Below are 115343 nucleotides of genomic sequence, written 5' to 3' on the forward strand. Positions count from 1 at the left end.
ACAGGTAAATCGAACGGAACGAAACCCTTCTAGGTATTGGATCATGAGGATTTTTACCAAGATTAAAGGGTCGATGGAAGGACGGCCTGTGTTCATCGAGTAAAACGGTTGGAGTAAGCGATACACATGATTCCAATCCATGAAACGATCGATTTGAACCAACACATGATTCGAATCGACCATGGACTCATACGCTCGACGGTTTTCTTGAATTTCTAAATTCGATCGGTAGGAATACATAGGGGAGCTCTCCTCATCGGTATTTCCTTCATATATATCATAAAAAAACGATTTTGTCGTTGACAAAATCGTTTTTCAACAGTCTGTAAAGCCCGAAATAAACGGGCTTTATTTTTTTATGAGTTTGCCGATATAAAAAATAGAAAGAGAAAGGAACGATGGAAGCGATGAAGCGTACGGTCAAAGAAATTGAACAATTGCTTGCAACGATCGATGACGCCAATCATCCTTTGTTGCAAGAAATGGCGCTTGATGAGCGAAAAAGCGTACAGAAACTTGTTGCGCGCTGGCATAAGCAAAAAGAAGCGATGGAAAAAGAGCGCTATCAATGGGAGCAAATGCTAGAATACGAACGGCGAATTTATGGACAAGGCATTTCGTATATTGCTGGCGTTGATGAAGTGGGGCGCGGCCCGTTGGCTGGCCCAGTCGTTGCCGCCGCAGTCATTTTGCCAAAGGATTTTTATTTGCCTGGGTTGAACGACTCAAAAAAATTGTCGGAAGCAAAGCGGGAACAGCTGTTTGAGCATATTCAAGCGAATGCAGTTGCCATTGGAATCGGTATTGTTTCCGCTCGGGAAATTGATGAACTTAACATTTATCAAGCGACGAAAAAAGCGATGGTACAGGCGATTCAAAGCCTTGTTTGCAAACCGGAGTATTTGTTGATTGATGCGATGGAACTGCCGCTTGATATTCCACAGCGAAGCATTATTAAAGGAGATGCGACAAGCGTTTCGATTGCGGCAAGCTCTGTCGTTGCCAAAGTAACGCGCGATCGTATGATGAAAGAGCTTGGGGCAAAATACCCGCAATACGGGTTTGAAAAACATATGGGGTACGGAACAGAGCAACATTTGCAAGCGATTCGCACGTATGGAGTGATCGAAGAACATCGCCGCTCGTTTGGCCCGGTGAAAGAAGCGCTGTTCGGACGCTATGAACATAAGTGACCCAAATAAGGGGGAGAAAGATGTCATCCATTCGACATATTAGCGGAGAGACGACCCGCCGCTTGGTAGAAGGCACTAAATCGATTCCGTTTCGCGATGGTCAAATTGTATATGGGAAAATCGAGAAAATCAGCGAGAACGGCTCGGCCATTGTAAAAATCGGAAATGAAACGCTAATTGCGGAGCTGCAAGCCTCGCTTCGTGAGGGAAGTAAGTATTGGTTCCAAGTCTCACTAGCAGCTGATAGGGTAAATCTAAAGCTTATAGAAAATTTGTATGCCGACAGCGGAGAAATAACGTTTGAGCAAACGGCGTTGCAATTGGCCAAACGCTGGGAACTTCCCGAAAAGGTGCAACCGCTTCTTCGTTTTTTGCTAGAAAAGCAAATTCCTGTTGTGAAGGAAGAGGTGATCCGAGCAGCCAAGTGGCTTACATCCACCGAGGATGCAGAAGTAAATTTGCGGGCGGTTCAGATGATGTATATAAACCGCCTGCCGTTAACTCATGAGACATTTTTGGCGATGAAATCGGTTCAAGAGCCGGCTCCGCTTGCACAGCAGCTACTAGAATTAAAGAATAGGCTAGCATCGCTTCCCGACGAAAAACAGTCAGAAGGAGTTCGGGCATTAATCACACAGTTGCGACGTATCATCGATTTTGAGAAAGTACCGTTTGTTTGGTTAAAAGATAGAAGCGAGCAAAGTAATAAAGAAATTTTCGCGGAAGCTGAGCGGTTGGATGAACAAATACGCGCTCGCCGTGAAACGACGCCTCCCCTTTTTTCGCTCCGGCATGTTGACGAACAAAATGAAAAACATCCATTGACTAACTCGATTTTACGCCCTGGGAACGAAATGCATCTTGATATAGCAAGTACAAGGGAGCAAATTGGCGCATCATTGTCCATTTTAAATGAAGGGAAGGCGCTCGATGCAGCTTCTTATAAAGAACGGCACCCAGAGCGATTTCAACAGTTGGGAGAAGAAAACATAATTCCAGTAGCGGTCGCGCAACATATGAAAAAAATTGTTCAGTCGCTCGGTCTGCAATATGAGGCTGCGATTGAAAAAGCGATCAAGACAGGTGGAAATTTTGACTTAGGAGGGTTAAAGCCGCTCCTTTTGCTCGCTCAACGAGAAGTGCAAGATCGCGATTTAAACGAGCGAATCGAAATGCTCATTCATCGGCTGACTGGACAACAGTTGCTTTCCCATGAACAAGAACCCATTCAGCAAGTTTTTATGCAGCTGCCGCTTCGCTTTGATAGCGAGGTGACAGACGTGGTCGTTCATTGGCAAGGCAGAAAGCAAAAAAATGGGGAAATCGACCCAAATTATTGCCGTATTTTATTTTATTTGCAGCTTGAGGCGTTAAAAGAAACAGCGCTAGATGTGCGCATCCAAAATCGTATCATTCACATCACGTTGTTTAATGAGACGCCGCAGTTGGAAATGCTTGTGCCGCTCATGCAGCCGCTACTGAAGGAACGGCTCGAAGCGTGCGGCTACATGTTATCGGGCATAAAAGTGGTCGCAGCAAAAAATAATCCAAAAAAAGATGTGTTTTCTCACGTGTTAACGAACCATTCGGGGGTAGACTATCGAATATGAAAGAGAAAAAAGTGAAGGAAGCCGTTGCTCTAACGTATCGAGCGCACGAACATGAGGCGCCTGTTGTCATCGCTAAAGGGAAGGGAAAAGTAGCAGAAAATTTAATTGCGGTTGCTAAGGAACATCATATTCCGATTCAAGAAGATCCGTCGCTTGTCCAATTGCTAAGCGAGATCGAGGTGAATGAAGCGATCCCCGAGCAACTGTATCAAGTTGTGGCAGAGTTGTTTGCTTTTGTTTATCAAATGGATCGCAAACTAGCTAAGAAAAAATAACGATTTGCTTTCGACAAAATGAGCGGAATAGCTCTTCTTTTTTTGGTGAGAATTTTTTCATTTTATGTCGAAACGGTAGACAATATGGAAAGTAACATTATACAATGAAAGCGCTAGTACTTTTATCTTTTATACATAGGAGGATGGGATATGAATATTCATGAGTATCAAGGCAAAGAGATCCTCAGAAGCTATGGGGTTGCCGTGCCGAACGGACGCGTAGCGTTTACTGTTGAAGAAGCTGTTGAAGCGGCGAAAGAATTAGGAAGCTCCGTTTGCGTCGTAAAAGCGCAAATCCACGCTGGCGGACGCGGAAAAGCCGGAGGGGTAAAAGTCGCGAAAAGCTTGGATGAAGTTCGTACATACGCAAGCGAACTGTTAGGAAAAGTACTTGTCACGCATCAAACAGGTCCTGAAGGAAAAGAAGTGAAGCGCCTTTTAATCGAAGAAGGCTGCGACATTAAAAAAGAATATTACATCGGTTTAGTGTTAGACCGCGCGACTTCCCGCGTTGTATTAATGGGCTCTGAAGAGGGCGGTACGGAGATTGAAGAAGTGGCGGCAAAAACACCGGAGAAAATTTTTAAAGAATACATCGATCCAGCGGTCGGATTGCAAGCGTTCCAAGCGCGTCGTTTAGCATTTAACATCAACATTCCGAAAGAGCTTATCAATCAAGCAGTGAAGTTTATGATGGGCTTATATCAAGTATTCGTTGAAAAAGACTGCTCCATCGCGGAAATCAACCCGCTTGTTGTCACTGGAGACGGCAAAGTCATGGCGCTTGATGCGAAGTTAAACTTTGATTCTAACGCGCTTTATCGCCACTCCGATGTGCTTGAATATCGCGACTTGGACGAAGAAGATCCAAAAGAAGTGGAAGCATCGAAATTTGATTTGAACTACATTGCGTTAGACGGCAACATCGGCTGCATGGTGAACGGCGCTGGTCTTGCGATGGCAACGATGGACATCATTAAATATTACGGCGGCGAACCGGCGAACTTCTTAGATGTCGGCGGCGGCGCAACGACAGAAAAAGTAACAGAAGCGTTCAAAATCATCTTGTCCGACCCGAAAGTAAAAGGCATTTTTGTCAACATCTTCGGCGGCATTATGAAATGCGACGTCATTGCGACGGGAATCGTTGAAGCAACAAAACAAGTTGGCTTGTCACTTCCGCTTGTTGTTCGTCTAGAAGGAACGAACGTCGAGTTAGGAAAGAAAATTTTAGAAGAGTCGGGCTTGAATATTACAGCGGCTGAATCGATGGCAGACGGCGCACAAAAAATCGTAGAATTAGTACGTTAAGAAGGCGAGGGAGAAGAATGAGCGTTTTTGTTAATAAAGATACAAAAGTGATTGTGCAAGGGATTACAGGTTCGCAAGGATTATTCCATACAAAACAAATGCTTGAATACGGCACGAAAATCGTCGGCGGTGTGACACCTGGAAAAGGCGGCACAGAGGTAGAAGGCGTTCCGGTATTTAACACAGTTTCTGAAGCGGTTGCGAAAACAGGAGCAAATGCGTCTGTTATTTACGTTCCACCTGCATTTGCGGCAGAAGCAATTATGGAAGCAGTAGATGCGGAGTTAGACCTTGTTGTCTGCATCACGGAAGGCATTCCTGTTTTAGACATGGTGAAAGTGAAGCGCTACATGGAAGGCAAGAAAACGCGCTTAATCGGGCCAAACTGCCCAGGCGTCATCACACCAGAAGAGTGCAAAATCGGCATTATGCCTGGATATATTCATAAAAAAGGCCATGTTGGCATCGTATCTCGTTCTGGTACGTTAACATACGAAGCGGTACATCAGTTAACGCAAGCAGGAATTGGACAATCGACAGCAGTTGGTATCGGCGGCGACCCTGTCAACGGTACGAACTTCATTGACGTGTTAAAAGCGTTCAATGAAGATGAAGAAACATATGCTGTCATTATGATCGGTGAAATCGGCGGTACAGCAGAAGAAGAAGCGGCTGAATGGGTGAAAGCGAACATGAAAAAGCCGGTCGTCGGCTTCATCGGCGGTCAAACAGCGCCTCCTGGAAAGCGTATGGGACATGCTGGTGCGATCATTTCCGGAGGTAAAGGAACAGCAGCGGAAAAAATTAAGAAAATGAATGAGTGTGGCATTAAAGTAGCGGAAACGCCTGCTGTCATCGGCGAAACATTAATTGCAGTGCTAAAAGAGCAAGGTCTTTACGAAAAATGTAAAACACATTAATCGCAAAGGTCCCGCATCGGAGCGTATTCCGCTTAGTGCGGGACCTTTTGACTATATTATTAAAGAAAGGAGAGATTACATGTACTCTTCGCCTCAAGAGCGCCTCGTCCATCTCCACCATTGCCGCGGCGTCAACTGGAAAATCATTAGCCGATTATTGAAAATCGATCCATCGCTTTCCTCTATTTTTTCTCTCCCTTATACATCTGTTGCTTCGATGTTGTCGATTTCCCTCGAACAATATTCTTTGTTTTTCCAAGATTTACATTCCATTGATATTCAAAGTATGATAAAAACATATAGGGATAAAAATATTCATACCATTACTATTTTTGATGAGAACTATCCGAAATGGTTAAAGCACATTTTTGAGCCGCCATGGGTGCTATATGTGAAGGGAAACGTTGAGGTGCTTTCAGCGCATAAAATGATCAGCATCGTTGGCACGAGACAGCCGACAAAAGAGGGAATTCGTGCGCTTCATGTTTTAGTGCCCCCGCTCGTTCAGCATGGCTGGGTGATCGTTAGCGGCCTTGCTTTAGGCATTGATGCCGCAGCTCACAAGACAGCGATGGAGTGCGGTGGAAAAACAATTGCGGTCATTGCCGGGGGAATAGATCATATTTATCCCCCGAAAAATCGCATGTTAGCCGAACAATTAATGAGTGAGCATCTAGTTGTTTCGGAATACCCACCACATACGAAACCGAAAAAATGGCAATTTCCGTTGCGTAACCGCATCATTAGCGGATTATCGCTTGGAACGGTTGTCATTCAAGCAAAAGAAAAAAGCGGCTCCCTTATTACCGCTTCCCTTGCGTTAGAACAGGGAAGAGAGGTGTTTGCGGTGCCCGGTTCGATTTTTCTAGAGCAATCGAACGGAACGAATAGGCTTATTCAACAGGGAGCAAAACTTGTGTGTTCAGCGCAAGACATTCTAGACGAATTCGCTTATTTTTTTTAGTAAGTTAAAAATTTTTCACATCATGTTTGACAAATGTCATAAGAATCATTAATAATAATGAAGATTTTAAATTTACCTCTTAAGGGAGGAAAAGGTATGTCGGATTATCTCGTTATCGTTGAATCACCAGCGAAAGCAAAAACGATTGAACGATATCTCGGAAAGAAATATAAAGTAAAAGCTTCAATGGGACATATTCGTGATTTGCCGAAAAGCCAAATGGGCGTTGACATAGATAACGGTTATGAGCCAAAATATATTACGATTCGCGGAAAAGGACCGGTCATCAAAGAGCTGAAAACAGCGGCGAAAAAAGCAAAGAAAGTATTTTTAGCTGCCGACCCCGACCGTGAAGGAGAGGCGATCGCGTGGCATTTGGCACACATGCTTGAACTTGATATTGATTCTGATTGCCGTGTTGTATTTAACGAAATTACGAAAGACGCTATTCGCGAGTCGTTTGAGCATCCTCGTGCCATTAATATGCATTTGGTGGATGCGCAACAGGCGCGCCGCGTGCTTGACAGACTGGTAGGATATAATATTAGCCCGCTTCTTTGGAAAAAAGTAAAAAAGGGATTAAGCGCGGGGCGAGTGCAGTCCGTGGCGCTTAGACTCATTATTGACCGGGAAAAGGAAATCAAAGAATTTCAACCGGAAGAATATTGGTCGATCCAAGCGGAGTTTATAAAGCAAAATGAAGCATTCACCGCCTTTTTTTACGGAATGGATGGACAAAGGATGGATTTAAAAAACGAAGGCGAAGTAAAGGCGGTATTACAACGCATAAAAGGTCACTCTTTTAAGGTACAGTCTGTAACGAGAAAAGAGCGGAAACGAAACCCTGTACCGCCGTTTACGACATCTTCTCTGCAACAGGAAGCGGCACGCAAGTTGAATTTCCGTACAAAAAAGACGATGATGCTCGCACAGCAGCTATATGAAGGCATTGACCTTGGAAGTGAAGGGACGGTTGGTTTAATTACATACATGCGTACAGACTCGACACGAGTGTCGGCAACTGCACAAAATGAAGCGCTTTCATATATAGAAGTGTCATTTGGGAAAGAGTATATCGCGCAAGAAAAACGCAAGGAAAAGAAAAACAACAATGCTCAAGATGCGCATGAAGCGATTCGGCCAACATCGGTGTTTCGCGATCCAAACTCAGTCAAACCGTATTTAAGCCGCGACCAGTATCGACTTTATAAGCTAATTTGGGAGCGCTTTGTTGCAAGTCAAATGGCGCCTGCGCTTCTCGATACAATGAGTGTCGATTTGGAAAACGAGGGGGTTATCTTTCGCGCAAGCGGTTCGAAGGTGAAATTCGCTGGCTTTATGAAAGTATATGTCGAAGGCACAGACGACCAAACTGATGAGCAGAATCATTTGCTTCCTGAATTGGAAGAGGAAGAAACGGTCATCGGTAAAGATATTGAACCGAAGCAGCATTTTACACAGCCGCCTCCGCGCTATACGGAAGCGCGATTAGTCAAAACATTAGAGGAGCTTGGAATCGGTCGCCCTTCAACATATGCTCCGACGCTTGATACGATTCAAAAACGAAATTATGTGACACTGGAAAATAAACGCTTTGTTCCGACGGAGCTCGGAGAAATTATCATCGAATTAATGCTTGAGTTTTTCCCAGAAATTTTGGATGTTGAATTCACGGCAAAAATGGAGAAAAGTTTAGATGAAATTGAAGAGGGAAAAGTTGATTGGGTCGAAGTGATTGACGAGTTTTATCGCGGGTTCGAAAAAAGTTTGCAAATTGCCGAAAAAGAAATGAAGGAAGTAGAGATTAAGGATGAACCAGCGGGCATCGATTGCGAAGAATGTGGAAGTCCGATGGTTTATAAAATGGGCCGGTTCGGAAAGTTTGTCGCATGTTCCAACTTTCCTGCTTGCCGTCATACGAAACCGATTCTGAAAGAAATTGGCGTAAAATGCCCGCAATGTCACGAAGGAAATATTGTGGAGCGAAGCAGCAAGAAAAAGCGCTTGTTTTATGGATGTGACCGTTTTCCAGATTGTGATTTTATGTCATGGGATAAGCCGCTTTCACGTTCATGTCCGAAATGCAAAGGCTTATTAGTAGAGAAAAAGCTGAAAAAAGGTATGCAAGTTCAATGTATAAAATGTGACTACGAAGAAGAACCGCAATCATAATGATCGGTGGGCGACCGTTAGTCCTCACCGATTTTGTGCGCAATAACTAAGGAGGAATGAATCGTGATTGTCAACGTCATTGGCGCAGGATTAGCTGGAAGTGAGGCGGCATGGCAGCTCGCTAATCGCGGCGTCCGTGTACGGCTCTATGAAATGCGTCCTGTGAAACAGACACCAGCGCATCATACAGATAAATTTGCCGAGCTAGTCTGCAGCAATTCGCTGCGCGCGAACTCTTTAACGAATGCCGTTGGTGTATTGAAAGAAGAAATGCGGATGCTTAACTCTGTTATTATCAAGGCGGCCGATGAGTGTTCCGTTCCTGCCGGAGGGGCTCTAGCAGTGGACCGCCATGAATTTGCGGCACGCGTCACCGATTTAGTGCAAAATCATTCAAATGTTGAGGTTGTTCGTGAGGAAGTAACGGATATTCCCGAGGGACCGACGATTATTGCGACAGGACCGTTAACATCGCCTGCGCTATCGGAAAAACTAAAGGAATTAACGGGAGAGGAATATTTATATTTTTATGATGCAGCGGCACCAATTGTAGAAAAAGAGAGCATTAACATGGACAAAGTATATATCAAATCACGTTATGATAAAGGGGAAGCCGCTTATTTGAACTGTCCGATGACCGAGGAAGAGTTTGACCGTTTTTATGAGGCGCTCATTTCGGCAGAAACGGTACCGTTGAAGGAATTTGAGAAAGAAATTTATTTTGAAGGCTGCATGCCGATTGAAGTCATGGCCAAAAGAGGAAAGAAAACGTTGCTATTTGGCCCGATGAAGCCGGTCGGTCTTGAAGATCCCCGCACCGGGAAGCGCCCGTTTGCTGTTGTTCAGCTTCGTCAAGACGATGCGGCGGGAACTTTATATAATATTGTAGGATTTCAAACACATTTGAAATGGGGAGATCAAAAAGAAGTATTTCGCCTGATCCCAGGGTTAGAGAATGCGGAAATCGTCCGTTATGGTGTTATGCACCGCAATACGTTCATCAACTCGCCAAAGCTGCTTAGACCGACGTACCAGTATAAAGGACGCGACGATTTATTTTTTGCCGGACAAATGACGGGCGTAGAAGGCTATGTTGAATCAGCTGCCTCCGGTCTAGTAGCGGGCATCAATGCAGCGAGAATCACATTCGGACAAGACCCGATTGTATTTCCGCAAGAAACGGCGATCGGCAGCATGGCGCACTATATTACGACGGCTAATCCAAAGCATTTTCAGCCGATGAATGCGAACTTTGGTTTATTTGCGCCACTTAAAGAGACGATTAAAGACAAAAAACGCCGCCATGAACAATACGCGAAACGAGCCTTAGATACAATTCAGAATTTTATAAAAAAATAATTGCAAGGGCTACTAAATTTATGTTAATATTTAGTAGCCCTTGTGAGGTGTTGGGAATGGAAAATTTGAAAATTTCGTTACAATCGTTCGTTGAATATTTACAAATTGAAAAAAATTATTCACAATATACTATTGCGTGTTACACACAAGATATTGAGCAATTTTTTTCATTTATGTGTGAACAGGCGCTTCAGCGTTTAGACGAAGTCAAGTACAGCGATGTTCGTCTGTATTTGACGAAGCTACATGGTGAACAACTATCGAGCCGTTCGATTTCTCGCAAAATATCGAGCTTACGCAGTTTTTATAAATTTTTGCTGCGCGAAAAGAAGGTAGCAGAAAACCCATTTGCTCTTGCATCGTTGCCAAAAAAGGAGCAAAAAATTCCTCACTTTTTGTATGAAGAGGAATTAGAAAACTTATTTCATGTCAATGATTTAAATACAGCAATTGGTCAGCGAAATCAGGCGTTGCTTGAACTGCTTTATGCGACGGGTATTCGTGTTAGTGAATGTTGTCACATTCAACTTTCCGATATCGACTTTTCGCTTTCTACGATACTTATTTATGGAAAGGGAAATAAACAGCGCTATGTTCCATTTGGCAGCTTTGCGAAAGAAGCGCTTGAGCAATATATACAAGACGGACGAAATAAACTTTTGCAAAAAGGTAAGGCAGCAACGAACTATTTATTTCTGAACTTTCGCGGCAGTCCTTTAACACCTCGAGGGGTTCGCCACATTTTGAATGAAGTAGTGGAAAAAGCGGCACTGACTCAGAAAGTGAGCCCGCATGTATTTAGGCATACATTTGCAACACATTTGCTTAACGAAGGTGCGGATATGCGCACAGTTCAAGAGTTGCTTGGGCATGTGCACCTTTCGGCAACACAAGTATATACGCACGTTACAAAAGACCGTCTGCGCCATATTTATTTGCATACACATCCGCGGGCTTAGACTTCCATCAAAGGAGGAGCGATATGGAACAATTCCATGCAACGACGATTTTTGCCATTCGGCATCGCGGCTCTTGCGCAATGGCTGGCGATGGGCAAGTGACCTTTGGCAACGCTGTAGTAATGAAGCATACGGCCAAAAAAGTGCGGAAACTATTTCAAGGAAAAGTATTGGCTGGATTTGCCGGATCTGTGGCGGATGCGTTTACATTGTTTGAAATGTTTGAGGGAAAGCTTGAGGAGTTTAATGGAAATTTGCAGCGCGCGGCCGTGGAATTGGCAAAAGAATGGCGCAGTGATAAAGTATTACGCAGATTAGAAGCGATGCTCATTGTCATGGATGAATGCCATCTGCTTTTAGTGTCAGGAACAGGTGAAGTGATTGAGCCCGATGACGATATTTTAGCGATTGGTTCAGGAGGAAATTATGCGCTCGCCGCAGGGCGTGCATTAAAGCAATATGCGGGAGAGCATATGACCGCCAAAGAAATTGCAACAGCTGCTTTGGAAGTTGCCGCTAATATTTGTGTGTATACGAACGACCACATTATTGTGGAAGAATTGTAGCGGAGGGGAAAGCGATGAATTTAACACCTCGGCAAATTGTTGAAAAGCTCGATCAATTTATTGTAGGCCAAAAAGAAGCGAAAAAGGCGGTGGCCGTTGCCTTACGAAATCGTTATCGCCGCAGTTTGCTTGATGAAAAGTTACGCGATGAAGTCGTTCCGAAAAATATTTTGATGATCGGTCCGACAGGGGTGGGAAAAACGGAGATTGCAAGAAGGCTTGCAAAGCTTGTTGGGGCTCCGTTTATTAAAGTGGAAGCAACGAAATTTACAGAAGTCGGCTATGTCGGGCGCGATGTGGAATCAATGGTGCGCGACCTTGTTGAAACGTCCGTACGGTTAGTAAAAGAGCGGAAAATAAACGAAGTTAAAGACCGTGCTGAGCAACAAGCAAACAAACGGCTTGTTGAACTGTTAGTGCCGGGAAAACAAAAGCAAACGATGAAAAATCCATTTGAATTATTGTTTGGTGGAGGACAATCTGCACAGCAAGATGCAGGATACGACCAAGACGATCAATATGTTGAACAAAAGCGGAAGCAGGTGGCAATCCAGCTTGCTAACGGTGAATTAGAAGATGAGCTTGTAACAGTCGAAATAGAAGAGCAGCAAGCAACGCTATTTGACTTTTTGCAGGGAGCGGGCATTGAGCAAATGGGCATGAATATGCAAGATGCGTTAAGCAGCTTTATGCCAAAGCGGCGCAAAAAGCGGAAGCTAAAAGTAAGCGAAGCGCGCAAAGTGCTAGCAAACGAAGAGGCGCAAAAATTGATCGACATGGACGAGGTGACACAGGAGGCCGTTCATCTTGCAGAGCAGTCCGGAATTATTTTTATTGATGAAATCGACAAAATTGCCCGCAGAGGCCAAGGGGCTTCATCTGCTGATGTCTCGCGTGAAGGGGTGCAGCGCGATATTTTGCCGATTGTGGAAGGTTCCACAGTGATGACGAAATATGGTCCTGTTAAGACGGATTATATTTTGTTTATTGCGGCTGGAGCTTTTCATATGTCGAAACCATCAGACTTAATTCCGGAGTTGCAAGGACGTTTTCCGATTCGGGTTGAGCTATCAAAATTAACGGTTGACGATTTTGTAAAAATTCTCATTGAACCGAATAATGCGCTTATTAAGCAATATACGGCACTTCTTGCGACAGAAGGTATACAACTTGAATTTTCTGACGATGCTATTCGTAAGATTGCTGAAGTGGCGTTTGAAGTAAACCAGACAACTGACAACATCGGGGCAAGACGCCTTCATACGATTATGGAAAAACTGCTTGAAGACTTATCCTTCGAGGCGCCGGATATCACGCTCGAAAAAATTGTTATTACACCACAATATGTTGAGCAAAAGTTAGGAAATATTGTGAAAAACAAAGATTTAAGTGAGTTTATCTTATAACGAATCAGAATAGGAGGCTATAGAAAATGAACTTGTTGCAGAAAACAAGAACGATTAATGCGATGCTGCAAAAAGCAGCAGGGAAACCGGTGAATTTTAAGGAAATGGCTGAAACGCTTTGCTCGGTTATTGAGGCGAACGTGTTCGTTGTTAGCCGCCGCGGAAAATTATTAGGTTTTGCCATTAAACAATCTATCGAAAACGAACGCATGAAAAAAATGCTAGAAGACCGTCAATTTCCAGAAGAATACACAAAAAGCTTATTTAATATTACAGAAACATCCCCGAACTTAGATATTAACAGTGAGTATACGGCATTTCCGGTAGAAAACCGCGATTTGTTTAAAACAGGCTTGACGACGATCGTGCCGATTAACGGTGGCGGTGAGCGCCTTGGAACGCTTATTTTATCAAGACTCGACCAACAATTTGATGACGATGACCTCATTTTGGCAGAGTACGGGGCAACGGTTGTCGGCATGGAAATTTTGCGTGAAAAAGCCGAAGAAATTGAAGAAGAAGCAAGAAGCAAAGCGGTTGTGCAAATGGCGATCAGCTCGCTTTCTTATAGTGAGCTTGAAGCCATTGAACATATCTTTGAAGAATTAGAAGGTACCGAAGGATTGCTTGTTGCAAGTAAAATTGCTGACCGCGTTGGGATCACTCGTTCAGTCATCGTCAATGCGCTGCGCAAGCTTGAAAGTGCCGGCGTGATTGAATCGCGTTCTCTAGGGATGAAAGGGACATATATTAAGGTGTTAAATGACAAGTTTTTAGCAGAGTTAGAAAAATTAAAGACAAACTAACCGTAAAAAGAGCTGCGTTTATGCAGCTCTTTTTTTACGGCGGCATTTTAAATGCTAAAAATAGTACAATCTTCCGGCTATACAACATTTACGCATTATTTTAAAATATAGAATATCAAATATTGTCGAAAAAAGAAGATAAAGAGGGGATTTTGCTTGGAACTATTTTCTCGCACTTTTGCTCGACTAGAGCAGGGATTAGACTATGCATCGCTCAAACAAAAAGTGATTGCTAATAACATTGCCAATGCTGATACGCCCAACTATAAAGCCAAGACTGTTCGGTTTAAATCGGAATTGGAGCGGGCGATGTCTTCGCTTGAAGCGCATCGGACAAATCCAAAGCATTTCTTTTTTAAAAGCAGCGATACAGGCGACTTTTTAGTAACGGCAAGAAATGATGTAGTCTATAACCATAATGGAAATAGTGTCGATGTAGATAAAGAAATGTCGGATTTAGCCGAAAACCAAATTTATTATAACGCCTTGATTGAACGGTTAAACGGTCAATTTAATTCGCTAAAATTGGTGATTAAAGGAGGAAAATAATGCATGTCGATTTTTCAAGGCTTAAATACAACAGCATCGGCATTGACTGCACAGAGGCTGCGAATGGATGTTATTTCCTCAAATATGGCCAATGTGGATACAACGCGAGCGAAGTTAGTAAACGGGCAATGGCAGCCGTATCGTCGCAAAATGGTCATTATGGAACCGAATGAAGGTGGCTTCTCCTCTTATCTACAAGCGGCCATGAATAACGACACAGCTGTTGGTGGAGGCGTCAAAGTCACGAAAGTTGTTGAGGATGAAACACCGTTTAAGCTCGTTTATGATCCAACTAACCCAGATGCTAACCGCGATGGCTATGTGCAGCTTCCAAATGTCGATCCGTTAAAAGAAATGGTCGATTTAATGAGCGCGACCCGTTCTTATGAAGCGAACGTAACGGTGTTCAATGCAACGAAAGGAATGTTAATGAAGGCATTAGAAATCGGCAAATAGAAGGAGAATCGAACATGATTAATGGAGTCCAGAAAAACCTCTTCCCTGCTGCTGTCGCTTCCTCTTCCTCAATCAAGCCAGCAGACGTTCAAAAATCGTTTGCTAATTTCTTGAAAGATGCGATTCAACAAGTGAACGATCAACAAATTCAAGCGGACAAATTAACAGATAAGCTAGTTAAAGGAGAAAATGTCGATTTGCATCAAGTCATGATCGCTTCACAAAAGGCCAGCATTTCCTTGCAGCTTACTGTTGAGATTCGCAATAAAGTGATTGAAGCGTACCAAGAAATGATGAGAATGCAAGTGTAAATTGATGTACTAACAAACTGACAATCTATTATTGCAATAATCGGGGGAATAGTATGAACGAAAAAATAAAAGAGTGGCTTAATCGGTTGACCTCTTTTTGGGGAGAGAGAACAAAGACACAAAAAATGATGGTTGTAGGTGCATTTTTTCTCTTTCTCCTCATTGTTGGAGTTGCATCATATTTCGCGACAAGAACGAATTTTGTGCCATTATATAGCAATCTTTCACCGCAGGAAGCTGGTCAGATTAAAGCCACGCTTGATAAGCGCGGCGTTGAATCAGAAGTAGCTGATAACGGGACGACGATTAAGGTGCCTGAGAACATGGCAGATACTTTAAAAGTCGAACTAGCGTCCGAAGGGATTCCAGATAGCGGAAATATTGATTATTCATTTTTTACTAAAAATGCCGGGTTCGGCATGACCGATAATGAATTCAACGTCGTTAAACTGAAAGCGATGCAGACGGAACTGGCAAATTTAATTAAAAATATTGACGGTGTGGAAGATGCAAAAGTAATGATAAATCTCCCACAACCGTCTGTATTCGCCACGGATGATCAGGAAAAAGCGTCTGCTTCCGTCGTGTTAAAAACGAAACCAGGATATAAATTTAGCGACGAGCAGATTAAAGCGCTCTACCGCCTTGTATCTAAGAGCGTTCCTAATCTTCCTACTGATAATATCGTCATTATGAACCAGTATTTTGAGTACTTTGATTTAAAAAATGACGATCAAATTTCGACAGCTAATGCATTTACGGCACAAAACGAAATTAAAAAGCAAATTGAACGCGACGTCCAACGGCAAGTTCAACAAATGCTCGGAACGATGATGGGCCAGGATAAAGTCGTTGTATCCGTAACAGCAGATGTCGATTTTACCCAGGAAAATCGTGAAGAGAATCTAGTTGCTCCAGTCGATGAGCAAAATAAAGAAGGCATTGCTGTCAGCGTGCAGCGGATTAAAGAGACATATTCCGGCCAAGGAGCTCAACCGGGGGGCGTTGCAGGGTCCGGCGCAACCGATGTTCCAAGCTATCAGTCATCGACTAGTAACTCCAATGGAGACTATGAAAAAACAGAAGAAACGATCAATAACGAAGTAAATCGAATTAAGAAAAAGATCGTTGAAAGTCCATACAAAGTGCGAGACTTAGGAATTCAAGTGATGGTAGAACCGCCAAATCCAAAGGATCCAAACTCTCTACCACAACAGACGGTAGACGATATCAAGAAGATTTTAGGCACCGTTGTTAGAACTTCAATTGATAAGCAAGATGGTCAAACATTAACGGATCAAGATATTCAAAATCGAATTGTTGTTTCTGTCCAAAAATTCAATGGCAAAACAGAGTTTACAGAGCCACAGCCAACCATCCCAACGTGGGCATATATTGCGGGTGGAGTTCTTGCGGCAGCTGTGATTGGTTTGCTTCTCTTCTTGCTGTTGCGCAAGCGGAAAAAAGACGAAGAAGAAATCGATGAAATCATCGATCAGCCGCCGTTGCGTCCGCTTCCTGACATTAATGAAGAAAGAGAAACGGAAGCGAGCTTGCGCCGCAAGCAGCTTGAGAAACTGGCAAAAGAGAAGCCTGACGAATTTGCCCAACTATTAAGAACATGGTTAGCTGAAGACTAGGAGGAATGAAGATGGCAAAAAAGGAGAAAAAGGGTGAACTAACAGGAAGACAAAAAGCTGCCATACTCCTCATTTCTCTTGGACCAGATGTGTCAGCATCCGTCTACAAACATTTATCAGAAGAGGAAATTGAAAAGCTAACACTTGAAATCTCCAGCGTTCGCCAAGTAGCTGCACAAGAAAAGGAGGATATATTGGAGGAGTTTCATCAAATCGCTTTGGCGCAAGATTATATTTCCCAAGGGGGAATTGCTTATGCCAAGGAAGTGTTAGAAAAAGCGCTCGGTTCCGAAAAAGCACTAAACATCATTAACCGCTTGACATCTGCTTTGATGGTTCGACCATTCGATTTTGCCCGCAAAGCAGATCCGGCTCAATTATTAAATTTTATTCAAAATGAGCATCCGCAAACGATCGCCCTTGTTTTATCGTATCTTGAGCCAACTCAAGCAGGACAAATTTTATCGGCGCTGCCGCAAGAGATGCAAGCTGATATTGCGCGTCGCATCGCGCTTATGGACAGCACGTCTCCGGAAGTGATTAACGAAGTGGAACAAATTCTAGAGCGAAAGCTATCGACAACGGTCGTGCAAGACTACACGCAAACGGGCGGTATAGAGGCGGTAGTGGAAGTATTAAACGGTGTAGACCGGAGTACGGAGCGAACGATTTTAGATGCGCTTGAGATTCAAGATCCTGAGCTTGCCGAAGAAATTAAGAAGCGGATGTTTGTGTTTGAAGATATTGTGACGCTTGATAATCGTGCTATTCAACGTGTTATTCGTGAAGTGGACAATAATGATTTAATGCTTGCACTTAAAGTATCGAGCGATGAGGTAAAAGAAATCGTCTTCCGCAATATGTCGACACGTATGGCAGAAACGTTTAAAGAGGAAATGGAGTTTATGGGACCAGTTCGTCTCCGTGACGTAGAAGAGGCGCAATCGCGCATTGTGGCAGTGATTCGTCGCCTTGAAGAAGCAGGCGAGATCGTAATCGCTCGCGGCGGAGGAGATGATATTATTGTCTAAAGTGATCAAGGCATCCTTTACCAAAACAGATCATGGCAGCAAAAAAATAATCGAGGTAAAAAATTGCTTTCAGAAGCAGGCCGAGGTATCTTTTCATGTCGAAATGGACGAAGGTGCCAGTGCACAGAACATTGTTGAGCAAGCAGAACGGGAAGCTAAACTTATAAAGCAAGAAGCAGAAAAATATTACCATTCTTTAAAACAACAAATATTACAAGAACGTGAAAATTGGCAATTAGAAAAGCAACAGCTCATGCTAGCGGCGCAGCAAGAGGGATATGAAGCCGGATATACACAAGGGAAAGAAGAAGGGCTTCAAAGCTACCATGAATGTATCGAAGAAGCAAGACGCGTTATTCAAGCAGCCAATGAACAGTTTTATGAACAGATTGAATCAGCAAAAGAAACAATTTTTCTCATCGGCTTAAAAGTAGCCGAACGAATCCTCGGTGAAAAGATTTCTGAAAACAATGAACATTTTCTATCGCTCGTTCAAAGGGCGATGAAAGAAGTCCGCGAACAATCTGAAGTGAAATTGTATGTTCATCCATTTTATTACGAAATGGTTGTGCAACAAAAAGACGAACTAAAAGCAGTATTCAACCAGCCTGCCGATATATTCATTTATCCCGATGAGCAGTTGGCGAAGGATGGATGCGTAATTGAAACGCCGTTTGGCCGAATTGATGCAAGCGTCGACACACAGCTGCAGCAAATTAAAGAAAAATTGCTTGAACGGCTTAAGGAGGAATAATCATTTGAAATGGCCGATCCTTCTTGATGAAATTGAAACGATTGATTCGTATAAACGATTCGGTAAAGTAACACGCGTCATCGGTTTAATGATTGAATCAAAAGGCCCTGAAAGCTCCATTGGCGATGTTTGTTACATTCACGTCGGCAGCGGAAGAAAAAAACAACGGATTGCTGCTGAAGTCGTCGGATTTCGCGAACAGCATGTGCTTTTAATGCCATTTTCGACCATCCAGGATATTTCACCAGGATGCATCGTAGAGGCGACAGGAAAGCCTTTCGAAATAAAAGTAGGAATGAATTTAATCGGAAAAGTCCTCGACTCGCTTGGTCGCCCCCTCGATGGGAGTGTTCTTCCTAAAGGATTGCGGTCAATTTCTATTGAACGAGAACCACCTAATCCTTTATTGAGGCCGCCTATTCATGAGCCTGTTGAAGTTGGGATCCGCCTTATCGACAGCTTACTTACAGTTGGAAAAGGACAACGCGTCGGCATATTTGCCGGTTCCGGCGTCGGAAAAAGCACGTTGCTTGGAATGATTGCCCGCAATACGAATGCTGATCTAAACGTAATCGCCCTCATCGGTGAACGGGGACGAGAAGTTCGCGAGTTTATCGAACGCGATCTTGGCCCTGAAGGCCTCGCTCGTTCCATTGTTGTTGTAGCGACATCCGATCAGCCTGCTCTCATGCGCATTAAGGGAGCATACACGGCGACGGCCATCGCGGAATATTTTCGCGACAAAGGAATGAACGTCATGCTGATGATGGATTCTGTCACTCGTGTAGCGATGGCGCAACGCGAAGTTGGACTAGCTATAGGGGAGCCGCCGACAACAAAAGGCTACACCCCTTCCGTGTTTGCGATTTTGCCAAAACTGCTAGAGCGGACAGGAACGAATGAATGCGGTACGATTACTGCTTTTTACACTGTTTTAGTCGATGGCGATGATATGAATGAACCGATCGCCGATACGGTTCGCGGTATTTTAGACGGACATTTTGTTCTAGAGCGGAGCTTGGCAAATAGAGGACAATATCCAGCTATTAATGTGTTAAAAAGCATCAGCCGTGTCATGAATTACATTATTACACCTGAGCATAAAACCGCGGCCGAACGGTTCCGCCATCTCCTATCAGTATATATAAATTCGGAGGACCTCATTAATATAGGGGGGTACAAAAGGGGATCTTCTAAAGAAATTGACGAGGCCATTCGTTACTATCCGAAGCTGCTTTCTTTTCTAAAGCAAGATACTCATGAAAAATTTACGAGGGAAGAAAGCATTGACGCGCTCCTTCATCTCGTACATTCAGGGTGATTAAGAGATGGAACATGCGTTTAAATTCGACAAAATATTAACTATTAGAGAAAAAGAAAAAGATAAGGCTTTTGGAGAATACAAGGAAGCACTCGAGCGATTCGAAGAGGCAGCTGAAAAGCTATACCGTTTTTTGAAGCAAAAAGAAGATTATGAGGAAACGTACAAACAAAAGTTAAAATCGGGATTATCGATTCAAGATATTCGCTATTTTCGCCAGTTTGTCATGAATTTGGAGCGAACGATTTCCCACTATCAACAGCTTGTCATCCAGACCCGGGAGCAAATGTTTTTAAAGCAAACGAAACTAGCGGAACTAAATATTGAAGTAAAAAAATATGAAAAATTGAAAGAAAATCATATGAAAACTGTGCTTGAAACCATTCAAGCAGCAGAGAACAAACGCATGGATGAAATTTCAATCCAACAATTTGTCAATCGCAGAAATTAGGTGAGACGATGAAAGAACAAGAAATAGAAAAAGAAGGGAAAACAGGAAAGTTTCAATGGTTCTTGTTTGTCATCCTCATTCCATTGTTGTTTACGATTGCCTTAACGCTCGTCGTAGCGACGATTGCTGGAGTGAATGTGTTTGACATTGCGGCAAAATACGGCTCCAATCTTCCTTTCGTGTCGGAGCTAGTAGGTGGGAAGCCGAAATCCACTGAACAAATCTTAAAGGAAAACATGTTGGAACAAAAAGCAACGCTTGAAGAAAAAACAGCGCAAATTAAGAAGCTGGAAACAGAAATGAAAAATAAACAAAACGAAATTGACACGCTAAAACAAGAAATAGAACGTTTAAATGCGGAATTAGAAGCTAAACAACAAGAAGCTGCTTCATCCAGCAACCAAAAAATTACTATGCAAGATATCGCTAAGATGTACGGTACGATGGCGCCGAAAAATGCAGCTGCTATTATTCCTAAAATGTCTGACCAAGAGGCGGTGAATATTCTGGCAGCCGTAGGAAGCGATAAGGCGGCAGCGATTCTTGAAAAAATGACCCCAGCAGAAGCGGCCAAATATACCGCTCTGTTGTCGAGAGAGGCACAGACATCTAGCAACTAAAAGGGGGGAGAGTCATGAAGATTGCCGTTTATGATCCAAAGGTTTTTAAAAATGGCTTCGCGTCCACTGCCCAAAAACAAGGATCGATAGTGAAGCAGCCACAGGAAGGCAAGAGCGTATTTCAACAGTTGCTGCAAACGGAGCAAATGCAGGCTAGTAATACGGAAGGAGAGTCTATGTTATTGCCTCCTATAGGAGAAGCGATCGCTCCATCCGCAAGCGGCACCGACCATGATGATATGACAATGGCATGGTTGGAAGCATTTTTCCCGTTGCTTTCGCCTGATATGCAACAAATGCTTCAAGAACAATTGGGGGGCGATTCAACTGCTTTCCCATCGATCGATCCACAAGATGCTTCAACAATAAAACAATTAGCGGCAGAATGGATTATTGCGATGCAGCAAAAAGCAACAGAGTCAACGGAAAACATGCAACCAGTTGAACAGCTTGCATCGTGGCAACAAAATATTGACAGCGCTGTTGATATGCCGAACATCGAGCAAATTTTAGCCATTTTAAAAAGGCAACGGGTGCAACAGGCGAACGTCGGTTTTTCCGCATCCGCTAAACAAGACGAGCTGGCGCGTATGAGTAATGTTAGCCAGATCAGTAAGCATTCCAATCCGACACCTTTTGCGCAGTCTTTGCCGTTTCAACTTTATAAATTGCCAATCGATTCGAAGCTCTCTTCGCTAACGCAAACAGCGGAGCAGGCGAAGCAAAAACAAGACTATGCAGAAGTGATGAATCCATCTTTGATGAACGCGCTTCATCTAACAGCGGCATCCCAGCAAAAAGCACCGGTGATTTCTTTGGAGGAGGGCCAAACAGCGAGAAATGTGAACGAACAGTTCGTTCACCAATTCAGCGATATTATAAGAACAAGCAAGTTCACAAAACTTGGGAATGGGCAATCGCAACTGGTGATTCGGTTGCATCCTGAGCACCTCGGTACACTGACTGTAAAGTTGGTTCAGGAAAGAGGGGAAATGATGGCGAAAATCATCGCCTCGAGCGCTTCTGCCAAGGAGTTGGTCGAAGCAAACATTCAACAAATTTCTCATATCATACCGGCGCAACATATTACAGTCGAGCAATTTGACATACTTAACCATGAGGCGATGCCTCGTTATGACCAGACGTTTGGCGACCAAGAGAGAAATCGTGGAGGACAGCAGCAAGAACAACGACAACCGCTTAAGCAAGAAAAAGAGCTGCATTTTCAGGATGCCTTAACAAATGAATTGTTGAATATCGAAGCATAGGGGAGTGTTCCAATATGGCAAACACCATTGATTCGAGCCTGTTGCTAAGTAATTATAAGCCGCCAGAGCGACAAACGGGGAACAATATCCTCGGAAAAGACGACTTTTTAAAAATTTTGCTTGTTCAACTGCAAAATCAAGACCCGTTAAATCCTTTAGAAGATAAGGAATTTATCGCACAAATGGCGAGCTTTTCTACGCTTGAACAAATGACTAACATGACAACGGAAATGCAAAAATTCATTAATATGCAAAATGAAAATGCGATTTTGCGCTACAGCGAAATGATTGGCAAGAAAGTGTATTGGACGGAAACGACCGGGAATGGAGACGATACAACAGAAACGACAGTAGGAGCCATTGTCAAATCCGTCTCGCAAAAAAATAATGAAATCTTTTTGGAACTCGATAACGGCAAAGAGATTTCGAGCAAACAAATCGTGAAAGTGGAAGCACCACAACAATAAAAAAGCAAGGGAGAGAGATTTATGCTTCGGTCTATGTACTCTGGAATTAGCGGAATGAAAAACTTTCAGGTGAAATTAGATGTAATCGGAAATAACATCGCGAACGTGAACACGTATGGGTTTAAAAAGAGCCGCACTATTTTCAAGGATTTAGTAAGCCAACAAATCGCCGGTGCGAGCGCTCCTACCGCAACACGTGGCGGTGTGAATCCAAAACAAGTCGGATTAGGGGCGCAGCTTGCGGCCATTGATACTGTTCAGACGCAAGGAAGCTTGCAAACAACAGGCCGCACTCTTGATTTAGCGATTTCTGGCGATGGATATTTTGTATTAGGGGATGCGTCGGGAAACAACCATCTATATACAAGAGCAGGAAATTTTTATCTTGATCAACAGGGGTATATTGTAAATGCGGATGGGCGTTATTTACTAGGAAGCGGTAATAGCAGAATTCAAATTCCGACGAATGCTCAAAGCTTTAGCATTGGCGCAAATGGTGTAGTAAATTATGTGGATTCTACCGGAACTTTGCAAACAGCAACGGGTTCACCAATTCAATTGGCGAAATTTGCAAATAACGACGGTCTTGAAAAAGCAGGGGAAAATCTTTTCAGATCAACATCTAACTCCGGTACAGAGACATTGACTACTCCAGGATCAGGCGGAGCAGGAACGCTTGTCCCTGGTACGCTCGAAATGTCCAACGTCGATCTTTCTGAAGAATTTACCGAAATGATCGTCGCGCAGCGCGGTTTCCAAGCGAATACGCGCATTATTACAACGTCGGATGAAATCTTACAAGAGCTTGTCAACTTGAAGAAATAATAAAGGAGGGAGGGCACTAGACTCCGTCTAGTGCCTTTAAGTACATATGATCACATTGACGCGTTTAAATGGAAAGTCATTTGCATTAAATGCGATATACATAGAGCAAATTGAAGCTTTTCCAGACACGACGATTACGCTGACAAATGGAAAGAAAATCGTTGTGCGTGAATCTGTAAAGGATGTGATGCAACTTGTGAAAGAATTTTATCAACAAATTTCGATTATAGGACTTCCCCGGGATATGGAGGGATTAGACAATGAGTAAGTTATGGAAGGTAACGCTAGCTATATTAATTACGATTACGCTGATTGCGGCGGTAGCATTAGTTGTCGTTCTCAAGTTTACAGGAAATGAGGAAAAGAAGGGGCCAACGGCAGAAGAAATTGTAGCAAGCTCTGTCGATGTTCCGGAAATCACAACGAATTTAGCAGATGGCAGTTTTATTAAAATCTCTTTTAAAATTCAAATGAATAATGAGGATGCAAAAGCAGAGGCCGAACAGCGTGATTTCCAGATTAAAGATATTATTATTGAGCAGTTGTCACAAATGAAGCCAGCTGATTTTAATGGAGAGCAGGGGAAGACGAATCTGAAAGCGCGTTTGAAAGAAAAAATCAATCAAGTGATGCAAGAAGGGAAAGTGGATCAAGTTTACATTACTTCCTTCATCCTCCAATAACGATTTAGGGAGGTGAGAATGGTGTCTGGCGAAGTATTATCACAAAGTGAAATCGACGCGTTGCTAGCAGCGTTGTCAACTGGAGAAATGAATGCGGAGGAGCTGAAAAAGGAAGAGGAAGACAAAAGAGTAAAAGTATATGATTTTAAGCGAGCGCTTCGTTTTTCGAAAGATCAAATCCGCAGCCTTACGCGAATTCATGAAAATTTTGCAAGGTTGTTAACGACATTTTTCTCAGCTCAACTGCGGACGTATGTACAAATTTCGGTAGCATCAGCGGATCAAATTCCTTATGAAGAATTTATTCGTTCGATTCCAAAAATGACGATTTTAAACGTGTTCGAAGTGCCACCACTAGACGGACATATTCTTATGGAGGTAAATCCGAACGTTGCTTATGCGATGCTTGATCGAGTGATGGGAGGAAGGGGCACCAGTATTAACAAAGTCGATAATTTAACAGAAATTGAAACGCGGATTATGTCTAATTTGTTTGAAAAGGCATTTACCAATTTGCGGGATGCGTGGGAATCGGTTATAGACATTGATCCGTTACTAGCAGAATTTGAAGTAAACCCGCAATTTTTGCAAATGGTGTCTCCGAATGAAACGGTTGTTGTCATTTCATTAAATACACAAATTGCGGAAACAAGCGGAATGATTAATATTTGTATTCCTCATGTTGTGCTTGAGCCGATTATGCCGCGTCTTTCAGTGCATTACTGGATGCAAACGCAAAAAAAAGAAAGGGTGCCGCAAGAGGTTAAGGCTCTTGAGAAAAGGATTAAAGTTGCCCAAATCCCGGTCATTGCTGAGCTTGGTACAGCAACGATCACGATTCAAGAATTTTTACAGCTCGATGTAGGAGATGTGATTCAATTAGATCAAACGATTCAGCAACCGCTAACTATTAAAGTTGGTGATATTCCAAAATTTATCGGTCAGCCAGGCAAGGTAAGCAAAAAATTGGCGGTGCAAGTGTTAGACACGCTGAAAGGGGGAGAAGACAACAATGATGAGTGATGAGATGCTATCCCAAGATGAAATCGATGCATTGTTGCGTGGAGCTGGTGGTTTAGACGATACGCCGTCTGTCGATGATGTGTTATCAACGATTGAGCAAGATGCGTTAGGAGAAATCGGGAATATTTCGTTTGGAAGTTCGGCGACTGCACTTTCCATGTTGTTAAATCAGAAAGTTGAAATTACGACGCCGAGCGTTTCAGTTATTCGCCGGGGAGACGTATCGGATGAGTTCCCGCATCCTTATGTAGCGATTCAAGTAAATTACACAGACGGATTTTTAGGGACGAATTTACTAGTTATTAAACAGTCTGATGCAGCAATTATTGCTGATTTAATGTTAGGCGGAGATGGACTAAATCCAGCAGATTTATTAGGAGAAATTCAGCTGAGCGCTGTGCAGGAAGCGATGAATCAAATGATGGGCTCAGCGGCGACATCGATGTCTACCATTTTTGGCAAGAAAGTAGATATTTCTCCGCCAAACCTTCATTTGCTCGACGTAAAAGAAGGAGAAGGAATTGAATATTTACCGCATGCAGATATACTTGTAAAAGTGTCATTCCGTTTAAGAATCGGAACGTTGATTGACTCAAACATTATGCAGTTATTGCCGGTTGATTTCGCAAAAGAGTTGGTGGAAAATTTATTGCAAATGTCTAACCCGAGCGCGCAACCATCCGCTAAAGCGGATATAGAAAACAAAGAGAAGCATAGCGGCATTCCGGTTGCTTCTACTCCAAGCTCTCAAGCGGCGACGGTCGAATCGTCAAACAATGCGGCTTATTCCTACGGGAATTCAGTTTCTGAACAGCGAGCTTATCAAAACGCTCAGCATCCTTATGTACCTCAACAGCCAGCGCATGCACCAAACCATTTTGGCGCGCATGCTGCAGCCATAGGACAACATCACGTGCAGCCGGTTGATTTTGTGAGCTTTGAGCCTGCTCCTTTAACAGAGGCGGAACCAAGGAATTTAAATATGCTTCTTGATATCCCGCTGCAAGTGACGGTCGAACTTGGGAGAACAAAGCGGTCTGTGCAAGATATTTTGAACCTTTCTTCTGGATCGATTATCGAGCTTGATAAGTTGGCAGGTGAGCCGGTAGATATATTAGTCAACAATAAATTAATTGCCAAAGGCGAAGTTGTGGTAATCGATGAGAATTTTGGTGTGCGGGTGACAGACATTATTAGCCAAAGCGATCGTTTAAAAAACTTAAAATAATATAAGGAGGATTTTGCAAATGGCAAGAATATTGGTTGTAGACGATGCAGCGTTTATGAGAATGATGATTAAAGACATTTTAACGAAAAATGGTCATGAAGTTGTCGCAGAGGCAGCAGATGGTCTTCAGGCGGTAGAAAAATATAAGGAATTGAATCCAGATTTAGTAACAATGGACATTACAATGCCGGAAATGGATGGAATTACAGCATTGAAAGAAATTAAAAAATTGGATAGCAACGCAAAAGTGATTATGTGCTCAGCGATGGGGCAGCAGGCAATGGTCATTGATGCGATCCAAGCAGGCGCAAAAGACTTTGTCGTTAAGCCGTTCCAAGCGGATCGCGTCATTGAGGCGATTAACAAAACACTTGGCTAATATAAGAGGTGGAACCAATTTGTTTCGATTTCGCATCATTCCGTTATTCGTCTGTTTCATTGTGCTGATTGCTTCGCAGACAGGGCTGCCTGTTTTTGCGGAGCAATCCCCCACGGTGAAGCAATGTTTCGAGAATCCAGAAACATGTCAAGGCCAAGCGCCAGCTGGTCAAACAAATACAAATAAAGAAGCGCCGGCGCAGATGGCTTCCACTTTTACACTTTGGGATGTCGTTAAGCTCATTTTCGCTACTCTATTTGTTGTGTTGCTCATTTATGGACTATTAAGGCTTTTAAATCAACGTGGCCGTTTTCTATCCGGCAAGCGCGGGATGATTGAACATCTTGGTGGCGCAAGTGTCGGTACTAATCGTTCTGTACAGCTTGTGAAAATAGGGAAACGCGTATTAGTAGTCGGTGTCGGGGAATCGGTTCAGCTATTGCGCGAGATTGATGATGAGGAAGAAATCAAAGAGCTGTTGCTAGCGCACAACCAATCATTGCAACAAATGCTAGAACCAAATGAGTGGATTTCCAAATGGCTCAATCGCTTAGCCAAGAAGCAGGAAGTTAAAGAAGTTAAAAACGAAGCAACGCCGTTTCGTGAGCTGTTTGCAAAGCAAATGCAGGAGCTTTCGCAAGAGCGTCAAAAGTTGTTGAAGCAGATTGAACAGAAGGGAACAACGTCCGATGAATGAGTTTGTGCAATTTTTTAACCAAGTTGCTCCTGAAAACGTCTCAATGTCTGTAAAGCTATTACTATTATTAACGGTATTATCGATTGCTCCAGGCATTTTGATCATGATGACTTGTTTTACCCGTATTGTAATTGTACTGTCTTTTGTCCGTACGTCGCTTGGCACTCAACAAATGCCGCCAAACCAAGTTCTTATTGGTTTAGCTTTATTTTTAACATTTTTTATTATGGCACCGACATTTAAGCAGGTAAACGATCAGGCACTTCAGCCGCTGTTTTCTCAAAAGATCAATTTGGAACAAGCATATGAACGAGCTTCGGTACCGATTAAGGAGTTTATGAGTGAACATACGCGACAAAAAGATTTGGCGCTATTTTTGACCTATAGCGGCGCTAACAAGCCAAAAAATCTTCAAGACATTCCGTTAACAACGCTTGTTCCTGCGTTTGCTATTAGCGAACTTAAAACCGCGTTTCAAATGGGATTTATGATTTTTATTCCGTTTTTAGTGATTGATATGGTTGTAGCGAGCATTTTAATGTCGATGGGAATGATGATGCTCCCGCCGGTAATGGTTTCGCTGCCGTTCAAAATTTTGCTATTTGTTCTTGTAGATGGCTGGTATTTAGTCGTAAAGTCATTGCTAGAAAGTTTTTAGATAAAGTAGGTGAACGGACGTGAATGCAAATGTTGTCATTCAGCTTGCTGAACGGGGAGTATATACGATTTTAATTATTTGCGGCCCGCTTTTATTACTAGCGCTCGCAGTCGGTCTTTTAATCAGCATTTTTCAAGCAACGACGCAAATTCAAGAGCAAACCCTTGCATTTGTACCGAAAATTGTCGCAGTGCTTATCGGCCTCATTTTTTTCGGCCCATGGATGCTCTCGAGGATGGTTTCGTACACATATGAGATTTTTAATAATTTAACAAAATTTGTAGGCTGATCTTATGGAGTTATTCGTTTCCTATTTTCCAGTATTTTTATTAATATTCGCTCGGGTTGCGTCTTTTTTCGTCACATTGCCGTTGTTTTCTTATCGAACGATCCCTAATACGTATAAAATCGGACTGTCATTTTTTGTGAGTTGGCTCATGTTTCTCGGAATGAAAAAAGGACCCGTTGCACTAGATGAAGCTTATATATTGCTTGTTTTGAAAGAGGTTTTAGTCGGCCTTTGTATCGGTTTATTAGCGTATATTGTTATGGCTGCCATCCAAATTGTTGGCGGATTGATCGATTTCCAAATGGGTTTTGCGATCGCTAATGTTATCGATCCGCAAACAGGAGCACAAAGTCCGCTCGCAGGGCAATATTTGTATACGTTTGCGTTATTGCTGCTATTAGTATTAAACGGTCACCATATTTTACTAGATGGGATCTTTTATAGTTACCAGCTGATTCCTCTAAACCATGCTTTTTCGTTCGCGCACGGAAATATAGTGCAATATGTTGCTAAAACGTTCAGTGAAATGTTCGTCATCGCTTTTCAAATGTCTGCTCCGATTGTTGGGTGCTTGTTTTTGGTGGACATTGCGCTAGGAATTGTGGCGAGAACTGTACCACAACTGAATATTTTCGTCGTTGGATTACCTGTCAAAATCGTCGTTGCCCTTCTCTTGTTAATACTGATGATGGCGACGCTGTTTGTGGCTGCCCAACATTTGTTTGAAACGATGTTTATTTCAATGCGCGATTTGATGAATCTATTAGGGGGCAGGTAAATGGACGCGCTACATTTCGATTTGCAATTTTTTGCAGAGGAAAAAACGGAAAAAGCAACGCCGCGAAAACGGCAAGAAGTGCGCGAAAAAGGGCAAGTTGCAAAAAGTGCTGATTTGAATACAGCCATTGTGCTTTTGCTCGTATTTATTGTTCTTCTATTTTCGGGGCGTTTATATAAAGAAGCTTTTTCACGGCTTTTGCGCAAATCGTTTGAGCAATATATGCTAACAGACGTGACCATCAACTCCGTTCACACGCTTTTTGTCACTATCCTCGAGGAGTTGGCCTGGGTGGTCGCTCCGATTTTTATAGCGGGGCTTGCAGGCGCGTTTTTAGCGAACTTTTTGCAAGTAGGTTTTTTGTTTACGACAGAGCCGCTTCAAATGAAATTGAGCAAACTTGATCCGATCCAAGGATTTAAGCGGATTGTGTCGCTCAGGTCTATCGTCGAGCTGTTAAAGTCTATTTTAAAAATAGCCATTGTTGGTTTTGTAACATTTTTAGTTTTATGGACAAAACTCGATGACATTTTGTCGTTAACGACAAAATCGATAGGTACAACCTTAAGCTCATTATCTAGCTTAGCTGTGCAGATGGGATTATATGCATCGGCTGCCCTGCTGTTTTTAGCATTTTTAGATTATTTGTATCAGCGATTTGATTTTGAAAAAAATATTCGCATGTCGAAACAAGAAATCAAAGAGGAATTTAAGAAGACAGAAGGGGATCCATTAATAAAATCAAAAATTAAGCAAAAACAACGGGAAATGGCGATGAAAAGAATGATGCAGGAAGTGCCGAAAGCGGATGTAGTGATTACCAATCCAACACATTACGCCATCGCCTTAAAATATGACGATCAGGAAATGGAAGCGCCCATTGTAGTTGCCAAAGGCGTTGATTACATTGCTTTGAAAATTAAACAGCTAGCAAAGGAACATAATGTTGTAACAGTCGAAAATCGGCCGCTTGCCCGGGCATTGTACAGCCAAGCAGAAATCGGGGATGCGATTCCGGAGCAATTTTTTAAAGCTGTAGCGGAAATTTTAGCCTATGTGTACCGTTTGAAACGGAAAATTTAGCGAGATGTTTTAGTTCAAGGAGCGAAAGATGATGCCAGCAAGAGATTTATCTGTGTTATTGATGGTTGTGCTCATTGTGGCGATGTTAATTATTCCACTCCCAACGTGGCTTTTAAGCATTCTCATTATTGTGAATATTTCTCTTGCGCTATTGGTTCTCCTTACTTCGATGAATATGCGCGAGCCACTCGAATTTTCGATTTTTCCCTCCTTGCTGTTACTACTTACTCTTTTTCGCCTAGGATTGAACGTTTCAACAACCCGTTCAATTTTAAGCAGAGGGGAAGCCGGAGGTGTTGTTGAAACGTTTGGCACATTCGTCGTTGGGGGAAATGTCGTTGTCGGCTTTGTTGTGTTTTTAATTCTTATTATTATTCAGTTTGTCGTCATCACAAAAGGAGCGGAGCGTGTTTCGGAAGTCGCGGCGCGCTTTACGCTTGATGCGATGCCAGGCAAGCAAATGAGCATCGATGCAGATTTAAATGCTGGGATGATCTCTGAGCAAGAAGCGCGCAAACGTCGTGAAAAAGTAGCGCAGGAAGCCGATTTTTATGGGGCGATGGACGGGGCAAGCAAATTCGTAAAAGGAGATGCGATTGCCGGCATTATTATCGTCATTATTAATATGTTATTCGGAATGGTTATCGGAGTCATGCAGCAAGGGCTTGATGTATCCCAGGCGGCACAACGGTATACGCTATTAACGGTGGGGGACGGCATTGTTAGCCAAATTCCGGCTTTGCTTATTTCCACCGCGACAGGAATTGTTGTTACACGGGCGGCATCGGACAGCAATTTAGGCGGAGATGTGATGAAGCAGCTATTCGCTTTTCCAAAAATGCTGTATGTAACTGCCGGAACTATTTTTCTGCTAGGGTTATTTACACCAATTAACGACGTGTTGACCATTCCTATTGCTGGACTGCTGGCGTTTGGGGGATATCGTTTCTCCACCAAATCAGCGGAAGAAAAAGAGGCATCGCTGGAAGAGCAGAACGAAGAAATCGAAATGAACCAAATGAAAAGTCCGGAAAGTGTCGTCAATTTACTAAGTGTCGATCCGATCGAATTCGAATTTGGTTATGCTCTCATTCCGCTAGCCGATACAAATCAAGGCGGAGATTTGCTTGATCGGATTGTGATGATCCGTCGTCAGCTTGCACTAGAACTCGGACTTGTGATCCCCGTGGTGCGAATTCGTGACAACATTCAATTGCAGCCGAATGAATATCGCTTAAAGGTGAAAGGTGATGAAGTAGCGAGAGGAGAGCTGCTGCTCGATCACTATTTAGCGATGAGTCCCGGTGTTGAGGATGATTCAATTGAAGGAATCGCTACGGTTGAACCTGCGTTTGGTTTACCGGCAAAATGGATTTCCGAAGAGATGAAAGAGCAGGCGGAAATGTTTGGCTATACGGTTGTTGATCCACCTTCTGTTGTTTCAACGCATATTACGGAGGTACTGAAGGCGCACGCCCATGAATTGTTAGGGCGCCAAGAAACAAAACAGCTCATCGATCATTTAAAAGAGTCTTATCCGATCTTAGTTGAAGAAGTAACGCCAAATCCGCTTTCTGTCGGAGATGTTCAGAAAGTGTTGGCTAAGCTATTAAAGGAAAAAGTATCGATTCGCAATTTACCTGTGATTTTTGAGACATTGGCGGATTTTGGACGGATGACGAACGATGCAGATTTATTGGCAGAGTATGTGCGTCAGGCGTTAGCACGGCAAATTACGAGTCAATACGTCGTTCCTGGGGAGCCGTTAAGGGTCATCACTATGTCAGGAAAAGTGGAAAAAGCGATTGCTGAAGGGGTGCAGCAAACAGAGCATGGGAACTTCTTATCGCTTGATCCAACCTTATCACAGGCCATTATTGAGGCGACAGCGGCGCAAATTGAGCAGCAGTCTTTCGTAAACCAGACGCCGATTTTGCTCTGTTCGCCGGCGGTTCGAATGTATGTCCGTCAGCTAACAGAGCGATATTTTCCGAACATCCCTGTGCTATCTTATAATGAATTAGAGGCAAACGTGGAGGTTCAAAGTGTTGGGGTGGTGGATATTGCATGAAGGTAAAAAAATTTGTGGCTCCCTCGATGCCGGAAGCAATGAAAATGATTCGGGCGGAGTTGGGGCAGGACGCGGTCATCTTGAATTCTAAAGTAGTTCATAGAGGCGGTTTTCTTGGGTTATTCACAAAGAAGAATATTGAAGTAATCGCAGCGGTCGACCCAAAGCCAGCTCGGCCAGCCGCTAACGATAAAAAAGTGCGACAGATCAATACAAATGTGGAAACTCCTAAAAGACCTGACGTTTCAAAAACGGTTGAAGATGGGGCATTGTTGAATGAGCTAAATGAGTTGAAAACGATGCTGAAACAACTATCTACAAATGTAGCGGTCAATTTTACATCGTACCCCCAGCCATTAAATGAGATTAATGAGCTGTTAGCTGAACAAGAACTTTTAAGTGCACTGCGGCAAGAAGTGATGGCGGAAATAGTTGAAAAATGGTATTTGCATCGTGAAACCGCTACAAAACAACAAGCAATGATGTGGGTGAAAGAAATATTGCTCAAAAAAATAGAGCAATTGCCGTTTGGTGGACTTTCTTTTCAAAAGAAATATGTAAATGTCGTAGGTCCTACTGGCGTTGGAAAAACAACGACGTTGGCGAAAATGGCGGCCGATTGTGTGCTCAAACATCACAAGAAAGTAGCCTTTATTACGACGGATACGTATCGAATCGCTGCGATCGATCAATTAAAAACGTATGCAAAAATTCTTGATGTGCCGCTTGAAGTATGCTACAACATGCATGATTTTCAAGAAGCGAAAAAAAAATTTTCCGCCTATGACGTTGTATTCATTGATACGGCAGGTCGCAATTTTTTAAACCGGCAATATGTACAAGATTTGCGAGAAGTGATTGAGTTTGATGAAGAGATGGAAACATTTCTTGTGCTGGCTTTGACAGCGAAATGGGTTGATATGAAAGCAATTTATGAACAATTTTCGTTGATTCGAATCGATCGCTTCATTTTTACAAAATTGGACGAAACGAGTCAGTACGGTGCGATGCTGAATTTAATAACTAATTGTCAAATTGGTGCCGCTTACTTGACGAATGGGCAAAATGTTCCGGACGACATTATCGAAGCATCGCCTGAACAAATTGTAAATACATTGCTTGGGGTCGATTTAACATGAGAGATCAGGCAGAAAGCTTACGTCTACAGTTGAGCCGTCTGAATAAAAAAGCACTAACGAAGGCGATCGCTATCATTAGCGGAAAGGGCGGTGTCGGAAAATCAAATTTTTCACTAAATTTTGCTCTTACATTATCAAAACGCGGTTTTCACGTATTGCTGTTTGATATGGATATTGGCATGGGCAATATAGATATTTTGCTCGGCCAGTCTTCCCATACGACGATCGTGGATTTGTTCGAGCGGCGCATTTCGATTCAAGAATTAATTAAAAAAGGGCCAAGTAATTTATCATTTATTGCCGGGGGAACGGGATTAACGAAAATTTTTACGATGGACCAGGAAAAAGTAGATTATTTTCTAACACAGCTTCAGTCCGTTTCCGAGCAATATGACTACCTTATTTTCGATATGGGGGCAGGCATTTCGGAAGATCGGTTGCACCTGTTGATGGCTGTCCATGAAGTTTTTGTGATTACGACGCCTGAGCCGACATCCATTACCGATGCGTATGCAGCTATGAAATACATTCATTTAAGAAAAAAAGACATACCATTTTATTTAATTGTGAATCGGGCCCAAACGAACCAAGAAGGCTATGAAACACTGCGGCGATTAAAAAATGTAATGAGACAATTTCTCGGAAAAGAAGTAATGAAATTAGGAGTATTACCGGAAGATCGCGCTGTTTCAAAAGCAGTAGCCAGACAAACTCCATTTTTATTGTTTGATTCTACCACAAAAATTAGCCGTGCGATGATAGAACTTACGGACCGCTATTTAGCGGATCGGACGGTTGGCGATTTGAATGTTTCCCGCCCGACCAGCTTTTTTGCTAGACTTCGACAACTTCTTTTAGAAAGGTAGGGGGGGCTGTGAATAAAATTAAAGTATTAGTTGTGGATGACTCTGCCTTTATGAGGAGGCTCATTACCGATTTTTTATCGGAACATCCGCAAATAGAGGTAATTGGGACAGCAAGAAACGGTAAAGATGCACTCGAAAAAATACCATCGCTGCAGCCAGATGTCATAACAATGGATGTCGAAATGCCAATGATGAACGGACTTGAGGCATTAAAACAGATTATGGAGCGTTCTCCTCTTCCTGTTGTCATGTTGTCGAGCACGACGAAAGAAGGAGCAGAAAACACGATTTTGGCAATGCAGTATGGCGCTGTTGACTTTGTCGCCAAACCGTCAGGAAATATTTCGCTTGATCTTTACAAAGTGAAAGAAGAACTTGTTGACAAAGTCATGCTTGCAAGCCGCGCCAATTTACGTTTGATAAATAAAAGGGCGACAAATCAAACAACCGCTAGTTCTCAAAAAATATCATATAGTAAAATAGAAGTACAACCATCGGAAAAAGGTCACGAAAAGAAAATTATTTGTATCGGTACATCGACCGGGGGACCGAGAGCACTGCAGCAAGTGTTGACGCAATTACCGAAGCAAATTCCGGCGCCGATTGTTATTGTGCAGCATATGCCAAAAGGATTCACAAAGTCGCTGGCTCAACGTCTTGATTCACTTTGCGACATTTCGGTAAGAGAAGTAGAACATCTAGAGGAGTTAAAGCAAGGAGTAGCGTATATTGCGCCAGGCGGTGCGCATTTTACCGTTGCATCATCGGGCCAATCGCTTATTGCCCACCTTGATTATTCCCCGCCGCGAAACGGACATCGTCCTTCCGTGGATGTGTTATTTGAATCGGTGAGCGCATTAAGCGGTTACAGCAAAATCGCAGTTATTATGACCGGTATGGGATCCGATGGAACGAATGGATTAAAACGACTCAAAGAAGCAGGAGAGACAAAAGCGATTGCTGAATCAGAGGAGACAGCTGTTGTATTTGGGATGCCTAAATCGGCTATTGCGGCAAATTTGGTCGATGATGTCGTTCCTTTAGAGGGGATTGCCGAAACAATTATGAAATATGCAGGCAGGCAAGGGGTGTAGAGCCATGGATATGAATCAATATTTGGAGATTTTTATTGATGAAAGTAAGGAGCATTTGCAAACGATCAATGAGCAACTTTTAGAGTTGGAGAAAAATCCTAATGACCTTTCGATTGTTAATGAAATCTTTCGTTCCGCCCATACGCTGAAAGGAATGTCAGCGACAATGGGATTTGAAGATTTGGCTAACTTAACGCATCAAATGGAAAATGTTCTTGACGGGATTCGCAATCATAAGATTCAGGTGATTCCCGAATTATTAGACGTCGTTTTTGCCGCGGTTGACGATTTAGAGGCGATGGTCAATTCGATCGCTGAAGGTGGAGACGGAAAGCGGGACGTTCGCGAAGTGGTGCAACAACTTAAACAAATCGAGCAGGGGGAACTTCCTACTACACAAACAAAACAAGAAACGGCTCCAGCTGCTTCTGTTCTGACACAGACATATGGAGAATTTGAGTACAACATTCTTCAAGAGTCAAAGGAACAAGGGTTTAATGCCTATGAAATTCGCGTCAAGTTGCGGGCTGATTGTTTGTTAAAAGCGGCGCGGGTGTTTATGGTATTTGAAGTGTTGAATGAAGCGGGGGAAGTTATTAAATCGAATCCGTCTGTAGAGCTACTAGAGGAAGAGCAGTTTGACCAAGAGTTTCTTGTCACCCTTGTGACGAAAGAGCCGGGAGAGCAATTACAGCAACGAATTAGTAAAGTTTCTGAAGTAGAAGAAGTGGTTGTTGCACCTATTGACATGGAACAATTAAAAATCGCTCAAGAACAGGCCGAACAGGCAGCCGTCTTGCAAGAAGAGGTAGCAGCGACAATAGTTGCCGAAAAGGAAGAACAAAAAGAAGAATCAAAAGAAAAGGAAGCCACACATAAGAATGCAACAACGAATAAAACGATTCGTGTAAATATCGAGCGTTTAGATATTTTAATGAATTTGTTTGAAGAGCTTGTGATTGACCGCGGACGACTAGAGCAAATTTCGCGTGAATTGAACCATCCAGAACTTCATGAAACAGTGGAAAGAATGTCACGCATCTCAAGCGACTTACAAAATATCATTTTAAATATGCGGATGGTTCCGGTAGAAACTGTTTTCAACCGATTCCCGCGCATGGTGCGCCAGCTTGCGCGTGATTTAGGCAAAAAAATTAATTTGGAGATTATCGGGGCAGAAACCGAGCTCGATCGTACTGTGATTGACGAAATTGGTGATCCGCTCGTTCATTTGCTTCGCAACGCTATCGACCACGGTATTGAAATGCCAGAGGTACGCCGTGCGAAAGGAAAACCGGAGGAAGGAACTGTCAAGCTCAAAGCGTATCATAGCGGAAACCATGTCTTTATTGAAATTGAGGATGATGGTGCTGGCATTAATCGTGAGAAAGTATTGCAAAAGGCGATTAACAAAGGAATTATTTCTAAACAGAATGCGGCTAATCTAACAGATAAACAAGTCTATGAACTTATTTTTGCGTCGGGCTTTTCCACAGCTGATAAAATTTCTGACATTTCAGGCCGCGGGGTAGGACTTGACGTGGTAAAAAGCACTATTGAATCGCTGGGCGGATCGGTAACGATCGATTCTGAAGAGGGAATTGGATCGACCTTCTCGATTCAGTTGCCGTTAACGTTGTCTATTATTTCTGTTATGCTTGTGGAAATTCAAAATGAAAAATACGCAATTCCGCTCTCTTCTATTATAGAGACTGCAATTATCAGAAAAGAAGATATTTTGCACGCTCATCATCAGAAAGTCATCGATTTTCGCGGAAAAGTCGTGCCGCTCCTATTTTTAAAGGATGTATTTGAGATTCCTAGCGTTAAAGAGGAAGAAGACTTTTTCTCTATTGTGATTGTGCGCAAAGGAGAAAAAATGGCTGGACTTGTCGTCGACTCCTTTATTGGCCAACAAGAAGTCGTTTTAAAATCGCTTGGTAATTACTTAACATCTGTGTTTGCCATCTCTGGAGCTACAATACTAGGGGACGGCCAAGTCGCCTTAATTGTCGACTGCAATGCATTGATTAAATAAGATTCCATAAAGGAAAGCCTCATTGCTCGAGGAGGGAATGGAGAAATGGTAGAAGTTCAGGAAACGGAATTAAAAGTGATTGTTTTTCAGTTAAAAGATGAGGAATATGCGATTCCTGTGCAACAAGTTCGTTCTATCGAGAAAGTTCAACATATTACTCGCGTTCCCCGAACGCCTAAATTTGTAAAGGGAGTTATTAATTTAAGGGGAGTTGTCACCCCGATTATTGATTTGCGGGAGCGATTTGGGATTGAAGCACAGCCCTTTAATGAACAAACTCGTATTATCATAGTCGCTCTTGGCGAGGTGGAGGTCGGTCTCATCGTTGATGCGGCAAACGATGTGTTAGATATACCGACAAAAAGTGTTGAACCGCCGCCAGAGGTAATTGAGGCGGTCGAAGTCGATTATATTACTGGTGTGGCAAAAGTAGGAAAGAGGCTATTAATTTTGCTCAATCTAGAAAAAGTGTTAGATACAGAGAAAGTAGTGTAAGTGTAAATACGCAGAGGGGTCGTTTCATCAATGTCGAATATAAGCCATTTGAATGCGGATCATATTGATATTTTGAGAGAAATTGGAAATATCGGCGCCGGAAATGCAGCTACAGCTCTTTCACAATTGTTAAATAAAAAAATTGAAATGAACGTACCGAGTGTGCAGATTGTTTCGTTCGATGAGATGATGGATTTAGTGGGAGGCGCTGAGCAAGTTGTGGCTGCTGTTTTTTTAAGAATCGAAGGCGAGGCGCCAGGCAATATGTTTTTCGTATTGTCGCTTTCGCAAGCGGAGCGATTTGTTAAACAAATGACAGGGGAGCATGGCTTTTCGTTTAGTTCACAACAGTCTGAATTGGGGTTGTCCGCTCTGCAAGAACTAGGAAATATATTAGCAGGCTCCTATCTTTCAGCGCTTGCCGATTTTACTCATTTAAAGCTTTATCCCTCAGTACCAGCGTTGACGGTGGACATGATCGGCGCCATTTTACAATATGGTTTGCTTGAACTATCCCGTGTAGGTGATTATGCTATTGTAATTGACACGGCGGTTCACGAAGAACAGGAGCCGCAAGATAGCGTGAACGGTCACTTCTTTCTTCTCCCTGATCCAGATTCATTCGCACCAATTTTTCGTTCGTTAGGTGTCGAGTTGCCATGAACGAAGTGATTAATGTCATTAAAGTTGGAATCGCCGATATGAATGTTGTTCAGGCACCGCATCTCATTCGTACGTCTGGATTGGGATCATGTGTTGGAGTAATCATTTTCGACCAAATGAAAGAAATCGCGGGACTAGCACATATCATGTTGCCGGATTCGTCGTTAGCTAGATCTGGAACAATTAGCGTAGCCAAATATGCAGATACAGCAATAGAGGCGTTAATAACGCTTGTTGTAAAGACCGGGGGACGAAAGAGCGCACTAAAAGCGAAGTTAGCAGGGGGAGCACAAATGTTTCAATTTCATTCCGCCAATACAGATATGATGAGAATTGGACCAAGAAATGTAGAGGCTGTAAAACAGCAACTGCAACGATTCCATATTCCAATTATAGGGGAAGATGTAGGCGGAAATAGCGGCCGGACGATTGAATTTAATCCTAAAACCGGCCTTTTATCGATTCGGACAGTTAATCAAGGGGTCAAAGAAATATAATGGTAGGCACAATTCTCTTTAACGTGCTCTTTGGAATCGTTGGATTTATCATTGTGTTTCTCCTATCTTTTTCAGCTAATACGCTAACAACTGCATTTGTTCGCAGCACAATCTCTTTTGCCTTCTTCTTTCTAAGCGGTTATCTGTTTCGGTGGATGTTTACGTACATTCAAAAAGATTTAACGGGAACCGCTCCTATACTTTCGCATAATATGAGCGAAAACGAGCTAAAACAATTGATGGAAGGTCTTACAGAAGAAGAAGCGCAAAAAGTGGCAGCTTACATTCGACATATGCTGCAAAACGAAGAGGAGTCGTAAAAGGAACGCTTGCAGAGACAGCAGTTCGGGATAAACGAGGGGGAATAGCATGACAAATGTTTCAGCGCGCGAAGGCCAAAAACATTGGGAAAACTGGATCAATAGCCGCGACCCTCAAGCGGGGGATGAGCTTGTGCAAAAATATATGCCGCTTGTTCACTATCAGGTGCAACGGATTGCTGTGTCATTACCAAAAAATATTAACAAACAGGAATTAGTCAGTTTTGGTCTAATGGGGCTTTACGACGCGCTCGAAAAGTTCGATCCTTCCCGCGATTTAAAATTCGACACGTACGCTTCGTTTCGGATTCGCGGGGCCATTCTCGATGGGTTGCGAAAAGAAGATTGGCTTCCGCGCAGCACGAGAGAAAAAGCGAAAAAAATTGAAGCGACCATTGCCAAAATGGAACAACAATATATGCGCACGGTTACAGCTAAAGAAGTGGCTGAGGAGTTGGACATGTCCGAGGAAGAAGTGTATTCGGCAATGAACGAAGGGTTTTTCGCTCATATTTTATCCCTTGATGATTGGTCAAAGGAAAGCGAAGATGAAGAGAACAGCCCGTTAACGCTCCGTGATGAAAAGGCACCTTCTCCCGAAGAAACAGTGTTAATGCAGGAGATGTGTCAAAAGCTTGCGGAAGTTATTAAACAACTGAGCGAAAAAGAACAGCTAGTAATCAGTTTATTTTACAAAGAAGAATTGACGCTCACAGAAATTGGACAAATTATGGGATTATCGACGTCAAGGATTTCCCAAATCCACTCAAAAGCCATTTTTAAGCTTCGAAAAATTTTAGGGCAAGTATTATAATTGGCGCTGCATCTTTTTCGTCATACGCTCAAAATTGTCGGGATGATAAGGAAGTGGCACATATGAGTTTGAAATTAGTAGAATTACAAATTGCGCTGCCCAAAATGCACGATATCGGAAAAATTCAAGGACAGCTGCAACACCATCCGGAATTGGAGCAGATGCAGCTTGCGGTTGCGATGCAAAAACAAGAGGAGCGGACAAAACGGCAAGTCACAAGCAAACGAACGAGTCAAAATATTCGCTGGGAAAGGGAAAGAAAAGGCCACCCGCAATATGGTGAACATCCATATAAAGGGAATAACATCGATTTAATGGGGTAGAGACATTCAATGACAGCATTTCTATTAACAGTAAGCTTTGTGTTGCATGCACTTTCGCTTTTTATCATTATTTTATTATATTTGCAGCTTTCAAAAGTGAAGGAAGTCGAAAGACGACAGTCGCAATTGAGTCAAGAAATGGAACAGACTATTTCAGCATATTTGCTCGAGTGGAAAGAAGAGAATGAGCGATTTTTGCAAGCATTGTCCAAAAAAATGGACAATGGAAGTGAGAAAAAGGATGTGGATCGTTCACCATCGATCAAAAATCGTTCAGAGAAACGAAATGAGACAGAATGGCTGCCTCCGATGGAGTCCATTGAACAAATGAAGGATGAAGTGGAAATTCGTGCAGCGAAACAAACGAAGAGCGTTTCGACTCCCCCTCCTCCGATGTCCTTAGAAGAGCAGGCGATCGCATTGCAAAAAGAGGGAAAAACGATTGAGGAAATCGCTAAGTTATTAAATAAAGGAAAGACGGAAATTGAATTGCTGTTGAAATTTCGCGGGGTGTAGCGAAATACAGCTTGATTGTCATTTTTAGTTATGATATATTTTTACATGGTGTGAATACACACGCTTATGGATTTAGGCAATGGTGCTGCTTTGTCAGTGTTGCTTAAAGATGAAATAGGCGGAGGAACTAAACCAAATTACAGGAGGAAGAAACGAATGTCAGTTATTTCAATGAAACAATTGCTTGAAGCAGGTGTTCATTTCGGGCACCAAACTCGCCGTTGGAACCCTAAAATGAAAAAGTACATTTTTACAGAACGCAACGGCATTTACATCATCGATTTGCAAAAAACAGTTAAAAAAGTCGAGGAAGCGTATAATTTTGTAAGAGATCTTGCAGCAAATGGTGGAAAAATCCTTTTTGTTGGTACGAAAAAACAAGCGCAAGACTCTGTGAAAGAAGAAGCGGAACGTTCTGGCATGTTCTATGTTAACCAACGCTGGTTGGGCGGTACTTTAACAAACTTTGAAACGATTCAAAAACGAATCAAGCGTTTAAAAGAAATTGAAAGAATGGCAGAAGACGGAACGTTTGATGTATTACCTAAAAAAGAAGTTATCGGCTTGAAAAAAGAATTAGAGCGCTTAGAGAAGTTTTTAGGTGGCATTAAAGAAATGAAGCAATTGCCAGATGCATTATTTGTTATCGATCCGCGCAAAGAGCGTATCGCTGTAGCTGAAGCTCGCAAATTAAACATTCCGATCGTTGGTATCGTTGATACAAACTGCGATCCGGATGAGATTGATTACGTCATCCCGGCAAACGATGATGCGATTCGTGCAGTAAAACTTCTTACAGCGAAAATCGCGGATGCTATTTTAGAAGCAAAACAAGGCGAAGAAGCAGTTGTAGCTGCTGAATAATGGTGCTTTAAAAAGTTTCGGAAAGGTGATAAGAGGGGGAAAAGCCTTTTATCACCTTTTTTTGAGACAGAAAAATCTTTATATTGGCCATAATATAAAGGTCAGGATTTAACAAAATTTGCGTTGCGAATTTTGTTTACATACATGCGTATAATTAAAGGAGGACACGATTATGGCAATTACAGCTCAAATGGTAAAAGAATTACGCGAAAAAACGGGCGCGGGAATGATGGACTGCAAAAAAGCGCTCACTGAAACAAACGGTGATATGGAAAAAGCAATCGATTGGCTTCGTGAAAAAGGAATTGCGAAAGCTGCGAAAAAAGCGGATCGCATTGCAGCTGAAGGTACAACATTAATCGAGACAGAAGGGAATACAGCGGTTATTTTGGAAGTAAACTCTGAAACAGATTTCGTAGCGAAAAACGAAGGATTTAAAACGCTTGTTAAAGAGCTTGCAGTTCATTTATTAAAGCATAAACCATCTACAGTGGAAGAAGCGCTTCAGCAAAAAATGGATAATGGTACTACTGTTGAAGAGCACATCAACGCTGCAATCGCTAAAATCGGTGAGAAGTTGACATTGCGCCGTTTTGAAATTGTAGAAAAAGGCGATAATGCTGCATTCGGCGCTTACTTGCATATGGGCGGACGCATCGGCGTATTAACAGTGCTAGAAGGCACAACAGATGAGAATATTGCAAAAGATGTAGCAATGCATATCGCAGCGCTTAATCCAAAATATGTATCACGCGATCAAGTTTCTCAAGAAGAAATTGAGCGTGAGCGCGAAGTATTAAAACAACAAGCGTTGAACGAAGGAAAGCCAGCAAACATTGTTGAAAAAATGGTAGAAGGCCGCTTAAATAAATTTTACGAAGATATTTGCGTGCTTGAGCAAGCATTCGTGAAAAATCCAGATATGAAAGTTCGTCAATTTGTTGAATCAAATGGTGCAACTGTAAAAAGCTTCGTTCGTTATGAAGTAGGCGAAGGAATTGAGAAACGCCAAGACAACTTCGCTGAAGAAGTTATGAACCAAGTAAGAAAGTAATGACCGAAGCGGATAGGGAACACAACGAGTGTTCCCTATTTTTAAAGATTAGCTACACGGAGGAATAACATGAGCAATCCAAAATATAAACGTGTTGTGCTGAAATTAAGCGGTGAGGCGTTAGCGGGGGACCAAGGCTTCGGCATTAACCCTGCCATTATTAAATCAATTGCCAAGCAAGTCAAGGAAGTGGCAGAATTAGGCGTTGAGGTTGCAGTTGTAGTAGGCGGCGGCAACATTTGGCGTGGAAAAGCGGGAAGCGAAATGGGGATGGATCGCGCCACTGCTGACTATATGGGAATGCTCGCAACGGTAATGAATTCGCTCGCTCTGCAGGACAGCCTTGAGCATCTTGGGGTTGAGACGCGAGTGCAGACATCGATTGAAATGCGCCAAGTTGCGGAGCCATACATAAGAAGAAAGGCAATCCGTCATCTTGAGAAAAAACGTGTCGTCATTTTTGCTGCCGGTACCGGCAATCCGTATTTCTCCACTGATACAACGGCTGCCTTGCGCGCGGCGGAAATTGAAGCAGACGTTATTTTAATGGCAAAGAACAACGTTGACGGCGTGTATAGCGCCGATCCGAAAGTGGATGAAAACGCGGTGAAATACGACGAGCTTTCCTACCTTGATGTGATTAAACAAGGATTAGGGGTCATGGATTCGACTGCTTCATCCTTATGCATGGATAATGACATTCCACTTATTGTCTTCTCCATTATGGAAGAAGGAAACATTAAACGTGCCGTTCTTGGCGAAAATATAGGAACAATTGTAAGGGGGAAATAAACGATGGCAAAACAAGTACTTACAGCAACAAAGGAAAAAATGGATAAGGCCATTCAGGCGTTTAGCCGCGAATTAGCAGGTATTCGTGCAGGGAGAGCAAATCCAAGCTTGCTTGAAAAAATCACGGTGGATTACTACGGGGTGTCTACACCGATCAACCAGCTAGCGAGCATCAATGTGCCAGAAGCGCGTTTACTTGTGATTCAGCCTTACGACAAATCGATTTTAAAAGATGTTGAAAAAGCGATTCTAGCTTCTGATTTAGGGTTAACTCCATCAAATGATGGCTCTGTGATCCGCATTACCATTCCTCCGTTAACAGAAGAACGTCGCCGCGAGCTTGTGAAGCTTGTCAAAAAATATTCTGAAGATGCAAAAGTAGCGGTTCGCAATATTCGCCGCGATGCGAACGACGAATTGAAAAAATTAGAGAAAAACGGCGAGATCACAGAAGATGAGCTTCGCGGTTATACGGACGATATTCAAAAGATTACAGACGATCATGTGGCTAAAATTGATGCGATTACAAAAGAAAAAGAAAAAGAAGTAATGGAAGTATAATCGTTTTCCTCTTGACTCAATGCAAAAACCCTCTATGTGCACAGAGGGTTTTTTTGCTATAATGAAAAGGCAAAATGAGGTGCATGTTTGACGAAATAGTAGCTTCTTGATTACACTAGCCTCATAGTATATTGAAAACATAGAAAAGCGGAGGACTAGGATGTTTAATAAAATTTGGAGGAGTAAAGAGCAATCGAATTTTTCGATTGAATATACAAAAGAAGACATACTACGTCAGCCTGTCCCTGAACATGTCGCTATCATTATGGACGGAAACGGGCGATGGGCGAAAAAAAGATCATTGCCGCGTGCTGCCGGTCACTACGAGGGGATGCAAGTCGTTCGCAAAATTACTCGATTTGCTAGTGAGCTAGGAATTAAAGTACTAACCCTTTATGCATTCTCAACTGAAAACTGGAAACGTCCAAAAAGTGAAGTGGAGTATTTAATGAAGCTTCCCGAACAGTTTCTTACGACATTCCTTCCAGAATTGATTGCAGAAAATGTGAATGTCCGTGTGATCGGAAATAGTAACCAGCTACCCGAATATACGCGGCGGGCTGTGGAAAAGGCGATTCAAGAAACAAAACATAACACAGGACTGATTTTAAATTTCGCATTAAACTACGGAAGCCGTGCAGAAATTACCTATGCGGTGAAAGAAATTGCAAAGCGAGTGCAGCAAGGCGATTTAACGGCGGAGCAAATTGATGAGGAAGTTGTTGCTTCGTGCTTAATGACAAAGGATTTAAAAGATCCCGATTTGTTGATTCGTACGAGCGGGGAAATTCGTTTAAGCAATTTCATGCTTTGGCAACTAGCGTATACGGAATTTTGGTTTACTGATGTGCTTTGGCCAGATTTTACAGAGCAGCATTTACTACAAGCGATTGCCGAATTTCAAAGACGTGGTCGCAGATTTGGAGGAGTTTGAGCAAAATGAAACAACGGGTTATAACAGGAGTAATAGCCGCCGCTCTTTTTTTGCCGATCGTTATTTTTGGCGGAATTCCGTTTATAATAGTAACATATGTATTAGGGACAATTGGACTTTTTGAACTATTGCGCATGAAACGTATCCATATATTCTCTCCAGGAGCCATTGCTAGCTTTCTCTTATTATGGATTTGGCTCCTTCGAGAACCTTGGTTAACAGATATTCCAATAAAGAAAATGGACGCGCTTTTGATTGCTGCTTTTTTGTTGCTCATCTATACGGTAATAACAAAAAATCGATTTACGTTTGATGAAGCGGCATTTGCGATCCTGTCTACGTTATATGTAGGGTTTGGCTTTCATTATTTTATGGAAACTAGGTTGGCCGGACTTGATTACATGTTTTATGCCCTCTTTATTATTTGGGCAACTGATACAGGTGCATATTTTACCGGACGAGCGTTCGGCAGACGGAAGCTTTGGCCGGAAATCAGCCCGAACAAAACAGTTGAAGGTTCCATCGGCGGCGTTATTTGTGCGCTTATTGTTGCCGCCGTTTATCAACTATTCACACACTTTTTTGCAAGCTTTCCTCTACTATTGTTAATGACGGTCGTCCTTTCCATCGTCGGACAAATAGGGGATCTTGTCGAGTCCGCGTTTAAGCGGCATTATGGTGTAAAAGATTCGGGAAACATTTTGCCGGGACACGGCGGAATTTTAGACCGATTTGACAGCTTATTGTTTATGCTCCCGATTTTGCATCTTTTTATGAATATAGTGTTGTAAGCAAGTGAGGAGTGAAAATGTTGAAATATATTAGCCTATTAGGAGCGAGCGGATCGATCGGCACCCAAACATTAGATGTCATTCGTGCCAAGCGGGAACAATTTCGCCTTGTAGCCATATCTGTTGGGAGAAATGTCGAAGCCGCTAGGGCGATCATTGAAGAGTTCCGTCCTGAGCTTGTTTCTGTTGCTGATGCCGCCGCCTATGACAAGCTTTATAGCGAGTACGTAGGGAGAGTAAAAATCGTTTGTGGGGAAGAAGGCCTCATTGAAGTGGCAACACATCCGAAAGCGACAGTAGTAGTCAATGCGGTAGTCGGCAGCGTCGGGCTCGTTCCTACGTTAAAGGCGATCGAGGCAGGAAAAACGGTTGCTTTGGCAAACAAGGAAACGCTTGTGACAGCAGGTCATATTGTGACAGAGGCAGCAGCAACGTATAATGTAGCCTTATTGCCGGTTGACAGTGAACATTCTGCGATTTTTCAATGTTTACAAGGAGAAGAGCCGAAGAATATCGAAAAAATTATTTTGACTGCTTCCGGCGGAAGTTTTAGAGATCTAGAGCGTGAACAACTTCGCCATGTGACGGTGGAGGATGCGCTTCGCCATCCGAATTGGTCGATGGGAGCAAAAATTACCATTGATTCAGCCACGATGATGAATAAAGGGCTTGAGGTTATTGAAGCGCATTGGCTGTTTGACTTACCGTATGAACAAATCGATGTTTTGTTACATAGAGAGAGCATTATTCATTCGCTCGTACAATTTCATGATAGCAGCGTCATCGCTCAACTTGGCACGCCAGATATGCGTGTACCGATTCAATATGCGCTCACATATCCGGATCGATTAGAGCTTTCACAAGCAAAAAAGCTAAATTTGGCAGAAATCGGAACGCTTCATTTCCAATCAATTGATTTTGACCGTTATCGTTGTTTAAAATTTGCATATGAAGCGGGCAAAACAGGCGGTTCTTTGCCGACGGTATTGAACGCTGCCAATGAAGAAGCGGTCGCAGCATTTTTAAACGGTCGCATTGCCTTTTTAGCGATTGAAGATTTTATCGAACGGGCGCTTGAAAGACATAACATTGTCAAACAGCCAACGCTTGAAGAGATTCGGGAAGTCGACGGCGAGACGCGTCGTTATATCCAGTCACTATTAATGTAAAAGGTGGTTGAAAATTTGAACACATTAAATACTATTATTGCTTTCGTCGCGATTTTTGGTGCGTTAGTTTTTTTCCATGAGCTTGGGCATTTGATTTTTGCCAAGCGAGCAGGCATTTTATGCCGCGAATTTGCCATTGGCTTTGGTCCGAAAGTGTTCTCGTTTAAGCGAAGCGAAACGGTGTACACGATCCGTCTTCTTCCGTTAGGCGGCTTTGTTCGCATGGCGGGGGAAGACCCGGAGATGATTGAAATCAAACCAGGGCAGACGGTTGGACTGGAATTAGATCATGAAGGAAAAGTAAAAAAGATCATTATCAATCATAAGGATGAGTATCCAAATATCAAAATTATCGAGGTCGAGCAGGCGGACTTAGAGCATGAAATGTATATTATGGGCTATGAGGATGAGAATGGAGAGAAGCTCACTCGTTTTTCTATTAGTGAACCAGCCTTTTTTGTGATGGATCATCAAGAAATTCAAATTGCCCCATATCATCGGCAATTTGTATCAAAGACGTTAGGCCAACGAGCATTAACGATTTTTGCGGGTCCGATGGCAAATTTTATATTGGCATTCGCTGTGTTTGTATTGATTGGGCTTTTACAAGGATATCCAGTCGATAAACCGATTATTGGCGAACTAACAAAGGAAGGATCGGCACGTCAAGCCGGATTAAAGCAAGGAGACATTGTTCTTTCTATTGATGGAAGTCCTGTTGCCACATGGACACAGGTAGTTGACATCATCCGCGCCCATCCTGAGGAAAAGTTAATGTTTAAGATTCAGCGCGGCGAAAAGGTGTTGGATGTTTCGGTGACGCCGGAAGCGAAAACGGTTCAGGGCGAAACGATCGGCTTAATTGGTGTGTATAGCCCGATGGAGAAATCGATTCTCGGTTCCTTTAAACAAGGGGCGTTAGAAACATATTATTGGACAAAGCAAATTGTCAGTGGACTAGGGCATTTAATTACCGGCCAGTTTTCGCTCGATATGTTGTCCGGTCCTGTGGGAATTGCGGTATCCACTAACAAAGTAGCGCAATCGGGGATTTATTATGTGATGAAGTGGGGAGCGATTTTAAGCATTAACCTTGGAATCGTGAACTTATTGCCGCTTCCTGCTCTTGACGGCGGTCGTCTCCTATTTTTTGCGATTGAAGGGCTGCGCGGGAAACCAATTGACCGTCAAAAGGAAGGAATGGTGCATTTTATCGGCTTTGCGCTATTAATGTTGTTAATGCTAGTTGTGACATGGAATGATATTCAAAAATTTTTCCTGTAATATCAAGTGAAGAGGTGCAGTGAGATGAGACAAAGTCAGTCGTTTATTCCAACGCTACGCGAAGTACCAGCAGACGCGGAGGTGAAAAGCCATCAGCTCTTGTTGCGGGCTGGATTTATTCGTCAGAGCGCAAGCGGCGTCTATACCTTTTTACCGCTTGGCCAGCGGGTATTGCAAAAGGTAGAAACGATTATTCGCGAGGAAATGAACGGGGCTGGGGCGATCGAGTTATTAATGCCAGCGCTTCAGCAGGCGGAGCTTTGGCAAGAATCAGGCCGCTGGTACTCGTATGGGCCAGAATTGATGCGGTTAAAAGATCGTCATGAGCGCGATTTTGCGCTTGGGCCCACCCATGAAGAAGTGATTACAGCACTAGTGCGAGACGAAATTCAAACGTATAAAAAATTGCCGTTAACGTTATACCAAATTCAAACAAAGTTTCGCGACGAAAAACGTCCGCGTTTCGGATTGTTGCGCGGCCGCGAATTTATTATGAAAGACGCTTATTCATTCCACACATCGAAAGAAAGCCTTGACGAAGTGTATAACAAAATGTATGAAGCATATTCTAACATTTTTCGCCGTTGCGGATTAAATTTCCGCGCTGTTATCGCTGATTCGGGGGCGATCGGCGGGAAAGATACGCACGAATTTATGGTACTATCTGATATCGGAGAGGATACGATCGCTTATTCGGATGGATCTGATTTTGCCGCGAATATCGAAATGGCGCCGGTTGTTACAACATACGAAAAGAGCAACGAGCCGCTGAAACAACTAGAGAAAGTGCATACGCCAGAGCAAAAAACGATTGAAGAAGTAGCGGCATATTTGCAAGTATCTCCGGAAAAATGTATAAAATCCTTGCTCTTTAAGGTAGATGATAAATATGTGCTCGTGCTCGTTCGCGGCGATCATGAAGCCAACGACATAAAAGTGAAAAACGTGTTTGAAGCATCTGTAGTTGAACTTGCTTCGCCTGAAGAAACGAAAGAGGTCATGAATTGCCCAGTCGGCTCCTTAGGACCAATTGGTGTGAGCGACTCCGTTACTGTCATCGCTGACTACGCGGTCCAAGCGATCGTCAATGGCGTGTGCGGGGCAAATGAGGAAGGTTATCACTATACAGGTGTAAATCCAGAGCGCGATTTTGCTGTATCGCAATACGTTGATTTGCGATTTATTCAGGAAGGGGACCCATCGCCAGACGGAAAGGGAGCGATCCGCTTTGCGCGTGGTATTGAGGTCGGCCATGTGTTTAAATTGGGCATTCGCTATAGCGAGGCGATGAATGCGACATATCTTGATGAAAACGGCCGTACACAACCAATGATTATGGGCTGCTACGGCATCGGTGTTTCCCGCTTGCTTGCGGCAATTGCCGAGCAGTTTGGCGATGAAAACGGTCTCGTTTGGCCGGCCTCTGTTGCTCCGTTCCACGTGCATCTTATTTCGATTAATCCGAAAAACGACGAGCAGCGTCTGCTTGCCGATGAGTGGTATGAAAAATTAGGACAAGCAGGTTTTGAAGTGCTTTATGATGACCGTCAAGAGCGTCCGGGCGTCAAATTTGCGGACAGCGATTTAATAGGAATTCCTGTTCGTGTCACTGTCGGAAAACGTGCCGGCGAAGGGGTTGTAGAAGTAAAGGTACGCCAAACAGGAGAATCGTTCGAAGTTCACGTGAACGAACTAGCAGAAACAGTGCAGCGTCTTTTACAATAGAGATAAAGGCATATAGGGCTGATTCCTTTCAAGGACAGCCCTTCTGCTATTCATTTTTACAATGAGAGAGGGGAAAAATCGACGTCATGTTAACAAACGAGCAAAAAGAACGTTTTCAAGTGCTGCTAGAGCAACTCGAATTGACGTCTGACGATCTTGTTCCATATTTTTCACAAGCAGGAATACAGAAGCTTGTGGTTGACAAGGGACAAAAGTGTTGGCACTTTTATTTTTTATTTCCGAAATTGTTGCCTTATAACGTATACGAATTGTTTACAGAAAAATTAATTTATGCATTTCAGCATATCGCTTATGTGAAACATACGATCCAGACGGTTGATGCTAGTTTTACGCCAGCCGATATTCATAACTATTGGCCTTTTTGCTTGAGAGAACTGCAAGGAATATCTTCCCCACTTCTCACATTGCTTCATGAGCAGCTTCCAGCAGTCAAAGGAACCAAGCTATATGTCACAGCTCGCAATGATGCAGAAGCAATGGCTTTGAAGCGCCGTTTTGCTGCCAAAGTGGCTGAAGTATACCAGTCGTTTGGTTTTCCGTTTTTACAGCTTGAAACGGAAGTAAAACAATCGGAGAGTGAATATGAGGAGTTTTTAGCGCAAAAACAGCAGGAAGACGAAGCGCGCGCTCTAGCGGCGTTAACGGAGATGATCGCAAAGAAAGAGGCGCCAGCTGAAGCGGCTATGCCAGAGATGTCGGGGCCGCTCGTCATTGGCTATCCGATTAAAGAAGAGGAAGAAATACGGACGCTTAACAGTATTGTTGAAGAAGAGCGCCGTGTTGTCGTGCAAGGATATGTGTTTGATGCCGAGATAAAAGAACTAAAAAGCGGCCGTTCGCTATTGACATTCAAAATGACGGACTACACGAACTCGATTCTTGTGAAAATGTTTTCGCGCGATAAAGAAGATGTCGCTCTAATGGAAAAAGTGAAAAAAGGCATGTGGGTGAAAGTAAGGGGAAGCGTGCAAAATGACACATTTGTGCGCGATCTTGTGCTATTAGCTAATGATGTCAATGAAATCAAGCCGCACGAGAGAAAAGATACTGCAAATGAAGGAGAAAAACGAGTAGAGTTGCACCTCCATACGCCAATGAGTCAAATGGATGCCGTGACATCGGTAGGAAAGCTCATCGAACAGGCGAAAAAATGGGGGCATCCTGCAATTGCGGTAACGGATCACGCTGTTGTGCAGTCGTTTCCAGAAGCGTATAGTGCCGCGAAAAAACATGGCATTAAAGTACTCTATGGCGTCGAAGCAAACATCGTCGACGACGGCGTGCCGATCGCTTACAATGAAGCGCACCGGCTTTTAGCAGAAGACACCTATGTTGTGTTCGACGTGGAAACGACCGGATTATCAGCAGTATATAACACAATTATTGAACTGGCGGCGGTGAAAGTGAAAGGCGGCGAAATTATTGATCGATTTACGTCGTTTGCCAACCCGCATCACCCGCTGTCGATTACGACAATTGAACTTACAGGCATTACCGACGACATGCTCAAGGATGCTCCGGATGTGGAAGATGTATTGCGCCGATTTTACGAGTGGATCGGCGATAGCGTACTCGTTGCTCATAACGCAAGCTTTGATATCGGCTTTTTGAATGCAGGCCTGAAAAAAATTGGATTTGGAAGGGTAACGAATCCTGTTATTGATACGTTGGAACTTGCGCGTTTTTTATACCCTGAGTTAAAGAACCATCGACTGAACACCCTTTGTAAAAAATTTGATATCGAATTAACACAACATCACCGTGCGATTTATGACGCTGAAGCAACGGGACATTTGCTGATGCGAATGCTGAAAGATGCCAATGAAAAAGGCATCTTATATCATGACGAACTTAATGAATGTTCCCGCCAAGAAACGTCATACCAACGTTCACGCCCATTCCACGTCACATTGCTTGCCCAAAACGAGATTGGGTTGAAAAATTTATTTAAGCTTGTTTCGCTCGCCCATATTCAATATTTTTATCGCGTGCCGCGGATTCCCCGCTCCGTTTTACAAAAGCATCGCGAAGGAATTTTAGTTGGCTCTGGGTGCGATAAAGGCGAAGTGTTCGATAATATGATTCAAAAAGCGCCGGAAGAAGTCGAGGAAATCGCCAAGTTTTACGATTTTCTTGAAGTGCATCCGCCGGAAGTGTACAAGCCGTTAATAGAAATGGACTATGTAAAAGATGAGGCGATGCTGCAAGAAATCATTCGCAACATTGTCGGATTGGGGGAAAAGCTGAACATTCCTGTTGTTGCTACCGGAAATGTGCACTATTTAAACCCGGAAGATAAAATTTACCGGAAAATATTAATCCATTCCCAATCGGGCGCGAATCCGCTCAATCGTCATCAATTGCCGGATGTGTATTTCCGAACAACGAACGAAATGCTTGAATGCTTTTCATTTTTAGGCGAAGAAAAAGCGAAAGAAATTGTTGTGACGAATACGCAAAAGATCGCAAATTCGATAGAAGAGGTTAAACCGATTAAAGATGAATTGTACACTCCGCGCATCGAAGGGGCCGATGAGGAGATTAGGGAAATGAGCTATCGGCGCGCTCGGGAAATATACGGCGACCCGCTGCCAGACATCGTAGAAAAACGGCTAGAAAAAGAGTTGAAAAGCATCATCGGCCATGGCTTTGCGGTCATTTATTTAATTTCTCATAAACTGGTGAAAAAATCGCTAGATGATGGGTATCTCGTCGGATCGCGGGGCTCGGTCGGTTCATCGTTTGTTGCAACGATGACGGAGATTACGGAAGTAAATCCGCTTCCGCCGCATTATGTCTGTCCGAGTTGCAAGTATTCCGAGTTTTTTAACGATGGCTCGGTCGGTTCAGGATTTGATTTGCCGGATAAAGACTGTCCGCAGTGCGGCGCCAAGTATAAAAAGGATGGGCACGACATCCCGTTTGAAACGTTTCTCGGATTTAAAGGAGACAAAGTGCCAGATATCGATTTGAACTTTTCCGGCGAATATCAGCCGCACGCGCATAACTATACGAAAGTGCTGTTTGGCGAAGATAACGTTTATCGCGCTGGAACGATCGGCACGGTTGCCGATAAAACGGCATACGGATTTGTTAAAGGGTATGCTAGCGATAACAATCTGGAACTTCGCGGGGCAGAAATCGATCGGCTTGCCGCAGGATGCACAGGCGCCAAGCGGACGACAGGGCAGCATCCGGGGGGCATTATTGTTGTTCCAGATTATATGGACATTTACGATTTTACGCCGATTCAGTATCCGGCCGATGATACAAGCTCGGAATGGCGGACGACGCATTTTGATTTCCACTCGATTCATGATAACTTATTAAAGCTGGATATTCTCGGTCACGATGATCCGACGGTCATTCGCATGCTCCAAGATTTAAGCGGCATTGACCCGAAAACGATCCCGACCGACGACCCGGAAGTCATGAAAATTTTCAGCGGCACCGAATCTTTAGGAGTGACACCAGAACAAATTATGTGCAATGTTGGAACGCTTGGGATTCCTGAATTCGGTACGCGTTTTGTGCGGCAGATGCTCGAAGACACAAAGCCGAAAACGTTTTCCGAACTTGTGCAAATATCCGGGCTCTCGCACGGTACGGATGTATGGCTTGGCAATGCGCAGGAATTAATTCACAATGGCATTTGTACCTTATCGGAAGTGATTGGCTGCCGTGACGATATTATGGTGTATTTGATTTATCGAGGGCTTGAGCCGTCATTAGCGTTCAAAATCATGGAATCTGTGCGTAAAGGTAAAGGATTGACTCCGGAATTTGAGGAAGAAATGCGCAAGCATGATGTACCGGAATGGTATATTGAGTCTTGTAAAAAAATTAAGTACATGTTTCCGAAAGCCCATGCGGCTGCGTACGTATTAATGGCGGTGCGCATCGCTTATTTCAAAGTGCATCATCCGCTTCTATACTACGCTTCATATTTTACGGTACGGGCGGAAGACTTCGATTTAGACGCGATGGTGAAAGGTTCTGCTGCGATTCGCAAGCGAATTGAAGAAATCAACGCCAAAGGACTCGATGCGTCCGCGAAAGAAAAGAGCTTGCTCACCGTACTGGAAATCGCTCTTGAAATGTGTGAACGAGGATTTTCATTTAAAAACATTGATTTGTATCGTTCACAGGCAACGGAGTTTATTATTGATGGCAACTCGCTTATTCCGCCGTTCAACGCGATTCCGGGGCTTGGGAATAACGTTGCATTGAACATTGTCCGCGCCCGGGAGGAAGGAGAGTTTCTATCAAAAGAAGACTTGCAGCAGCGTGGAAAAGTGTCAAAAACGATTCTTGAATATTTAGAGAGCCGTGGCTGCCTTGATTCCTTGCCGGACCATAACCAGCTTTCTTTATTCTAGACATCTTGTTGCAAAACATTTTCCAATATGTTATAGTTTTAGGGGAAATGGCAAAGATAATTGTGTAACAAAAGAGTGGGGAAACCCACTCTTTCGTATTGATTGAATATGTTTCCTCGTCTGGTGAAGAGGGATTTTCCATGATGGCAGACGTATGGATTTATGAATTTTAGGAGGGACAAAATGAGCAAAAAAGTTACAGAAGTGGTGGAGGAATTAGTAACACCAATTCTTAACGACATGAACCTCGAATTAGTGGATATCGAGTATGTAAAAGAAGGGAAAAACTGGTTCCTTCGTGTATTTATTGATTCAGAGCAAGGGATTGATATTGAACAGTGCGGCGTTGTCAGCGAGAAATTAAGTGAAAAGCTGGATGCCGTTGATCCGATTCCATATAACTATTTTTTAGAAGTTTCTTCGCCGGGAGCAGAACGCCCATTGAAGAAAGCCGCTGATTTTACAAAAGCGGTTGGGAAAAATGTCTATATTAAAACCTATGAACCGATAGAAGGAGAAAAGGAGTTTGAAGGCGAACTTAGTGCCTTTGATGGTGAAAATGTGACGGTAACTGTCAAGCATAAAACGCGAACAAAAACGGTCGTCATCCCGTATGACAAAGTTGCAAGCGCAAGGCTTGCCGTGATCTTTTTCTAATGGGCAGCTAAATGTAAAGGGGGATTTTTGTTTGATGAATACTCAATTATTAGATGCCTTGGCGGCGCTTGTGAAAGAAAAAGGCATTAGCCAAGAAGTGTTGGTCGAAGCGATTGAAGCGGCGATCATCTCCGCCTATAAGCGCAATTTCGGCCAGGCGCAAAACGTGCGTGTCGATTTCAATATGGAAACAGGATCAATTCGCGTGTTTGCGCGCAAGGAAGTCGTCGAAGAAGTATACGACTCGCGTCTAGAGCTTTCGCTTGATGAGGCACGCCGTATCAATCCGAACTACCAAGTGGGAGACATTGTAGAAATAGAAGTTACGCCAAAAGATTTTGGCCGTATCGCTGCGCAAACCGCGAAACAAGTGGTAACACAGCGGGTGCGCGAGGCGGAACGAGGAGTCATTTACGCAGAATTTATTGATCGCGAAGAGGATATTATGACGGGGATTGTACAACGCGTCGATCCGCGTTTTGCGTATGTAAGTTTAGGAAAAGTAGAAGCACTGCTTCCTGTCAGTGAGCAAATGCCAAATGAAACTTATAAACCGCACGATCGCCTAAAAGTATATATTACAAAAGTCGAGAAAACGACAAAAGGTCCGCAAATTTTTGTGTCACGCACTCATCCAGGGCTTCTTAAGCGTCTTTTTGAACTAGAAGTGCCGGAAATTTACGACGGAACAGTAGAGATCAAATCGATCGCGCGCGAGGCAGGAGATCGATCAAAAATCTCGGTGCATTGCGACAATCCAGAGGTAGATCCTGTCGGGGCGTGCGTCGGTCCAAAAGGTCAACGCGTTCAAGCAGTGGTTGACGAGTTAAAAGGGGAAAAGATTGATATTGTTCGCTGGTCCGACGATCCGGTTGAATTTGTTGCTAACGCTTTAAGTCCAGCTAAAGTGCTCAGTGTTATTGTTAACGAAGAAGAGCGCGCGACAACGGTGATCGTTCCAGATTATCAGCTATCTTTAGCGATTGGAAAGCGCGGACAAAACGCCCGCTTAGCGGCGAAATTAACAAACTGGAAAATTGATATTAAAAGCGAATCTGAAGCAAAGCAACTAGGAATTGTATATGAGCAATCCAATTCGCTTGATTCTTTGGACGCACCAATCAATAATGAAAATGAGGGCGGCAAGACATTCGATTTGTCGGAAGAAATCGAGTGAGGGGTGAGCAAAGATGGCGGTTCAGAAAAAAATCCCAATGCGTAAATGTGTCGTAACGGGAGAAATGAAGCCAAAAAAAGAAATGATCCGTATTGTCCGCTCCAAAGAAGGCGATGTTTCGATTGATCCGACCGGCAAAAAAGCAGGACGCGGCGCATATATCACATTAAGCGAAGAATGCGTTTTACTGGCGAAAAAGAAAAATGTCTTGGCTCATCATTTAAAAGCAGAAATCCATGATTCGTTGTATGAACAATTGCTTCAGCTGGCAGCGGAGAAGGAGAACGAAGCAAAGAATGGGCAATAAACAATGGGCGTCTCTGTTAGGATTGGCGAATCGGGCGCGTAAAATTGTCTCAGGAGAGGAATTGGTGATTAAAGAGATTCGCAGCGGGAGAGCCAAGCTTGTGATTTTATCAGAAGATGCGTCTATCAATACAAGAAAAAAAATTCAAGATAAATGCACGTCATACGAAGTTCCGTTGCGTCAAGCTGCCGACCGCTACATGCTCGGTCAGGCGATTGGCAAAGACGCACGTGTAGTCGTCGCCGTCATTGATGAAGGATTTGCAAACAAGTTAATGACGATGTTCGACGTATCATTGTGGGGGTGAATCTATGTCTAAAATGCGTGTATATGAGTACGCGAAGCAAAATAATGTTTCTAGCAAGGACATCATTCATAAATTAAAAGAAATGAATATAGAGGTTTCGAATCATATGGCTACACTTGAACCGGAAGTGGTTGAGAAACTGAACGATACGTATAAGAAAAAGGAACAAAAGCAAAAGCAGGATGTGAAAGAAAAACAGAGTGTTGCCGTAAAGCCGAAAGCGCTCATTGAGGATTTTGAGGACGAGGAAGAAATCATCACAAAGAAAGTACCAATTAAAAAAGGGTCAGGCAAAAATAAAGAAGGCAAAAAACACGACTTGCAAAGCCAGCAGCAAGAGAAGAAAGTTTTCACAAACAAAAAAAATAAAAATAAGAAGCAAAAAGGATATGAAGCACCTCAACCAGAAGTACAAAAGAAAAAAGAGAAAGAACTTCCACAAAAAATCACCTTTGAAGGTTCGCTAACTGTTGCCGAGTTGGCCAAAAAATTAGGAAAAGAACCTTCAGAAATTATCAAAAAGCTGTTTATGCTTGGCGTTATGGCGACGATTAACCAAGATTTGGATAAAGACGCCATCGAATTAATTTGCTCAGATTACGGAGTAGAAGTTGAAGAGAAAGTTGTCATTGATGAAACCGATTTTGAATCGCTGGAAATTGTCGATGATCCAGCTGATCTAGTAGAGCGCCCGCCAGTCGTGACGATTATGGGGCACGTTGACCACGGAAAAACAACGCTTCTTGATTCGATTCGCAACTCAAAAGTAACAGAGCAGGAAGCAGGCGGTATTACACAACATATCGGTGCGTACCAAGTACTAGTCAATAATAAAAAGATTACGTTTCTAGATACCCCTGGCCATGAAGCATTTACGACGATGCGCGCACGGGGGGCGCAAGTGACAGACATCGTTATTCTTGTCGTTGCTGCAGACGATGGTGTGATGCCGCAGACAGTGGAGGCGATCAACCATGCTAAAGCAGCGAACGTACCAATTATTGTAGCTGTAAATAAAATCGACAAACCAACCGCTAATCCGGATCGCGTGATGCAGGAACTTATGGAATATAACCTTGTTCCGGAAGAGTGGGGCGGAGATACGATTTATTGCAAGCTTTCCGCTTTAACAGGAGAAGGAATCGACAACCTGCTAGAAATGATTCTTCTCGTTAGCGAAATGGAAGAGTTAAAGGCGAATCCAAAGCGCCGTGCGATAGGAACAGTCATTGAGGCGAAGCTAGATAAAGGCCGCGGTCCGGTGGCAACGCTGCTTGTTCAAACGGGAACGCTGCACATTAGTGATCCAATTGTAGTCGGAAACACATACGGCCGCGTGAGAGCAATGACGAACGATGTGGGCCGTCGCGTGAAAGAAGCGGGACCATCGACTCCTGTAGAAATTACAGGGCTTAATGATGTACCGCAAGCAGGCGATCGTTTTATGGTGTTTGAGGATGAGAAAAAAGCGCGACAAATCGGAGAAGCGCGTGCGCAAAAGCAATTGCTTGAGCAGCGCAGCGCGAAAACGCGCGTCAGCCTTGACGACTTGTTCGAGAAAATTAAGCAAGGTGAAATGAAAGAGCTAAATATTATTGTCAAAGCGGACGTACAAGGATCGGTTGAAGCGCTCGTTGCAGCATTGCAAAAAATCGATATTGAAGGCGTGCGCGTAAAAATTATCCATTCTGGGGTGGGCGCGATCACGGAATATGATATCATGCTCGCCTCTGCGTCGAATGCGATTGTAATCGGCTTTAACGTTCGTCCTGATGCGAACGCGAAACGTGTCGCAGAATCTGAAAAAGTCGATATTCGCTTACATCGCATCATTTATAAAGTAATCGAGGAAATTGAGGCCGCAATGAAAGGAATGCTTGATCCAGAATACGAAGAAAAAGTGATCGGCCAAGCTGAAGTTCGTCAAACGTTTAAAGTATCCAAAGTCGGAACAATTGCCGGCTGTTATGTGACAGACGGAAAAATTACCCGCGACAGCAGCGTCCGCCTCATTCGCCAAGGTGTGGTTGTTTACGAAGGACAAATTGATACGCTCAGACGTTTCAAAGACGATGTGAAAGAAGTCGCGCAAGGTTATGAGTGCGGTATTACGATTAAAAACTATAACGACATTAAAGAAGGGGACGTTATCGAAGCATACGTGATGCAGGAAGTCGAACGTAAATGATCGGCTATGTGCAATGCGAGTGTATCATCTATAACGCTCAATCTTTAAAAGAAAAACGAGCCGTGTTGCAACGAATAACAACACGGCTCAAACAAAAATATAATATATCAGTAGCCGAAATCGATTACCAAGATGTATGGCAACGCACCAAAATTGGAATAGTAGCTATTACATCCGATCGGATGGCGACAGAAAAAGAACTGCACCGAGCTTTGGAGATGATCGATTCGTTCCCGGAGATCGAACGAACGGTTACAACATTTGAGTGGCTTTAATTGAGGTGATGATGATGAGTTTGCGGGCTACACGCATTGGTGAACAAATGAAAAAAGAATTGAGCGATATCATCGGTCGCAAACTTAAGGATCCCCGCATTGGCTTTGTAACAGTCACGGATGTGCGGGTGACAGGCGATTTGCAGCAGGCGAAAGTGTATATTACGGTCCTCGGCGATGAGGAGCAGCGCCAAAATACTTTAAAGGGGCTAGCTAAGGCAAAAGGCTTTATCCGTTCCGAAATCGGCCAGCGTATTCGCTTGCGAAAAACGCCGGAGATTTATTTTGAAATTGACGAATCAATCGATTACGGAAACCGCATTGAATCGTTAATTCGTAAAATTTCTCAAGAAAATAGTAACGAGCAATGATGGATAGACGTGCGGTCTATCCATTTCCATTATGGAGAGAAAAAGAGGTGTCACAATGGACGGGGTGCTGCTTTTACATAAACCTGCGGGAATGACATCGCACGATTGTGTGTTTCGCATTCGCCGCCTACTACATATCAAAAAAGTCGGACATACGGGAACACTCGATCCGGACGTTTCAGGAGTGCTCCCGATTTGCGTCGGTAAAGCAACAAGAATTGCCGAATTTTTGACAGGGGCAACGAAAACGTATGAAGGGGAAGTCACTCTAGGAGTAGCGACAACGACAGAAGATGCTTCTGGCGAAGTGGTTGAAATAAAAAAAGTGACCCGCGACATCGAGAGGAATGAAATCGAAGAAGTATTTCGGCGGTTGACAGGTGAAATTGTGCAAACGCCGCCCATGTATTCTGCTGTGAAAGTGAATGGAAAAAAGCTGTACGAATATGCGCGTGCTGGAATCGAAGTCGAGCGCCCGATGCGCACCGTCACGATTCACCAACTCGTTTTATTAGATGAGAAAGAAACCTTTTCAGGCGATACCGTTTCATTTCGTTTTCGCGTTACATGCAGCAAAGGGACGTATGTAAGAACATTGGCGGTTATGATCGGGGAGCATCTAGGCTATCCAGCGCATATGTCCCATCTTATTCGAACGGCGTCAGGACCATTTACATTAGAACAATGCTCGACTTTTGCCGATGTTGAAAAACATGCAGAAGCTGGAGAAATTGAAAAACTGCTATTGCCGATTGAAAAAGCGCTTTTCCATTTGCCGAAATATCAAATTAATGATAAAGTAGCAGAGAAAGTAAAAAACGGCGCGGTTTTACCTCTTCCACATTTATTGCAATCATTGGACGGACCGGTCCTTGTGGTTGACGAACGAAACGAAGCGCTTGCTCTTTATAGCAAACATCCGTCAAAACCGCAGCTTATTAAACCGCTCAAAGTGTTTTGCTGAATGAAAGAGCGGGAGGCAGAAGGTGAAAAACAAATATGGAAACACGATTTATCACATATCCTCATCATATGAAAAAGGAACATTTACCGCCGACCGTTATGGCGTTAGGCTATTTCGATGGCGTCCATCTCGGACATCAGCAAGTGATTCGAACGGCAGTCAAAATCGCGTCTGAAAAAGGATATAAAAGTGCGGTGATGACGTTTCATCCGCACCCATCTGTTGTATTAGGAAGGCGAGAGCAGCACGTTCAACTCATAACGCCTTTAAAAGAAAAAGAGCGGCTGATTGCCAGATTAGGTGTCGATTATTTATATGTTGTGGAGTTTACGCCTTCATTTGCCGAATTGCTTCCGCAGCAATTTGTCGATCAATATATTATTGATTTTCACGTGAAACATGTAGTTGCCGGGTTCGATTTTACCTACGGCCGTCTCGGGAAAGGGACGATGGAGACGCTTCCGTTTCATTCGCGGGGGCAATTCGCGCATACGACCGTCCCAAAGCTGACGCGAAACGATGAAAAGATTAGTTCAACGTACATTCGCCATCTCTTGAAAAACGGTGAAGTTCACCAACTCCCTGAATTGCTTGGGCGCTTTTACACAATCGAAGGGACAGTGATTGGTGGTGAAAAGCGGGGGCGAACAATCGGGTTTCCGACGGCCAACATTGATCCGGCAGATGATTATCTGCTGCCTGCGCTCGGAGTGTATGCGGTGAAAATCCGTATTGGCTCTGAAACGTTCGAAGGAGTATGCAATGTAGGATATAAACCGACATTCCACGACAGGCTAGAGGGAAGGCCGAACATTGAGGTGCACATTTTTCATTTTTCTAGGGATATTTATGGAGAGATGGTGACGATCGAATGGCATGAGCGGTTGCGCAGCGAGCAAAAGTTTTCGAGTGTTGCTGAACTAGTCGCGCAAATTCAACGTGATAAAGAAAAGGCAGAGGCATATTTTCGCGAAACGGCCGAAAATACTTGCATTTTGTCGCAAAACGATGTAAGCTAATAAATGTATGTAAAATAACCATTGCTTGGCAAGACGAGTCACCGGCGCTTGCTAGGTAATTGGGGTTTAATAATGAGGAGGTGAACAAGGATGGCACTAACACAAGAGCGCAAAAACGAAATTATCAACCAGTTCAAAATTCATGAAACAGACACTGGTTCTCCAGAAGTACAAATTGCTATCCTTACAGAGCAAATTAACAATTTGAATGAGCATTTACGCGTTCACAAAAAAGACCATCATTCACGCCGTGGGTTGTTGAAAATGGTTGGTAAACGCCGTAACTTGCTTACGTATTTGCGTAACAAAGACATCGCACGTTATCGTGAATTAATTAACAAACTTGGATTACGTCGATAAGGAAAAAGCGGGAGCATTCCCGCTTTTTTGCTAGTTATATAAAGATTGTTGATAGATAGAGGAATATTCGTTCATACTAAAGATAGTCATTATTTTGATTTGTACATAGAGAGGAGTACTCATCTATATGGAGCAAGAAAAACATGTGTTTTCCATAGACTGGGCTGGACGGCCGCTCGTCGTGGAAATTGGTCAATTGGCGAAACAGGCGAATGGAGCGGTGCTTGTCCGCTATGGCGACACGGTTGTGCTAAGCACAGCGACCGCGTCGAAAGAGGCAAAAAGCGTGGACTTCTTCCCGTTAACTGTCAACTATGAAGAGCGCCTATATGCTGTAGGAAAAATCCCCGGCGGATTCATCAAGCGTGAAGGACGGCCAAGCGAAAAAGCCATTTTAGCAAGCCGTCTTATCGACCGGCCAATTCGTCCACTGTTCGCTGAAGGGTTTAGAAATGAAGTGCAAATTGTATCGATGGTGATGAGTGTAGATCAAGACTGTTCTCCGGAAATGGCGGCGATGTTTGGTTCATCGTTAGCGTTAACAATTTCAGATATTCCATTTGAAGGGCCGATCGCTGGAGTAACGGTCGGACGTGTTGATGGACAGTTTGTGATCAATCCGTCTGTTGAGCAGGCAGAAAAAAGCGATATCCATCTCGTAGTTGCCGGCACAAAAGATGCAATTAACATGGTTGAAGCTGGAGCGGACGAAGTGCCTGAAGAAGTAATGCTTGAAGCGATCATGTTCGGCCATGAAGAAATCAAGCGGCTTATTGCTTTTCAAGAGGATATTACCGCACAGATCGGTAAAGAAAAAATGCAAGTCGTTTTGTACGAACTCGACCCTCAATTAGAGGCGGAAGTTCGCGCCATTGCAGAGGCCGATATCAAGAAGGCGGTTCAAGTTCCGGAAAAATTAGCGCGTGAAGCCGCAATCGACGAGGTGAAAGCTGGCGTCGTCGCAAAATTTGAAGCGCAAGAGGCCGATGAAGAAACGTTAAAACAAGTCAACGAAATTTTGCATAAACTTGTAAAAGAGGAAGTGCGCCGTCTTATCACTGAAGAAAAAATTCGACCAGACGGCCGCAAGATTGATGAGATTCGTCCACTTTCCTCAGCGGTTGGTCTGTTGCCGCGCACGCACGGGTCTGGACTGTTTACCCGAGGACAGACGCAGGCGCTTAGTGTCTGTACGCTTGGAGCACTTGGTGATGTGCAAATTTTGGACGGGCTTGGTATTGAGGAGACGAAACGGTTTATGCACCATTATAACTTCCCGCCATTCTCCGTTGGGGAGACAGGGGCGATGCGCGGACCAGGGCGCCGTGAAATTGGTCATGGGGCGCTTGGGGAAAGAGCGCTCGAGCCAGTCATTCCGTCTGAAAAGGAGTTTCCTTATACGATTCGCCTCGTTTCCGAGGTTTTAGAGTCCAACGGATCGACTTCGCAAGCGAGCATTTGTGCAAGCACGCTGGCGATGATGGATGCGGGTGTGCCGATTAAAGCGCCGGTCGCTGGTATTGCGATGGGGCTTGTAAAAAGCGGAGATTATTACACGATTTTAACAGATATTCAAGGCATGGAAGACCATTTAGGCGATATGGACTTTAAAGTGGCCGGAACAGAAAAAGGGGTCACGGCCTTGCAAATGGACATTAAGATTAAAGGATTATCGCGCGAAATTTTGGATGAAGCACTGCAGCAGGCGAAGAAAGGCCGTTTAGAAATTTTAAAACATATGATGCAAACGATTAGTGAACCGCGTAAAGAGCTTTCGAAATATGCGCCGAAAATTTTAACAATGCAAATTAACCCGGACAAAATCCGAGATGTTATCGGACCGAGCGGCAAACAAATTAATAAAATTATTGAAGAAACAGGCGTCAAAATTGACATCGAGCAAGATGGTACGATTTTCATTGCTTCTGTCAATGAAGAAATGAACCAGAAGGCGAAAAAAATCATCGAAGATATTGTTCGTGAAGTTGAAGTCGGACAAATTTATTTAGGAAAAGTCAAACGTATCGAAAAGTTTGGCGCATTTGTTGAGCTGTTCAGCGGTAAAGATGGTCTCGTTCATATTTCAGAACTAGCTGAAGAACGTGTCGGAAAAGTGGAAGATGTTGTCTCAATTGGCGATGAAATCTTAGTAAAAGTGATGGAAATTGACAAGCAAGGTCGCGTCAATTTATCAAGAAAAGCAGTGCTGCGCGAACAAAAAGAAAAACAAAGCCAATGAGGAGCCTCAGGTCGAACCTAGGCTTCTTTGTCGTTTCAGGCAGGTTCTATCTTGTCCTCCCGCTACATAGTCTGTAATAAAAAGGGGGGATGAGATATTAATGCGCGTTACATATGGCTTGTTGTAACCTTTTTATTTGCATGGGGCATTGCCAGCCAGCCATTTGTGAATGAATATATTATGTCATTGAGAGAAAAAAGTATAGAGACATCGCAAATGCGAGATAAACTTTATGTTGAAATTCAAACAAAGGCGAAGCAATATGAAGTCCCTCCGCGCAATGCGGTCATCGATCGAGTATGGAAGGCCATTCCGGGATACAATGGGCTAAAGGTCAACGTGAAAGCTTCTTACGAAAACATGAAAAAAGATGGTGTTTTTGATGAACGAAAGCTCGTTTATCAGCAAATACCTCCGAAAATTCATCTTGACGATTTGCCGGCCGAAGCCATTTATCGTGGCCATCCAGAAAAACCGATGGTGGCCCTCCTTATTAATGTTGCATGGGGAAATGAGTACATTCCTAAAATGCTAGATATTTTGAAAAAGCACCATGTCCACGCTACCTTTTTCCTTGAAGGGCGTTGGGTAAAAAATCATCCCGATATGGCAAAAATGATTGTAGATGCTGGTCAGGAAGTTGGCAATCATTCTTACAGTCACCCGGATTTAAAAACAATGAGCAACAGTGCGATTCGGTCAGAGCTTGAAAAAACAAACGAAGTCATTGAAGCGACAACAGGGGTAAAATGCAAATGGTTTGCTCCTCCAAGCGGAAGCTATCGTGATGATGTGGTAAAAATTGCCCACGATTTGAAGATGCGGACCATTATGTGGAGTGTCGATACAATAGATTGGCAAAAACCATCGCCATCTGTTATAGTGAAACGGGTAACGTCTAAGCTTCATCCGGGAGCGATGATTCTAATGCATCCTACGTTATCGACTGCCGAAGCATTGGAACCGCTTATTGTTTCTATCAAACAAAAATATGAAATAGGCAATGTATCAATGCTTTTAGACGAAAAAAGAATTGCTAAAAAATAGGAGGAACGTGAATTTGATTAACAAGTATACGTGTCAAAACGGGGTACGCATTGTGCTAGAACAAATTCCAACGGTACGTTCAGTAGCAATTGGAATATGGATCGGAACGGGTTCGCGCAATGAACATGAACAGAACAACGGGATATCCCATTTTTTAGAGCATATGTTTTTTAAAGGGACTAAAACACGCACGGCGCGGGAAATTGCGGAAGCGTTTGACAGCATCGGGGGGCAGGTCAACGCTTTTACCTCTAAAGAGTATACATGCTATTATGCGAAAGTGTTAGATGACCATGCGCACTTTGCTCTTGATATGCTGGCTGATATGTTTTTCCATTCGACATTTGTAGAAGACGAATTACAAAAAGAGCGGAATGTGGTGCTTGAAGAAATTAAAATGTATGAAGACACGCCGGATGATATTGTTCACGATTTGCTCAGCAAAGCATGCTATGCTACCCACCCGCTTGGATACCCGATTTTAGGAACAGAAGAGACGCTTCGTACGTTTACAGGAGACTCTTTGCGTGAATACATGGCGGATTATTATACCCCGGATCGAGTTGTTATTTCTGTTGCGGGCAATGTAAACGAATCTTTTATTCGGGACATCGAAGCATATTTTGGCTCCTTTACAGCGAAAAAGCGGACGCAAAGCGGCATTGCGCCTGTTTTCCATCCGCAAAAGTTAGCGCGGCAAAAAGATACGGAGCAAGCGCATTTATGCATCGGTTTTAACGGATTGCCGATAGGCCACGAGCATATTTATAGTTTAATTATTCTTAATAACATTTTAGGTGGAAGCATGAGCAGCCGCCTCTTTCAAGAAGTGCGTGAACAGCGCGGGTTAGCGTACTCGGTATTTTCTTATCACTCTTCCTATCAGGATGGGGGATTATTAACCATTTATGGGGGGACAGGCAGCAATCAATTAGATGTGCTGTTTGAAACAATCCAAGATACGATTCGTAAACTCAAAGAAGATGGGATTACAGCAAAAGAGTTGCAAAATAGCAAAGAGCAAATGAAAGGAAGTCTAATGCTCAGTCTAGAAAGCACAAACAGCCGCATGAGCCGCAACGGGAAGAATGAATTGCTGCTTGGTCGTCATCGCTCTCTTGATGAAATCATCGAAGAGATTAATGACGTAACGGCGGAGAAAGTAAACGAACTTGCGCGGCATATTTTTAGCGATGACTATGCCGTTGCGCTCATTAGCCCCAATGGTCAGCTGCCGACTGCGCTCCGCTCTTAAGTGTTAGCTTGCGAATGCCTGATATAAAAATGCCTGCGACCGTCGCTTGCAGGCATTTTTTTATTGATTGGCTCTTACAATGATAATAAAGAGCTAAAGGGGTGCATAGATGGTGCGATTGAGCGAGCTAAGCGGCAAGGAAATCGTTGATGTGAGACGAGCGGAACGGCTTGGAATACTAGGGCAAACGGATTTAGAAATTAACGAGCAGACAGGTCAAATTCAAGCGTTATTGATTCCAACAGGGAAGTGGTTCGGTTTTCGGAAAGAAGGGAACGAGATTCGCGTGCCGTGGAAGTATATCAAGAAAATTGGTACAGAGATGATTATTATTGACTTTCCAGAAGAATAGAAAATGAAAAGGGGACTCGGCATTCACAGCCGAGCCCCTTTTTAGTTATATTCACCTATTTTCGCCTTTTACATAAGATGTGAAAGAGATAGTGACATACGAGTTTTCACAAAGAAGGTGAGGCATATGATGCTGACAGGGATGCATGTCGCAATTATTGGCGGAGATGCGCGGCAGCTAGAAGTTATACGCAAGTTGACTGAATTGGATGCGAAATTATCCCTTATTGGCTTCGATCAACTAGCTCACAGTTTTACTGGCGCCACGAAAACATCAATCAATGAAATCGATGTTTCTGATTTAGACGCAATCATTTTACCTGTTCACGGCACAAATTTAGAAGGAAAAGTAAACACGGTTTTTTCCAATGAAAAAATTGCTATTACGGAGGAAATGCTTTTAAAAACGCCAAAGCATTGTACGGTTTACTCAGGTATTAGCAATAGCTATTTAGATGACCTAATGAAGGCCGTCAATCGGAAATACGTTCAATTGTTTGAACGCGATGATGTAGCCATTTATAACTCGATTCCGACAGCAGAAGGAACGATTATGATGGTAATCCAGCATACAGATTTTACAATTCACGGCTCACGCGTCGCCGTTTTAGGATTAGGCCGTGTTGGCATGACGGTTGCTCGCACATTCGCCGCTTTAGGTGCCAAAGTGAAAGTAGGGGCGCGGCGCACCGAACATCTAGCGCGAATTTTGGAAATGGGGCTTGAACCGTTCCATCTTCAAGATTTGGAGAAAGAAGTAAGGGACATTGATGTGTGTATTAATACAATTCCAACGCTGGTTGTGACCGCAAGCGTTATTTCGAAAATGCCTGCTCATACGCTCATTATCGATTTAGCTTCAAAACCCGGAGGAACGGATTTTCGTTATGCTGAAAAACGAGGCATCAAGGCATTGTTGGCTCCAGGGCTTCCGGGGGTCGTTGCTCCAAAAACAGCCGGTCAAATTATTGCGAACGTTCTTTCACAACTATTGTTTGAGGATTTAAATAAACGAAAGGGGAAAGTATAAATGAGCCTAAAAGGAAAGCGCATCGGTTTTGGACTAACAGGATCACACTGCACATATGATGCGGTGATGCCGGAAATTGAAAAGCTTGTAAAGGAAGGAGCAGAAGTGTTGCCGGTTGTCACCCATACGGTTAAAACAACGGATACGCGGTTCGGAGACGGGGAAGAGTGGGTGAAAAAACTGGAGGAGATCACTGGAAATAAGGTGATTGATACAATTGTGAAAGCAGAACCGCTTGGGCCGAAAATTCCCCTCGATTGCATGGTTATCGCTCCATTGACAGGGAACTCGATGAGCAAGCTCGCTAACGCGTTGACCGACTCTCCTGTTCTTATGGCGGCCAAAGCAACGATGCGCAACCATCGGCCTGTCGTTGTCGGCATTTCAACCAATGATGCGCTCGGGTTAAATGGCGTTAATCTAATGCGTTTGATGGCTGCGAAAAATATTTATTTCATTCCGTTTGGCCAGGATGCTCCGCATGCGAAACCGAACTCGATGGTAGCAAAAATGTCGCTTTTGCGCGACACGGTTGTTGCTGCTCTTGAAGGAAAACAGTTGCAACCCGTTATTATCGAAAAATTTCGCGATAACAACAATTAATAAATAATCAAAAAAAAGAAAATTTATGCATGTGAATAAAAAAATTTCTCTCCTTTAAAGGTGAATGTGTTAAAATAAAAACTATCGAAACGGATGTAGTTAGTGATTAGCTGGAAGGAGAATGAAATAATGGAACAAAAAGGATTACGTGTAGCGGTTGTCGGAGCCACTGGAGCAGTTGGGCAGCAAATGATTGAAACATTAGAAAAAAGAGATTTTCCGATTGCAACGTTAACGCTGTTATCGTCGGAACGTTCAGCGGGCAAAAAAGTAATGTTTAAAGGGCAAGAAATTGAAGTGCAAGTGGCCAAACCGGAAAGTTTTGCCGGGGTGGATGTCGCCCTTTTCAGCGCGGGAGGAGCCGTGTCAAAAGCGCTTGCTCCGGAAGCGGTGAAGCGCGGTGCGATTGTTGTTGATAACACAAGCGCGTTCCGCATGGATGAGAATGTGCCGCTCGTTGTACCTGAGGTGAACGAGGATGATTTAAAATGGCATAACGGCATCATTGCCAACCCGAACTGCTCGACGATTCAAATGGTCGTAGCTCTCGAGCCAATTCGCCAAGCATTTGGATTGAAAAAAGTCATCGTATCGACATATCAGGCAGTTTCTGGGGCTGGAGCGCAAGCGATTGAGGAGTTAAAGGAACAGGCGAAAGCGATTCTTGCAGGAGAAGCTTTCACCCCTGAGATTTTACCGGTCAAATCGGATCGCAAACATTATCAAATTGCGTTTAATGCGATTCCGCAGATTGATAAATTCCAAGACAATGGCTTTACATTTGAAGAAATGAAAATGATAAATGAAACGAAAAAAATTATGCACATGCCTGAGTTGGCTGTTGCAGCGACATGTGTGCGCATTCCGGTAATGACAGGACATTCCGAATCGGTATACATCGAGGTCGAGAAAGAAGGAGTCAGCGCCGAAGATATTAAGAACATTTTAAGAGAAGCGCCAGGCGTCGTCTTGCAAGATGATCCAAGCGAACAATTGTATCCGATGCCAGCGGACTGCGTGGGTAAAAACGATGTATTTGTCGGCCGCATCCGCAAAGATTTAGATTGTGATCAAGCGTTTCATTTATGGATTGTATCGGATAATCTATTAAAGGGAGCGGCATGGAATTCTGTACAAATTGCAGAAAGTCTATTGAAATTAGGACTTGTTAAATAAGGTGAGAGGGAACACCGGGGTGTTAACATGAAAATTATTGTTCAAAAATTTGGCGGTACATCGGTTCGCGATGAACGCGGGCGTGATTGGGCGCGCAAGCATATTGCTAAGGCGCTCGATGAAGGATACAAGGTTGTTGTTGTCGTTTCAGCTATGGGGCGCAATGGAGAGCCTTATGCGACAGATACGCTTTTAAGCTTAATAGGTGGAAATGACACATATGTTAATAAGCGCGAGCAAGACTTATTGATGGCTTGCGGGGAAATCATTTCGAGCGTCGTGTTTACGAATATATTAAACAAACACGGCATCAAGGCGACGGCGCTTACAGGGGCGCAAGCCGGGTTTTGCACAACTAATGATTACACGAATGCTAAAATTGTTGAGATGCGTTGCGAACGTTTGCTCAACATGTTAGAGGAATACGATGTTGTCGTTGTCGCTGGATTTCAAGGAGCGACAAAGGATGGTGACATTACAACGCTTGGACGCGGCGGCAGCGATACCTCTGCTGCCGCTTTAGGTGCGGCTCTTAATGCGGAGTGGGTCGACATTTTTACTGATGTCGAAGGAGTGATGACAGCCGACCCACGCATTGTAGAGAATGCTCGTCCGCTTGACGTTGTCACATATACAGAAATTTGCAATATGGCATACCAGGGAGCAAAAGTCATTCACCCGCGAGCGGTTGAGATTGCGATGCAGGCAAAAATTCCGTTGCGGGTTCGCTCGACGTATTCCGATTCCCTAGGAACGCTCGTTACATCTAGCATGAAACCGAATAAAGGAAGCGATATTAGGGAACGGCTTGTAACGGGGATCGCTCACGTTGCGAATGTGACACAAATTAAAGTAAAAGCGAAAGAAGGACACTACGAACTGCAGTCGGATGTTTTTAAGGCGATGGCGAACGAAGGCATCAGCGTTGATTTCATTAATATTTCCCCAAATGGCGTCGTGTACACGGTTGCAGGTGAAATGACAGAGCGGGCCATTTCAGCGCTGCATAAGATAGGATATGATCCAACTGTCACAAGGGGATGTGCCAAAGTGTCGGTTGTCGGCGCGGGAATTGCTGGTGTGCCGGGGGTTACGGCGAAGATTGTAACAGCGCTTTCTGAGCAAGGAATTCAAATTTTGCAATCAGCTGATAGCCATACAACCATTTGGGTGCTAGTCAAAGAAGAGGATTTAAAGAAATCCGTTAATGCACTTCATGACGCTTTCCATCTTTCTGAAGAACAACCAGTGAAATATGACAACAAGGAGTGAAAACAGTGGTTTCGTTTGGTAAAGTCGTTACTGCGATGGTAACGCCATTTAATAATAAAGGAAATATCGATTTTGACAAAACGACGCAACTAGTTAACTATTTGCTAGAAAATGGCACTGATTCTCTTGTTGTTGCGGGAACAACTGGGGAATCCCCAACGTTGACAACGGAAGAGAAATTAGCGCTGTTTCGCCATGTTGTTTCGGTTGTGAAAGGCAGAGTTCCTGTCATTGCCGGCACAGGAAGCAACAATACACGCGCCTCAATCGATTTAACGAAAAAAGCGGAGGAAATCGGCGTCGATGCCGTTATGATTGTAGCGCCATATTATAACAAGCCGAACCAAGAGGGCATTTATCAGCATTTTAAGGCCATTGCTGAAAGCACGGAGCTTCCGGTGATGGTATATAACATTCCAGGGCGCTCAGTTATCAATATTGCTGTTGACACAATCGTACGTTTGGCTGAAATTCCAAACATTGTTGCTTTAAAAGATGCGGGCGGCAATCTTGATGCAATGACAGAGGTAATTGCCCGTACAGGTGATGACTTTTTACTATATAGTGGAGACGATGGGCTGACGCTTCCAGTAATGGCGATTGGCGGTGCCGGCATTGTATCTGTTGCTTCCCATGTAATTGGAAATGAGATGCAGGAGATGATTAAGGCGTTTGAAGCAGGGGAGCATACAAAAGCAGCGAAACTTCATCAAAAATTGCTCCCGATCATGAAAGGGTTGTTCGCTGCGCCAAGCCCCGCTCCTGTCAAAACGGCGTTGCAGATGAAAGGGTTAGACGTTGGCTCTGTCCGTCTTCCGCTCGTTCCGTTAACAGAGCAAGAACGCTTGCAACTAATGAATGTGCTTGAAACGCTATAAACGAAAAGGTCAATTCACGGTCATGTGGATTGACCTTTTTTCTTTTACTAATGCGGCATAGGACAAATTGTCTTGTATTTAAAATCTTCCATCAGTTATAATAAAGTCAAGTGACTTTGAGCGGGTTAGTTTGATATTAGGAGGATACACCATTGAGGGCAAAAGTTGAGAAAATACGCGTATTTTCCCTAGGAGGAGTAGGGGAAATCGGAAAAAACATGTATATTATCGAACTCGATGAAGATATTTTTGTGATCGATGCAGGTCTAATGTTTCCAGAAGACGAAATGCTCGGAATCGATAAGGTAATTCCGGATATTTCTTATCTTGTTGAACGGAAGGAACGCATCAAAGCTATTTTTTTAACGCATGGTCATGAGGAGCATATCGGGGCGATTGCTTATGTGCTAAAGAAAATTACCGCTCCGGTATACGGAACAAAACTAACGCTCGGTTTAGCGGCGGAAAAGCTGAAAGAGCACGGAGTAAACACCGATGCGCCGTTTATTGAAATCCATTCCGATTCGGAAGTCGTTTTTGAGAAGGCTACAGTGACATTTTTCCGAACGATTCACAGCATTCCAGACTCTGTCGGTATCAGCTTCCGTACGTCGCAAGGGGCGATTGTGTACACAGGAGACTTTAAATTTGATCAAACCCCATATGGCGCAAATCGTGCCGATTTAGGGAAAATGGCGCAAATCGGCGAGCAAGGGGTACTATGTTTATTGTCGGACAGTACAAACGCGGAAAAACCGGGATACACAGGCTCTGATACGGATGTTGCTGAGGAAATTTCCGATGTTGTCTACAATGCAAGGGGCAGAGTCATCGCTGCTTGCTATGCGTCAAATATTACAAGAATTCAGCAAGTATTAAATGCAGCTCAATACCATGGACGGAAAGTAGCCATCGTTGGGAAGAGCATGCACAAGGTGATGGACGTGGCTGTCCGCTTAGGTTATTTGCACCTGCCGGAAAAGACGATCATTTCCATCCAAGATATTGAACGATATGAAGATCGAGAGCTTCTTATATTAACGACAGGAGGCCATGGGGAACCGATGGGAGCTCTGGCGCGAATGGCTAAGCAGGCGCATAAACAAGTGAACATCAAAGAGGGAGATACTGTCATTGTTGCTGCTTCGCCAATGCCGGGGCATGAGCTGTTGTTTTTAAAAACGATTGATGCATTATATCGAGCGGGTGCCAATGTCGTTCACAAAAACGTGCATGTGTCCGGCCACGGCTGTCAAGAAGAGTTAAAATTGATGCTTAATTTAATGAAGCCGTATTATTTTGTTCCTGTTCATGGGGAATACCGCATGCAAAAAGCGCACGCGAATCTAGCCAAAGCGGTCGGCATTTCAGAAGAGCGTACTTTTTTATTAGACAAAGGAGAAGTCATTGAGTTTCGCAACGGACAAGCGAAGTTTGGCGGCAAAGTGCCATGTGGAAACATTTTGATTGATGGATTAGGAATTGGCGATGTCGGCAATATTGTCCTACGCGACCGCCGCCTGCTTTCACAAGACGGCATTTTGATTGTCGTTGTGACGTTAAGCAAGGAAGCCAAGAAGATTGTGTCCGGGCCTGAAATCATTTCTCGCGGATTTGTGTATGTAAGAGAATCGGAAATGCTGCTTGATGAAGCAGCAAAAATGGTGACAAATATTGTGAATAAATGTATGCAAGACTACGTAATTGAATGGTCTTCATTAAAGTTGAGTATTCGTGAAGCATTAAATCAATATTTGTTTGAAAAAACAAAACGAAAGCCGATGATTTTGCCAATTATTATGGAAGTTTAATGTGATCATGCTCAAAGTCGAACTAAAAAAGCCGATGGAAGAAGAAATATTCCATCGGCATTTTTATTCTATATGTAGAACATACTAACGATATGATGCAAGAAAGGGGTATGCAAATGGAAAAAGAGCAGTACATAGAGTTTGAATCGGAACAGCAAGAGGAGAAGAAGGAGAAAGTGACAGAAAATATCCAACAGCTCGGTCAAACTAACGTTCCGCAAATGACACAGGATACAAATATTCATTGCCTAACGATTGTAGGGCAAATTGAAGGGCATATTCAACTGCCGCCGCAAAACAAAGCAACAAAATACGAGCATGTTATTCCGCAAATCGTAGCGATTGAGCAAAATCCGAGCATTGAGGGGTTGCTTGTTATTTTAAATACTGTTGGAGGCGATGTGGAGGCGGGACTCGCTATTGCCGAAATGCTCGCTTCTTTATCGAAACCGACCGTTTCCATTGTTTTAGGGGGAGGACATTCGATTGGAGTGCCAATCGCTGTTTCATGCAACTATTCGTTTATCACGGAAACTGCAACAATGACAATCCATCCGATTCGCTTAACAGGGCTTGTTATCGGTGTGCCGCAAACATTCGAATATTTAGATAAAATGCAAGAGCGAGTCGTTCGTTTCGTAACGAAACATTCGAAAATTTCCGAGGAAAAATTTAAGGAATTGATGTTTTCAAAAGGGAACTTAACACGTGATATCGGTACGAACGTTGTTGGACCTGATGCAGTAAGGTACGGGCTGATCGATGAAGTAGGAGGAGTGGCCCAAGCGATGAAAAAGTTGCGCGAACTGATCGAGTGGAAAAAAGATGAAGGGAAGATGCTGCAGTGATTTTATATACCATTATGCCAGAACATCTTATTTTTCCAGCTGCCAGCGATGAGTATGCGAAACAAAAAATCGTTTATTATGATGGTATTCCGTTTCTTGCGCGCGAAACGGAAACGAAAGAATGGGAGATTGTGCGAAATTTGAGCACAAACCCTGCCGATTTTTTAAATCAGAAATATGCGCCAGGTGCGAGGATTTCAATGCCGCAAGCAACATCTTAATGAATTCCTTGTCCGCGCGTGATATAATAAGAACAAACGGAAAAAAGCAGCCAAGGTTGGCTGCTTTTTTCGACATTTCCAGTTTTGTATCGGAGTGAGTAAATATGGCGAAACGCAAGCGACAACAGCAAAAACAAAAAAAAGGTCAAACGTGGAAAACAACCTTTCGTTTTGAGTTGACAGGTCTTGTTATGCTTGCTCTGTCCGTCATCGCGATGGCGCGTCTTGGTTTAGTCGGTAACACGCTCGTGTCATTTGCACGCTTTTTTCTTGGAGAATGGTATATTCTTTTATTGCTCAGCTTGTTTTGTGTGGCGATTTATATCATTTGGAAACGGGCATGGCCTTCTTTGATCAGGCGGTGGCTGATGGGCCTTTATACGCTCGTTACTGCCGTTTTATTATTGAGTCACCAAACGTTATTTCAATTGTTATCGCGCCAGGGAGAATTTCGTGATCCAAGCATTATTCGCACGACGTGGGAGCTTTTTTGGATGGAAATGAAAGGAACATCTTCCCATCCCGATTTGGGCGGGGGGATGATAGGGGCTGTTTTATTCGCTGCAAGCTATCAATTGTTTGATGAGCTAGGAACAAAATGGGTCTCCTTTTTTCTTTTCGTGATAGGGTTCATTTTGATTACAGGCAAATCATTAAATGAGACGGTTGGAAAAGCGGTGGCTTGGCTTGTTTTGTTCATACGCAAACAATGGTATGAGTTTCTTGCAGATATAAAAAATGTAATACATAAAAATAGAACATCCAAACGGCAAGTGATGAAAGAACAGGCAAGTGAACAAGAAGAGGAAACGGAATCGTTAGAAGAAGCGGAGGAAGAAGATGTATCGCCGCCTCCGATTATCTCTGATTTTAGTGTTACACGGGTGAATGAACAGACGGTGGAACAGCCGGTACGGGAGGATGAGGGGGAAGAACAGAATGAACCGATGTCCTTTGTCGAGATGGAGAATACCGATTATCAATTGCCACCACTTGACTTACTGCGCCTTCCAAAGCCAACCCACCAAACGAAAGATCATGCTAACATTTATGCAAATGCTCGAAAGCTTGAAAAAACATTTCAAAGTTTCGGTGTGAAAGCGAAAGTCACACAAGTTCATCTAGGTCCTGCCGTGACAAAATACGAAGTATACCCGGATGTCGGCGTCAAAGTGAGCAAAATCGTGAGCTTAAGCGATGATTTAGCGCTTGCGCTTGCGGCAAAGGATATTCGCATTGAAGCACCAATTCCTGGTAAGTCTGCAATCGGCATCGAAGTGCCAAATGAAGAGATAGCTACTGTTTCGTTGCGTGAGGTGCTGGAAGCGACAGAGCATTATAAACCGGACGCTAAGCTTGTGATTGGTTTAGGAAGGGATATATCTGGGGAAGCGGTGGTCGCAGAACTCAATAAAATGCCTCACCTGTTAGTGGCCGGTGCAACAGGAAGTGGAAAAAGCGTTTGTATTAACGGTATTATAACCAGCTTATTAGTGCGCGCGAAGCCGCATGAGGTAAAAATGATGATGATTGATCCGAAGATGGTGGAATTAAGCGTGTATAACGGCATTCCTCACTTATTAGCGCCTGTTGTCACCGATCCGAAAAAAGCATCGCAGGCGTTGAAAAAAGTCGTTAGCGAAATGGAACGACGGTATGAGTTGTTTTCACATACTGGAACAAGGAATATAGAAGGCTATAATGAGTATATCGAGCGGCACAATCAGCAATCAACCGTGAAACAACCACTTTTGCCTTATATTGTTGTCATTGTTGACGAATTAGCTGATTTAATGATGGTTGCCTCTTCGGATGTCGAAGATTCTATTACCCGACTGGCACAAATGGCTCGGGCGGCAGGAATTCATCTTATTATTGCAACCCAGCGCCCTTCGGTTGATGTCATTACAGGGGTTATTAAGGCGAATATCCCATCGCGCATTGCGTTCAGCGTCTCTTCGCAAACAGACTCGCGCACTATTTTAGATATGGGAGGAGCCGAGAAGCTGCTTGGAAGAGGAGATATGCTATTTTTGCCAATGGGGGCCTCAAAGCCTGTTCGCGTGCAAGGGGCGTTTGTATCGGATGAAGAAGTAGAGGCAGTTGTGCAATTTGTCATTTCACAACAAAAGGCGCAGTATCAAGAAGAAATGATTCCAGCCGATACATCTGATGAAGAGACGGATTTTGACGATGAGCTGTATGAGGAAGCGGTTCAGCTAGTGATTGAGATGCAAAGCGCATCTGTTTCTATGCTGCAACGCCGCTTTCGCATCGGTTACAATCGCGCCGCTAGACTGATTGATGCGATGGAAGCCCGTGGGGTCGTCGGACCTTATGAAGGAAGCAAACCGCGCGCTGTGCTCATTCCGAAAGAAAATGCCAAAACCTCATAACAAACATAGAAAGCAGATCAGCATCGATCTGCTTTTTAACATATCCACCAAGAAGTCTCCCGCCTCTTAAACGGAGTGTAGGTGGGAGAGGTTCATCAGAATAGCATATTGAAACCGTTTTCAAACATCTCTATTGCTTTTTTCGACAATTTTTTTATTCCCTATTTATTTATGAGCAAAAAAGTGTTATATTAATGTCGGTTAGGTCAATTTGTCTTACGTCAGAGGTCTGATATCTGTAAACTATCAAGTGGAGGCTTTTCGAATGTCCATTAAATCAGATAATCGCCATCTATATTTACAAGTGATCGATCGCATCAAACATGATATTGAAACAGGCGTTTACAAGGAAAAGCAAAAGCTCCCGTCCGAATTTGAACTGTCAAAGCAGCTAGGAGTTAGTCGTGCAACGTTGCGTGAAGCGCTTCGTGTGCTAGAAGAAGAGAATGTGATCATCCGGAGGCACGGTGTAGGTACATTTGTGAATGCTAAGCCGCTGTTTACTTCCGGTATTGAGCAGTTAAGCAGTGTCACGGATATGATTAAACAAGCAGGACGGAAGCCGGGAACGATTTTTCTTTCTTCCTCCATTCAAGGTCCAACAGAAGAAGATATCCGCCGTTTTCAATGTTCAGCGCATGAGGAAATTCTTCTTGTAGAGCGGGTACGGACAGCTGACGGTGAGCCGGTTGTATATTGTGTAGATAAAATCCCTTGTAAATACTTGCCTAAAGGCATCTCATACGAGCATGAATCCTTATTTGAAAACTTGCATAATCAAACAAATCATGATATTGCATACGCTGTGGCGCATATTGAACCGCTTGGCTATCATGAGAAAGTGTCACCAACTTTACAATGTGACCCGGAAACAGCATTGCTCGTTTTGAAGCAAATGCACTTTGACAAAAATGATGAACCGATTTTATATTCCATCAACTATTTTAAATCGGACAAGTTTAGTTTCCACGTGCTGCGAAAACGGATTCATTTTTAAAGGGGGTGACACTTAATACATAGAAAAGCGATATGTATTCAATAATAAAAAAGTATACTTTTGTTACTACTTTTTTACTAAGGGGGTAAAAATGATGAAGAAAAAACGCATCGGTCTTGCGCTTTCCCTTGTGTTAGCGGCTGGCACGTTGCTTGGCGGCTGCGGACAAGGAGATAAAGCGGGAGAAAAGAAAGACAATTTCACGGTAGCAATGGTTACGGATGTCGGTGGTATTGACGACAAATCATTCAACCAATCCGCTTGGGAAGGGTTGAAAAAATTTGGCGAAGACAACAACATGAAAAAAGGCAGAGACGGCTATGATTACTTACAATCTCAAAGCGATGCCGACTATGCAACAAACTTGAACAAGCTTGTAAGAAGCGACTTTGACTTAATCTACGGAATCGGATTTTTAATGACGGATGCGGTGACGAAAATCGCTGAGCAAAAACCGAAAAATCACTTTGCGATCGTTGACAGCGTTGTTAAAAAGCCAAACGTAGCAAGCATTACATTCAAAGAGCATGAAGGTTCGTTCCTTGTTGGTGTTGTTGCGGGATTAACAACAAAAACGAACAAAATTGGATTTGTCGGCGGTATGGAAATTCCGTTAATTGAGAAGTTTGAAAGCGGATTCCGCGCAGGCGTTAAAGCGGTAAATCCAAAAGCGACAGTAGAAGTGCAATATGCCGGTGCATTTGACCAAGCAGATAAAGGAAAAGCGATCGCATCAAGCATGTACGCTTCTGGCATTGACGTCATTTATCACGCAGCTGGCGCGACAGGTAACGGTGTGTTCTCTGAAGCGAAAGACTTAAAAACGAAAGATCCAAATCGTGAAATTTGGGTTATCGGCGTTGATAAAGACCAAGCTCCAGAAGGCGTTGTAAAAGTAGGCGGAAAAACGTATAACGTGACATTGACATCAATGGTTAAGCGTGTAGACGTTGCTGTATACGATGTAGCGAAGAAAACAAAAGAGGGACAGTTCCCGGGCGGAAAAGTGCTTGAGTATGGTCTTCCTGAAAATGGTGTGGGAATTGCTCCAACTCAAGACAACATCAAGCCGGAAGTATTAAAAGCTGTTAACGAATGGAAACAAAAAATCATCGACGGCAAAGTAAAAGTGCCAACAACTCGCGATGAGTACAAACAATTTGAGGCGAGCTTAAAGTAAGCCGGGGAATTGAATAAAAAGGCTAGTGTGAACTAGCCTTTTTATTCGCCAAAAATCAATAAATAAAAAGTTACAAAATAGTGTTGTAACTTTTTATTTATTGATTTTAATATGCTCATTTCATAAGAGGAGTGAATCTGTTTGGAATATGTAATTGAAATGCTCAATATCCGAAAGGTATTCGGAAATTTTGTTGCCAATGACAATATTACTCTCCAGCTGAAAAAAGGCGAAATCCATGCCCTTTTAGGAGAGAACGGCGCCGGGAAATCAACGCTCATGAATGTTTTGTTCGGATTATACCAGCCAGATGGCGGAGAAATCCGCGTAAAAGGACAAGCTGTTAAAATTTCGAATCCGAACGTAGCGAACGATCTCGGCATCGGAATGGTGCACCAACATTTTATGCTTGTTGATACATTTACAGTAACCGAAAACATTATTTTAGGAAGCGAGCCGACTAAAGGGGGAAAAATCGATATTAAACGCGCGGAGCAAGAAGTGCGCGAACTGTCAGAACGCTACGGCTTAGCGGTGGATCCGACAGCGAAAATCGCGGATATTTCCGTGGGAATGCAACAACGTGTTGAAATTTTAAAAACGCTATATCGAGGCGCAGACATTTTAATTTTTGACGAGCCGACAGCCGTTCTTACGCCGCAAGAAATTCAGGAATTGATTCAAATTATGAAAGCTCTTGTCCGCGAAGGAAAGTCTATCATTTTAATTACACATAAACTAAAAGAAATTATGGAAGTATGTGACCGCGTAACCGTTATTCGCCGAGGAAAAGGGGTCGGCACGTTAAACGTAGCGGATACGAATCCAAATGAACTTGCATCGCTGATGGTTGGTCGCGAAGTTCATTTCAAAACGGATAAAAAACCAGCCCAACCTGGAAAGGAAGTTCTGGAAATTAAAGATTTAGTTGTCAAAGATGCGCGAGGCGTCACGGTGGTCGATCACTTAAATTTGACAATCCGTGCTGGAGAAATCGTTGGTATTGCTGGGGTGGATGGAAACGGACAAACAGAATTGATCGAGGCCATCACTGGTTTAATAAAGGCAGAATCGGGTTCTATTCTTTTGAACGGTCAAAATATTTTCAATCTGTCGCCGCGAAAAATTACGGAAGCAGGCATCGGCCATATTCCGCAAGACCGTCATAAACACGGGTTAGTTCTTGATTTCCCAATCGGTGAAAATATGGTGTTACAAACGTATTACAAAGAGCCATATTCTAAAGGCGGTGTGTTGAATTTCAAAGCCATTTATGAAAAGGCACGCCAGTTGATCAAAGAGTTTGATGTGCGCACACCAGACGAATATACGGCAGCTCGTGCTCTTTCTGGTGGTAACCAGCAAAAGGCCATCATCGGACGTGAAGTGGATCGCAATCCAGAATTGCTGATCGCGGCGCAACCGACGCGCGGCCTTGATGTTGGCGCTATTGAGTTTATTCATAAACGTTTAATTGAGCAGCGGGACCAAGGAAAAGCGGTGCTTCTTGTTTCATTTGAGTTAGATGAAGTTATGAACGTCAGCGATCGCATTGCGGTGATTTATGAAGGAAAAATTGTTGCAATTGTCGATCCGAAAGAAACTACTGAACAAGAGCTAGGCTTGCTAATGGCAGGAAGTAAACGTAAGGAAGCAGGTGTTTCTTCATGAATTCAAGTCGTTTCACAAATTTTATCATTCCCGTATTTGCGGTGTTGCTCGGCGTTCTCGCTGGCTCCATCGTAATGATTGTGAGCGGATATAATCCAATTGCCGGATACTCGGCTCTTTTATATGGAGCGTTTGGGGACAGCTATTATGTCGGCGAGACGATTCGCCAAACAACGCCTTATATTCTTGCAGGATTAGCGGTGGCGTTTGCGTTTCGGACAGGGCTTTTCAACATTGGCGTAGAAGGGCAATTAATCGTCGGTTGGCTGGCTGCGGTATGGGTCGGCGTTTCGTTCGATTTGCCAAAAGTGATTCATTTGCCGCTTGCAATCTTGGCGGCGGCTGCGGCAGGGGCATTGTGGGCATTGATCCCTGGCTTCTTAAAAGCGCGTTTTAAGGTGCATGAAGTCATTATTACAATCATGATGAACTATATTGCTTTGCATGTAACCAATGCTATCATACGTTCAGTTTTATCAAATCAAGGCTTTAAATCAGCAAAAATTCATGATTCAGCTTCGTTACAATCAGAGTTTCTGCAATCTATTACAGATTACTCAACATTGCACTATGGAATTATTATTGCCTTGATTGGCGCTGTTATGATGTGGTTTTTACTTGAAAAAACGACAAAGGGATATGAACTCCGTGCTGTCGGCTTTAACCAGCACGCTTCGCAATACGCAGGAATGAACGTTCCGCGCAACATTATTTTAGCGATGGTAATCTCCGGAGCGTTCGCTGGAGTAGCCGGGGCTATGGAGGGGCTTGGAACGTTCGGCAATATTTCTGTTAAGGCTGGGTTTACAGGAATTGGATTTGATGGCATTGCTGTTGCTTTAATCGGAAGCAACAATGCATTCGGCATCATTTTGTCGGCGCTTTTATTCGGCGCTTTAAAGGTTGGAGCGCTTGAAATGCCGTCAAGTGCAGACGTGCCAACAGAGCTTGTCGATATTGTGATCGCATTAATTATCTTCTTTGTTGCGTCTAGCTATTTAATTCGTTTACTATTATCTCGTTTTAAAAAGGAGGGAAAATAAGTGGGCGTTTATGAAATGTTGCAAATTATTGTGCCTTCAGCGATTTTCTTTGCTGCTCCACTTATTTTCACTGCGCTTGGCGGTGTATTCAGCGAGCGTTCCGGTGTGGTTAACATCGGCTTGGAAGGTTTAATGGTAATAGGAGCATTTACGAGCGTTGTTTTTAACTTAACGTTTGCCGATCGATTTGGCGAATGGACCCCTTGGCTTGCACTTGTTGCTGCAATGGTTGTGGGAGCTATCTTTTCGCTTCTTCACGCGGTCGCTTCTATTACGTTTCGCGCCGATCAGGTCGTCAGCGGGGTAGCGATTAACTTTTTAGCGATCGGTTTGTCGCTGTTTTTAGTAAAAAAAATGTACGGCAAAGGCCAAACAGATCAAATTCAAATCGGTTTTGATAAAATTGACGTTCCTATCTTAAGTCATATTCCGATTATCGGTCCATTATTTTTCTCGAACGGTTACATTCCATCTTATATTGCCATCGCTTTAGCATTTGTTGTATGGTACATTTTATTTAAAACGCCGTTTGGATTGCGGTTGCGCGCAGTTGGCGAGCATCCGATGGCCGCGGATACAATGGGAATTAATGTTGCGAGAATGCGATATATTGCTGTTATGATTAGCGGTGCGCTCGGCGGTGTCGGCGGGGCGGTATACGCTACTATTATTTCTCGCGACTTTAGCCATGCGACGATTTCCGGGCACGGTTTTATGGCTCTTGCAGCGATGATTTTCGGAAAATGGCATCCGCTTGGGGCGATGGGAGCTGCTCTTTTCTTTGGACTTGCGCAAAGTTTAAGCATTGTTGGTCAAACGATCCCATTCTTAAAAAATGTTCCAACAGTTTATTTGCTAATCGCACCGTATGTGTTAACGATTCTTGCTTTAGCAGGGTTTATTGGCCGCGCTGATGCGCCAAAAGCATTAGGAACGCCGTATGTGAAAGGAAAACGCTAATTACTCGATTAAAAAGAACTCGGCATGCCGAGTTCTTTTTTTGTTTGTTATTTGCATTTTGTTTTGGTGAAAATGTATATTGTTGATAAGGCTTAAACGATGCAGGGAAAACGAATCCAAAACGAAGAGGAGGAATTTTTTTGATTTGTGAAAACATCACAACGATGCCAGGCTTTCGCGCCCATTTCATTCCAACGGACAAATACAAAACAAATACGCTTGTCTTAAAAATGAAGGCGCCCCTATCAAAAGAAGCTGTTACGTTGCGTGCGCTTTTGCCTTACGTACTTCAAAGCGGAACGAAAACACACCCGAGTATGAAGGCAATCAGAACGTATTTAGATGAGCTATACGGGGCGACTTTAAATGTCGATCTAACAAAAAAAGGGGAGTATCATATCATTACAATTCGGCTTGATATCGCCAATGAAAAATTTTTAAAAGAGCAGCCGTCTTTACTTAACAAAGCGGTTCAATTGTTAAGCGAGGTTGTGCTTGAGCCTGCTCTTGAAAACGGAGCTTTTGTTTCGCGAATTGTTGAGCAAGAGAAACGAGCATTAAAGCAACGAATTCAATCGGTATACGACGATAAAATGCGCTATGCCAATTTGCGGCTTGTTGAGGAAATGTGCAAAAATGAGCCGTATGCCCTTCATACAAACGGGCAGCTTGAAGATGTAGATGCGATTACTCCTGAAAGCTTGTTTGCCTATTATGAAAAAACTCTGCAAGAGGATGAAATTGATTTGTATATTATTGGAGATATTGACGAGGCAAGCACATTGGAGATCGTCAAATCGCATTTTCAGTTTCCAGATCGTCAAGACCGCACAAAGGTACAGCTATCTACCGAGCAGAAGACGATTGCAAATGTTCAAGAAGTTGTCGAAAGACAGGATATAAAACAAGGAAAGCTTAATATGGGCTACCGAACCTATATTACTTATGATGATGACGATTATTACGCTTTGCAAGTGTTTAACGGCATATTTGGCGGCTTTTCACACTCCAAACTGTTTATTAATGTTCGGGAAAAAGCAAGCCTCGCCTACTATGCGGCTTCTCGGTTAGAAAGCCACAAAGGATTATTGATGGTCATGTCGGGAATTGAACCGGCGAATTATGAAAAGGCTGTTCAAATTATTCATGATCAAATGAAAGCGATGAAGCAAGGGGATTTTACAGACGAGGAAATGACGCAAACGAAGGCGGTCATTCGCAATCAACTGCTTGAAACACTTGATACGCCTAGGGGGCTTGTTGAGGTGCTGTATCACAATGTCCTTTCCGAACGAAGACGTCCCATTGACGAGTGGCTTTCAGGAACAGACGGCGTATCACGCGAAGATGTTATTCGTGTTGCGAGTCGCATCCAACTCGACACGATTTATTTCCTGACCGGAATGGAGGAAGTGAAGTCATGAAGAAAATTGTATATGAACAACTCCAGGAGCAGCTGTATTATGAAAAAATGCCAAACGGTTTAGACGTATACATTTTACCAAAGAAAGCGTTTAACAAAACGTACGCAACATTTACAACCAAGTACGGATCAGTGGATAACCAATTTGTTCCAATGGGGAAAACAGAAATGAAGCGTGTACCAGACGGAATTGCCCATTTTCTTGAGCATAAGCTGTTTGAAAAAGAAGATGGAGATGTATTTCAACAATTCAGCAAACAAGGCGCCTCGGCTAACGCTTTTACGTCTTTTACACGAACAGCCTATTTATTTTCAAGCACTGCGAATGTGGAAAAAAATTTAGAGACATTAATCGATTTTGTGCAAACACCGTATTTCTCAGACAAGACGGTCGAAAAGGAAAAAGGGATCATCGGCCAAGAAATTCGTATGTATGATGACAATCCAGATTGGCGTGTATACTTTGGGTTGATTGAAAGTATGTACGAACAACATCCTGTCAAAATTGATATTGCTGGCACGATCGAGTCGATTTCTCACATTACGAAAGAGTTGTTATATGAGTGTTATCAAACATTTTATCATCCGAGCAATATGTTGTTGTTTATTGTTGGTCCAGTGAATGAAGAAGCGATAATGGAGCAAATTCGCAACAACCAAGCGAAAAAAACATTTCCGCCATCCTCTGCTATTAAACGTTTTACTTATAACGAACAAGAAGAGGTGGCAAAGGAAAAACAAGTGATTCCAATGCACGTGCAAACGAGTAAATGCGTGCTTGGCATCAAAGCGAAAAACGTGAGTCAAAAAGGAAAAGAAAAATTGAAACATGAATTAGCAATGAACGTATTACTCGATTATTTGTTTGGAAAAAGTTCACCGCACTATGAACGTTTATATGAGCTCGGGCTCATTGATGAAACGTTTGCTTACGACTACACAGAGGAAGAGCAATTTGGGTTTGCAATGATCGGCGGCGATACGGGCGATCCGGAACGACTTGCGGAAGAAATAAAACAAATTATATTGGCGTTTCATGATTCGGAGATTACAGAAACAGATCTAGAAAGGGTAAAAAAGAAAAAAATCGGGGCGTTTTTACGCTCTCTCAACTCTCCTGAATATATTGCCAACCAATTCACCAGATATGCGTTTTATGAAATGAGCTTGTTTGATGTTGTTTCAATGTTGGAAGCATTAACAGTCAACGATTTAATGGAAGTGGCGCGTGAGTGTTTTCATGAGTCACAACTTGCCGTGTGCCAAGTCATTCCAAAAAGATAAACAGGAAAAGCATCCTTTTTGTAAAGGATGCTTTTTTAGGGGGAATAGAGATGAATTATGCATTAATTACGGGAGCGAGCGGAGGAATCGGATCAAGCATTGCCCGTCAGTTAGCTTGCGACGGGTATGGCTTATTTTTACACTACAACAAAAATAAAGAACGAGTTGAAGCATTGCAAAAGGAATTAAGTGTCTATACAACAGCTGTTCAGGCTGACTTATCGGAGCCAAATGGAGCGGACATGCTTTTAGAACAAATTGATCGGCCGATTGATGTCATTGTTCATAATTGCGGCAACAGTTATTACGGGCTTATTACTGATATGAGCGATGGACTTGTGCAGAAAATGGTGCAGCTTCATGTAACAAGCCCGATTTTGTTGACGAAAAAGCTCCTTCCGTCAATGATTAAGAAAAAAAGCGGAAACATTATAGTTGTCTCATCGATTTGGGGGCTAACGGGGGCTTCTTGCGAGGTGGTCTATTCAATGGTGAAGGGAGGACAAAACGCGTTTGTTAAGGCTTTAGCTAAAGAATTAGCGCCGAGCGGCATCCGCGTCAATGCTGTGGCGCCGGGGGCGATTCGCACAGAGATGTTGCAAACATTTAGTGAAGATGAGTTGCAAAGCATAGCGGACGATATTCCGTTAGGAAGAATTGGCGAACCAAGAGAGGTGGCCAAAACGGTATCGTTTTTGCTTTCCGAAGCGGCTTCCTACATTACGGGGCAAATTATTAATGTCAACGGTGGATGGTATTGCTAATTATTGAGTATATTTTCGAATGAAGTAGACAAACTATTGGTGAAACTGAATAGAGGAGGGAAAGCTCAATGTCTGTACTCGATAATTTTGAACAATGGAAAGATTTTTTAGGCGAACGCCTTGAACAAGCGAAGCAACAAGGGCTTAGCGAACAAGTAGTTTCAGATGTCGCTTATCAAATTGGCGACTATTTAGCCAAACAAGTAGATCCAAAAAATCCTGAGGAACGTGTTCTTGCCGATTTGTGGAGCGTAGCAGATGAAGAGGAGCAGCACGCTATTGCCAACATGATGGTCAAACTAGTGCAAAAAAAATAAGAGAGGAGCCTTCCTCTCTTTTTTTATGGACGCAAGTTTGTTTCATGCCCTTTCCTGTTGCGTTTCTTATTGATATTATAGTAGTATGAATTTATCATATGATGCTTGTCTCCTTAAGCTCGATGGGAGGAAAATGGGATGGGGAAGCAGGAATGGTATTTAGAATATGAAATCCATATTAATCGTCCAGGATTGCTAGGAGACATTTCATCCCTTTTAGGGATGCTGTCGATTAATATCGTCACGATCAACGGCGTTGACGATTCGCGGCGCGGCATGCTCCTTCGTTGCGATAATAACGAACAGATTGAGCGGCTTGCTTCTATTTTACGAACGATGGATAATATAACTATTACGAAGTTAAGGCAGCCGAAATTGTTGGACCGTTTAGCGGTTAGGCACGGTCGTTACATTCAGCGCGATGCAGACGATAAAAAAACATTTCGTTTTGTCCGGGACGAGCTCGGTTTACTTGTCGATTTTATGGCGGAAATTTTTAAGCAGGAAGGGCATAAGCTCATCGGCATTCGCGGCATGCCCCGTGTCGGCAAAACAGAGTCCATCGTTGCGGCGAGTGTTTGTGCCAACAAGCGTTGGTTATTCGTTTCTTCTACGTTAATCAAACAGACTGTACGAAGTCAGCTTATTGAAGATGAGTACAGTGAAAACAATATTTTTATCATTGATGGAATCGTATCGACACGCCGTTCCAACGAACGCCATTGGCAGCTTATTCGCGAGCTCATGCGTCTTGAGGCAACGAAAGTGGTAGAGCACCCAGATATTTTCGTGCGCCATACGGAATATACGCTCGATGACTTTGACTGCATTATCGAATTGCGCAATGATCCCTCTGAAGAAATTACATATGATGTTGTTGATCAACAAACGTTGTTCTCGCACGACGGATTTTCAGACTTTGATTTTTAACAAAAAGGTGGAAGGTGTTATCGTTGACAGAATTAGGTAAACGATTAAAAGAGGCGAGAGAAACTAAAAAGATTAGTTTGGATGAATTGCAACATATCACTAAAATTCAAAAACGTTATTTAATTGGTATTGAAGAAGGCAATTATACGATTATGCCAGGAAACTTTTATGTGCGCGCTTTTATTAAGCAATATGCAGAAGCGGTAGGGCTTGATCCGGAAGAGATTTTTCACGAGTATGCGCATGAGATTCCTTCATCGCAGCAAGAGGAGGTGTCTGATCAGCTTTCCCGCGTTAAAAGTAGACAGCGGCTTTCATTGAAACACGACAAATGGCTTGCGCTGTTTCCGAAGCTGCTTATAGCTGCTGTTATTGTAGGGGTAGCGGTGATTCTTTGGATGTTTTTGCAACGCGACGGTCAGAAGGAACAGTCAGAGCAGCCAATCAATACTCAAGCCACAGAGGTGGAACGTTCAAAGAACTCTCCATTAGACAAAGCGGCGAAAGCTGAAAAAGAAAAACAGAAGCAGCAAAAAGAGGAAACGAAAAACAAAAAGGAAGGCGAGACAGCTTCTAAGCCAATATTCACCGTTAAGGAGACGAAGGGAAATACGTCCACGATTGAAGTGACAGCTGATCAGCTAAAGCTTGAGGCGACGTCTAAAGGAGCGTCTTGGTTCGAAGTATTTAATGGAAAAGGCCATTCTTTTTATAAAGGTACCTTAAGGAATGGACAAACACAGACTTTCGATCTGTCGGCCGAGTCTGAAGTTTTTATGAAAATCGGTCGAACGCTCGATGTGGACGTGAAGATCAACGGCCAGCCGCTTACATACCCGATCGATCCGAAAGAAGAAGTATATCAAAAAATCAAAATTGTATTAAAGAAACCATAAGTCATCTATTTTACTAGATGACTTTTACATGTTTAGCAGCGGAGGTATTGAGGGTGAATTTACCGAATAAAATTACAGTAGCACGCATTATGTTAATTCCTCTTTTCTTAATTGTTATGCTAGTCCGTTTCGATTGGGGAACGATTAGCTTAGGAACAAAATCAATGCCAGTTTCCCATCTTGTCGGCGCCATCATTTTTATTATTGCGTCGGCAACGGACTGGATCGACGGATATTATGCGCGTAAATATCAATTAGTGACGAATCTAGGAAAGTTTTTAGACCCACTTGCAGATAAATTGCTCGTGTCAGCGGCTCTTATTGTTTTGGTCGAGTTGCATTATGCTCCGTCATGGATGGTCATCGTCATCATCAGCCGCGAATTTGCCGTTACGGGGCTTCGTCTTGTATTGGCCGGAGAAGGGGAAGTAGTGGCCGCTAACATGCTTGGAAAAATAAAAACATGGACGCAAATCGTGGCAATTTCCGCTCTTCTGCTTCATAACTGGCCGTTTGCTTTTCTCTCTTTCCCGTTTGCAAAGGTCGCTCTTTGGGTGGCGGTGATCTTTACAATTTGGTCTGGATGGGATTATTTTGCGAAAAATAAGCACGCTTTTTTACATTCGAAGTAGCGGGGGCAAAAGGAGGGGCCGTGATTGAACGCGGAAATTATTGCAGTCGGTTCAGAGTTGTTGCTTGGACAAATCGCTAATACGAACGCGCAATTTTTGTCGCAGCAGCTAGCCGAATTGGGGATTAATGTTTACTTCCATACCGTCGTCGGCGACAATGTATCAAGGCTTGAACAGGCGGTCCAGACCGCGCAAACGCGGGCCAATTTGATCATTTTTACTGGAGGGCTCGGTCCGACGAAGGACGATTTGACGAAAGAAACGATTGCGCGCATGTTGCAGCGCGAACTTGTCATAGACGAAGCCGCGCTCCGGTCGATTGAAGATTATTTTAGCCGTACGAAACGAATCATGACAGAAAACAATAAAAAGCAAGCTCTTGTATTAAAAGGGGCTGAAGTGTTAAAAAACGATTTTGGAATGGCTCCTGGCATGGCGTTGACGATCGGTGATGTGACTTATATGCTTCTTCCTGGGCCGCCGAAAGAGATGAAGCCCATGTTTATCAACTACGGCCGACCGTTTCTTCTGAACAAACTTGAGCGACGCGAGCGCATTGAGTCGAAGGTGCTGCGCTTTTTTGGGATAGGGGAATCGCAGCTTGAGACCGAAATTGAAGACTTGATTGATCAACAATCGAATCCTACTATTGCTCCGCTCGCGGGGGATGGGGAGGTCACATTGCGGCTTACGGCGAAACATGAATCCCTCGTAGAAGCAAAAAAGCTGTTGGATGAGACGGAAGCGTTGATTGTTCGCCGTGTCGGCAAGTACTTGTACGGATACAACGACGACACGTTGTTTTCTAAGGTCATCGAACAACTAAAAAAGCATGGCAAGACGATTGCTGCCGCGGAAAGCTTAACAGGAGGACGATTTACAGCTGAGCTGACAGCGATTGCTGGTGCTTCGCAAGTCGTCAAAGGCGGTGTTGTTTGCTATGCCAATGATATAAAGGAGCGAGTTCTTTCTGTTCCTGCCTCCGTCCTAAAAACAGAGGGAGCGGTGAGTGAACAATGCGCCAAATTGTTGGCAGAACATGTTCGTGCATTACAAGGTTCGGATATCGGCATTAGCTTTACGGGAGTGGCAGGGCCCGATTCTATCGAAGGAAAGCCAGTCGGTACGGTGTACATCGGTTTGGCAATTGAAGGTCGGGATACGGCGGTATATCCTTTGACGCTGAGCGGCGACCGGGAAACGATACGAACACGCACGGTGAAATACGGTTGTTTTACTATTTTGAAAGCATTGGCAGCTGCCATGTAAGCAGCTGCTTTTTCTTATCCTTTGTTTTCCCATGTTTCCAGCAAAAATGAAGAAAAAAACGAATGAACGTTCGATTTTTTTCTTGGCAAAGCTATTAAAAAGCGCTATATTATTAAGTAGGTAATAAACAAGGAGGAATGATTAGTGAACCAAGATCGCCAAGCCGCCTTAGAGCAGGCGCTAAAACAAATTGAAAAGCAGTTTGGCAAAGGATCCATTATGAAGCTGGGAGAGCAAACAGACCGGCAAATTTCTACCGTTTCAAGCGGCTCCCTCGCACTTGATATCGCATTAGGTGTCGGGGGCTATCCGCGCGGGCGAATCATCGAAATTTATGGGCCTGAATCTTCCGGTAAAACAACCGTTGCGCTCCATGCGATTGCAGAAGTGCAAAAGCTAGGTGGACAAGCGGCTTTCATCGACGCGGAACATGCGCTTGATCCAATCTATGCACAAAAATTAGGCGTAAACATTGACGAATTGTTGCTTTCTCAACCGGACACAGGGGAGCAAGCGCTTGAGATCGCTGAGGCGCTTGTCCGAAGCGGCGCAGTTGATATCATCGTTATCGATTCGGTAGCGGCGCTTGTGCCGAAAGCAGAAATTGAAGGCGATATGGGAGATGCCCATGTCGGTTTGCAGGCGCGTTTAATGTCGCAAGCGTTGCGTAAGCTTTCCGGAGCGATTAACAAATCGAAGACGATTGCAATCTTTATCAACCAAATTCGTGAAAAAGTAGGGGTTATGTTTGGAAACCCAGAAACAACTCCAGGCGGCCGTGCCTTGAAGTTTTACGCGTCTGTCCGTTTAGAAGTGCGCCGTGCCGAACAAATTAAACAAGGCAACGATATGGTCGGAAATAAAACGAAAATTAAAGTGGTAAAAAATAAAGTCGCTCCTCCGTTTAAGACAGCGGATGTCGATATTATGTACGGAGAAGGAATTTCCCGTGAGGGTGAAATTATCGATATGGCGTCAGAGCTTGACATCGTTCAAAAGAGCGGTTCTTGGTATTCATATAATGATGAACGACTTGGCCAAGGACGCGAAAATGCGAAACAATTCTTAAAAGAAAATCCGCAAATCATGGAAGAGATCGCTCAAGAAATCCGCAAATATTACGGTGTCGACAGTTCGATGTCAAACGGCAATTTGTCGGTGGACCAACAGGAAGAATTAGGCTTTTTTGACGAATAATTTCCTAGAAAAAGGGACAGATGCACATCTGTCCCTTTTTGTTTTTGAAACATTCTGTCATATTACCGTGCTTATTATCTTGACAACAAATCTTACCACCTTTAAAATGAACATGTATATTTTACAAAAAAAACAGTAACAGTCCGCGTTTCATTATCAAAATGAAACGGTCTGAATCGGACAATTAAGAGCGTGAACGGTTCAAAAAATGTGTAGCTGAAAGCTTTGTCGGAAAGAGATTCAGCGGCAAGTGAGCGAGCCTTTGCGCTGTATGCTGAAAGTGTAATAATGTACATGCCGACATTCATGAAGCAACAAACAAGTTTATAGCAAGAGGAGGTGAAATGGATGGGGGTCAATACAGTCATCATCTCCGCTTTGCTTAGTCTAGTCGTTGGTGCAGTTGTTGGCTTTCTTGTTCGTAAAACGATTGCCGAAGCAAAAATTGGTGGCGCGCAAATGGCTGCGAACCAAATACTTGAAGAAGCGAAACGTGAGGCGGATGCACTAAAGAAAGAAGCGCTGCTTGAGGCAAAGGACGAGATTCATAAACTTCGAACCGAAGCGGAGCGCGACATCCGCGATCGCCGAAGTGAATTGCAAAAGCAGGAAAACCGCTTATTGCAAAGGGAAGAGAATCTCGATCGAAAAGATGAAACGCTAAATAAGCGTGAGGCGCTTTTAGAGAAGAAAGAAGAAGTTCTTAACAAAAGACAACAGCATATTGAAGAGATGGAAAGCAAAGTGGAAGAGCTCGTTCAAAAAGAACAAGCAGAATTGGAACGCATTTCCGGCTTAACGCGCGAAGAGGCGCGCCAAATTATTTTAGAGCGTGTCGAAAAAGAATTATCGCATGAAATTGCTTTAATGATTAAAGAAACAGAAACCCGTGCGAAAGAAGAAGCGGATAAAAAGGCAAAAGAAATTCTTTCGCTCGCAATTCAGCGCTGCGCAGCTGACCATGTGGCGGAAACGACTGTATCGGTTGTCAACTTGCCAAACGACGAAATGAAGGGTCGGATTATCGGTCGCGAGGGCCGCAATATTCGTACGTTAGAAACGCTGACGGGCATCGATTTGATTATTGATGATACACCGGAAGCTGTTATTTTATCAGGATTTGACCCGATTCGCCGAGAAACAGCTAGACTAGCTTTAGATAAGCTTGTTCAAGATGGGCGCATACATCCGGCAAGAATTGAAGAGATGGTGGAAAAAGCGAGACGCGAAGTAGACGAACATATTCGTGAGGTCGGAGAGCAAACGACATTCGAAGTCGGCGTTCACGGATTGCATCCGGATTTAATTAAAATCTTAGGTCGCCTCAAATTCCGGACAAGCTATGGCCAAAACGTGTTGAAACATTCGATGGAGGTAGCGTTTTTGGCAGGACTTATGGCTGCCGAATTGGGCGAAGACGAAATGCTTGCAAGACGCGCAGGCCTCTTGCATGATATCGGAAAAGCGATCGATCATGAGGTAGAGGGAAGCCACGTTGAGATTGGCGTGGAGTTAGCGACGAAGTATAAAGAGCATCCAGTTGTGATTAACAGCATTGCTTCCCACCATGGCGATACGGAACCAACGTCGATTATCGCGGTGTTGGTAGCGGCAGCGGATGCGCTGTCTGCGGCGAGACCGGGCGCTCGAAGCGAAACGTTAGAAAATTACATTCGCCGCCTTGAAAAACTTGAGGAAATCGCCGAATCGTACGAAGGTGTTGAAAAATCGTATGCCATTCAGGCTGGCCGTGAAGTGCGGATTATGGTGAAGCCAGATGCGATCGACGACCTCGAAGCTCATCGGTTAGCACGCGATATTCGCAAAAGAATCGAAGAGGAGCTCGATTATCCGGGACATATTAAAATTACCGTCATTCGTGAAACAAGAGCGGTTGAATATGCAAAATAAAGTGGCCATCCAGCCACTTTATTTTTTTTTCGTTTTGTGACAAACTTGAATTAGTGAAACTTCAACGTTAGAAAGGGTTATATGATGAAACTGTTGTTTATTGGAGATGTCGTCGGATCGCCTGGGCGAAAAATGGTTGAGCAATATCTTCCAAAATTAAAAGCGAAACATCAGCCCAACATCATTATTGTAAATGGTGAGAATGCGGCAGGAGGTAAGGGGATTACTGGGAAAATCTATCGGAGCTTTTTAGAGCAAGGTGCTCATGTAATAACGCTTGGAAATCATGCTTGGGACAATCGCGACATTTTCGAGTTCATCGATGACGCAAAGTCGCTCATTCGGCCGGCTAACTTTCCAGCCGGGACTCCGGGAAAGGGAATTGTATACGTACAGACAGAGCAATCGGAGGTAGCGGTTATCAATTTGCAAGGAAGAACGTTTCTTCCGGCGATTGACTGTCCTTTTAGAAAGGCGGACGAACTGATTGCCGAAGCGCTCGAACGAACCAATATCATTTTTGTTGATTTTCATGCGGAAGCAACAAGCGAGAAACAAGCGATGGGGTGGTATTTAGATGGCCGCGTTTCGGCTGTGATTGGTACACATACGCATGTGCAAACAGCAGATGCTCGTATTTTGCCAAAAGGAACCGCCTATATGACAGATGTTGGGATGACGGGGTTGTATGACGGTATTTTAGGGGTTGACCGAGAAGCTGTATTGAGGAAATTTTTAACCTCCCTTCCTGTCCGTTTTGAAGTTACGGAAGGAAGAAGCCAATTGAATGCTGTATTGGTTCACATTGAACCGAAAAGCGGAAAGGCCAAAGGGATTGAACGAATTATGATCAATGATGATTATCCATATTTCGAATAGTCGTCTTTTTACAAATTTTTAAAAAATATTTTTCTTTTTAGCAGGAATACTTGCCAAAACAGTGAATATAGTAACAATGGAACGAAATTTATAACGAATGAACCATTGTGGAAATTAAGGAGGAACCAGGGAATGGAAATATTAAAAGTTTCAGCAAAATCGAATCCTAACTCTGTAGCTGGTGCACTTGCCGGGGTATTGCGTGAACGCGGAGCTGCCGAAATCCAAGCGATCGGCGCAGGTGCATTGAACCAAGCCGTTAAGGCCGTAGCGATCGCACGAGGATTTGTGGCACCGAGTGGAGTAGACCTTATTTGTATTCCTGCATTTACAGATATTATTATTGACGGCGAAGAGCGTACAGCGATTAAATTGATTGTTGAGCCGCGTTAATTTGGCAAATGAGATAATAACCTGTTTGTTCCCAAACAGGTTATTTTATTTTGCATATGGTATAAGGGGGAAACGCTCTATGATTTTTGATGCGCATTGTGATGTGCTGATGAAATTATGGCTCAACCGCTCTCTATCGTTTTATGATAGTAAAAAGCTTCATGTCACACTGCAATCGCTCATTCTGACGAAAAGCAAAGTGCAGTGCTTTGCCATTTATATACCGGAACACGTTCCTGAAGAGGTTCGCTTTACCGCTGCACTTGAAATGATCGATTTGTTTTTTGAGAAAATCATTGCCCGCTTTCCGAACATGAAATTTGTGCAAACAAAAGCGGACATCGATGCGCTTTCGGAGCATGAAATTGGCGCGATGCTGACGCTTGAAGGATGCGAGGCGGTTGGCAAGAATCTTGTCAAATTGAAAACGTTGTTGCGCCTTGGAGTCGTATCGGTCGGACTGACGTGGAATTGGGCGAATTCTGTTGCCGATGGAGCGTGGGAAGAAAGAGGAGCCGGATTAACGCATTTTGGAAAAGAAGTCGTTCGGCAGTTAAATGAAATGAAACGATGGACAGACGTCTCTCATCTATCCGAAAGGGCGTTTTGGGATGTCATTGAAATTGCGCAATTCCCGATCGCCTCGCATTCGAATGCGCATTTTCTATGTGGGCATCCCCGGAATTTGCGCGATGAGCAAATTCAGGCGCTTATCAAGAAAGACGGCGTCATTGGCATCACGTTTGTTCCTTATTTTTTAACCGAAAAACCGAAGCAAGCGATTCTTACCGATGTTCTTCGCCATTTGGAGCATATTTGCTCGATTGGGGGAGCACGCCATGTTGGATTTGGCTCTGATTTTGATGGGGCGGAAGAAACGACAGTGGGGTTAGAAAACGCACGATGCTATGAAAATTTAATCAATGAGCTGCAAAAGCGTTATTCAGAAACAGAAGTAGAGCGCTTTCTTTTCCGAAACTTTTATGAGCGTTTACCGCAATAAAGAAAAACGATAAATTTTTAATCAAAGGGTTGCATTTTTTTTCCGATAGGTCTAGAATGAAATCGTTTAGTATATTCGTATATGCTAAATTTTTCGAAAAAATGATATAGTGAAATTCTAGTACTTTTATCGGAAAAGTGCTACACTTATGATAGCAGTACACGCTATAATTGATGGAACTTAAAGGGGTGTAAGAAATGATTAGTCAACTTTCATGGAAAGTTGGAGGACAGCAAGGGGAGGGTATCGAAAGCACAGGCGAGATATTCTCTATCGCATTAAATCGTTTAGGTTATTATTTGTATGGTTATCGCCATTTCTCTTCCCGCATCAAGGGAGGGCATACAAACAACAAGATTCGTGTGAGCACGACACAAGTTCGTTCCATTTCGGACGATCTTGATATATTAGTAGCTTTTGACCAAGAAACGATTGATTTTAACTTCCATGAACTTCGCGATGGCGGTATTGTCATTGCGGATGCGAAGTTTAATCCAACAATTCCGGAGGGCTCCAACGTTACGTTGTATGCGGTTCCGTTCACTGATATCGCAACGAATTTAGGAACATCGCTTATGAAAAACATGGTGGCAGTTGGTGCGTCTAGCGCGGTGCTTGGCCTCGATATTGAGGTATTCCAAGAAGTGGTGGAGGAAATTTTTGGGCGTAAAGGACAGCAAGTAGTAGAGAAAAATATGGATGCGGTTCGAGCAGGCGCTCAGTTTATGAAAGAACAACTTGGCGACAATATTCAGACTATGAAGCTTGAAAAAGCAGATGGCAAAAAACGTATGTACATGATTGGAAATGACGCCATTGCGTTAGGAGCGCTGGCGGGCGGTGCTCGTTTTATGGCTGCCTATCCAATCACTCCAGCGTCGGAAATCATGGAATATTTAATTAAAAAATTGCCAGCATTAGGTGGTACGGTTATTCAAACGGAGGACGAAATCGCTGCTTGTACGATGGCGATTGGCGCTAACTATGGCGGCGTGCGCACGTTGACAGCATCAGCAGGTCCAGGTCTTTCATTGATGATGGAAGCGATCGGGTTAGCTGGGATTACGGAAACGCCTGTCGTTATTGTTGATACGCAACGCGGCGGCCCAAGTACAGGATTGCCTACGAAACAAGAACAATCCGACCTCATGGCGATGATTTACGGAACACACGGCGAGATTCCGAAAATCGTCATGGCGCCAAGTACAGTGCAAGAAGCGTTTTATGATATGGTGGAAGCGTTCAACTTGGCAGAAGAGTATCAATGCCCTGTTATCGTCTTGTCTGATTTGCAGCTTTCGCTCGGAAAACAAACGGTCGAGCCGCTTGAGTACGACAAGATTGAAATCCGCCGCGGCAAGCTTGTTACAGGCGAACTTCCTGAGCTGCCAAACAAAGAGAATTTCAAGCGATACGAGGTAACAGAGGATGGCATTTCTCCGCGCGTGCTTCCTGGAATGAAAAACGGCATCCACCACGTGACGGGCGTCGAGCATGCGGAAACAGGAAAGCCATCCGAGGTAGCGTCGAACCGGAAAGCACAGATGGATAAACGGTTACGGAAACTAAAACATCTGAAGTTTCATGTACCAGTTCATAAAAATGTCAAACATGAAGAAGCAGACGTGTTGATTGTCGGCTTTAACTCAACGCGCGGGGCGATTGAAGAAGCAATGGAGCGCCTTGAATTGGACGGCCTGAAAGTGAACCATGCACACATCCGTCTTATTCATCCGTTCCCGACAGACGAAGTATTGCCGCTTGTGCAAGCAGCGAAAAAAGTGATCGTTGTTGAGCATAACGCAACAGGTCAGCTTGCAAACCTCTTAAAAATGAATGTCGGACATGCTGATAAAATTGCCAGCGTCTTAAAATATGACGGCAACCCATTCCTGCCAAACGAAGTTTACACAAAATGCAAGGAGTTGTTATAATCATGGCGACATTTAAAGATTTTCGTAATGATGTGAAACCGAACTGGTGTCCAGGTTGCGGCGACTTCTCTGTTCAGGCGGCGATTCAACGCGCGGCAGCAAATGTTGGCTTAGAGCCGCATCAGCTTGCGGTCGTTTCCGGTATCGGTTGCTCCGGACGTATTTCAGGTTACATTCACTCTTATGGCTTTCACGGCATCCATGGGCGTGCATTGCCAATTGCGCAAGGTTTGAAAATGGCAAACCGCGACTTGACGGTGATTGCGGCAGGAGGAGACGGAGACGGATTTGCGATCGGTATGGGACATACCATTCATGCGATTCGTCGAAACATTGACATTACGTATATCGTCATGGACAACCAAATTTACGGATTGACAAAAGGTCAAACATCGCCGCGAAGCGATGTTGGATTTAAAACAAAGAGCACCCCACAAGGGTCGGTTGAGCCAGCCCTTTCTATTATGGAAATGGCGCTTAGTGCCGGCGCAACGTTCGTGGCACAAAGCTTCTCAAGTGATTTAAAAGAGTTGACGCATTTAATTGAAGAAGGCATTAAGCATAAAGGTTTTTCATTAATTAACGTATTTAGCCCTTGCGTCACTTACAATAAAGTGAACACATATGACTGGTTTAAGGAACATTTAGTAAGCTTGAGCAAGATGGAGGGCTACGACCCATCTGACCGAATGATGGCAATGCAAACATTAATGAAGCATAAAGGATTGGTTACGGGCCTTATTTATCAAAACAAAGAACAAAAATCATATCAAGATCTTATTCATGGTTATAGCGAAACACCGCTTGTCGATGCCGACCTTCAATTAAGCAAAGAAAAATTCGACGAGTTGATTGCAGAATTTATGTAATGGGAATAATTGACTCCTAAATGGGCATTGCCTGTTTAGGAGTTTTTTGTTATTATGGTTAGTTCGGACGCAGTTTTGCGCCGAAAAATCGTTAATTTTATGAACGATATTGTTCATCGTTGTCACAAATTATATACTATGGTAATGTGTATATGGTGCTTTATATAATAGAAAGGAGATTGCTATGAACGAAAAACAACGACTTGAACAAACAGGACACATTCAAACAACGGATCATCCAACGGACAAAAAATCCGCTTTGGATGTATTGAAGCAAAAAACAAGCAAAGATTATGAGAAATACTTTTCTACTGTTTTTGTTCCGCCAAGCTTAAAGGATGCAAAAAAACGCGGGAAGGAAGAAGTGAAGTACCATAAAGACTTCGCCATTCCGGAAGAATTCCGCGGCATGGGGAACGGACGCAAGTTTTACATTCGCACGTACGGCTGCCAGATGAATGAGCATGATACGGAAGTCATGGCCGGCATTTTCATGGCACTTGGCTATGAGCCGACAGACCGTCCGGAAGATGCGAACGTTATTTTATTGAACACATGTGCGATTCGCGAAAACGCGGAAAATAAAGTGTTCGGGGAAATCGGCCACTTGAAGCCGCTTAAACAAAACAACCCAGATTTGCTTCTTGGGGTGTGCGGCTGTATGTCCCAAGAGGAATCGGTCGTCAATAAAATTTTAAAACAATATCAATACGTTGACATGATTTTTGGTACGCATAACATCCACCGCTTGCCGCATATTTTGCATGAGGCGTATATGTCAAAAGAGATGGTGGTAGAAGTATGGTCGAAAGAAGGCGACGTGATCGAAAATCTTCCGAAAGTGCGCAAAGGGGATATTAAAGCATGGGTTAATATTATGTATGGCTGCGATAAATTCTGCACATACTGTATTGTTCCTTATACGCGCGGAAAAGAACGAAGCCGCCGTCCAGAGGACATTATTCAGGAAGTACGTCACCTTGCAGCACAAGGGTATAAAGAGATCACGTTGCTAGGGCAAAACGTGAACGCGTACGGCAAAGATTTCACCGATATGAAATATGGACTTGGCGACTTAATGGATGAACTACGCAAAATCGACATTGCGCGCATCCGCTTTACGACAAGCCATCCGCGCGATTTTGATGATCATTTAATCGAAGTGCTTGCAAAAGGCGGCAATCTTGTCGAGCATATTCACTTGCCGGTTCAATCAGGTAGCAGCGAAATCTTAAAAATGATGGCTCGCAAATATACACGCGAGCAATATTTAGAGCTCGTTCGCAAAATTAAAGCGGCGATTCCAGATGTATCACTCACAACCGATATCATCGTCGGCTTCCCGAACGAAACGGAAGAGCAGTTTGAAGAAACGTTATCATTATACCGTGAAGTCGAGTTCGACTCTGCATATACGTTTATTTATTCACCACGCGAAGGCACGCCGGCAGCGAAAATGGAAGATAACGTGCCGATGGAAGTGAAAAAAGAGCGCTTGCAGCGTTTAAATGCGCTTGTAAATGAGATTTCAGCAAAGAAATTAAAAGAATATGAAGGCAAAATTGTCGAAGTATTGGTTGAAGGCGAAAGCAAAAACAACCCAGATGTTTTAGCCGGCTATACACGTAAAAACAAGCTTGTCAACTTCAAAGGCCCAAAATCAGCGATCGGCAAGCTTGTCAAAGTGCGTATCACGAAAGCGAAAACGTGGACATTGGATGGAGAAATGGTAGAAGAAGCGGTTGAGGTGAAATAAAATGGCGAAATATACAAGAGATGATATTTTAGCACAGGCAAAACAATTGGCGAAAATGATTGCTGAAACTGAAGAAGTCGATTTTTTCAAACGAGCGGAGGAAAAAATTAACCAAAACGAAAAAGTTCGTACAATGATTCAGCAAATCAAGTCTCTGCAAAAGCAGGCTGTGAACTTACAACATTACGGAAAGCATGAAGCGCTAAAAAAAGTAGAAGCACAAATCGATGCCATTTATGAGCAGCTTTCACAAATTCCGATTGTGGACGAATTCCAGCAGTCGCAAATGGAAGTAAACGATCTTCTTCAACTCGTCGCTTCTACCATTTCAAAAACGGTGACCGACGAAATTATCCTCTCAACTGGAGGGGATTTGCTGCGCGGAGAAACAGGTTCACAAATGAAAAATGACGGTTGTGGCTGCCACTAAAAAGCCGTCCCTTCTTAAAAGAAGGGACGGTTTTTTCATGTGCAAAGCTGTCTCAATTTGAAAAAATAGGCACATATTCGAGCAACCCCGCATACAATGAACTATACGGATTTATTGATTAATTTATGTGCACATTGGGCGCAAACATGCATAGGATAGAATGAAGATTCATTTGAGGAGGGTTTGCTCGTATGTCTGAATACAGAGAGATTATTACGAAAGCGGTTGTGGGAAAAGGGCGCAAATTTTCGCAATCGACACACACTCTTACAGCGCCAAATCGCCCATCGAGCATTTTAGGTTGCTGGATTATCAACCATCGCTATGATGCCAAAAAATGCGACCGAACGATCGAAATTCATGGACATTATGACATTAACGTATGGTATTCATACCATAACAACACAAAAACAGAAGTAGTCACTGAGACGGTTTCGTATACGGATGTTGTCAAATTAAAGTATCGTGATGATGGCGAAGTAATTAGTGATGACAGCGACATTATCGCCCGTGTCATTCAGCAGCCAAACTGCCTAGAGTGCACCATTTCAGGCAATGGCAATAAAATTGTTGTGCAAGTCGAAAGAGAATTTGTAGCAGAAGTCATTGGCGAAACAAAAGTTTGGGTAGCCGTTCATCCGGACGGTCACGGCGAGGACGATTTCGACTACGATGTGGATGATGAATTAGAAGATTTAACTCCAGAAGCCCTTCTTGGGGATGAAGAATGAACTAGGAAATATCTTTCCTAGTTTTTTCTTTTTTCGCTTGCTATAATAAGAAGCGTGAAATTGTAACGGTTGGAGGAGAAGCATGGCCACATATACACCGATGATCCAGCAATATTTAGACATTAAGGCACATTATCCAGATGCCTTTTTATTTTTTCGCTTAGGGGACTTTTACGAAATGTTTTTCGACGATGCGGTAAAAGCATCGCAAGAATTGGAAATTACGCTGACAAGCCGCGACGGGGGAGCTGAGGAACGTATTCCCATGTGCGGCGTTCCGTATCATTCAGCCCAAGGGTATATTGAGCAGCTGATTGAGAAGGGATATAAAGTTGCTATTTGTGAACAGGTCGAGGACCCGAAAACGGCAAAAGGAGTGGTACGCCGCGAAGTCGTTCAACTCATTACACCAGGAACGTTGATGGAAGGAAAGCAGCTGCTTGAGAAAGAGAACAACTACTTAGCGACGGTTACCGCGTTTGATGACGGTACATACGGATTCGCCTATGCGGATTTATCGACAGGGGAGAGCCGAGTAGCGCTGCTTTCTTCGTGGGAAGATGTGATCAATGAATTGTATGCGATCGGCGCAAAGGAGCTGGTCATTTCGCCTGATTTTTCACAAACATGCTGTCAATCGTTGAAAGAGCGCTATGATATGACGTTGTCATACGAAGAAAGCACAGCGCTGCCGGAGGGGTTTTTAAGCGTTGTGCAGACGCTCGGTCAGGACAAGCTGAAAACTGCATTTGCCCGGCTTCTCAATTATCTTGTACGAACGCAAAAGCGCAGCCTTGATCATTTGCAGCCTGCGCAAGTATACCATGTTAATCAATATATGAAAATCGATGTTTATTCAAAACGAAATCTTGAACTGACGGAAACGATTCGCACAAAAGGACGGAAAGGTTCGCTATTATGGTTATTAGATGAAACGGTAACCGCTATGGGAGGACGTTTGTTAAAGCAATGGCTTGACCGTCCGCTCCTCGACAAACGGGTGATCGAATGGCGTTTTCATATGGTGGAAACGCTCCTGAATCAGTATTTTGAGCGCCAAGAATTACGTGCGCTTCTTCGCGAGGTGTACGATTTAGAGCGATTAGCAGGACGCGTCGCCTATGGTAATGTCAATGCGCGGGATTTTATCCAATTGAAAAAATCGCTGTTGCAAATTCCTTCTTTAAAAGAAGTAGTAGGACGCTTGGTTCACGAAGAGGCCGGGTATTTAGCCGACAAGCTTGACCCGTGCACCGAACTCGTCGATCTTCTCGAACGATCCATTCAAGATCATCCGCCGCTGTCGGTGAAGGAAGGAAACATTATTAAGGACGGCTACAATGAGACGCTTGACCGCTTCCGCGACGCGAGCCGCAACGGCAAAACGTGGATTGCCCAACTTGAGAGCCAGGAAAGAGAGTTGACGGGAATTAAGTCGCTAAAAATTGGTTATAACCGCGTATTTGGCTATTATATTGAGGTGACGAAAGCAAACCTTCATCTATTGCCGGAAGGGCGCTATGAGAGAAAACAGACGCTAGCAAACGCCGAACGTTTCGTTACAAGGGAACTCAAAGAAAAAGAAGCGCTCATTTTAGAGGCGGAAGAAAAAAGTATGGAACTAGAATATGAATTGTTTGTGCAAATTCGCGAGCAAGTAAAACAATTCATTCCGCGCTTGCAAGCGTTAGCGAAAACAATTAGCGAATTGGACGTGCTGCAATCGTTTGCGACGGTCAGCGAAGAGCGGCGTTATGTAAGACCGCGCTTTTCTAGCGACCGAGAGCTTTTCGTTCGTGCAGGACGGCACCCGGTGGTGGAAAAAGTGCTCGGGACGCAAACGTACGTCCCGAACGATTGCTTGATGAATGCAGAACGGGAACTGTTGTTAATTACAGGTCCTAACATGTCGGGAAAAAGTACGTATATGCGGCAAATTGCGCTTACAGCCATCATGGCGCAAATCGGCTGCTTTGTTCCCGCGGATGAGGCAGTGCTGCCGATTTTTGATCAAGTATTTACACGAATCGGAGCTGCGGATGATTTAGTATCAGGCCAAAGTACGTTTATGGTGGAAATGCTAGAAGCCCGCAATGCGATCGTTCATGCGACGCAAAACAGCTTAATTTTATTCGATGAAATTGGACGCGGGACATCGACGTATGACGGAATGGCGCTGGCACAAGCAATGATAGAATACATTCATGACCATATCGGTGCCAAAACGTTATTTAGTACGCACTATCACGAGCTAACGGTGCTCGAGCAAGCGTTGCCGCGATTAAAAAATGTTCATGTGAGCGCCATTGAAGAAAATGGAAAAGTCGTGTTTCTTCATAAAATTGAAGATGGTCCTGCTGATCGCAGCTACGGCATTCATGTTGCCGAGCTGGCAGAGCTGCCGCCATCATTAATCGAGCGAGCAAAAGCGATTTTAGCCCAGTTGGAACAACCAAGCGAAACAAAATCAGCTTCATTTGAACAGCTAAGTTTGTTTGCCGAAAAAGAGGAACGTCCGAAAGAAAAAGAACATCCGCTTTCCAAGAAGGAAAAAGAAGCCATTCGTTTGCTGCAATCGTTGAATTTGCTTGATATGACTCCGCTTCAAGCGTTAAATCAGCTATACGAGATTCAAAAAATGCTAAAGTAACGAGGGGATGAAATCATGGGTAAAATCCGCAAGCTCGATGACTATCTTTCTAATAAAATTGCCGCCGGGGAAGTCGTTGAACGCCCGGCTTCGGTTGTCAAGGAGCTGGTGGAAAACGCGCTTGACGCCAACAGTACGGTGATCGAAATTGAACTCGAAGAAGCCGGGCTTGCAAGCATCCGCATCGTTGACAACGGCGAAGGAATGGAAGAGGACGATTGTCTGATTGCATTTGAGCGGCACGCGACAAGCAAAATTAAAGACGAGCATGATTTGTTCCGCATTCGGACGCTTGGTTTTCGCGGCGAGGCGTTGCCGAGCATTGCTTCCGTGTCGGAAGTTGAAGTGAAAACGAGCACAGGAAACGGCGCAGGAACCCTTATCTGTTTGAAAGGCGGCGAGCTTGTTAAGCATGAACGCACAAATAGCCGGAAGGGAACGGAAATCACCGTATCGAATCTTTTTTTTAACACACCAGCGCGTTTGAAATATATGAAAACCGTTCATACCGAGCTTGGCCATATTACCGATGTTGTTAATCGCTTAGCGCTTGCCCATCCGCACGTTTCGTTTCGCTTGCGTCATCATGGCAAACAGCTGCTTTATACGAGCGGAAACGGGGATGTCCGTCATGTGCTTGCCTCTATTTACGGAATGGATGTCGCCAAAAAAATGATCCCGATTCACGCGGAATCGATTGATTTTATTGTGAACGGCTATATTTCGCTCCCAGAGGTCACGCGTGCGTCGCGAAATTATATGTCGACGATCGTCAACGGCCGATACGTACGGAATATACCGCTTGCCAAAGCGATTGAGTCGGGGTATCATACCCTTTTGCCGATCGGCCGCTACCCAATCGTTTTGCTTTCGATCGAGATGGATCCGATTTTAGTGGATGTCAACGTTCATCCAGCCAAATTAGAAGTGCGCTTTAGTAAAGAAGCGGAATTAAATGAGTTAGTGGAAAATGCGATTCGCCAAGCGTTCCAGGCGAAAACGCTGATTCCAGAAATCACTGCTTCACATCCAGCATCGCCAAAAACGGAACAGCGCGCTTTTTCGTTTACACATAGCATCAAAGAGCCAGCTCCGCTTTCGTTATTTGAACAGAAGGGAAACAACGAGCAAAATGTGCCGCTTCCTGCTGTGAAGAAAGACGAACAAACAAACGACGATATCGAGCTTTATGAGGCGCCAGTGGAATTTGCAGTTGTTGAAGAAAACAGGCAGAAAGAAGAGCGAGTCGAGAAAGAAATAGAGCCGCCGAAGCCGCATGTAGAACAAGAGAATGTGCACGAAAGAATTCCGCCGCTTTATCCGATCGGGCAGATGCACGGCACCTACATTTTGGCGCAAAACGAGAACGGACTGTACATCATTGACCAGCACGCGGCGCAAGAGCGGATCAAGTACGAATATTTTCGTGAGAAGGTCGGCGAAGTCGCGAGTGAAGTTCAGCAATTGCTTGTTCCGCTTACGTTTCAATACGCAAGCAACGAGTATGTACTCATTGAAGCCCACCGTTCTGAACTGGCAGAATGCGGTGTCTTTTTGGAATCGTTCGGTCATAATACATTTATTGTGCGTGAACATCCTTCATGGTTTCCAAAAGGGAAGGAAGTGGAAATCATCGAAGAAATGATTCAACAAGTTTTAGATATGAAGAAAGTTGATTTAAAGCAGCTGCGCGAACAAGCCGCGATCATCATGAGCTGCAAACAATCGATTAAAGCGAATCAACATTTGCGCCATGATGAAATGTTCGCTTTGCTCGAGTCGCTTCGCAAAGCAGCTGATCCGTTCACGTGCCCGCACGGCCGGCCGATTATTATTCATTTTTCAACGTATGAACTTGAGAAAATGTTTAAACGAGTCATGTAAACACATAAGCGCAACATCCTTGTTATATCAAGGGGTTGCGCTTTGTTTTTTGAGATTTGACCACATTTTGACCATATTATTAGATGTTGTCGGATGTTTGGAGTGCTTGTTCGAAGCGCATAGATGATTGCTGTTGCATGTCAGGGGTCACATGGGAATAAGTATTCATCGTCATTGCGATGGATGAGTGGCCCAGGCGCTCCGAAACGATTTTTGGATGATCCCCCAATTGTGAAGCATAATGGTGGCGTGAGTATAGCGTAAATCATGGAAGCGAGTAGTAGTAAGATGCTCTGATCTGATAAGGAAAATGGGGGTGTGCTGTACATGAAGTGTAAGCCCATGCGACGGACGTGCTTTGAATATAAGCGACGATGTTATTGCAGATTTTTCTGTACCTGCTATTTGGTAGTTTTTGATCTACCTCATTGGCTAGAGCTGGAGAAAATTCATAGCTGACCAAAATGCATGAGAAGTTGGTGTAATGATTTGGCAAGAGGGTTTAAGGGATGCAAGAGGTTTTAAAAAAAGAGTATTGATATTTAAAAAAGACCCGCTTCTCTTGCTGCCTCAAAACTGTTCCTAGCGAATTCAGCCGGATCCATACCAACATTCTCCCAGTGCATATACATTAAGCGTGGCTCATCAAACAACCAATGGTTATGAACTGCTGTCACGATAATTCCTCTTCTTTGCAATGCAGAAATCAACGGGTTAATTTCTTTCTGGAGCACAACAGATTCTCCAAGATTAAGTCCATTATCTTCAAAGGAAAGCATAAATGGGAGTGCTAATGGAGAACGAGTGCGACGTCCTAAAATAGTCGCTCTAATATCTCGAAGACGCATTATAACACAGACAGGAGTTGATGAGACAACCATGCCCCCGATAATATCTGCAAGCTGTTGGCAAGTTGATGCATTTACTCTGTCTGCATTACTAGAACTAATATTTGTATTTCTGCTATTTGGTCTGTTCCTTTGAGAGTCTAAGCTTAGTTCGAAATCATGATCTGTTTTAAAATGTGTACCGTTGTTTTCTGAACCTCTAAAGAAATTTTGATTTCCTACATGATCAAATTCTCTTCTGCTCAATTAAATCAGCTCCTTGTCTAATCTCACTGAATAGTATATTCGCAGCTGTTGGGCGAGAATGGGCTAACTAAATAGGAGAGAGACATTTTTTACAAAATTTCTGATTAATTTAAAGATAGTGTGGTAATTAAAAAAGTAATGGAAAGAATTTTTTGTTTTGGATATGTAGTAAACAAAATTGCTGAAGCTTCAGAGTCCTATTATCAGCAACAAATGATTCAAGCAGTAGCAATTATAAACAGTCGAAAGAAAATTAATTAATGCTATTTGACGATAATGAGAAGGTAGAAAGAAATAGGGCATTTCATGACAAAAAAAAGGATATCCCAACCGAGCAGGATATCCTCGTGAAGGAGGCAGCTGATTAGATAGGCGTTTCTTATTTTAGATGTTAGTAACCTCTAAAAACTGCACCAACAATAATTAATAAGATGAACAACACGACGATTAAGGCAAAACCAAGACCATACATTTTAGTTCCTCCTTTCGTTTGGGGATAATACAAGCTATTCAAAAAATTTTGTAATGCTTTAGATAAATAATGGATTTTGCGTTAATTTGATAAATGAGACTAATTTTTTTACCTTAATACTACTCATGATGACATGCTTATTGAGGATTTGAAGAAGCTCGTTCGGAGATTGGAAGAGGAGAAGTGGAATATTGTAGAAACAAAAGAGAACAAGGACATTCTGTGGAGAGTTAACTTTAGTGCATGACCTTGTCCTATAAAAAAATGGTTCCTTTGAATCAGGAATATTATTTAACATCATCTATCGAGAAGTCTCCCACCTCTAAATGAAGTGTAGGTGGGGGAGGTTCATAAATAAACACTGTATTAGTGCATATTTCGACGATACTGCGACGGAAGGAGAAAGGACATAAAAGAGCCAGTTGTTGCATTTATGGAGCCTCCTGATCTTATGTATTTATATTCTGTGAGATTCAACGAGGGTAAGCTTATATGGGTGTTTGTTAATTAAAAAATGTCTACGCTGCAATAGAAACAGCCAGTAATGGTTCAGATTTTAGTGGTATTGATTGCAAAAAAGTAGCTTGTAATTTTTATGGAAGTATAGGCTGACCGTCGATGATAAGGGAACGATCGGTTATGCTGCAGTTGATAATGGACGCAAAGCTTTCAGAAAAGCAAGGTGTAACATAGTAGGGGGATTATTACACAAAAATGCCCTACTTGATAAATAGGGCATTTTTGTTGATTAGCAACACTTATCAGGGTATCCTGGATCAACGACCATGTTTTGGGTAACAGGTGCATAAATATGTCTAGGAACATTGACGATATTGTAACGATTGACGTGTACAACTGGATGGATGTAAGGAACTTCACGAGGAATGAAACAGTCATGCATTACAAAGCAAGGCGGACATATAACTGGTTTAGGACAGAACATCGAAAATCACCTCCTAATAAATATCTATAAATATTAAATGTATAGGTAGGGCTTTTTGATATGGACAGATATCACGAGGTACATAAAATAATGTCACAAAAGGCGTGTATGCACTTGCAAAAAGGATAGGTGAAGTTATAGGAGTAATAAAAACAATATTTGAAATGCTTCTTATAAGCAGGTGGCGACATTAACGGGAAGACAATAAAAAAACCAGAGCTTCCCCTGGTTTTAGAAATAACGACTCAATGATACTTCTTAACAATCACGTTCATTTTATTCGCCGGCTCAGGCCTTTTATGTTCCATTTTAGTAATGTGTCTCGGTTTTTTTGACACCACTATTAAAGAGATAATAAAGCCAATCCCTAGGATAAGCGATAGTGTCCATGTAAAAAATTCAATTGGTAACATTGCCTGATACCCTCCTTTTTTCGCGTTATGTAAATGATATGCACACATACTTGTTTACATGTTTACGGGGATAAGCCCCCAAAAGAGAATAAGACCGATTTGTGGGGGGATCGTTTTAACATAACCCGCCGAGAAGTCTCCCGTCTCTTAACGAAGTGTAGATAGGAGAGGTCCATTCAAATGTTATAAAAATCATAAAAAAGAAAAGAATTTACATCATGTCCTATTCAGACAAATAACTTAAAATAATCACAAACTAAAAAATCGTTAATCAAACGAGTACTGTAAACACATAAGCGCAATCCCTTGATACAACAAGAGGATTGCGCTTTGTTTTGATAAATTGGTCACCTTGCTGGATTTTTACAAATTTTTATAATGCGCTCCTATGAACATTAGTTGCTGAACTTTCGGAGAATTTGAAGCGGTCAAAGTGGCTGGATGTCTAGACAGTATAGGCGTAATAGTCAGCGGCGCTGGCCGAAGCATAGCGGGGAACAAAGCGAGCGATTGATTGCTTGAGTTGCAGCAAAATTATATGTAGGAGGGTTACAAGATGAATATAGTTATCTATGAATAACAACTTTAGTACCAACTGGAACTCGAGATGATAAGTCTAAAACATCGCGATTCAACATTCGGATACAGCCGTGTGAAACATTTTTACCGATTGAGGAAGGGTTATTCGTTCCGTGGATGCCGTAATGGGGTTTTGATAATCCCATCCAAAGCACGCCAAATGGTCCCCCAGGATTACGTTGTTTATTGATGATTGTGTATGTCCCAGAAGGGGTTGGTGACACTATTTTTCCAATCGCAATTGGATACGTTTTTATCAGCCTGTTTCCATCGAAAAGCTTTAATTGATGTTTTGATGTAGATATGTCAATCCATACCGCCATAAAAAACAACTCCATTCTTTTTAATTATTGTATGAAGTAAATCAGCGATTTTTTAACACATTCACCGAGAAGTCTCCCACCTCTAAACGGAGTGTAGGTGGGGGAGGTTCATTAAAGAGTCGGCAAAAAAGTATGGATACGGGATCCTTACGAAGAAGGCGTGGGAATTAAGTCCGTAATTTATACAAAATGTTCGCTTTGACGATTGGCATGTAGTATTAGAGGTAAAATAGATCGATTTCGTCACTATATATGGATATATGTAAATCATGTAATTGGCCCCATCATCCAAGGCTAATGACCATAAGCACTTCCTATGTACAACTTAAAGGTAATAAGGAACAGATTTCCCAATATAACTTTCTGTTTTTTTTGTTTATTGGACAAAAAAAATTTCCCTATATTTTTTATAGCGAAATGATGTCCTGTCATTTGATGAGGAGAAATGCCCCTTTCTCACCCTTGAGCTTGGACTGTCGACTTAACACGATAAGTCCCGGGGGGGAGATCCCCAAATAAATACAAACCTCCCGCATTCGTTTTTGTGATACTAACGATTGTTTCCACTCCGTTCGAAATCGAATAAAGCGCTACAATGGCGTTTGCAATCGGCTGGTTCGTCGTCTTGTCAGTGACAAATCCGCTGATCGTTCCTGTATTCGCATCTGGATCTACCGCCAGGATTGAGTTGGCTGGGGCGAACGTGCTTCCGGAAAGAGTTACAGGTGTACTTTCCGTAGATAAATGCCCTGTCTTTGTAGCTCTTATAAAATAAGTACCATTATTCAGGTTGGCAAATAAATACTGTCCTTGCGCATTTGTATTGACAATGCCAACTAGCTGATTGGTAGAATTGACGACTTGGTACAATTCAACGGTAGCATCATCAGCCGGCTGTCCGATGCTGCTTGTTAAAGTTCCAAAAACGGCATTTTTATTCGCATCTGGGTCGGTTGCCATCGTAATCGTTACATCGGTCGTTCCGTTTCGCATCACCGTCACCGGAATACGAAGCGGGGTGAGAAAACCGGGCTCAGAGGCGGTAATAAAGTAAGAACCGACAGGAATTCTCGTAAAAATAAATCGGCCGGCAGAGTTGCTGTTTAAATGTTGGATTGGTGCGTTATTTGAATTAAAGAGTGTGACCGTCGCTAAGCTAATTGGCGTACCATCTGACCTACGCACGATTCCGGTGATATTTCCCGTATCTGACCCGTCAGTTGCTTGCAATTGCAAATTGGCAACCGGTTCTTCGCGGGACGTGATTGTGGTCGAGGTGCTCTGTGCCAGAGCATAACGGCCTACAATTGCCATACGCAACATCCTCCTATAATCAATTTAATTGTATGTCACTATATTGTATGAATAAGGGGGATTTGCGCTTGAACGCATGTCCACATGAAAAAGCACATTTTTTAACATAATCCAATGAGAAGTCTCCGATCTCTAAGCAAAGTGTAGGTGGGGGGAGGTTCATTGCCGTTAATATGTTCCCGTTATGTTATAATAAACGTACAAAACTGTTTAGAGATAAGGAGGAAGAGAATTGACGGAATTCAGCAAGGCTAGAATGCAACACCAGCGATTATCTAAAGCCAAAATTATTAAAAGGGCCACTGCTATTTTTATCGGGGCTGTTCTGATGGCGGTAGGGCTTGAAATTTTTTTAGTTCCTAATAAAGTTATTGACGGAGGCATAACAGGCATTTCTATTATGCTTTCACATATAACCGGCTTTCGTCTTGGAATTTTTATTTTTCTTTTGAACCTTCCATTCTTTTTTTTAGGTTATAAGCAAATCGGTAAAACGTTTGCTATTTCTACGTTGTTCGGGATTATCGTTTTATCTATTTTTACCTCTCTGTTCCATCCTGTTCCGGCCTTCACAGAAGACATTTTATTAGCTACTATTTTTGGCGGAATGATTTTAGGTATGGGAGTCGGCCTTGTTATTCGTTATGGCGGTGCTTTAGATGGCACTGAAATACTTGCTATACTCATCAACAAAAAACTCCCTTTCTCCGTCGGCGAGATTATCATGTTTTTTAATATCTTTATTCTAGGTGCCGCTGGATTTGTTTTCACTTGGGATAGAGCGATGTATTCGATCTTAGCTTATGTCATCGCTTTTAAAACGATTGACGTTGTTATTAAGGGGTTAGATGAGTCGAAATCGGCATGGATTATTAGTGATCGCTCAGAAATAATTGGAGATGCAATTATGAACCGTTTAGGGCGCGGTGTTACATATTTGAGCGGAGAAGGAGCCTTCTCCGGTAATGATAAAAAAGTCATATTTTGCGTGATTACCCGCCTCGAAGAAGCAAAGCTTAAAGAAATTGTAGCAGAAAATGATCCAAGTGCTTTTTTAGCTTTAGCGGATATGGCTGAAGTGCGCGGCGGGCGCTTTAAGAAAAGAGACATCCATTAAGTCGCTGTTTTTGCTTAGGTTGGACAATGCTTCTGACTAGGTAATGTAAAAGCTAAATACGTCCAAGGCACGCGAGGATATTGATTGTATAGAGTACGATAGCTATTTCCGTATAATTAGTATCCTCCTTTATTTTTATGCAAACAAAGAGCAGAAAAACGACATGAGCAAACAGAGATTCACAGATCCTTAAGATAAAAAGGCTGAAACGGCCGGAGGAATCAATCATTGTGCGGAAGTTAACGGAGCTCATGAAGCAGATCATTCGGTTTACCAATGTTGAGGGGGGACACGTCTCTAATGATAGCTGCTCATCTCGTTTATATTCACTCGAAGTCATCGTATACGGTAAAAAAGCCATGAAAGCAGTATTAGATATCGTTTCCTGTTACTGATGTTAAGGCTAAATGAACTGTCAAAATCGGTTCACCAGTCTCTATAAACGTAAACAAACGTTCTTTCTCACTCTCAATCGAAGAAATGGCTAGAGAAAATGCTGACGATAAGCTAGCGCAAAATGGATGAAATTTTGTTATAATTCCATTTATAACCTAGTCTTTTATTAAATATTTAGCCTCCAAAGTGAAAAGAATATTAATAATTAGGCTAGGACCTATTCATTTTTTGTGAAACATGGTAATATTCTTATGGAAATTTTACATAATGGTGGTGTACATATGTTTTTAGCGCTAAAACGATTTCTAATCGGCAGGCCGCTGAAGTCAACCGAACTAGGGGAGCAAAAATTGAATAAATTGAAGGCGTTGGCTGTGTTATCTTCTGATGCTCTCTCTTCGGTGGCATACGGTACAGAACAGATTTTAATTGTTCTTGCGTCGATTGGAGCTATTGCTTTTTGGTATTCGCTTCCTATTGCGGTAGGGGTTCTTATTTTATTGGTGGCGCTTATTTTATCGTATCGTCAGATCATTTACTCTTACCCGCATGGGGGCGGGGCGTATGTCGTTTCTAAAACGAATTTAGGCGTCAATCCCGGACTCATTGCTGGAGGCTCATTATTGGTCGACTATATTTTAACGGTAGCAGTTAGCGTGTCGGCCGGGACAGATGCGATTACGTCCGCGTTTCCTACGTTGCATAAATACACAGTAGTCATTGCCATTGCGCTTGTTGTCTTTATCACGATTTTGAATCTTAGAGGAGTGACCGAATCGGCTTCCGTTTTGGCATATCCTGTTTATTTGTTTGTGTTCGCACTTCTTATTCTTATTGCTGTCGGGATTTTTAAGATTATAAACGGGCAGGTGCCGCCAACTTTACATACACCTATCGGTACCGCGGTGCCCGGAATCACATTATTTTTGTTGCTGCGGGCGTTTGCATCTGGGTGTTCTGCTTTGACAGGGGTTGAAGCGATTTCAAACGCGGTTCCAAACTTTAAGGAGCCAGCGGCAAAAAATGCTGCTAGAACGTTAATGATGATGGGGGTTATCCTTGCTATTCTATTTGTAGGAGTTACTTTCTTAGCATACTGGTATGGAATTGCCCCGAAAGCAGAGGAAACCGTTGTGTCTCAACTCGCTTCTGAAATATTTGGAAGAGGGATGATCTATTACTTTATCCAGGGAACAACAGCCCTTATTTTAGTCTTGGCTGCCAATACAGGGTTTTCTGCTTTTCCTTTGCTTGCTTATAATTTAGCTTCGGATAAATACATGCCGAGAATGTACCTGATCCGCGGTGATCGTTTAGGATATTCAAACGGCATTATCACACTTGGTCTTGCTTCTATTTTGGTGATTATCGCGTTTAAAGGGCAAACGGAACAGTTGATTCCTTTATATGCAGTTGGCGTGTTCATTCCTTTTACGTTGTCGCAAACGGGAATGATTGTGAAATGGGTGCGGGAAAGGCCAGCTGGATGGATACCGAGGCTGCTTACGAACTTGTTGGGAGCGATTATTACACTAACGGTATTATGCATTTTCTTTATTACAAAATTTGCTCAAGTTTGGTCTGTGCTCATCTTTCTCCCGTTTATTGTATTTGTTTTTCATCGAATTCATAAGCACTATGATGATGTAGCTGAGCAATTACGAATTAACCTAGATGATGTGCCGGATAAAATCGAAAGGAGCGTCGTCATCGTACCTGTTGCGGGAATCACCAAGGTAGTAGAACAATCGTTAAACTATGCTCAGGTGATCGGAGATTATGTGTTGGCTGTCTATGTAGGGTTTGACCGAGAAAGTATGCTTCGTATGGAAGAGAAATGGAAAAAATGGAGACCCGACATTCGACTTGTGACATTAATTTCTCATTATCGGGATCTTATTACACCGATTTCCAAGCTAGTGGACACTATTGAAAGCAAAGCAGAGGAAAGAAACTATACAGTGACGGTGTTAATTCCTCAATTTATTCCGAAAAAGGGCTGGCATAACTTTTTGCATAACCAGTCGAGCGTTTTATTGCGAATGTACCTTCTGTATAAGAAAAATGTAATTGTTGCAACGGTTCCTTATCAACTTCGCAAGTAAACAGAAGTTTAGTTACAAATAGTACAAAAAGTGGTTAGCAGTTAAAGCGGCGAAAACCATTTAGACTGTGAACAAAGACTCCAGTGACTTTGATACATCGCAGGAAATTAGAAATTGGTACTAATGATGGCGACGACTTCTAACTTGGGAATGTTTGAAAACGGGTCAAATAGTTTGAGGAAAAGCATTATTCATATAGAAAGCCGCCTCTTGTCTTGGCAAAAGGCGGCTTTTTTGTCGGTTATTGAATTTTTGGAAGATGGACCAAAAAACATGAAACACTGGTTTTTACTGGGGATATGACATTCAATTTTCGTTTTGCAGCTGTTTTTAACCACATCCCCTAGTTTTTTGGATCAGAGCATATGGT

Annotated in this window: 111 protein-coding genes; 106 read left to right on the plus strand and 5 right to left on the minus strand. The window is 43.2% G+C overall.

The features are described 5' to 3' along the window. Positions 1–240, minus strand: a 240-nt coding sequence (locus N667_RS0105665; protein ID WP_027408666.1) for a transposase, incomplete at its 3' end; no start/stop codon positions are given. Between the two features lie 167 nt (positions 241–407). Between N667_RS0105665 and N667_RS0105670 the strand changes: the two genes are divergently transcribed. The 104 genes from N667_RS0105670 to mutL all read left to right on the plus strand — a co-directional run bounded on the left by N667_RS0105670 (position 408) and on the right by mutL (position 106217). Continuing rightward, positions 408–1193, plus strand: coding sequence for a ribonuclease HII (locus N667_RS0105670; RefSeq protein WP_035098248.1), 786 nt, complete (start codon positions 408–410; stop codon positions 1191–1193). 20 nt (positions 1194–1213) lie between these two features. Continuing rightward, positions 1214–2803 (plus strand): hypothetical protein, encoded by a 1590-nt coding sequence (locus tag N667_RS0105675; protein ID WP_027408668.1) that lies wholly within the window; start codon positions 1214–1216, stop codon positions 2801–2803. Further along, positions 2800–3078, plus strand: coding sequence for an EscU/YscU/HrcU family type III secretion system export apparatus switch protein (locus N667_RS0105680; protein WP_027408669.1), 279 nt, complete (start codon positions 2800–2802; stop codon positions 3076–3078). Before N667_RS0105675 ends, N667_RS0105680 begins: the two co-directional genes overlap by 4 nt. 150 nt (positions 3079–3228) lie before the next feature. Continuing rightward, positions 3229–4389, plus strand: coding sequence for an ADP-forming succinate--CoA ligase subunit beta (gene sucC, locus N667_RS0105685; RefSeq protein ID WP_027408670.1), 1161 nt, complete (start codon positions 3229–3231; stop codon positions 4387–4389). A gap of 17 nt (positions 4390–4406) precedes the next feature. Next, positions 4407–5309 carry a succinate--CoA ligase subunit alpha gene (sucD, locus tag N667_RS0105690; protein WP_027408671.1) on the plus strand — a complete coding sequence of 301 codons (903 nt, stop codon included), beginning with the start codon at positions 4407–4409 and terminating at the stop codon, positions 5307–5309. Between the two features lie 79 nt (positions 5310–5388). Continuing rightward, a complete protein-coding gene (dprA, locus tag N667_RS0105695; RefSeq protein WP_027408672.1) occupies positions 5389–6273 on the plus strand; it encodes a DNA-processing protein DprA in 885 nt (294 codons plus the stop codon). Positions 6274–6369: 96 nt separating this feature from the next. Beyond that, on the plus strand, positions 6370–8445 hold the full coding sequence (gene topA, locus N667_RS0105700; RefSeq protein ID WP_027408673.1) for a type I DNA topoisomerase: 2076 nt from the start codon (positions 6370–6372) through the stop codon (positions 8443–8445). A gap of 63 nt (positions 8446–8508) precedes the next feature. Beyond that, complete coding sequence (gene trmFO, locus N667_RS0105705; RefSeq protein WP_027408674.1) at positions 8509–9804, plus strand: FADH(2)-oxidizing methylenetetrahydrofolate--tRNA-(uracil(54)-C(5))-methyltransferase TrmFO; 1296 nt, start codon at positions 8509–8511, stop codon at positions 9802–9804. A 56-nt stretch (positions 9805–9860) separates the two neighbouring features. Then, entirely contained in the window at positions 9861–10763 is a 903-nt protein-coding gene (gene xerC / locus N667_RS0105710) for a tyrosine recombinase XerC (RefSeq protein WP_027408675.1), read from the plus strand. A gap of 23 nt (positions 10764–10786) precedes the next feature. Next, a complete protein-coding gene (gene hslV / locus N667_RS0105715) occupies positions 10787–11329 on the plus strand; it encodes an ATP-dependent protease subunit HslV (RefSeq protein ID WP_027408676.1) in 543 nt (180 codons plus the stop codon). 14 nt (positions 11330–11343) lie between these two features. Then, positions 11344–12735 (plus strand): HslU--HslV peptidase ATPase subunit, encoded by a 1392-nt coding sequence (gene hslU, locus N667_RS0105720; RefSeq protein ID WP_035098201.1) that lies wholly within the window; start codon positions 11344–11346, stop codon positions 12733–12735. A gap of 26 nt (positions 12736–12761) precedes the next feature. Beyond that, entirely contained in the window at positions 12762–13541 is a 780-nt protein-coding gene (gene codY / locus N667_RS0105725; protein WP_027408678.1) for a GTP-sensing pleiotropic transcriptional regulator CodY, read from the plus strand. A gap of 156 nt (positions 13542–13697) precedes the next feature. Then, on the plus strand, positions 13698–14090 hold the full coding sequence (gene flgB / locus N667_RS0105730; protein ID WP_027408679.1) for a flagellar basal body rod protein FlgB: 393 nt from the start codon (positions 13698–13700) through the stop codon (positions 14088–14090). A 3-nt stretch (positions 14091–14093) separates the two neighbouring features. Continuing rightward, positions 14094–14546 (plus strand): flagellar basal body rod protein FlgC, encoded by a 453-nt coding sequence (gene flgC, locus N667_RS0105735; protein WP_027408680.1) that lies wholly within the window; start codon positions 14094–14096, stop codon positions 14544–14546. Positions 14547–14560: 14 nt separating this feature from the next. Next, on the plus strand, positions 14561–14857 hold the full coding sequence (gene fliE / locus N667_RS0105740; RefSeq protein WP_027408681.1) for a flagellar hook-basal body complex protein FliE: 297 nt from the start codon (positions 14561–14563) through the stop codon (positions 14855–14857). Between the two features lie 53 nt (positions 14858–14910). After that, on the plus strand, positions 14911–16497 hold the full coding sequence (fliF, locus tag N667_RS0105745) for a flagellar basal-body MS-ring/collar protein FliF (RefSeq protein WP_027408682.1): 1587 nt from the start codon (positions 14911–14913) through the stop codon (positions 16495–16497). An 11-nt stretch (positions 16498–16508) separates the two neighbouring features. Beyond that, positions 16509–17528 (plus strand): flagellar motor switch protein FliG, encoded by a 1020-nt coding sequence (gene fliG / locus N667_RS0105750; protein ID WP_027408683.1) that lies wholly within the window; start codon positions 16509–16511, stop codon positions 17526–17528. Continuing rightward, positions 17512–18282 (plus strand): flagellar assembly protein FliH, encoded by a 771-nt coding sequence (gene fliH, locus N667_RS0105755; protein ID WP_027408684.1) that lies wholly within the window; start codon positions 17512–17514, stop codon positions 18280–18282. The genes fliG and fliH overlap by 17 nt, the downstream gene beginning before the upstream one ends. Before the next feature lie 4 nt (positions 18283–18286). After that, positions 18287–19603, plus strand: coding sequence for a flagellar protein export ATPase FliI (gene fliI, locus N667_RS0105760; protein WP_027408685.1), 1317 nt, complete (start codon positions 18287–18289; stop codon positions 19601–19603). A gap of 7 nt (positions 19604–19610) precedes the next feature. Then, positions 19611–20054, plus strand: a complete 444-nt coding sequence (fliJ, locus tag N667_RS0105765) for a flagellar export protein FliJ (RefSeq protein WP_027408686.1) — start codon at positions 19611–19613, stop codon at positions 20052–20054. 8 nt (positions 20055–20062) lie between these two features. Continuing rightward, on the plus strand, positions 20063–20674 hold the full coding sequence (locus N667_RS0105770) for a MotE family protein (RefSeq protein ID WP_027408687.1): 612 nt from the start codon (positions 20063–20065) through the stop codon (positions 20672–20674). Between the two features lie 14 nt (positions 20675–20688). Further along, positions 20689–21942 carry a flagellar hook-length control protein FliK gene (locus N667_RS19070; protein ID WP_027408688.1) on the plus strand — a complete coding sequence of 418 codons (1254 nt, stop codon included), beginning with the start codon at positions 20689–20691 and terminating at the stop codon, positions 21940–21942. Between the two features lie 14 nt (positions 21943–21956). Next, positions 21957–22409, plus strand: coding sequence for a flagellar hook assembly protein FlgD (gene flgD / locus N667_RS0105780; protein ID WP_027408689.1), 453 nt, complete (start codon positions 21957–21959; stop codon positions 22407–22409). Positions 22410–22430: 21 nt separating this feature from the next. Further along, positions 22431–23234 carry a flagellar basal body rod protein FlgG gene (gene flgG, locus N667_RS0105785; RefSeq protein ID WP_027408690.1) on the plus strand — a complete coding sequence of 268 codons (804 nt, stop codon included), beginning with the start codon at positions 22431–22433 and terminating at the stop codon, positions 23232–23234. 46 nt (positions 23235–23280) lie between these two features. Next, a complete protein-coding gene (locus N667_RS0105790; RefSeq protein WP_027408691.1) occupies positions 23281–23502 on the plus strand; it encodes a flagellar FlbD family protein in 222 nt (73 codons plus the stop codon). Next, a complete protein-coding gene (fliL, locus tag N667_RS0105795; protein ID WP_027408692.1) occupies positions 23495–23917 on the plus strand; it encodes a flagellar basal body-associated protein FliL in 423 nt (140 codons plus the stop codon). Before N667_RS0105790 ends, fliL begins: the two co-directional genes overlap by 8 nt. A gap of 18 nt (positions 23918–23935) precedes the next feature. Beyond that, the gene (gene fliM / locus N667_RS0105800; RefSeq protein WP_035098207.1) at positions 23936–24940 is read left to right on the plus strand and encodes a flagellar motor switch protein FliM; all 1005 of its coding nucleotides are present in this window, start codon (positions 23936–23938) and stop codon (positions 24938–24940) included. Continuing rightward, positions 24930–26168 (plus strand): flagellar motor switch phosphatase FliY, encoded by a 1239-nt coding sequence (fliY, locus tag N667_RS0105805; RefSeq protein WP_027408694.1) that lies wholly within the window; start codon positions 24930–24932, stop codon positions 26166–26168. The genes fliM and fliY overlap by 11 nt, the downstream gene beginning before the upstream one ends. Before the next feature lie 19 nt (positions 26169–26187). After that, positions 26188–26547, plus strand: a complete 360-nt coding sequence (locus N667_RS0105810; protein WP_027408695.1) for a response regulator — start codon at positions 26188–26190, stop codon at positions 26545–26547. A gap of 19 nt (positions 26548–26566) precedes the next feature. Beyond that, on the plus strand, positions 26567–27244 hold the full coding sequence (fliZ, locus tag N667_RS0105815) for a flagella biosynthesis regulatory protein FliZ (RefSeq protein WP_027408696.1): 678 nt from the start codon (positions 26567–26569) through the stop codon (positions 27242–27244). After that, positions 27237–27902, plus strand: a complete 666-nt coding sequence (gene fliP, locus N667_RS0105820; protein ID WP_027408697.1) for a flagellar type III secretion system pore protein FliP — start codon at positions 27237–27239, stop codon at positions 27900–27902. Before fliZ ends, fliP begins: the two co-directional genes overlap by 8 nt. 19 nt (positions 27903–27921) lie before the next feature. Then, positions 27922–28191 (plus strand): flagellar biosynthesis protein FliQ, encoded by a 270-nt coding sequence (fliQ, locus tag N667_RS0105825; protein WP_027408698.1) that lies wholly within the window; start codon positions 27922–27924, stop codon positions 28189–28191. Positions 28192–28195: 4 nt separating this feature from the next. After that, positions 28196–28969, plus strand: a complete 774-nt coding sequence (gene fliR / locus N667_RS0105830; RefSeq protein WP_027408699.1) for a flagellar biosynthetic protein FliR — start codon at positions 28196–28198, stop codon at positions 28967–28969. Continuing rightward, a complete protein-coding gene (flhB, locus tag N667_RS0105835) occupies positions 28970–30052 on the plus strand; it encodes a flagellar biosynthesis protein FlhB (RefSeq protein ID WP_027408700.1) in 1083 nt (360 codons plus the stop codon). Positions 30053–30083: 31 nt separating this feature from the next. After that, on the plus strand, positions 30084–32123 hold the full coding sequence (gene flhA / locus N667_RS0105840) for a flagellar biosynthesis protein FlhA (RefSeq protein WP_027408701.1): 2040 nt from the start codon (positions 30084–30086) through the stop codon (positions 32121–32123). Further along, positions 32120–33262, plus strand: coding sequence for a flagellar biosynthesis protein FlhF (flhF, locus tag N667_RS0105845; protein WP_027408702.1), 1143 nt, complete (start codon positions 32120–32122; stop codon positions 33260–33262). Before flhA ends, flhF begins: the two co-directional genes overlap by 4 nt. After that, positions 33259–34128: a MinD/ParA family protein gene (locus N667_RS0105850; RefSeq protein WP_027408703.1), complete on the plus strand. Its 870-nt coding sequence runs from the start codon at positions 33259–33261 to the stop codon at positions 34126–34128. Before flhF ends, N667_RS0105850 begins: the two co-directional genes overlap by 4 nt. Before the next feature lie 8 nt (positions 34129–34136). Beyond that, entirely contained in the window at positions 34137–35222 is a 1086-nt protein-coding gene (locus N667_RS0105855) for a chemotaxis response regulator protein-glutamate methylesterase (protein WP_027408704.1), read from the plus strand. Positions 35223–35226: 4 nt separating this feature from the next. Then, on the plus strand, positions 35227–37260 hold the full coding sequence (locus N667_RS0105860; RefSeq protein ID WP_027408705.1) for a chemotaxis protein CheA: 2034 nt from the start codon (positions 35227–35229) through the stop codon (positions 37258–37260). Between the two features lie 45 nt (positions 37261–37305). Next, the gene (locus N667_RS0105865) at positions 37306–37755 is read left to right on the plus strand and encodes a chemotaxis protein CheW (protein ID WP_027408706.1); all 450 of its coding nucleotides are present in this window, start codon (positions 37306–37308) and stop codon (positions 37753–37755) included. Positions 37756–37785: 30 nt separating this feature from the next. Next, positions 37786–38418: a chemotaxis protein CheC gene (locus N667_RS0105870; protein WP_027408707.1), complete on the plus strand. Its 633-nt coding sequence runs from the start codon at positions 37786–37788 to the stop codon at positions 38416–38418. Beyond that, on the plus strand, positions 38415–38915 hold the full coding sequence (locus N667_RS0105875; protein WP_027408708.1) for a chemotaxis protein CheD: 501 nt from the start codon (positions 38415–38417) through the stop codon (positions 38913–38915). Before N667_RS0105870 ends, N667_RS0105875 begins: the two co-directional genes overlap by 4 nt. After that, positions 38915–39235, plus strand: coding sequence for a hypothetical protein (locus N667_RS0105880; protein ID WP_027408709.1), 321 nt, complete (start codon positions 38915–38917; stop codon positions 39233–39235). Before N667_RS0105875 ends, N667_RS0105880 begins: the two co-directional genes overlap by 1 nt. Before the next feature lie 49 nt (positions 39236–39284). Next, entirely contained in the window at positions 39285–40049 is a 765-nt protein-coding gene (locus tag N667_RS0105885; protein WP_027408710.1) for a FliA/WhiG family RNA polymerase sigma factor, read from the plus strand. A 62-nt stretch (positions 40050–40111) separates the two neighbouring features. Beyond that, the gene (locus N667_RS0105890) at positions 40112–40372 is read left to right on the plus strand and encodes a hypothetical protein (RefSeq protein WP_027408711.1); all 261 of its coding nucleotides are present in this window, start codon (positions 40112–40114) and stop codon (positions 40370–40372) included. Between the two features lie 9 nt (positions 40373–40381). Continuing rightward, on the plus strand, positions 40382–40888 hold the full coding sequence (locus tag N667_RS0105895) for a hypothetical protein (protein ID WP_027408712.1): 507 nt from the start codon (positions 40382–40384) through the stop codon (positions 40886–40888). Positions 40889–41044: 156 nt separating this feature from the next. Next, the gene (gene rpsB / locus N667_RS0105900) at positions 41045–41752 is read left to right on the plus strand and encodes a 30S ribosomal protein S2 (protein WP_027408713.1); all 708 of its coding nucleotides are present in this window, start codon (positions 41045–41047) and stop codon (positions 41750–41752) included. A 172-nt stretch (positions 41753–41924) separates the two neighbouring features. Continuing rightward, positions 41925–42806, plus strand: a complete 882-nt coding sequence (gene tsf / locus N667_RS0105905) for a translation elongation factor Ts (RefSeq protein WP_027408714.1) — start codon at positions 41925–41927, stop codon at positions 42804–42806. 69 nt (positions 42807–42875) lie between these two features. Then, positions 42876–43598, plus strand: a complete 723-nt coding sequence (pyrH, locus tag N667_RS0105910) for a UMP kinase (RefSeq protein ID WP_027408715.1) — start codon at positions 42876–42878, stop codon at positions 43596–43598. A 3-nt stretch (positions 43599–43601) separates the two neighbouring features. After that, positions 43602–44159, plus strand: coding sequence for a ribosome recycling factor (gene frr / locus N667_RS0105915; RefSeq protein WP_027408716.1), 558 nt, complete (start codon positions 43602–43604; stop codon positions 44157–44159). A 160-nt stretch (positions 44160–44319) separates the two neighbouring features. Further along, on the plus strand, positions 44320–45093 hold the full coding sequence (locus N667_RS0105920) for an isoprenyl transferase (RefSeq protein ID WP_035098212.1): 774 nt from the start codon (positions 44320–44322) through the stop codon (positions 45091–45093). 5 nt (positions 45094–45098) lie between these two features. After that, positions 45099–45884, plus strand: a complete 786-nt coding sequence (locus N667_RS0105925; protein WP_027408718.1) for a phosphatidate cytidylyltransferase — start codon at positions 45099–45101, stop codon at positions 45882–45884. Positions 45885–45904: 20 nt separating this feature from the next. Continuing rightward, the gene (gene dxr / locus N667_RS0105930; protein WP_027408719.1) at positions 45905–47053 is read left to right on the plus strand and encodes a 1-deoxy-D-xylulose-5-phosphate reductoisomerase; all 1149 of its coding nucleotides are present in this window, start codon (positions 45905–45907) and stop codon (positions 47051–47053) included. Positions 47054–47068: 15 nt separating this feature from the next. Further along, the gene (rseP, locus tag N667_RS0105935; protein WP_035098214.1) at positions 47069–48337 is read left to right on the plus strand and encodes an RIP metalloprotease RseP; all 1269 of its coding nucleotides are present in this window, start codon (positions 47069–47071) and stop codon (positions 48335–48337) included. Positions 48338–48361: 24 nt separating this feature from the next. Beyond that, a complete protein-coding gene (locus N667_RS0105940; RefSeq protein ID WP_027408721.1) occupies positions 48362–50062 on the plus strand; it encodes a proline--tRNA ligase in 1701 nt (566 codons plus the stop codon). 86 nt (positions 50063–50148) lie between these two features. Continuing rightward, positions 50149–54462: a PolC-type DNA polymerase III gene (locus tag N667_RS0105945; RefSeq protein ID WP_027408722.1), complete on the plus strand. Its 4314-nt coding sequence runs from the start codon at positions 50149–50151 to the stop codon at positions 54460–54462. Between the two features lie 183 nt (positions 54463–54645). After that, complete coding sequence (gene rimP, locus N667_RS0105950; RefSeq protein WP_027408723.1) at positions 54646–55119, plus strand: ribosome maturation factor RimP; 474 nt, start codon at positions 54646–54648, stop codon at positions 55117–55119. Between the two features lie 34 nt (positions 55120–55153). Further along, a complete protein-coding gene (gene nusA, locus N667_RS0105955; RefSeq protein ID WP_027408724.1) occupies positions 55154–56296 on the plus strand; it encodes a transcription termination factor NusA in 1143 nt (380 codons plus the stop codon). Between the two features lie 13 nt (positions 56297–56309). Next, positions 56310–56603, plus strand: coding sequence for an RNase P modulator RnpM (gene rnpM / locus N667_RS0105960; RefSeq protein ID WP_027408725.1), 294 nt, complete (start codon positions 56310–56312; stop codon positions 56601–56603). Beyond that, a complete protein-coding gene (locus tag N667_RS0105965; RefSeq protein WP_027408726.1) occupies positions 56593–56910 on the plus strand; it encodes a YlxQ family RNA-binding protein in 318 nt (105 codons plus the stop codon). The genes rnpM and N667_RS0105965 overlap by 11 nt, the downstream gene beginning before the upstream one ends. Positions 56911–56914: 4 nt before the next feature. After that, positions 56915–59098 (plus strand): translation initiation factor IF-2, encoded by a 2184-nt coding sequence (gene infB / locus N667_RS0105970; RefSeq protein ID WP_027408727.1) that lies wholly within the window; start codon positions 56915–56917, stop codon positions 59096–59098. Further along, positions 59095–59373, plus strand: coding sequence for a DUF503 domain-containing protein (locus N667_RS0105975; protein WP_027408728.1), 279 nt, complete (start codon positions 59095–59097; stop codon positions 59371–59373). Before infB ends, N667_RS0105975 begins: the two co-directional genes overlap by 4 nt. Before the next feature lie 14 nt (positions 59374–59387). Continuing rightward, positions 59388–59744, plus strand: coding sequence for a 30S ribosome-binding factor RbfA (gene rbfA / locus N667_RS0105980; RefSeq protein ID WP_027408729.1), 357 nt, complete (start codon positions 59388–59390; stop codon positions 59742–59744). 55 nt (positions 59745–59799) lie between these two features. Then, on the plus strand, positions 59800–60708 hold the full coding sequence (truB, locus tag N667_RS0105985; protein WP_027408730.1) for a tRNA pseudouridine(55) synthase TruB: 909 nt from the start codon (positions 59800–59802) through the stop codon (positions 60706–60708). A 35-nt stretch (positions 60709–60743) separates the two neighbouring features. Further along, positions 60744–61727: a bifunctional riboflavin kinase/FAD synthetase gene (gene ribF, locus N667_RS0105990; RefSeq protein ID WP_027408731.1), complete on the plus strand. Its 984-nt coding sequence runs from the start codon at positions 60744–60746 to the stop codon at positions 61725–61727. 90 nt (positions 61728–61817) lie between these two features. After that, positions 61818–62087 (plus strand): 30S ribosomal protein S15, encoded by a 270-nt coding sequence (rpsO, locus tag N667_RS0105995; protein WP_027408732.1) that lies wholly within the window; start codon positions 61818–61820, stop codon positions 62085–62087. 127 nt (positions 62088–62214) lie between these two features. Then, positions 62215–64326: a polyribonucleotide nucleotidyltransferase gene (pnp, locus tag N667_RS0106000; RefSeq protein WP_027408733.1), complete on the plus strand. Its 2112-nt coding sequence runs from the start codon at positions 62215–62217 to the stop codon at positions 64324–64326. A gap of 180 nt (positions 64327–64506) precedes the next feature. Beyond that, on the plus strand, positions 64507–65373 hold the full coding sequence (locus N667_RS0106005) for a polysaccharide deacetylase family protein (protein ID WP_084278927.1): 867 nt from the start codon (positions 64507–64509) through the stop codon (positions 65371–65373). A gap of 13 nt (positions 65374–65386) precedes the next feature. Continuing rightward, positions 65387–66628, plus strand: coding sequence for a M16 family metallopeptidase (locus tag N667_RS0106010; protein WP_027408735.1), 1242 nt, complete (start codon positions 65387–65389; stop codon positions 66626–66628). A 112-nt stretch (positions 66629–66740) separates the two neighbouring features. Next, positions 66741–66980 carry a YlmC/YmxH family sporulation protein gene (locus N667_RS0106015; protein WP_027408736.1) on the plus strand — a complete coding sequence of 80 codons (240 nt, stop codon included), beginning with the start codon at positions 66741–66743 and terminating at the stop codon, positions 66978–66980. Positions 66981–67106: 126 nt separating this feature from the next. Further along, positions 67107–68009: a dipicolinic acid synthetase subunit A gene (gene dpaA / locus N667_RS0106020; protein ID WP_027408737.1), complete on the plus strand. Its 903-nt coding sequence runs from the start codon at positions 67107–67109 to the stop codon at positions 68007–68009. Further along, positions 68010–68612, plus strand: a complete 603-nt coding sequence (locus tag N667_RS0106025) for a dipicolinate synthase subunit B (protein WP_027408738.1) — start codon at positions 68010–68012, stop codon at positions 68610–68612. Between the two features lie 129 nt (positions 68613–68741). Continuing rightward, a complete protein-coding gene (gene asd / locus N667_RS0106030; RefSeq protein WP_027408739.1) occupies positions 68742–69788 on the plus strand; it encodes an aspartate-semialdehyde dehydrogenase in 1047 nt (348 codons plus the stop codon). Between the two features lie 27 nt (positions 69789–69815). Next, on the plus strand, positions 69816–71060 hold the full coding sequence (dapG, locus tag N667_RS0106035) for an aspartate kinase (RefSeq protein WP_027408740.1): 1245 nt from the start codon (positions 69816–69818) through the stop codon (positions 71058–71060). Positions 71061–71065: 5 nt separating this feature from the next. After that, positions 71066–71938 (plus strand): 4-hydroxy-tetrahydrodipicolinate synthase, encoded by an 873-nt coding sequence (dapA, locus tag N667_RS0106040; protein ID WP_027408741.1) that lies wholly within the window; start codon positions 71066–71068, stop codon positions 71936–71938. 152 nt (positions 71939–72090) lie between these two features. Then, entirely contained in the window at positions 72091–73749 is a 1659-nt protein-coding gene (locus N667_RS0106045) for a ribonuclease J (protein WP_027408742.1), read from the plus strand. A 116-nt stretch (positions 73750–73865) separates the two neighbouring features. Next, positions 73866–74597 (plus strand): ClpP family protease, encoded by a 732-nt coding sequence (locus N667_RS0106050; protein ID WP_027408743.1) that lies wholly within the window; start codon positions 73866–73868, stop codon positions 74595–74597. Then, positions 74594–74818 carry a YlzJ-like family protein gene (locus N667_RS0106055; protein WP_027408744.1) on the plus strand — a complete coding sequence of 75 codons (225 nt, stop codon included), beginning with the start codon at positions 74594–74596 and terminating at the stop codon, positions 74816–74818. Before N667_RS0106050 ends, N667_RS0106055 begins: the two co-directional genes overlap by 4 nt. A gap of 104 nt (positions 74819–74922) precedes the next feature. Further along, entirely contained in the window at positions 74923–77214 is a 2292-nt protein-coding gene (locus N667_RS0106060) for a DNA translocase FtsK (RefSeq protein ID WP_027408745.1), read from the plus strand. A 265-nt stretch (positions 77215–77479) separates the two neighbouring features. Continuing rightward, positions 77480–78211 (plus strand): GntR family transcriptional regulator, encoded by a 732-nt coding sequence (locus N667_RS0106065; RefSeq protein WP_027408746.1) that lies wholly within the window; start codon positions 77480–77482, stop codon positions 78209–78211. Between the two features lie 94 nt (positions 78212–78305). Beyond that, on the plus strand, positions 78306–79391 hold the full coding sequence (locus tag N667_RS0106070; protein ID WP_027408747.1) for a BMP family protein: 1086 nt from the start codon (positions 78306–78308) through the stop codon (positions 79389–79391). Positions 79392–79532: 141 nt separating this feature from the next. Then, positions 79533–81062 (plus strand): ABC transporter ATP-binding protein, encoded by a 1530-nt coding sequence (locus tag N667_RS0106075; RefSeq protein ID WP_027408748.1) that lies wholly within the window; start codon positions 79533–79535, stop codon positions 81060–81062. Beyond that, the gene (locus N667_RS0106080) at positions 81059–82105 is read left to right on the plus strand and encodes an ABC transporter permease (protein WP_027408749.1); all 1047 of its coding nucleotides are present in this window, start codon (positions 81059–81061) and stop codon (positions 82103–82105) included. The genes N667_RS0106075 and N667_RS0106080 overlap by 4 nt, the downstream gene beginning before the upstream one ends. Then, entirely contained in the window at positions 82106–83065 is a 960-nt protein-coding gene (locus N667_RS0106085; protein ID WP_027408750.1) for an ABC transporter permease, read from the plus strand. A 164-nt stretch (positions 83066–83229) separates the two neighbouring features. Beyond that, on the plus strand, positions 83230–84489 hold the full coding sequence (gene yfmF, locus N667_RS0106090; RefSeq protein WP_156936093.1) for an EF-P 5-aminopentanol modification-associated protein YfmF: 1260 nt from the start codon (positions 83230–83232) through the stop codon (positions 84487–84489). Continuing rightward, complete coding sequence (gene yfmH / locus N667_RS0106095) at positions 84486–85772, plus strand: EF-P 5-aminopentanol modification-associated protein YfmH (protein ID WP_027408752.1); 1287 nt, start codon at positions 84486–84488, stop codon at positions 85770–85772. Before yfmF ends, yfmH begins: the two co-directional genes overlap by 4 nt. A 50-nt stretch (positions 85773–85822) precedes the next feature. Further along, a complete protein-coding gene (gene ymfI, locus N667_RS0106100; RefSeq protein WP_027408753.1) occupies positions 85823–86536 on the plus strand; it encodes an elongation factor P 5-aminopentanone reductase in 714 nt (237 codons plus the stop codon). A 68-nt stretch (positions 86537–86604) separates the two neighbouring features. After that, complete coding sequence (locus N667_RS0106105; protein WP_027408754.1) at positions 86605–86853, plus strand: DUF3243 domain-containing protein; 249 nt, start codon at positions 86605–86607, stop codon at positions 86851–86853. 138 nt (positions 86854–86991) lie between these two features. Then, positions 86992–87783 (plus strand): DUF3388 domain-containing protein, encoded by a 792-nt coding sequence (locus tag N667_RS0106110; protein WP_027408755.1) that lies wholly within the window; start codon positions 86992–86994, stop codon positions 87781–87783. Positions 87784–87806: 23 nt separating this feature from the next. Further along, positions 87807–88679, plus strand: coding sequence for a helix-turn-helix domain-containing protein (locus N667_RS0106115; protein WP_027408756.1), 873 nt, complete (start codon positions 87807–87809; stop codon positions 88677–88679). Between the two features lie 53 nt (positions 88680–88732). Continuing rightward, on the plus strand, positions 88733–89311 hold the full coding sequence (gene pgsA, locus N667_RS0106120; RefSeq protein ID WP_027408757.1) for a CDP-diacylglycerol--glycerol-3-phosphate 3-phosphatidyltransferase: 579 nt from the start codon (positions 88733–88735) through the stop codon (positions 89309–89311). Between the two features lie 24 nt (positions 89312–89335). Beyond that, positions 89336–90580 carry a competence/damage-inducible protein A gene (locus tag N667_RS0106125; protein ID WP_027408758.1) on the plus strand — a complete coding sequence of 415 codons (1245 nt, stop codon included), beginning with the start codon at positions 89336–89338 and terminating at the stop codon, positions 90578–90580. Positions 90581–90724: 144 nt separating this feature from the next. Beyond that, on the plus strand, positions 90725–91777 hold the full coding sequence (recA, locus tag N667_RS0106130) for a recombinase RecA (RefSeq protein ID WP_027408759.1): 1053 nt from the start codon (positions 90725–90727) through the stop codon (positions 91775–91777). 348 nt (positions 91778–92125) lie between these two features. Then, a complete protein-coding gene (gene rny, locus N667_RS0106135; protein ID WP_027408760.1) occupies positions 92126–93688 on the plus strand; it encodes a ribonuclease Y in 1563 nt (520 codons plus the stop codon). Between the two features lie 84 nt (positions 93689–93772). Then, positions 93773–94567, plus strand: coding sequence for a TIGR00282 family metallophosphoesterase (locus N667_RS0106140; protein WP_027408761.1), 795 nt, complete (start codon positions 93773–93775; stop codon positions 94565–94567). Between the two features lie 132 nt (positions 94568–94699). Beyond that, a complete protein-coding gene (gene spoVS / locus N667_RS0106145; protein WP_027408762.1) occupies positions 94700–94960 on the plus strand; it encodes a stage V sporulation protein SpoVS in 261 nt (86 codons plus the stop codon). 79 nt (positions 94961–95039) lie between these two features. After that, entirely contained in the window at positions 95040–95963 is a 924-nt protein-coding gene (locus N667_RS0106150) for a dipeptidase (protein ID WP_027408763.1), read from the plus strand. A gap of 197 nt (positions 95964–96160) precedes the next feature. Further along, entirely contained in the window at positions 96161–97897 is a 1737-nt protein-coding gene (locus N667_RS0106155) for a 2-oxoacid:acceptor oxidoreductase subunit alpha (RefSeq protein ID WP_027408764.1), read from the plus strand. 2 nt (positions 97898–97899) lie between these two features. Next, the gene (locus tag N667_RS0106160) at positions 97900–98766 is read left to right on the plus strand and encodes a 2-oxoacid:ferredoxin oxidoreductase subunit beta (protein WP_027408765.1); all 867 of its coding nucleotides are present in this window, start codon (positions 97900–97902) and stop codon (positions 98764–98766) included. Between the two features lie 184 nt (positions 98767–98950). Then, positions 98951–100522 carry a tRNA (N6-isopentenyl adenosine(37)-C2)-methylthiotransferase MiaB gene (gene miaB, locus N667_RS0106165; RefSeq protein WP_027408766.1) on the plus strand — a complete coding sequence of 524 codons (1572 nt, stop codon included), beginning with the start codon at positions 98951–98953 and terminating at the stop codon, positions 100520–100522. A 1-nt stretch (position 100523) separates the two neighbouring features. After that, the gene (locus tag N667_RS0106170) at positions 100524–100952 is read left to right on the plus strand and encodes a RicAFT regulatory complex protein RicA family protein (protein WP_027408767.1); all 429 of its coding nucleotides are present in this window, start codon (positions 100524–100526) and stop codon (positions 100950–100952) included. Positions 100953–101143: 191 nt separating this feature from the next. Further along, positions 101144–101683 (plus strand): outer spore coat protein CotE, encoded by a 540-nt coding sequence (locus N667_RS0106175; protein ID WP_027408768.1) that lies wholly within the window; start codon positions 101144–101146, stop codon positions 101681–101683. A gap of 82 nt (positions 101684–101765) precedes the next feature. Next, positions 101766–104333: a DNA mismatch repair protein MutS gene (gene mutS / locus N667_RS0106180; protein WP_027408769.1), complete on the plus strand. Its 2568-nt coding sequence runs from the start codon at positions 101766–101768 to the stop codon at positions 104331–104333. Positions 104334–104348: 15 nt separating this feature from the next. Then, the gene (gene mutL, locus N667_RS0106185) at positions 104349–106217 is read left to right on the plus strand and encodes a DNA mismatch repair endonuclease MutL (RefSeq protein ID WP_027408770.1); all 1869 of its coding nucleotides are present in this window, start codon (positions 104349–104351) and stop codon (positions 106215–106217) included. 542 nt (positions 106218–106759) lie between these two features. Here mutL and N667_RS20135 read toward each other — a convergent pair. The 4 genes from N667_RS20135 to N667_RS0106225 form a co-directional block, all read right to left on the minus strand. Next, entirely contained in the window at positions 106760–107311 is a 552-nt protein-coding gene (locus tag N667_RS20135) for a DUF1259 domain-containing protein (protein WP_027408771.1), read from the minus strand. Positions 107312–107702: 391 nt separating this feature from the next. Beyond that, positions 107703–107783 carry a YjcZ family sporulation protein gene (locus tag N667_RS19335; protein ID WP_035098222.1) on the minus strand — a complete coding sequence of 27 codons (81 nt, stop codon included), beginning with the start codon at positions 107781–107783 and terminating at the stop codon, positions 107703–107705. Positions 107784–109705: 1922 nt separating this feature from the next. Continuing rightward, the gene (locus N667_RS0106220) at positions 109706–110041 is read right to left on the minus strand and encodes a L,D-transpeptidase (RefSeq protein WP_027408773.1); all 336 of its coding nucleotides are present in this window, start codon (positions 110039–110041) and stop codon (positions 109706–109708) included. Positions 110042–110497: 456 nt separating this feature from the next. Next, positions 110498–111355, minus strand: coding sequence for a carboxypeptidase-like regulatory domain-containing protein (locus N667_RS0106225; protein ID WP_027408774.1), 858 nt, complete (start codon positions 111353–111355; stop codon positions 110498–110500). A gap of 232 nt (positions 111356–111587) precedes the next feature. On the opposite strand from N667_RS0106225, the gene N667_RS0106230 reads away from it, so the two are divergent. Further along, a complete protein-coding gene (locus tag N667_RS0106230; RefSeq protein ID WP_027408775.1) occupies positions 111588–112472 on the plus strand; it encodes a YitT family protein in 885 nt (294 codons plus the stop codon). 677 nt (positions 112473–113149) lie between these two features. Next, positions 113150–114973 carry an APC family permease gene (locus N667_RS0106235; RefSeq protein ID WP_027408776.1) on the plus strand — a complete coding sequence of 608 codons (1824 nt, stop codon included), beginning with the start codon at positions 113150–113152 and terminating at the stop codon, positions 114971–114973. The last annotated feature ends 370 nt before the right edge of the window (positions 114974–115343 follow it).

Origin of the sequence: Anoxybacillus tepidamans PS2 (assembly GCF_000620165.1) — a bacterium.
Lineage (GTDB): Bacteria > Bacillota > Bacilli > Bacillales > Anoxybacillaceae > Anoxybacteroides > Anoxybacteroides tepidamans_A.

What these genes read in the sequence shown, in the direction of transcription:
- N667_RS0105670 (WP_035098248.1), top strand. Translation starts at nt 408, where the DNA reads ATGAAGCGTACGGTCAAAGAAATTGAACAATTGCTTGCAACGATCGAT.
- N667_RS0105675 (WP_027408668.1), top strand. Translation starts at nt 1,214, where the DNA reads ATGTCATCCATTCGACATATTAGCGGAGAGACGACCCGCCGCTTGGTA.
- N667_RS0105680 (WP_027408669.1), top strand. Translation starts at nt 2,800, where the DNA reads ATGAAAGAGAAAAAAGTGAAGGAAGCCGTTGCTCTAACGTATCGAGCG.
- sucC (WP_027408670.1), top strand. Translation starts at nt 3,229, where the DNA reads ATGAATATTCATGAGTATCAAGGCAAAGAGATCCTCAGAAGCTATGGG.
- sucD (WP_027408671.1), top strand. Translation starts at nt 4,407, where the DNA reads ATGAGCGTTTTTGTTAATAAAGATACAAAAGTGATTGTGCAAGGGATT.
- dprA (WP_027408672.1), top strand. Translation starts at nt 5,389, where the DNA reads ATGTACTCTTCGCCTCAAGAGCGCCTCGTCCATCTCCACCATTGCCGC.
- topA (WP_027408673.1), top strand. Translation starts at nt 6,370, where the DNA reads ATGTCGGATTATCTCGTTATCGTTGAATCACCAGCGAAAGCAAAAACG.
- xerC (WP_027408675.1), top strand. Translation starts at nt 9,861, where the DNA reads ATGGAAAATTTGAAAATTTCGTTACAATCGTTCGTTGAATATTTACAA.
- hslV (WP_027408676.1), top strand. Translation starts at nt 10,787, where the DNA reads ATGGAACAATTCCATGCAACGACGATTTTTGCCATTCGGCATCGCGGC.
- hslU (WP_035098201.1), top strand. Translation starts at nt 11,344, where the DNA reads ATGAATTTAACACCTCGGCAAATTGTTGAAAAGCTCGATCAATTTATT.
- codY (WP_027408678.1), top strand. Translation starts at nt 12,762, where the DNA reads ATGAACTTGTTGCAGAAAACAAGAACGATTAATGCGATGCTGCAAAAA.
- flgC (WP_027408680.1), top strand. Translation starts at nt 14,094, where the DNA reads ATGTCGATTTTTCAAGGCTTAAATACAACAGCATCGGCATTGACTGCA.
- fliE (WP_027408681.1), top strand. Translation starts at nt 14,561, where the DNA reads ATGATTAATGGAGTCCAGAAAAACCTCTTCCCTGCTGCTGTCGCTTCC.
- fliF (WP_027408682.1), top strand. Translation starts at nt 14,911, where the DNA reads ATGAACGAAAAAATAAAAGAGTGGCTTAATCGGTTGACCTCTTTTTGG.
- fliG (WP_027408683.1), top strand. Translation starts at nt 16,509, where the DNA reads ATGGCAAAAAAGGAGAAAAAGGGTGAACTAACAGGAAGACAAAAAGCT.
- fliH (WP_027408684.1), top strand. Translation starts at nt 17,512, where the DNA reads ATGATATTATTGTCTAAAGTGATCAAGGCATCCTTTACCAAAACAGAT.
- fliJ (WP_027408686.1), top strand. Translation starts at nt 19,611, where the DNA reads ATGGAACATGCGTTTAAATTCGACAAAATATTAACTATTAGAGAAAAA.
- N667_RS0105770 (WP_027408687.1), top strand. Translation starts at nt 20,063, where the DNA reads ATGAAAGAACAAGAAATAGAAAAAGAAGGGAAAACAGGAAAGTTTCAA.
- N667_RS19070 (WP_027408688.1), top strand. Translation starts at nt 20,689, where the DNA reads ATGAAGATTGCCGTTTATGATCCAAAGGTTTTTAAAAATGGCTTCGCG.
- flgD (WP_027408689.1), top strand. Translation starts at nt 21,957, where the DNA reads ATGGCAAACACCATTGATTCGAGCCTGTTGCTAAGTAATTATAAGCCG.
- flgG (WP_027408690.1), top strand. Translation starts at nt 22,431, where the DNA reads ATGCTTCGGTCTATGTACTCTGGAATTAGCGGAATGAAAAACTTTCAG.
- N667_RS0105790 (WP_027408691.1), top strand. Translation starts at nt 23,281, where the DNA reads ATGATCACATTGACGCGTTTAAATGGAAAGTCATTTGCATTAAATGCG.
- fliL (WP_027408692.1), top strand. Translation starts at nt 23,495, where the DNA reads ATGAGTAAGTTATGGAAGGTAACGCTAGCTATATTAATTACGATTACG.
- fliM (WP_035098207.1), top strand. Translation starts at nt 23,936, where the DNA reads ATGGTGTCTGGCGAAGTATTATCACAAAGTGAAATCGACGCGTTGCTA.
- fliY (WP_027408694.1), top strand. Translation starts at nt 24,930, where the DNA reads ATGATGAGTGATGAGATGCTATCCCAAGATGAAATCGATGCATTGTTG.
- N667_RS0105810 (WP_027408695.1), top strand. Translation starts at nt 26,188, where the DNA reads ATGGCAAGAATATTGGTTGTAGACGATGCAGCGTTTATGAGAATGATG.
- fliP (WP_027408697.1), top strand. Translation starts at nt 27,237, where the DNA reads ATGAATGAGTTTGTGCAATTTTTTAACCAAGTTGCTCCTGAAAACGTC.
- fliR (WP_027408699.1), top strand. Translation starts at nt 28,196, where the DNA reads ATGGAGTTATTCGTTTCCTATTTTCCAGTATTTTTATTAATATTCGCT.
- flhB (WP_027408700.1), top strand. Translation starts at nt 28,970, where the DNA reads ATGGACGCGCTACATTTCGATTTGCAATTTTTTGCAGAGGAAAAAACG.
- flhA (WP_027408701.1), top strand. Translation starts at nt 30,084, where the DNA reads ATGCCAGCAAGAGATTTATCTGTGTTATTGATGGTTGTGCTCATTGTG.
- flhF (WP_027408702.1), top strand. Translation starts at nt 32,120, where the DNA reads ATGAAGGTAAAAAAATTTGTGGCTCCCTCGATGCCGGAAGCAATGAAA.
- N667_RS0105850 (WP_027408703.1), top strand. Translation starts at nt 33,259, where the DNA reads ATGAGAGATCAGGCAGAAAGCTTACGTCTACAGTTGAGCCGTCTGAAT.
- N667_RS0105860 (WP_027408705.1), top strand. Translation starts at nt 35,227, where the DNA reads ATGGATATGAATCAATATTTGGAGATTTTTATTGATGAAAGTAAGGAG.
- N667_RS0105865 (WP_027408706.1), top strand. Translation starts at nt 37,306, where the DNA reads ATGGTAGAAGTTCAGGAAACGGAATTAAAAGTGATTGTTTTTCAGTTA.
- N667_RS0105870 (WP_027408707.1), top strand. Translation starts at nt 37,786, where the DNA reads ATGTCGAATATAAGCCATTTGAATGCGGATCATATTGATATTTTGAGA.
- N667_RS0105875 (WP_027408708.1), top strand. Translation starts at nt 38,415, where the DNA reads ATGAACGAAGTGATTAATGTCATTAAAGTTGGAATCGCCGATATGAAT.
- N667_RS0105880 (WP_027408709.1), top strand. Translation starts at nt 38,915, where the DNA reads ATGGTAGGCACAATTCTCTTTAACGTGCTCTTTGGAATCGTTGGATTT.
- N667_RS0105885 (WP_027408710.1), top strand. Translation starts at nt 39,285, where the DNA reads ATGACAAATGTTTCAGCGCGCGAAGGCCAAAAACATTGGGAAAACTGG.
- N667_RS0105890 (WP_027408711.1), top strand. Translation starts at nt 40,112, where the DNA reads ATGAGTTTGAAATTAGTAGAATTACAAATTGCGCTGCCCAAAATGCAC.
- N667_RS0105895 (WP_027408712.1), top strand. Translation starts at nt 40,382, where the DNA reads ATGACAGCATTTCTATTAACAGTAAGCTTTGTGTTGCATGCACTTTCG.
- rpsB (WP_027408713.1), top strand. Translation starts at nt 41,045, where the DNA reads ATGTCAGTTATTTCAATGAAACAATTGCTTGAAGCAGGTGTTCATTTC.
- tsf (WP_027408714.1), top strand. Translation starts at nt 41,925, where the DNA reads ATGGCAATTACAGCTCAAATGGTAAAAGAATTACGCGAAAAAACGGGC.
- pyrH (WP_027408715.1), top strand. Translation starts at nt 42,876, where the DNA reads ATGAGCAATCCAAAATATAAACGTGTTGTGCTGAAATTAAGCGGTGAG.
- frr (WP_027408716.1), top strand. Translation starts at nt 43,602, where the DNA reads ATGGCAAAACAAGTACTTACAGCAACAAAGGAAAAAATGGATAAGGCC.
- N667_RS0105920 (WP_035098212.1), top strand. Translation starts at nt 44,320, where the DNA reads ATGTTTAATAAAATTTGGAGGAGTAAAGAGCAATCGAATTTTTCGATT.
- N667_RS0105925 (WP_027408718.1), top strand. Translation starts at nt 45,099, where the DNA reads ATGAAACAACGGGTTATAACAGGAGTAATAGCCGCCGCTCTTTTTTTG.
- N667_RS0105940 (WP_027408721.1), top strand. Translation starts at nt 48,362, where the DNA reads ATGAGACAAAGTCAGTCGTTTATTCCAACGCTACGCGAAGTACCAGCA.
- N667_RS0105945 (WP_027408722.1), top strand. Translation starts at nt 50,149, where the DNA reads ATGTTAACAAACGAGCAAAAAGAACGTTTTCAAGTGCTGCTAGAGCAA.
- rimP (WP_027408723.1), top strand. Translation starts at nt 54,646, where the DNA reads ATGAGCAAAAAAGTTACAGAAGTGGTGGAGGAATTAGTAACACCAATT.
- nusA (WP_027408724.1), top strand. Translation starts at nt 55,154, where the DNA reads ATGAATACTCAATTATTAGATGCCTTGGCGGCGCTTGTGAAAGAAAAA.
- rnpM (WP_027408725.1), top strand. Translation starts at nt 56,310, where the DNA reads ATGGCGGTTCAGAAAAAAATCCCAATGCGTAAATGTGTCGTAACGGGA.
- N667_RS0105965 (WP_027408726.1), top strand. Translation starts at nt 56,593, where the DNA reads ATGGGCAATAAACAATGGGCGTCTCTGTTAGGATTGGCGAATCGGGCG.
- infB (WP_027408727.1), top strand. Translation starts at nt 56,915, where the DNA reads ATGTCTAAAATGCGTGTATATGAGTACGCGAAGCAAAATAATGTTTCT.
- N667_RS0105975 (WP_027408728.1), top strand. Translation starts at nt 59,095, where the DNA reads ATGATCGGCTATGTGCAATGCGAGTGTATCATCTATAACGCTCAATCT.
- rbfA (WP_027408729.1), top strand. Translation starts at nt 59,388, where the DNA reads ATGAGTTTGCGGGCTACACGCATTGGTGAACAAATGAAAAAAGAATTG.
- truB (WP_027408730.1), top strand. Translation starts at nt 59,800, where the DNA reads ATGGACGGGGTGCTGCTTTTACATAAACCTGCGGGAATGACATCGCAC.
- ribF (WP_027408731.1), top strand. Translation starts at nt 60,744, where the DNA reads ATGGAAACACGATTTATCACATATCCTCATCATATGAAAAAGGAACAT.
- rpsO (WP_027408732.1), top strand. Translation starts at nt 61,818, where the DNA reads ATGGCACTAACACAAGAGCGCAAAAACGAAATTATCAACCAGTTCAAA.
- pnp (WP_027408733.1), top strand. Translation starts at nt 62,215, where the DNA reads ATGGAGCAAGAAAAACATGTGTTTTCCATAGACTGGGCTGGACGGCCG.
- N667_RS0106005 (WP_084278927.1), top strand. Translation starts at nt 64,507, where the DNA reads ATGTCATTGAGAGAAAAAAGTATAGAGACATCGCAAATGCGAGATAAA.
- dpaA (WP_027408737.1), top strand. Translation starts at nt 67,107, where the DNA reads ATGATGCTGACAGGGATGCATGTCGCAATTATTGGCGGAGATGCGCGG.
- N667_RS0106025 (WP_027408738.1), top strand. Translation starts at nt 68,010, where the DNA reads ATGAGCCTAAAAGGAAAGCGCATCGGTTTTGGACTAACAGGATCACAC.
- asd (WP_027408739.1), top strand. Translation starts at nt 68,742, where the DNA reads ATGGAACAAAAAGGATTACGTGTAGCGGTTGTCGGAGCCACTGGAGCA.
- dapG (WP_027408740.1), top strand. Translation starts at nt 69,816, where the DNA reads ATGAAAATTATTGTTCAAAAATTTGGCGGTACATCGGTTCGCGATGAA.
- N667_RS0106050 (WP_027408743.1), top strand. Translation starts at nt 73,866, where the DNA reads ATGGAAAAAGAGCAGTACATAGAGTTTGAATCGGAACAGCAAGAGGAG.
- N667_RS0106060 (WP_027408745.1), top strand. Translation starts at nt 74,923, where the DNA reads ATGGCGAAACGCAAGCGACAACAGCAAAAACAAAAAAAAGGTCAAACG.
- N667_RS0106065 (WP_027408746.1), top strand. Translation starts at nt 77,480, where the DNA reads ATGTCCATTAAATCAGATAATCGCCATCTATATTTACAAGTGATCGAT.
- N667_RS0106070 (WP_027408747.1), top strand. Translation starts at nt 78,306, where the DNA reads ATGAAGAAAAAACGCATCGGTCTTGCGCTTTCCCTTGTGTTAGCGGCT.
- N667_RS0106080 (WP_027408749.1), top strand. Translation starts at nt 81,059, where the DNA reads ATGAATTCAAGTCGTTTCACAAATTTTATCATTCCCGTATTTGCGGTG.
- yfmF (WP_156936093.1), top strand. Translation starts at nt 83,230, where the DNA reads ATGCCAGGCTTTCGCGCCCATTTCATTCCAACGGACAAATACAAAACA.
- yfmH (WP_027408752.1), top strand. Translation starts at nt 84,486, where the DNA reads ATGAAGAAAATTGTATATGAACAACTCCAGGAGCAGCTGTATTATGAA.
- ymfI (WP_027408753.1), top strand. Translation starts at nt 85,823, where the DNA reads ATGAATTATGCATTAATTACGGGAGCGAGCGGAGGAATCGGATCAAGC.
- N667_RS0106105 (WP_027408754.1), top strand. Translation starts at nt 86,605, where the DNA reads ATGTCTGTACTCGATAATTTTGAACAATGGAAAGATTTTTTAGGCGAA.
- N667_RS0106110 (WP_027408755.1), top strand. Translation starts at nt 86,992, where the DNA reads ATGGGGAAGCAGGAATGGTATTTAGAATATGAAATCCATATTAATCGT.
- rny (WP_027408760.1), top strand. Translation starts at nt 92,126, where the DNA reads ATGGGGGTCAATACAGTCATCATCTCCGCTTTGCTTAGTCTAGTCGTT.
- N667_RS0106140 (WP_027408761.1), top strand. Translation starts at nt 93,773, where the DNA reads ATGAAACTGTTGTTTATTGGAGATGTCGTCGGATCGCCTGGGCGAAAA.
- spoVS (WP_027408762.1), top strand. Translation starts at nt 94,700, where the DNA reads ATGGAAATATTAAAAGTTTCAGCAAAATCGAATCCTAACTCTGTAGCT.
- N667_RS0106150 (WP_027408763.1), top strand. Translation starts at nt 95,040, where the DNA reads ATGATTTTTGATGCGCATTGTGATGTGCTGATGAAATTATGGCTCAAC.
- N667_RS0106155 (WP_027408764.1), top strand. Translation starts at nt 96,161, where the DNA reads ATGATTAGTCAACTTTCATGGAAAGTTGGAGGACAGCAAGGGGAGGGT.
- N667_RS0106160 (WP_027408765.1), top strand. Translation starts at nt 97,900, where the DNA reads ATGGCGACATTTAAAGATTTTCGTAATGATGTGAAACCGAACTGGTGT.
- miaB (WP_027408766.1), top strand. Translation starts at nt 98,951, where the DNA reads ATGAACGAAAAACAACGACTTGAACAAACAGGACACATTCAAACAACG.
- N667_RS0106170 (WP_027408767.1), top strand. Translation starts at nt 100,524, where the DNA reads ATGGCGAAATATACAAGAGATGATATTTTAGCACAGGCAAAACAATTG.
- N667_RS0106175 (WP_027408768.1), top strand. Translation starts at nt 101,144, where the DNA reads ATGTCTGAATACAGAGAGATTATTACGAAAGCGGTTGTGGGAAAAGGG.
- mutS (WP_027408769.1), top strand. Translation starts at nt 101,766, where the DNA reads ATGGCCACATATACACCGATGATCCAGCAATATTTAGACATTAAGGCA.
- mutL (WP_027408770.1), top strand. Translation starts at nt 104,349, where the DNA reads ATGGGTAAAATCCGCAAGCTCGATGACTATCTTTCTAATAAAATTGCC.
- N667_RS19335 (WP_035098222.1), bottom strand. Translation starts at nt 107,783, where the DNA reads ATGTATGGTCTTGGTTTTGCCTTAATCGTCGTGTTGTTCATCTTATTA.
- N667_RS0106220 (WP_027408773.1), bottom strand. Translation starts at nt 110,041, where the DNA reads ATGGCGGTATGGATTGACATATCTACATCAAAACATCAATTAAAGCTT.
- N667_RS0106225 (WP_027408774.1), bottom strand. Translation starts at nt 111,355, where the DNA reads ATGGCAATTGTAGGCCGTTATGCTCTGGCACAGAGCACCTCGACCACA.
- N667_RS0106235 (WP_027408776.1), top strand. Translation starts at nt 113,150, where the DNA reads ATGTTTTTAGCGCTAAAACGATTTCTAATCGGCAGGCCGCTGAAGTCA.